The organism is Pseudomonas sp. PDM09 (assembly GCF_014852305.1).
Lineage (GTDB): Bacteria > Pseudomonadota > Gammaproteobacteria > Pseudomonadales > Pseudomonadaceae > Aquipseudomonas.
In genome coordinates this window covers 113,971-228,328 of sequence record NZ_JACVBI010000009.1, presented here as the reverse complement: position 1 = coordinate 228,328, position 114,358 = coordinate 113,971, and the positions used below count along the sequence as shown (strand labels likewise).

General features: G+C 59.4%; 107 protein-coding genes and 2 pseudogenes (2 of these 109 running past the window's edge). 36 read left to right on the top strand and 73 right to left on the bottom strand.

Annotated elements, in window-relative coordinates:
* The 4 genes from ptsP to treP all read right to left on the bottom strand — a co-directional run.
* Nucleotides 1–2,035, bottom strand: partial view of a phosphoenolpyruvate--protein phosphotransferase gene (gene ptsP / locus IB250_RS21960; protein WP_192345559.1) — the 5' portion only. It extends 500 nt beyond the left edge of the window; the window shows 2,035 of its 2,535 coding nt (coding positions 1–2,035); the start codon lies at nt 2,033–2,035; the stop codon falls past the left edge of the window.
* 62 nt (nt 2,036–2,097) lie between these two features.
* A complete protein-coding gene (locus IB250_RS21955) occupies nt 2,098–3,321 on the bottom strand; it encodes a maltoporin (protein WP_192345558.1) in 1,224 nt (407 codons plus the stop codon).
* A gap of 94 nt (nt 3,322–3,415) precedes the next feature.
* Nucleotides 3,416–5,065 (bottom strand): alpha,alpha-phosphotrehalase, encoded by a 1,650-nt coding sequence (gene treC / locus IB250_RS21950; protein WP_192345557.1) that lies wholly within the window; start codon nt 5,063–5,065, stop codon nt 3,416–3,418.
* 117 nt (nt 5,066–5,182) lie between these two features.
* Nucleotides 5,183–6,625, bottom strand: coding sequence for a PTS system trehalose-specific EIIBC component (gene treP, locus IB250_RS21945; RefSeq protein ID WP_192345556.1), 1,443 nt, complete (start codon nt 6,623–6,625; stop codon nt 5,183–5,185).
* A gap of 329 nt (nt 6,626–6,954) precedes the next feature.
* Between treP and treR the strand changes: the two genes are divergently transcribed.
* Nucleotides 6,955–7,659 carry a trehalose operon repressor gene (gene treR / locus IB250_RS21940; protein ID WP_192345555.1) on the top strand — a complete coding sequence of 235 codons (705 nt, stop codon included), beginning with the start codon at nt 6,955–6,957 and terminating at the stop codon, nt 7,657–7,659.
* Nucleotides 7,660–7,718: 59 nt separating this feature from the next.
* On the opposite strand, the gene IB250_RS21935 is transcribed toward treR, so the two are convergent.
* Complete coding sequence (locus tag IB250_RS21935) at nt 7,719–7,928, bottom strand: hypothetical protein (RefSeq protein WP_192345554.1); 210 nt, start codon at nt 7,926–7,928, stop codon at nt 7,719–7,721.
* 53 nt (nt 7,929–7,981) lie between these two features.
* A complete protein-coding gene (locus tag IB250_RS21930; protein WP_192345553.1) occupies nt 7,982–8,845 on the bottom strand; it encodes a class I SAM-dependent methyltransferase in 864 nt (287 codons plus the stop codon).
* Between the two features lie 54 nt (nt 8,846–8,899).
* Between IB250_RS21930 and IB250_RS29095 the strand changes: the two are divergent.
* Nucleotides 8,900–9,031: pseudogene (locus IB250_RS29095) on the top strand (DUF736 family protein); the annotation flags it as partial.
* 17 nt (nt 9,032–9,048) lie between these two features.
* Here IB250_RS29095 and IB250_RS21920 read toward each other — a convergent pair.
* The gene (locus tag IB250_RS21920) at nt 9,049–9,942 is read right to left on the bottom strand and encodes an NAD(P)/FAD-dependent oxidoreductase (RefSeq protein ID WP_192345552.1); all 894 of its coding nucleotides are present in this window, start codon (nt 9,940–9,942) and stop codon (nt 9,049–9,051) included.
* Between the two features lie 107 nt (nt 9,943–10,049).
* Here IB250_RS21920 and IB250_RS21915 point away from each other — a divergent pair, with 107 nt between their 5' ends.
* Nucleotides 10,050–10,697, top strand: coding sequence for a TetR/AcrR family transcriptional regulator (locus tag IB250_RS21915; RefSeq protein WP_192345551.1), 648 nt, complete (start codon nt 10,050–10,052; stop codon nt 10,695–10,697).
* Between the two features lie 302 nt (nt 10,698–10,999).
* On the opposite strand, the gene guaA is transcribed toward IB250_RS21915, so the two are convergent.
* The 4 genes from guaA to IB250_RS21895 all read right to left on the bottom strand — a co-directional run bounded on the left by guaA (nt 11,000) and on the right by IB250_RS21895 (nt 15,836).
* On the bottom strand, nt 11,000–12,577 hold the full coding sequence (guaA, locus tag IB250_RS21910; protein WP_007903619.1) for a glutamine-hydrolyzing GMP synthase: 1,578 nt from the start codon (nt 12,575–12,577) through the stop codon (nt 11,000–11,002).
* Nucleotides 12,578–12,670: 93 nt separating this feature from the next.
* Nucleotides 12,671–14,140: an IMP dehydrogenase gene (gene guaB, locus IB250_RS21905; RefSeq protein ID WP_008070940.1), complete on the bottom strand. Its 1,470-nt coding sequence runs from the start codon at nt 14,138–14,140 to the stop codon at nt 12,671–12,673.
* Between the two features lie 216 nt (nt 14,141–14,356).
* Entirely contained in the window at nt 14,357–14,905 is a 549-nt protein-coding gene (locus IB250_RS21900; protein WP_123358101.1) for a sugar ABC transporter ATPase, read from the bottom strand.
* A gap of 163 nt (nt 14,906–15,068) precedes the next feature.
* Nucleotides 15,069–15,836 carry a sulfite exporter TauE/SafE family protein gene (locus tag IB250_RS21895; protein WP_192345550.1) on the bottom strand — a complete coding sequence of 256 codons (768 nt, stop codon included), beginning with the start codon at nt 15,834–15,836 and terminating at the stop codon, nt 15,069–15,071.
* A 100-nt stretch (nt 15,837–15,936) separates the two neighbouring features.
* Between IB250_RS21895 and IB250_RS21890 the strand changes: the two genes are divergently transcribed.
* From IB250_RS21890 to leuA, 4 genes are all read left to right on the top strand, one after another.
* A complete protein-coding gene (locus tag IB250_RS21890; protein WP_192345549.1) occupies nt 15,937–16,887 on the top strand; it encodes a LysR family transcriptional regulator in 951 nt (316 codons plus the stop codon).
* Nucleotides 16,888–16,974: 87 nt separating this feature from the next.
* Nucleotides 16,975–18,354 carry an exodeoxyribonuclease VII large subunit gene (gene xseA, locus IB250_RS21885; RefSeq protein WP_192345548.1) on the top strand — a complete coding sequence of 460 codons (1,380 nt, stop codon included), beginning with the start codon at nt 16,975–16,977 and terminating at the stop codon, nt 18,352–18,354.
* Between the two features lie 3 nt (nt 18,355–18,357).
* The gene (locus tag IB250_RS21880; RefSeq protein ID WP_192345547.1) at nt 18,358–19,179 is read left to right on the top strand and encodes a M23 family metallopeptidase; all 822 of its coding nucleotides are present in this window, start codon (nt 18,358–18,360) and stop codon (nt 19,177–19,179) included.
* A 543-nt stretch (nt 19,180–19,722) separates the two neighbouring features.
* Entirely contained in the window at nt 19,723–21,402 is a 1,680-nt protein-coding gene (gene leuA / locus IB250_RS21875; RefSeq protein WP_192345546.1) for a 2-isopropylmalate synthase, read from the top strand.
* A 205-nt stretch (nt 21,403–21,607) separates the two neighbouring features.
* On the opposite strand, the gene IB250_RS21870 is transcribed toward leuA, so the two are convergent.
* The 21 genes from IB250_RS21870 to trmJ form a co-directional block, all read right to left on the bottom strand.
* Complete coding sequence (locus IB250_RS21870) at nt 21,608–22,399, bottom strand: amidohydrolase (RefSeq protein WP_192345545.1); 792 nt, start codon at nt 22,397–22,399, stop codon at nt 21,608–21,610.
* A complete protein-coding gene (locus IB250_RS21865) occupies nt 22,387–23,535 on the bottom strand; it encodes a pyridoxal phosphate-dependent aminotransferase (protein WP_192345544.1) in 1,149 nt (382 codons plus the stop codon). Before IB250_RS21865 ends, IB250_RS21870 begins: the two co-directional genes overlap by 13 nt.
* A 225-nt stretch (nt 23,536–23,760) precedes the next feature.
* Nucleotides 23,761–25,230 carry a ribosome biogenesis GTPase Der gene (gene der / locus IB250_RS21860; RefSeq protein WP_008070964.1) on the bottom strand — a complete coding sequence of 490 codons (1,470 nt, stop codon included), beginning with the start codon at nt 25,228–25,230 and terminating at the stop codon, nt 23,761–23,763.
* Nucleotides 25,231–25,370: 140 nt separating this feature from the next.
* Nucleotides 25,371–26,522, bottom strand: coding sequence for an outer membrane protein assembly factor BamB (gene bamB / locus IB250_RS21855; protein WP_032830306.1), 1,152 nt, complete (start codon nt 26,520–26,522; stop codon nt 25,371–25,373).
* The gene (locus IB250_RS21850) at nt 26,515–27,156 is read right to left on the bottom strand and encodes a tetratricopeptide repeat protein (RefSeq protein ID WP_192345543.1); all 642 of its coding nucleotides are present in this window, start codon (nt 27,154–27,156) and stop codon (nt 26,515–26,517) included. Before IB250_RS21850 ends, bamB begins: the two co-directional genes overlap by 8 nt.
* A 40-nt stretch (nt 27,157–27,196) precedes the next feature.
* Nucleotides 27,197–28,486 (bottom strand): histidine--tRNA ligase, encoded by a 1,290-nt coding sequence (gene hisS / locus IB250_RS21845; RefSeq protein WP_007903604.1) that lies wholly within the window; start codon nt 28,484–28,486, stop codon nt 27,197–27,199.
* A gap of 37 nt (nt 28,487–28,523) precedes the next feature.
* The gene (gene ispG, locus IB250_RS21840) at nt 28,524–29,633 is read right to left on the bottom strand and encodes a flavodoxin-dependent (E)-4-hydroxy-3-methylbut-2-enyl-diphosphate synthase (RefSeq protein ID WP_192345542.1); all 1,110 of its coding nucleotides are present in this window, start codon (nt 29,631–29,633) and stop codon (nt 28,524–28,526) included.
* Between the two features lie 3 nt (nt 29,634–29,636).
* On the bottom strand, nt 29,637–30,689 hold the full coding sequence (locus tag IB250_RS21835; RefSeq protein WP_192345541.1) for a helix-turn-helix domain-containing protein: 1,053 nt from the start codon (nt 30,687–30,689) through the stop codon (nt 29,637–29,639).
* Nucleotides 30,689–31,447, bottom strand: coding sequence for a type IV pilus biogenesis/stability protein PilW (gene pilW / locus IB250_RS21830; RefSeq protein WP_007903601.1), 759 nt, complete (start codon nt 31,445–31,447; stop codon nt 30,689–30,691). The genes IB250_RS21835 and pilW overlap by 1 nt, the downstream gene beginning before the upstream one ends.
* Nucleotides 31,448–31,459: 12 nt before the next feature.
* On the bottom strand, nt 31,460–32,608 hold the full coding sequence (gene rlmN, locus IB250_RS21825; RefSeq protein ID WP_007903600.1) for a 23S rRNA (adenine(2503)-C(2))-methyltransferase RlmN: 1,149 nt from the start codon (nt 32,606–32,608) through the stop codon (nt 31,460–31,462).
* A 28-nt stretch (nt 32,609–32,636) separates the two neighbouring features.
* Nucleotides 32,637–33,062 (bottom strand): nucleoside-diphosphate kinase, encoded by a 426-nt coding sequence (gene ndk / locus IB250_RS21820; RefSeq protein ID WP_007903599.1) that lies wholly within the window; start codon nt 33,060–33,062, stop codon nt 32,637–32,639.
* Between the two features lie 92 nt (nt 33,063–33,154).
* Nucleotides 33,155–33,355 (bottom strand): Fe-S cluster assembly protein IscX, encoded by a 201-nt coding sequence (gene iscX / locus IB250_RS21815; RefSeq protein ID WP_007903597.1) that lies wholly within the window; start codon nt 33,353–33,355, stop codon nt 33,155–33,157.
* 14 nt (nt 33,356–33,369) lie between these two features.
* Nucleotides 33,370–33,711, bottom strand: a complete 342-nt coding sequence (fdx, locus tag IB250_RS21810) for an ISC system 2Fe-2S type ferredoxin (protein WP_007903596.1) — start codon at nt 33,709–33,711, stop codon at nt 33,370–33,372.
* Complete coding sequence (hscA, locus tag IB250_RS21805) at nt 33,711–35,576, bottom strand: Fe-S protein assembly chaperone HscA (protein WP_192345540.1); 1,866 nt, start codon at nt 35,574–35,576, stop codon at nt 33,711–33,713. The genes fdx and hscA overlap by 1 nt, the downstream gene beginning before the upstream one ends.
* A gap of 51 nt (nt 35,577–35,627) precedes the next feature.
* Entirely contained in the window at nt 35,628–36,149 is a 522-nt protein-coding gene (hscB, locus tag IB250_RS21800) for a co-chaperone HscB (RefSeq protein WP_192345619.1), read from the bottom strand.
* Between the two features lie 8 nt (nt 36,150–36,157).
* Nucleotides 36,158–36,481 carry an iron-sulfur cluster assembly protein IscA gene (gene iscA / locus IB250_RS21795; RefSeq protein WP_007903589.1) on the bottom strand — a complete coding sequence of 108 codons (324 nt, stop codon included), beginning with the start codon at nt 36,479–36,481 and terminating at the stop codon, nt 36,158–36,160.
* A gap of 34 nt (nt 36,482–36,515) precedes the next feature.
* Nucleotides 36,516–36,902 carry a Fe-S cluster assembly scaffold IscU gene (iscU, locus tag IB250_RS21790; RefSeq protein WP_003443374.1) on the bottom strand — a complete coding sequence of 129 codons (387 nt, stop codon included), beginning with the start codon at nt 36,900–36,902 and terminating at the stop codon, nt 36,516–36,518.
* Nucleotides 36,903–36,987: 85 nt separating this feature from the next.
* Nucleotides 36,988–38,202: an IscS subfamily cysteine desulfurase gene (locus IB250_RS21785; RefSeq protein ID WP_192345539.1), complete on the bottom strand. Its 1,215-nt coding sequence runs from the start codon at nt 38,200–38,202 to the stop codon at nt 36,988–36,990.
* A 50-nt stretch (nt 38,203–38,252) separates the two neighbouring features.
* Nucleotides 38,253–38,744 carry a Fe-S cluster assembly transcriptional regulator IscR gene (iscR, locus tag IB250_RS21780; protein ID WP_003227911.1) on the bottom strand — a complete coding sequence of 164 codons (492 nt, stop codon included), beginning with the start codon at nt 38,742–38,744 and terminating at the stop codon, nt 38,253–38,255.
* Nucleotides 38,745–38,992: 248 nt separating this feature from the next.
* A complete protein-coding gene (cysE, locus tag IB250_RS21775) occupies nt 38,993–39,769 on the bottom strand; it encodes a serine O-acetyltransferase (protein ID WP_008014724.1) in 777 nt (258 codons plus the stop codon).
* 2 nt (nt 39,770–39,771) lie between these two features.
* Entirely contained in the window at nt 39,772–40,542 is a 771-nt protein-coding gene (trmJ, locus tag IB250_RS21770) for a tRNA (cytosine(32)/uridine(32)-2'-O)-methyltransferase TrmJ (protein WP_007903572.1), read from the bottom strand.
* A gap of 146 nt (nt 40,543–40,688) precedes the next feature.
* On the opposite strand from trmJ, the gene suhB reads away from it, so the two are divergent.
* On the top strand, nt 40,689–41,507 hold the full coding sequence (gene suhB, locus IB250_RS21765; protein ID WP_038981724.1) for an inositol-phosphate phosphatase: 819 nt from the start codon (nt 40,689–40,691) through the stop codon (nt 41,505–41,507).
* A 406-nt stretch (nt 41,508–41,913) separates the two neighbouring features.
* Here suhB and rplS read toward each other — a convergent pair whose 3' ends face one another.
* From rplS to ffh, 5 genes are all read right to left on the bottom strand, one after another.
* Entirely contained in the window at nt 41,914–42,264 is a 351-nt protein-coding gene (rplS, locus tag IB250_RS21760; RefSeq protein ID WP_003175895.1) for a 50S ribosomal protein L19, read from the bottom strand.
* A 45-nt stretch (nt 42,265–42,309) separates the two neighbouring features.
* Nucleotides 42,310–43,083 carry a tRNA (guanosine(37)-N1)-methyltransferase TrmD gene (gene trmD / locus IB250_RS21755; RefSeq protein ID WP_173667518.1) on the bottom strand — a complete coding sequence of 258 codons (774 nt, stop codon included), beginning with the start codon at nt 43,081–43,083 and terminating at the stop codon, nt 42,310–42,312.
* The gene (rimM, locus tag IB250_RS21750; protein ID WP_192345538.1) at nt 43,065–43,601 is read right to left on the bottom strand and encodes a ribosome maturation factor RimM; all 537 of its coding nucleotides are present in this window, start codon (nt 43,599–43,601) and stop codon (nt 43,065–43,067) included. The genes trmD and rimM overlap by 19 nt, the downstream gene beginning before the upstream one ends.
* A 5-nt stretch (nt 43,602–43,606) precedes the next feature.
* A complete protein-coding gene (gene rpsP / locus IB250_RS21745) occupies nt 43,607–43,858 on the bottom strand; it encodes a 30S ribosomal protein S16 (RefSeq protein WP_003198088.1) in 252 nt (83 codons plus the stop codon).
* A gap of 249 nt (nt 43,859–44,107) precedes the next feature.
* Nucleotides 44,108–45,484 (bottom strand): signal recognition particle protein, encoded by a 1,377-nt coding sequence (gene ffh / locus IB250_RS21740; protein ID WP_123494408.1) that lies wholly within the window; start codon nt 45,482–45,484, stop codon nt 44,108–44,110.
* A gap of 210 nt (nt 45,485–45,694) precedes the next feature.
* On the opposite strand from ffh, the gene IB250_RS21735 reads away from it, so the two are divergent.
* The 3 genes from IB250_RS21735 (at nt 45,695) to IB250_RS21725 (ending at nt 49,417) form a co-directional block, all read left to right on the top strand.
* The gene (locus IB250_RS21735) at nt 45,695–46,507 is read left to right on the top strand and encodes an inner membrane protein YpjD (protein WP_032830310.1); all 813 of its coding nucleotides are present in this window, start codon (nt 45,695–45,697) and stop codon (nt 46,505–46,507) included.
* A gap of 12 nt (nt 46,508–46,519) precedes the next feature.
* Nucleotides 46,520–47,758, top strand: a complete 1,239-nt coding sequence (locus IB250_RS21730) for a transporter associated domain-containing protein (protein ID WP_192345537.1) — start codon at nt 46,520–46,522, stop codon at nt 47,756–47,758.
* A 342-nt stretch (nt 47,759–48,100) separates the two neighbouring features.
* Nucleotides 48,101–49,417, top strand: a complete 1,317-nt coding sequence (locus tag IB250_RS21725; protein ID WP_192345536.1) for an MFS transporter — start codon at nt 48,101–48,103, stop codon at nt 49,415–49,417.
* A gap of 111 nt (nt 49,418–49,528) precedes the next feature.
* Here the strand turns inward: IB250_RS21725 and purT are convergent, their stop codons facing one another.
* The 5 genes from purT to IB250_RS21700 form a co-directional block, all read right to left on the bottom strand.
* Nucleotides 49,529–50,710, bottom strand: coding sequence for a formate-dependent phosphoribosylglycinamide formyltransferase (purT, locus tag IB250_RS21720; RefSeq protein WP_123494413.1), 1,182 nt, complete (start codon nt 50,708–50,710; stop codon nt 49,529–49,531).
* A 99-nt stretch (nt 50,711–50,809) separates the two neighbouring features.
* Nucleotides 50,810–51,277 carry a VUT family protein gene (locus IB250_RS21715; protein WP_008014742.1) on the bottom strand — a complete coding sequence of 156 codons (468 nt, stop codon included), beginning with the start codon at nt 51,275–51,277 and terminating at the stop codon, nt 50,810–50,812.
* Nucleotides 51,278–51,487: 210 nt separating this feature from the next.
* A complete protein-coding gene (locus IB250_RS21710; protein WP_007897551.1) occupies nt 51,488–51,703 on the bottom strand; it encodes a DUF1289 domain-containing protein in 216 nt (71 codons plus the stop codon).
* Entirely contained in the window at nt 51,700–52,224 is a 525-nt protein-coding gene (locus IB250_RS21705; RefSeq protein WP_003221962.1) for a gamma carbonic anhydrase family protein, read from the bottom strand. Before IB250_RS21705 ends, IB250_RS21710 begins: the two co-directional genes overlap by 4 nt.
* A 56-nt stretch (nt 52,225–52,280) precedes the next feature.
* Entirely contained in the window at nt 52,281–52,880 is a 600-nt protein-coding gene (locus IB250_RS21700) for a CoA pyrophosphatase (protein ID WP_007897550.1), read from the bottom strand.
* 146 nt (nt 52,881–53,026) lie between these two features.
* On the opposite strand from IB250_RS21700, the gene IB250_RS21695 reads away from it, so the two are divergent.
* Complete coding sequence (locus tag IB250_RS21695) at nt 53,027–53,578, top strand: NUDIX hydrolase (RefSeq protein WP_192345535.1); 552 nt, start codon at nt 53,027–53,029, stop codon at nt 53,576–53,578.
* Between the two features lie 65 nt (nt 53,579–53,643).
* Nucleotides 53,644–54,147: a L,D-transpeptidase family protein gene (locus IB250_RS21690; protein WP_192345534.1), complete on the top strand. Its 504-nt coding sequence runs from the start codon at nt 53,644–53,646 to the stop codon at nt 54,145–54,147.
* A gap of 240 nt (nt 54,148–54,387) precedes the next feature.
* On the opposite strand, the gene IB250_RS21685 is transcribed toward IB250_RS21690, so the two are convergent.
* The 3 genes from IB250_RS21685 to purL all read right to left on the bottom strand — a co-directional run bounded on the left by IB250_RS21685 (nt 54,388) and on the right by purL (nt 59,177).
* Nucleotides 54,388–54,693 (bottom strand): hypothetical protein, encoded by a 306-nt coding sequence (locus IB250_RS21685; protein ID WP_192345533.1) that lies wholly within the window; start codon nt 54,691–54,693, stop codon nt 54,388–54,390.
* A 257-nt stretch (nt 54,694–54,950) separates the two neighbouring features.
* Nucleotides 54,951–55,262: a YqfO family protein gene (locus tag IB250_RS21680; protein WP_007905538.1), complete on the bottom strand. Its 312-nt coding sequence runs from the start codon at nt 55,260–55,262 to the stop codon at nt 54,951–54,953.
* Between the two features lie 18 nt (nt 55,263–55,280).
* A complete protein-coding gene (gene purL, locus IB250_RS21675; RefSeq protein WP_192345532.1) occupies nt 55,281–59,177 on the bottom strand; it encodes a phosphoribosylformylglycinamidine synthase in 3,897 nt (1,298 codons plus the stop codon).
* A 274-nt stretch (nt 59,178–59,451) separates the two neighbouring features.
* Here purL and mltF point away from each other — a divergent pair, with 274 nt between their 5' ends.
* Entirely contained in the window at nt 59,452–60,912 is a 1,461-nt protein-coding gene (gene mltF / locus IB250_RS21670; RefSeq protein ID WP_192345531.1) for a membrane-bound lytic murein transglycosylase MltF, read from the top strand.
* Nucleotides 60,913–61,039: 127 nt separating this feature from the next.
* Here mltF and pdxJ read toward each other — a convergent pair whose 3' ends face one another.
* From pdxJ to lptF, 8 genes are all read right to left on the bottom strand, one after another.
* Nucleotides 61,040–61,783, bottom strand: coding sequence for a pyridoxine 5'-phosphate synthase (gene pdxJ / locus IB250_RS21665; RefSeq protein ID WP_192345530.1), 744 nt, complete (start codon nt 61,781–61,783; stop codon nt 61,040–61,042).
* 99 nt (nt 61,784–61,882) lie between these two features.
* A complete protein-coding gene (recO, locus tag IB250_RS21660; RefSeq protein ID WP_192345529.1) occupies nt 61,883–62,569 on the bottom strand; it encodes a DNA repair protein RecO in 687 nt (228 codons plus the stop codon).
* A gap of 169 nt (nt 62,570–62,738) precedes the next feature.
* Nucleotides 62,739–63,641, bottom strand: coding sequence for a GTPase Era (gene era, locus IB250_RS21655; protein WP_008073130.1), 903 nt, complete (start codon nt 63,639–63,641; stop codon nt 62,739–62,741).
* Nucleotides 63,634–64,323 carry a ribonuclease III gene (gene rnc, locus IB250_RS21650; protein WP_007905528.1) on the bottom strand — a complete coding sequence of 230 codons (690 nt, stop codon included), beginning with the start codon at nt 64,321–64,323 and terminating at the stop codon, nt 63,634–63,636. Before rnc ends, era begins: the two co-directional genes overlap by 8 nt.
* 184 nt (nt 64,324–64,507) lie before the next feature.
* Nucleotides 64,508–65,362, bottom strand: a complete 855-nt coding sequence (gene lepB / locus IB250_RS21645; protein WP_008073129.1) for a signal peptidase I — start codon at nt 65,360–65,362, stop codon at nt 64,508–64,510.
* A 5-nt stretch (nt 65,363–65,367) separates the two neighbouring features.
* Nucleotides 65,368–67,167: a translation elongation factor 4 gene (gene lepA / locus IB250_RS21640; protein WP_123494427.1), complete on the bottom strand. Its 1,800-nt coding sequence runs from the start codon at nt 67,165–67,167 to the stop codon at nt 65,368–65,370.
* A gap of 170 nt (nt 67,168–67,337) precedes the next feature.
* Nucleotides 67,338–68,399, bottom strand: coding sequence for an LPS export ABC transporter permease LptG (lptG, locus tag IB250_RS21635; protein WP_008073128.1), 1,062 nt, complete (start codon nt 68,397–68,399; stop codon nt 67,338–67,340).
* Nucleotides 68,392–69,510, bottom strand: coding sequence for an LPS export ABC transporter permease LptF (lptF, locus tag IB250_RS21630; RefSeq protein ID WP_192345528.1), 1,119 nt, complete (start codon nt 69,508–69,510; stop codon nt 68,392–68,394). The genes lptG and lptF overlap by 8 nt, the downstream gene beginning before the upstream one ends.
* A 296-nt stretch (nt 69,511–69,806) precedes the next feature.
* Between lptF and IB250_RS21625 the strand changes: the two genes are divergently transcribed.
* From IB250_RS21625 to rlmF, 5 genes are all read left to right on the top strand, one after another.
* A complete protein-coding gene (locus IB250_RS21625) occupies nt 69,807–71,297 on the top strand; it encodes a leucyl aminopeptidase (RefSeq protein ID WP_192345527.1) in 1,491 nt (496 codons plus the stop codon).
* A gap of 61 nt (nt 71,298–71,358) precedes the next feature.
* Complete coding sequence (locus IB250_RS21620; RefSeq protein ID WP_123494430.1) at nt 71,359–71,787, top strand: DNA polymerase III subunit chi; 429 nt, start codon at nt 71,359–71,361, stop codon at nt 71,785–71,787.
* A gap of 8 nt (nt 71,788–71,795) precedes the next feature.
* The gene (locus IB250_RS21615; protein WP_192345526.1) at nt 71,796–72,185 is read left to right on the top strand and encodes a DNA polymerase III subunit chi; all 390 of its coding nucleotides are present in this window, start codon (nt 71,796–71,798) and stop codon (nt 72,183–72,185) included.
* Nucleotides 72,186–72,407: 222 nt separating this feature from the next.
* Nucleotides 72,408–75,254: a valine--tRNA ligase gene (locus tag IB250_RS21610; RefSeq protein WP_192345525.1), complete on the top strand. Its 2,847-nt coding sequence runs from the start codon at nt 72,408–72,410 to the stop codon at nt 75,252–75,254.
* 267 nt (nt 75,255–75,521) lie between these two features.
* Complete coding sequence (rlmF, locus tag IB250_RS21605) at nt 75,522–76,544, top strand: 23S rRNA (adenine(1618)-N(6))-methyltransferase RlmF (protein ID WP_192345524.1); 1,023 nt, start codon at nt 75,522–75,524, stop codon at nt 76,542–76,544.
* A 207-nt stretch (nt 76,545–76,751) separates the two neighbouring features.
* Here the strand turns inward: rlmF and IB250_RS21600 are convergent, their stop codons facing one another.
* Nucleotides 76,752–77,033 (bottom strand): HU family DNA-binding protein, encoded by a 282-nt coding sequence (locus tag IB250_RS21600; RefSeq protein ID WP_007905514.1) that lies wholly within the window; start codon nt 77,031–77,033, stop codon nt 76,752–76,754.
* Nucleotides 77,034–77,429: 396 nt separating this feature from the next.
* On the opposite strand from IB250_RS21600, the gene yejK reads away from it, so the two are divergent.
* The gene (gene yejK / locus IB250_RS21595) at nt 77,430–78,434 is read left to right on the top strand and encodes a nucleoid-associated protein YejK (protein ID WP_007905511.1); all 1,005 of its coding nucleotides are present in this window, start codon (nt 77,430–77,432) and stop codon (nt 78,432–78,434) included.
* Nucleotides 78,434–78,784, top strand: a complete 351-nt coding sequence (locus IB250_RS21590; protein WP_123494432.1) for a glutaredoxin family protein — start codon at nt 78,434–78,436, stop codon at nt 78,782–78,784. The genes yejK and IB250_RS21590 overlap by 1 nt, the downstream gene beginning before the upstream one ends.
* A gap of 147 nt (nt 78,785–78,931) precedes the next feature.
* Here IB250_RS21590 and IB250_RS21585 read toward each other — a convergent pair whose 3' ends face one another.
* The 5 genes from IB250_RS21585 to IB250_RS21565 all read right to left on the bottom strand — a co-directional run bounded on the left by IB250_RS21585 (nt 78,932) and on the right by IB250_RS21565 (nt 82,865).
* Nucleotides 78,932–79,867: a glutathione S-transferase family protein gene (locus IB250_RS21585; RefSeq protein WP_192345523.1), complete on the bottom strand. Its 936-nt coding sequence runs from the start codon at nt 79,865–79,867 to the stop codon at nt 78,932–78,934.
* 88 nt (nt 79,868–79,955) lie between these two features.
* Nucleotides 79,956–80,276, bottom strand: coding sequence for a GIY-YIG nuclease family protein (locus tag IB250_RS21580; protein WP_192345522.1), 321 nt, complete (start codon nt 80,274–80,276; stop codon nt 79,956–79,958).
* 39 nt (nt 80,277–80,315) lie between these two features.
* Entirely contained in the window at nt 80,316–80,786 is a 471-nt protein-coding gene (locus tag IB250_RS21575; protein ID WP_192345521.1) for a nuclear transport factor 2 family protein, read from the bottom strand.
* 113 nt (nt 80,787–80,899) lie between these two features.
* Nucleotides 80,900–82,216, bottom strand: coding sequence for a CynX/NimT family MFS transporter (locus IB250_RS21570; protein WP_192345520.1), 1,317 nt, complete (start codon nt 82,214–82,216; stop codon nt 80,900–80,902).
* Nucleotides 82,206–82,865 (bottom strand): FadR/GntR family transcriptional regulator, encoded by a 660-nt coding sequence (locus IB250_RS21565; RefSeq protein WP_123494438.1) that lies wholly within the window; start codon nt 82,863–82,865, stop codon nt 82,206–82,208. The genes IB250_RS21570 and IB250_RS21565 overlap by 11 nt, the downstream gene beginning before the upstream one ends.
* A 184-nt stretch (nt 82,866–83,049) precedes the next feature.
* Here IB250_RS21565 and IB250_RS21560 point away from each other — a divergent pair, with 184 nt between their 5' ends.
* Both IB250_RS21560 and IB250_RS21555 read left to right on the top strand, forming a co-directional pair.
* The gene (locus IB250_RS21560) at nt 83,050–83,361 is read left to right on the top strand and encodes a type II toxin-antitoxin system MqsR family toxin (protein ID WP_192345519.1); all 312 of its coding nucleotides are present in this window, start codon (nt 83,050–83,052) and stop codon (nt 83,359–83,361) included.
* Nucleotides 83,358–83,840, top strand: a complete 483-nt coding sequence (locus tag IB250_RS21555; RefSeq protein WP_192345518.1) for a type II TA system antitoxin MqsA family protein — start codon at nt 83,358–83,360, stop codon at nt 83,838–83,840. The genes IB250_RS21560 and IB250_RS21555 overlap by 4 nt, the downstream gene beginning before the upstream one ends.
* Before the next feature lie 65 nt (nt 83,841–83,905).
* On the opposite strand, the gene IB250_RS21550 is transcribed toward IB250_RS21555, so the two are convergent.
* The 4 genes from IB250_RS21550 to IB250_RS21535 form a co-directional block, all read right to left on the bottom strand.
* On the bottom strand, nt 83,906–84,670 hold the full coding sequence (locus tag IB250_RS21550) for an amino acid ABC transporter ATP-binding protein (protein WP_007905492.1): 765 nt from the start codon (nt 84,668–84,670) through the stop codon (nt 83,906–83,908).
* Between the two features lie 10 nt (nt 84,671–84,680).
* On the bottom strand, nt 84,681–85,778 hold the full coding sequence (locus IB250_RS21545; RefSeq protein WP_007905491.1) for an amino acid ABC transporter permease: 1,098 nt from the start codon (nt 85,776–85,778) through the stop codon (nt 84,681–84,683).
* Nucleotides 85,779–85,788: 10 nt separating this feature from the next.
* Nucleotides 85,789–86,970, bottom strand: coding sequence for an amino acid ABC transporter permease (locus IB250_RS21540; protein WP_192345517.1), 1,182 nt, complete (start codon nt 86,968–86,970; stop codon nt 85,789–85,791).
* 65 nt (nt 86,971–87,035) lie between these two features.
* A complete protein-coding gene (locus IB250_RS21535) occupies nt 87,036–88,067 on the bottom strand; it encodes an amino acid ABC transporter substrate-binding protein (protein WP_123494442.1) in 1,032 nt (343 codons plus the stop codon).
* A 469-nt stretch (nt 88,068–88,536) separates the two neighbouring features.
* On the opposite strand from IB250_RS21535, the gene IB250_RS21530 reads away from it, so the two are divergent.
* The 5 genes from IB250_RS21530 (at nt 88,537) to IB250_RS21510 (ending at nt 93,862) form a co-directional block, all read left to right on the top strand.
* Complete coding sequence (locus IB250_RS21530) at nt 88,537–89,193, top strand: alpha/beta hydrolase (RefSeq protein WP_123494443.1); 657 nt, start codon at nt 88,537–88,539, stop codon at nt 89,191–89,193.
* A gap of 85 nt (nt 89,194–89,278) precedes the next feature.
* Nucleotides 89,279–90,766 carry an ATP-dependent RNA helicase RhlB gene (rhlB, locus tag IB250_RS21525; protein ID WP_192345618.1) on the top strand — a complete coding sequence of 496 codons (1,488 nt, stop codon included), beginning with the start codon at nt 89,279–89,281 and terminating at the stop codon, nt 90,764–90,766.
* A 138-nt stretch (nt 90,767–90,904) separates the two neighbouring features.
* Nucleotides 90,905–91,852: an ornithine cyclodeaminase family protein gene (locus IB250_RS21520; RefSeq protein ID WP_192345516.1), complete on the top strand. Its 948-nt coding sequence runs from the start codon at nt 90,905–90,907 to the stop codon at nt 91,850–91,852.
* Between the two features lie 148 nt (nt 91,853–92,000).
* Complete coding sequence (locus tag IB250_RS21515; protein WP_192345515.1) at nt 92,001–93,128, top strand: NAD(P)/FAD-dependent oxidoreductase; 1,128 nt, start codon at nt 92,001–92,003, stop codon at nt 93,126–93,128.
* Between the two features lie 92 nt (nt 93,129–93,220).
* On the top strand, nt 93,221–93,862 hold the full coding sequence (locus tag IB250_RS21510; protein ID WP_007905478.1) for a transcriptional regulator: 642 nt from the start codon (nt 93,221–93,223) through the stop codon (nt 93,860–93,862).
* A gap of 124 nt (nt 93,863–93,986) precedes the next feature.
* On the opposite strand, the gene IB250_RS21505 is transcribed toward IB250_RS21510, so the two are convergent.
* Entirely contained in the window at nt 93,987–94,763 is a 777-nt protein-coding gene (locus IB250_RS21505) for an ABC transporter substrate-binding protein (protein ID WP_192345514.1), read from the bottom strand.
* Between the two features lie 232 nt (nt 94,764–94,995).
* Nucleotides 94,996–96,177: an NO-inducible flavohemoprotein gene (gene hmpA, locus IB250_RS21500; RefSeq protein WP_192345513.1), complete on the bottom strand. Its 1,182-nt coding sequence runs from the start codon at nt 96,175–96,177 to the stop codon at nt 94,996–94,998.
* Between the two features lie 147 nt (nt 96,178–96,324).
* On the opposite strand from hmpA, the gene norR reads away from it, so the two are divergent.
* The 5 genes and pseudogenes from norR to IB250_RS21475 all read left to right on the top strand — a co-directional run.
* Complete coding sequence (gene norR / locus IB250_RS21495) at nt 96,325–97,878, top strand: nitric oxide reductase transcriptional regulator NorR (protein ID WP_192345512.1); 1,554 nt, start codon at nt 96,325–96,327, stop codon at nt 97,876–97,878.
* A 270-nt stretch (nt 97,879–98,148) separates the two neighbouring features.
* Nucleotides 98,149–99,051, top strand: a complete 903-nt coding sequence (locus tag IB250_RS21490; RefSeq protein ID WP_192345511.1) for a chemotaxis protein CheV — start codon at nt 98,149–98,151, stop codon at nt 99,049–99,051.
* A 27-nt stretch (nt 99,052–99,078) separates the two neighbouring features.
* A complete protein-coding gene (locus IB250_RS21485; protein ID WP_192345510.1) occupies nt 99,079–99,537 on the top strand; it encodes a GNAT family N-acetyltransferase in 459 nt (152 codons plus the stop codon).
* Nucleotides 99,538–99,715: 178 nt separating this feature from the next.
* Complete coding sequence (locus IB250_RS21480) at nt 99,716–100,048, top strand: hypothetical protein (protein WP_192345509.1); 333 nt, start codon at nt 99,716–99,718, stop codon at nt 100,046–100,048.
* Nucleotides 100,006–100,292: pseudogene (locus IB250_RS21475) on the top strand (hypothetical protein); the annotation flags it as partial. The gene IB250_RS21480 and the pseudogene IB250_RS21475, both read left to right, overlap by 43 nt.
* A gap of 99 nt (nt 100,293–100,391) precedes the next feature.
* On the opposite strand, the gene IB250_RS21470 reads toward IB250_RS21475, so the two are convergent.
* On the bottom strand, nt 100,392–101,534 hold the full coding sequence (locus IB250_RS21470; protein ID WP_192345508.1) for a transporter substrate-binding domain-containing protein: 1,143 nt from the start codon (nt 101,532–101,534) through the stop codon (nt 100,392–100,394).
* Between the two features lie 143 nt (nt 101,535–101,677).
* Complete coding sequence (locus IB250_RS21465) at nt 101,678–101,935, bottom strand: hypothetical protein (RefSeq protein WP_123494455.1); 258 nt, start codon at nt 101,933–101,935, stop codon at nt 101,678–101,680.
* Nucleotides 101,936–102,532: 597 nt separating this feature from the next.
* On the opposite strand from IB250_RS21465, the gene IB250_RS21460 reads away from it, so the two are divergent.
* From IB250_RS21460 to IB250_RS21450, 3 genes are all read left to right on the top strand, one after another.
* Nucleotides 102,533–103,693, top strand: coding sequence for an efflux RND transporter periplasmic adaptor subunit (locus IB250_RS21460; protein ID WP_192345507.1), 1,161 nt, complete (start codon nt 102,533–102,535; stop codon nt 103,691–103,693).
* On the top strand, nt 103,690–106,782 hold the full coding sequence (locus tag IB250_RS21455; RefSeq protein ID WP_192345506.1) for a multidrug efflux RND transporter permease subunit: 3,093 nt from the start codon (nt 103,690–103,692) through the stop codon (nt 106,780–106,782). The genes IB250_RS21460 and IB250_RS21455 overlap by 4 nt, the downstream gene beginning before the upstream one ends.
* A gap of 271 nt (nt 106,783–107,053) precedes the next feature.
* Nucleotides 107,054–108,550, top strand: a complete 1,497-nt coding sequence (locus IB250_RS21450) for a sensor domain-containing diguanylate cyclase (RefSeq protein ID WP_192345505.1) — start codon at nt 107,054–107,056, stop codon at nt 108,548–108,550.
* 77 nt (nt 108,551–108,627) lie between these two features.
* Here the strand turns inward: IB250_RS21450 and lpxC are convergent, their stop codons facing one another.
* The 6 genes from lpxC to murC all read right to left on the bottom strand — a co-directional run.
* Nucleotides 108,628–109,539 (bottom strand): UDP-3-O-acyl-N-acetylglucosamine deacetylase, encoded by a 912-nt coding sequence (gene lpxC, locus IB250_RS21445; protein WP_007904315.1) that lies wholly within the window; start codon nt 109,537–109,539, stop codon nt 108,628–108,630.
* Between the two features lie 112 nt (nt 109,540–109,651).
* The gene (gene ftsZ, locus IB250_RS21440; RefSeq protein ID WP_007904318.1) at nt 109,652–110,845 is read right to left on the bottom strand and encodes a cell division protein FtsZ; all 1,194 of its coding nucleotides are present in this window, start codon (nt 110,843–110,845) and stop codon (nt 109,652–109,654) included.
* A gap of 67 nt (nt 110,846–110,912) precedes the next feature.
* Entirely contained in the window at nt 110,913–112,172 is a 1,260-nt protein-coding gene (ftsA, locus tag IB250_RS21435; RefSeq protein ID WP_007904319.1) for a cell division protein FtsA, read from the bottom strand.
* 15 nt (nt 112,173–112,187) lie between these two features.
* On the bottom strand, nt 112,188–113,054 hold the full coding sequence (locus IB250_RS21430) for a cell division protein FtsQ/DivIB (RefSeq protein ID WP_007904320.1): 867 nt from the start codon (nt 113,052–113,054) through the stop codon (nt 112,188–112,190).
* 4 nt (nt 113,055–113,058) lie between these two features.
* Nucleotides 113,059–114,042, bottom strand: a complete 984-nt coding sequence (locus IB250_RS21425) for a D-alanine--D-alanine ligase (RefSeq protein WP_192345504.1) — start codon at nt 114,040–114,042, stop codon at nt 113,059–113,061.
* A protein-coding gene (gene murC, locus IB250_RS21420; RefSeq protein WP_123494463.1) for a UDP-N-acetylmuramate--L-alanine ligase crosses the window boundary here: on the bottom strand, nt 114,039–114,358 show its final stretch. The gene runs 1,141 nt beyond the window's last position; only the last 320 of its 1,461 coding nucleotides appear in the window; its start codon lies beyond the right edge, outside the window; its stop codon occupies nt 114,039–114,041. The genes IB250_RS21425 and murC overlap by 4 nt, the downstream gene beginning before the upstream one ends.

Genomic DNA, 114,358 nt, shown 5'->3' with positions numbered 1-114,358 from the left:
GCGCTTCTTCTTCCAGCAGTTGGCGAGCCAGCCGCAGTTCCGACAATTGCGTGACCATCGGCAGCATGATGTGCAGGCGAGCCAGCCCGGCGCTGCTCAGGATCGCCTTGAACTGATCACGCAACAGTTGCGGACGCTCCAGGCACAAACGAATCCCGCGCATGCCCAGGAACGGGTTGGTTTCGCGCTCCATCGGCACATAGGCCAAGGGTTTGTCACCGCCGACATCCAGGGTGCGCACTACCAGGTTACGCGCTGGCCCCAATGCGCGGGCAATGGCGCTGTAGATGGATGCCTGTTCGTCATGGCTTGGCGCGTGGTTGCGATCCAGATAAAGAAACTCCGAACGCAATAGACCGACGCCCTCGCCCCCCAGCGCCATGGCCTGTTCGGCTTCGGCCAGGGACGCGATATTGGCGGTGATTTCAACATGATGCCCATCGCGGGTACAGGCGGCCAGTCCTGCATTTTCCAGCTCGTATTGTTGGCGTTTCTTTTGCAGCTGACGATTGGCTTGCAACTGCTCAATGGCAGCCAGCTCGGGATCGAGCTGCAGTTCGCCCTTGTCGGCATCGAGCAACACCCGGGTGCCATTGATCAGTGTCAGCACCTGAACCGGCAAGCCGCAGATCGCCGGCAAACCGAAGGCCCGCGCGAGAATCGCCACGTGGCTGGTGGCGCCACCACCGACCGTGGCGAACCCGAGCACCTTGCGCGTATCCAGGCCAGCCGTTTGGGAGGGCGTCAGTTGCTCGGCAATCAGAATCGCCCCGTCCGGCAACTCCATTGCACGATCTTCTACGCCGAGAATCAGCTTGAGTACCCGTTGACCGACGTCGGCCAAATCCGCTGCCCGTTCGGCCAGCAAGGCATTGCCCAGTTTTTTGAACAAGGTGGCCGTCGACTCGGTGGCCGCACGCCAGGCGAAACCGGCGCTTTTGCCTGCATCGATCAGTGCCAGTGCCTGATCCAGCAGGCCAGGGTCTTCGAGCAGTTCCTGATGAGCCTTGAAGATGTCTGCCTGGGCGTCACCCGTGGCCTTGTCTCGCAACTGCTGCAAGGCCAGAACCGCCTTGGCCAGCGCTCGGGACAGGTGTTCGCGCTCAACCTGAGGGCTGACGCCTGATTCACTGACCTCAAGGCTCTGCTCGGCAATCTGCACCACCTGGCCAAACGCCGACCCCGGCGATGCACAGACGCCGCGCAGCACCGTTAGCGATGAGGCCTGCGCGGCAACTGTCTCAACCTCTGCCATCACCGTTACGGCTTCTCCACAACCGGCGGCCAGCAACTCGGCCAGCGTCTTGATTGCCACTTCGGCATCCGCGCCCGCCGCGCTGACCTGCAGGACGTCACCATGGGCGGTCTGCAACGCCATGATCGCCACCAGGGATTTGGCGTTCGCGCTGTCCTGCTGTTTATGCAGGCAAATGCTCGCCGCAAAGCCTTTCGCCGCCTGGGCAAACACTGCTGCGGGGCGAGCATGCAAACCGTTGGTGTTGGGCAGCGTCACCGGTTTGGAAAACAGCGCTTCGCCCTCCTGCGCAATCCCCTCATCGGCTGCCACTTCGGATGGACGCAGCCTCAGCAGCGGCTGACCACTTTCCACCACACCCGTTTCGGGCGCCAGCCAGGTGAACGGCTCGCCGCTGACCACCAGCATCAAGGTCAACAAACTGCGGGCGTTCAAGGCAATGTAATCGGCATCGAACTCGATCAGTGCCTGCCCCACTATTACCCGCTGACCTTCCTCCACCAATCGGGTGAAACCCTTTCCAGCCAGGTTCACGGTATCGAGACCGATGTGCATCAGCACCTGTACGCCATTGTCGTCGGTGATGCTGACGGCATGCCCACTGACCTGCACATTGCTGATCACGCCGGCCAGCGGTGCGCATAAGGTTTGCGAAGTCGGATCGATACACAGACCGTCGCCGATCACGCGACTGGAAAACACCTGATCGGGCACCTGATCCAGCGGCATCAGCACGCCGGACAAGGGTGCCAGCAGTTGCAATTGTTGGGGTGTGGCCATGACGTCACCTGCTGTTTTGTTCTTTGAAGTGCTGATGGAGCGCGAGGCTCCGACAGCATCGCTTATTTCCACCAATACTCGACCTGCAATCCGACGTTCGAACCGTGTCGCGCCGTGCCGAAGGCGCCGGTGTCGGACAACGCCGAACCCGCAGCCAGTTCATTGGCCGCCCGTTTAGCCGCCTCGTTCCAGCTGGCATAGGTGTAATACAGACGCACCTCGGGGCGCGCCCAGAATTCCGGGCCCTTGGGCGACCAGGTCGGGGCGAAGGTGAACTTGCTCAGCTTGCGCGTCCCGCCCGTGGCTTCAACCTGATCGTGGCCCAGTTCGGTCACCAGTTTGAACTGCTCGGTGATCGCATAGGCCGGACGAATCCCGAGAGAAATCCAGTTCTGGTCGGCGCCGTCCGGACGAATGTCCTTCTGGTAGACCGCTTCAACCTGCCCACCAAATCGCGGCGTCACTTGCCAGTCGAAGAACTCCACCACGCGATAGCTTTTACTGCTGTCGTCCAGCCTCACGTTACCGGTATAGCCCAACCCGGTACCGGGGCCTTCGCCGTACTGAAAGGCCAGTTTATTCTTGCCACCCAGAAAGTCTTTCTGCACATGCTGGGTGGTAATCGCCCAACCGTGGTGAGCGTCGCGGCTGTCGGGTTTGTCGATGTAGCTCAAGCCGAACTCCAGCTCACCGCCAGGGTTGGTGTTGAAGCCGGCGACGTTGAAATCGTGACGGTTGATGTAGTCCTTCTGGTACAGGTTGTCTTTGCGCGAGAAGGCGTAGCTGTATTTCAGATCGCCGATCAGCACATCTTCGATACCGCCACCGGTGGCGCTCTGGTTCCAGTAGTAGAAGTCGGAAATGTGGATATCGTTGCGTTTGTAGTAACGCCGACCGGCCCACAGCGAACCGCCGTTGAGGCTGGGCATGTTCGACCATTGCGCATACAACTGCGGCATGCGCACCGAGCCGTTGTCGCCGTTGAACGTCAGGCTGCGGTCGTACTGGTTATACAGCGAGGCCATGCCGTCGACACTGAGCACCGAGCCGTCGTCGAGGGTGAACAAGTCCTGACGCAACTCCAGCTCCGCATACTGTTCGCATTCGTTGCCGAGGCGGTATTTCGACTGCGCACCCGGCAATTGAAAACATGATTGCGAACTGCTGTTGACCGAAGTGCCGACACCGCTACGCACATAGCCGGCGAACTCCAGCGCATGGGCCGATAACGGTAATGCCAGGTACACGCCCGCCGCTACAAGGCTGCGATTTATTGTTGTTTTCAAGAACCACCTCATTATTTTTATTGTGTGATGCAGCAAAATCGGCGCGCAAAACTCCCCCGCGCAGCGTTCTGCGTGTTTTTTGAATTAGTGTTTTTTAGTGGTCAGTCAGGCGCAGAACGAACGACTCATAGGGCCGTAAAAACACCTGCCGATTGCGCGGCGGGCAGTCCGGGTAGTTGCTGATGACCAGAGATTGCACCATCGATTCGTTGATCACTTCTGGCGGCAACTCGACTTCGCACGGCGCGCCATAGAAGTTGTTCAGCACCAGCAAACGCTCGCCATGGCCTTCACGCACATACGCCCAGATTTGTGTGTGCTCAGGCATTAACTGCCGGTACACGCCGTCGGACATCAACGTTTCACTGCGACGCAGCGCAATCAACTGACGGTAGTGATGCAGCACCGAATCCGGGTCGTTGAGTTGGTGGGCGACGTTGATTTGCGCTGCGTTGGCCGGCACGCCGATCCAGGGTTCGACCGCGCTGAAACCAGCGTTCGGCTCGGCGTTCCAGTGCATCGGCGTGCGACCGTTATCCCGGGACTTCTGCATGATCGCCGCCATGTTGTCGGCATCGCTGCTACCTGCCTCGCGCTTGAGCCGGAAGATGTTCAGGGTTTCGACGTCGCGGTACTGATCGATGTGATCGAACCCCGGATTGGTCATGCCCAGTTCTTCGCCTTGATACACGAACGGCGTGCCCTGCAGGAAATGCAGCGCCGTGCCGAGCATCTTCGCCGACACCACCCGATGTTCACCGTCATGGCCAAAACGCGAGACCACCCGCGGCTGGTCGTGGTTACACCAGAACAGCGCGTTCCAGCCGCCGCCAGCCTGCATGCCGGTCTGCCAATCGGCGAGGATGCGCTTGAGTGCGAGGAAGTCGAAATCGGCGCGAACCCACTTCTGCAGGTTCGGGTAATCAACTTTCAAGTGATGGAAATTGAAAGTCATCGACAGCTCTTTCGACTCCGGCCGCGAATAGCGAATGCAATGCTCCAGACTGGTGGACGACATCTCGCCGACGTTGATCAGGTCATGGCCTTCGAACACTTCGCGGTGCATCTGCTGCAGGTATTCGTGGACGTTCGGGCCGTCGGTGTAGAAGCGCCGACCGTCGCTGTTGTCCTCGGGGAAATCCGCCGGTTTGGAAATCAGGTTGATCACGTCCAGACGGAAACCGCCCACGCCTTTGTCGCGCCAGAAACGCATCATCTTGAACACTTCGGCACGCACCTGGGGGTTGTCCCAGTTCAGGTCGGCCTGCGTGTGGTCGAACAGGTGCAGGTAATACTGACCGGTCTGGGCCTCGTACTCCCAGGCCGAACCGCCGAATTTGGATTCCCAATTGTTCGGCTGGTCGCGCCAGATGTAGAAATCGCGGTAAGGGTTGTCGAGGCTGCTGCGGGCCTGCTGGAACCAGGTGTGTTCGATCGAGGTGTGATTGACCACGATGTCGAGCATCAATTTGATCCCGCGCTTGCCGGCCTCGGCGATCAGCAACTCGCAGTCGGCCATGGTCCCGTAGCTTGGATCGATGGCGTAGTAATCGCTGATGTCATAACCGTTGTCGCGCTGGGGCGAACGCAGGAACGGCGTGATCCACAGGCAATCGACACCCAGCCAGTGCAGGTAATCGAGCTTGGCCACGACGCCGAGCAAATCCCCCGTGGGGTTGCCGGCGTGGCTGTGAAAACTCTTCGGGTAGATCTGGTAGATCACCGAACGTTGCCAGTCTTGCATGGCGGGATTCCTTCAGTAAGTTTTGTACTGGCCTTGGGGGCCTCTTCGCGGGCAAGCCCGCGCCCACATTGGGATGCGGTCAACTGTGGGAGCGGGCTTGCTCGCGAATGCGATCTGTCAGGCAACCCGATACCCAGGCCGGACAATCCTCATGCTCAACCCGCAGGTCAGAACAAACGGCACGACCATGGCAATCACCATCCCGACCACGAACATCGGAATGAACTGGGGGATGATCGAGATGAAACCGGGCAGCCCGCCAACGCCGATCGCCGAAGCCTGGACCTTGTTCAGCGACAGGAAAATGCTGCCCAGCGCCGAGCCGATCAAGGCCGCATAGAACGGAAATTTGTAGCGCAGGTTGACCCCGAACATGGCCGGTTCAGTGATGCCGAAGTAGGCAGAAATCGCCGAGGTCGAGGCCATGCTTTTGTCCCGCACACTGCGGGTCATGTAGAACACCGCCAGTGCCGCACTACCCTGGGCGAGGTTGGACATGACGATCATCGGCCAGATGAAGGTGCCGCCCTGGGTGGAGATCAGTTGTAAATCGACCGCGAGAAACATGTGGTGCATGCCGGTGATTACCAGCGGTGCGTAGAGCAGGCCGAAAATAGCGCCGCCGACCATGGGCGCCAGGTCGAACAGGGTCACCACACCTTCGGTGATGAGAATCCCCAGATGGCGGGTCACCGGACCAATCACCGCCAGCGCCAGCACACCGGTGACGACGATGGTGGTGATCGGCACTACTAGCAATTGCACCGCATTAGGCACTCGCGCCCGCAGCCATTTTTCGATGACGCTCATCACATAGGCCGCCATCAGGATCGGCAGGATTTGCCCCTGATAACCGACCTTCTCGATCTGAAACATACCCAGGATGTCGAAGTACGGCAGGCTCTGCCCCTCAAGCCCAGCCACCGCTTTGCCGTAGTTCCAGGCATTGAGCAGATCCGGGTGCACCAGCATCAGGCCGAGCACGATGCCAAGGATTTCGCTGCCGCCAAAACGCTTGGCCGCCGACCAGCCCACCAGTGCCGGAAGAAACACGAACGAGGTGTTGGCCATCAGGTTGATCAGGCTCCAGAGCCCGTCAAGCTTGGGGTAGGCGTCCAGCAGGGTCTTGCCCTCGATGAACATGCCCTTGGCGCCAATCAGGTTGTTGATGCCCATCAGCAGGCCGGCAATGATCAGCGCCGGAAGGATCGGCATGAACACGTCGGAAAACACCCGCACCAATCGCTGCATGGGGTGGATCTTGTCGGCGCTTTTCTGTTTGACGTCGGCGATGGTCGAGGCGGCGAGGCCGGTTTGCCGGCGTAGCTCGGCGTAGACCTTTTCCACTTCGCCGGGGCCGATGACCACCTGGAACAGGCCACCGGTAAAGAACGAACCTTTGACCAGATCGATCTGGTTCAGCGTGGCGCTATTGACCAGGCTCGGGTCCTTGAGGGCCAGGCGCAGCCGTGTGACGCAATGCGCGGCCTGCTCGAGGTTATCGCTGCCGCCGAGGCTGTGCAGCAGCTCAGAGGCAATGTTCGGATAGTCGTGGCTCATGCTTGTTCTTCCACTGTAGTTTTTTGTTATTGGCAGCACGCCGAAGCGAAAAGTACTCGTCTGTACGAGTTATTGCAACAACTCGTACAGACGAGTTTGGTTTTGTTTATCCACCACCTGACAAACGGCACATTCCCCCACCGAAAAAACTCACCTTTGTAGCAGTTGCCAAAGGCCGCGTTCGGCCGTAGCAGCTGTCGAGCTTGCGAGCTTGCGAGCTTGCGAGGCTGCGTTCGGCAGCTGCTACACATCATCTACGCCATGGACAAACCCCTACCCTGCCCTTAAGGTTCAAAACCTTGAGCACAGCACGGCACAGAGCCATCCCCATGAGTAAATACAACCAGATCTACAGCGATCTGCTTGCCAGCATTACGACCGAACGTCTGGAACGCGGCGCCCGCTTGCCGTCCGAAACCGAACTGATGGACAGCTATCAGGCCAGCCGCGGCACCGTGCGCAAGGCCATCGAGCAATTGCAGGAGCGCGGCTTCGCCCAGAAAGTCCACGGCAAAGGCACCTTCGTGCTGTCGACTAACCCGATCGAATTCCAGCTCGGCGGTATCGTCAGCTTCCAGGAAACCTACCCGCGACTGGGCAATGACGTCAGCACCGAGGTGGTCGAATTCACCCAGATCCCCCTCGAAGGCCCACTGCTCGAACACATCAAGGCCGAAGAAGGCAGCCTGATCACGCGGATCAAACGCGTGCGGCGGATCGATGGAAAACGGGTGATCCTCGACATCAACCACTTCGTCAGCGACGTGATTCCCGGTTTGTCTCGCGACATCGCCGAGCAATCGATCTACGCCTTCATCGAACAGACCCTGCAACTGCAAATCGCCTATGCCCAGCGCACCATCGAAGCGGTGCCCCGCAGCAAGGACGACCAGCAACACCTGGATCTCGACGGCCAGAGCCATGTGATTGTGGTCAGTAACCAGACGTTTTTGCAGGATGGCAGGCAGTTCGAGTACACCGAGTCGCGGCATACGCTGGATAAGTTCTACTTTTCGGATGTGGCGCGGCGCTGAAACGCAAAAGGCCCCGTGAACTCGCGTTCACGGGGCCTTCAGGTGTTAGGGACGATCAGTTACAGTCGAGATCGCTCGAAATTTCCCACCTGCTCCTGCCTGCCATTGTGCCCTTTGCAGTAGGCGTGCAATGCCGTATCCGCGCAAGGAGGTAATGCATCGAGCTGACGCAACACATTTTGGGCGATCTCCTTGTCCTTCGACGCTGCATGATCGACGCGGGCAGTGGCCACAGAATGGAAATAGCGGAAGGTCGACTTGTCCTTCATGTCCGTCGGCGTGACAAGCTTCCGAGCGGGGGCATCTCCCCTATTAATCCCTGTCAGCTTGCCGGATTGCGTGCCATGACGATCCACGCCGCGCCGTCGATCATCACCGACCGCTCGCCGGGGAGGCCCGCGAAGGCGGCACGAACCGCGGCCCAGGCGTGGGCGCGGATGTCGTCGGGCTGATCAGCGAGCACAAGCGACAGCGGGCCGCCCTCGAACGCCATCTTCACCGCGTCGTCGATCGCCGCGTCCCGCGTCCCGCCCTCGCCGAACGGGATGGAAGCATCGAAGGGCTCGATAGCGATATCGGTGAAGCCGGCCGCTGTCAGGATGCGTGCCACGCGCCCCCGATCGCCGAACGAGAATGGGCCGGGTGCTTCGGGATCGGGCGGTGCGGTCGGCGGGACGATGCCCTTGATCGCGCCCATCGGCAGGCGCACCCAATCGTTCTCGGCCACGCCGCGCCAGCAGACGAAAGCGACCCGCCCGCCCGGCCGGAGCGCGCGTCGCATATGGGCGAACGCCCCTGTCGGATCGTCGAAGAACATCACTCCGAAACGCGAGAACAGAATGTCGAACGCGCTCTCGGGCAGCTCGGCGCTGCTGGCGTCGGCTACCCGGAACCGGGCCGGCGTATCCTGTGGCGCAAGCGCGCACGCTCGGCCGATCAGCGGTTCGGATATGTCCACGCCCAGCACATGGCCGCCCGCGCCGACGCGGGCGGCCAGAGCCAGACTCGACGCCCCCGCGCCGCAGCCGACGTCCAGCACGCGCTCACCCGTCGTGGGCGCGGCGGCTTTGATCGCGGCCTGGCCGAACACCGCAAACATGGCGTCGAGCCGGGCCTGGTTGGCGACCCAGTACTTTCCGCTTTGGCCATTCCAGTCGGCGACCTGATAGGCATTTTGCTCTGTCATGACATCTCCTCGTTTTGATTCGTTCTAAACCCGCCTCCAGCAGCGATAAGGCACCAGACCGAGATCGGTGCCGCCTGGCGCCGGACCTCGAAGGACAACCGCTCCTACCATTGCGTCAAACTCGACGATCCGTCCTTCACCGCGCCGATCTACGCCAACCTCTTCGAAAGCGACGACGCAACCGGAGAAGGGAATCTGTGCTCTCAAACCAGCATCGACTGCTGGGCGGAGATACCCGCCGTCGCGCCTTGCCATGATGCCGTGGTGACCGAGGGCATGAGGGGATTGGCGAGGTCGCCCGCGGCATAAACGCCGGGCATGCTGGTTTCGCGGCGCTCGTCGACTTTGAGGGCGATGCCCTGGGGCGTATTGACCGTGGCGAGGCCCAGCGATTCATGCAGGCGCGCGGATGGCTTGTTGCGCGGATGCGCGAACAGAATGTCGACCGCGACAGGGGGGCCGGCGTCGAGCCTGACGGTGGCGTTATGGCTCTCGTCATGGTCGATTTCGGTGATACGGCCATCGACGACAAGGATGCCGCGGCGCGCCAGATCGGCCCGGATGTCGGGTGGAATGTCGTGACCATTGGCGAAGACCGTCAATGTGTCGGTCCAGTCGTGGTACAGCCTGACGTAGTTGTGCGACGGCGGGCCGGACCAGACGAGGCCCCAATGCCGGCCGGCAACTTCAAAGCCGTCGCAATAGGGGCAGGGCACGATGGAGCTGCCCCAGCCTTCGGCAAAGCCGGGAACCTCAGGCATCTGGTCGGCGACGCCATAGCTCAGGATCAGGCGGCGCGCCCTGAGGCTTTCGCCATCGCCAGTGAGGACGGAGAAATCGTCGATGGCGCCGGAGATGCTCTCGGCCCGGGCAGTGACCAGCCTGACCGTGGGATAGCGCGCCAGCTGCTGCCGCGCCTCGGCCAGGATCTCCAGCGGTGGCTTGTGGTCGTGGCCGAGCAGGCCATGCGAGTGGTCGGCGAAGCGATTGCGCGGCAGGCCGGTATCGAGAACGGTGACCTTTCGGCGGGCACGGCCGAGCTGCAGGGCTGCGGCAAGACCGGCAAAGCTGCCGCCGATGATGATGACGTCATTCATGGTGATAGGCTCCGTGTTATAGATGAAGGGAGATTGGCTTGCACTTTTAAGATACTTTGAAGTACCCTAATTCAAGAATTAGAACACTGTCAAGTACTGGAATTTTTATGACCGAAAACAACCAGGCCCGGCGCGGCCGCCCCGCCAACGAGGCGCTTGGCCAAACGATAGTCGACGCCGCGTGCGAACTTTTTGTGGAATTGGGTTTTCAAGCGACGACCATGGACAAGGTCGCCCAGCGGGCGAAGATATCCAAGCTAAGCATCTATAGGCACTTCGAGAACAAGGAGGCGCTGTTCAGCGCGGCCATCGCGGCCCACTGCCAGCAGTTTGCACCACAGGCCCTTTTTGAAGGCTTCGACGGTTCGGCCGAAGATCAGCTCATGGCGGTGGGATCAACCCTGCTTCGCACGCTGTTGAGCCCGGACGTCCGTAGTGTCGAAGCCATGATCATGGCCGACAAGACGAATCAAAAGTCGTTAAGCAAGCGCCAATACGAAGCTGGCCCCGCCTATGTCATCGCCCAAATCGAGGCCCTGTTGCGTCAGTTGCACGCGAAGGCGGTTCTGAACGTGCCCGATCCTCTCCAGTCCGCCCGCTTGTTTGCCGCACTTTTCAAAGGATCCGATCTCCTGATTATCGCGCGCTTCGATGAGGCGAGAGCAGAGGACGACAACGAAATCGAATCCTATTGCCGGTCGGCCGTCGCCATGTTCATCGCCGCGCACGGTGGCAACGACCACGCGGGCGGATAAGCATTTGGAACGAGTGGCTTCGCCGCAGCAGGCACAGGCGGTGTTTGCACCTAAGCAAGGGATAACGCCGTTCGATACGGATTTGATTCGATCACAGTTTCTCTAACACCTACGCCAGCCTTTGCGATCTATTGAGAACAACGGCTCTTGCTTCGGTGCTTTCCAACCAAAAACAAAAATCCAGTCAGCATGACTGAGTGGCTGTTCGCTCCAGAGCACTATGAAAAACTCAAAAAAAAACGCCTGGTACATAAGCACCAGGCGTTTTTTGTTTCAGCCGATCGGCCCTGAGGCCGGGGGCATCACTCCCACTCAATCGTCGCCGGCGGCTTGCTCGACACGTCGTAAGTGACGCGGGAGATGCCTTCGATTTCATTGATGATCCGGCCGGAAACAGTTTCCAGCAGTTCGTAAGGCAGATGCGCCCAACGTGCGGTCATGAAGTCGATGGTTTCCACGGCACGCAGGGCCACGACCCAGGCGTAACGACGGCCATCGCCCACCACGCCCACCGATTTCACCGGCTGGAACACCACGAATGCCTGGCTGACCTTGTGGTACCAGTCAGCTTTGCGCAGTTCTTCGATGAAGATGTGGTCGGCGCGACGCAGCAGGTCGGCGTATTCCTTCTTCACTTCACCGAGGATCCGCACACCCAGGCCCGGGCCCGGGAACGGGTGACGGTAGACCATGTCGTACGGCAGGCCCAGTTCCAGGCCCAGACGACGGACTTCGTCCTTGAACAGCTCGCGCAGGGGTTCAACCAGCTTGAGGTTCATTTCTTCCGGCAGGCCGCCCACGTTGTGGTGCGACTTGATCACGTGAGCCTTGCCGCTTTTGGCGCCAGCCGACTCGATCACGTCCGGGTAAATGGTGCCTTGGGCGAGGTACTTGATGTTATCCAGTTTGTTGGACTGGGCATCAAACACGTCGATGAAGGTACGGCCGATGATCTTGCGCTTCTTCTCTGGGTCGCTTTCGCCTGCCAGATTGTCGAGGAACTGGTCTTCAGCGTTGGCGCGAATCACCTTGACGCCCATGTTCTCGGCGAACATGGCCATCACTTGCTCGCCTTCGTGCAGGCGCAGCAGGCCGTTGTCGACGAAGACGCAGGTCAATTGGTCGCCGATAGCCTTGTGCAGCAGCGCGGCAACCACCGAGGAGTCAACGCCGCCGGACAGGCCGAGCAATACGTTGTCGGTGCCAACCTGGGCGCGGACCTGGGCGATAGCATCTTCAGCAATCTTCGAAGGTGTCCACAGGGCTTCGCAGCCGCAGATGTCGAGGATGAAGCGCGAGAGGATGCGACCGCCCTGCTTGGTGTGGGTCACTTCCGGGTGGAATTGCACGCCGTAGTAGCCGCGAGCATCGTTGAACATGCCGGCAATCGGGCAGCTCGGGGTGCTGGCCAGGATGTGGAAGTCTTCCGGCATCTTGGTGACCTTGTCACCGTGGCTCATCCACACGTCGAGGCCGAACAGGCCATCGGCGTCGATATGGTCTTCGATGCCATCGAGCAGACGGCTCTTGCCGACCACGTCAACGCGGGCATAACCGAACTCACGCAGCTCGGAACCTTCGACCTTGCCACCCAGCTGTTCAGCCATGGTTTGCATGCCGTAGCAGATACCGAAGACCGGTACGCCCAGGTCAAACACCGCTTGCGGGCAGCGCGGGCTGTCGGCTACGTGCACGGACTCGGGGCCGCCGGCGAGAATGACGCCTTTTGGAGCGAATTCGCGAATCGCTTCGTCGTCCATGTCGAACGGATGCAGTTCGCAGTACACGCCGATTTCACGCACGCGGCGGGCAATCAGCTGGGTGTACTGGGAACCGAAGTCGAGGATCAGGATGCGGTGGGCGTGAATGTCGAGGGCCATGTGGTCAGTCTCGTCTATGCAGTTCGGTGAAGAGAATCAGAAACAACTCGGGGCTGAAAACAGCCCCGGTTACTTAACTTATTGCTGGAAGCCTCAACCTACGCGGTAGTTTGGCGCTTCTTTGGTGATTTGCACGTCGTGAACGTGGGACTCGGCCATGCCAGCGCCGGTGATCCGCACGAACTCAGGCTTGGTGCGCATTTCTTCGATATCGGCGCTACCGGTGTAGCCCATGGAAGAACGCAGGCCGCCCATCAGTTGATGGATGATGGCGCTCAGGGTGCCCTTGTACGGAACACGCCCTTCGATGCCTTCCGGAACCAGTTTCTCGGCGCCTGCCGAGGAGTCCTGGAAGTAACGGTCGGAGGAACCTTGAGCCTGGGACATGGCGCCCAGCGAACCCATACCACGGTAAGCCTTGTACGAACGGCCCTGGAACAGTTCGATCTCGCCTGGCGCTTCTTCGGTACCGGCGAACATCGAGCCCATCATCACGCAGGAAGCACCGGCAACGATGGCCTTGGACAGGTCACCGGAGAACCGGATGCCGCCGTCGGCGATCAACGGAACGCCAGTGCCTTCGAGGGCAGCGGCGACGTTGGCGATGGCACTGATTTGCGGGACGCCGACACCGGCGACGATGCGGGTGGTGCAGATCGAGCCAGGGCCGATACCGACCTTGACTGCGTCAGCGCCGGCTTCGGCCAGGGCCTTGGCGGCAGCGCCGGTGGCGATGTTGCCGCCGATGACCTGCACTTCAGGGAAGTTCTGCTTGACCCAGCGAACGCGGTCGATCACGCCCTTGGAGTGACCGTGAGCAGTGTCGACCACTACCACGTCAACGCCAGCGTGAACCAGGGCAGCTACGCGGTCACCGGTGTCTTTACCGGTACCGACTGCAGCGCCAACGCGCAGACGACCTTGATCGTCCTTGCTGGCCAGCGGGTAAGCCTTGGCTTTTTCGATGTCGTTGACGGTCATCATGCCTTTGAGGGCGAATTTGTCGTCGACGATCAGCACGCGTTCAATACGGTGCTTGTGCAGCAGTTCGCGCACATCGTTCTTGTTGGCGCCTTCCTTGACCGTGACCAGACGCTCTTTAGGCGTCATCACTTCACGGACGGAGGCGTCCATGCGGTTTTCGAAACGCACGTCACGGGAAGTGACGATGCCGACCAGGTCGCCATCGTGCAGTACCGGTACGCCGGAGATGTTGTGCAGGCGGGTGAGTTCGAACAGTTCACGAACCGTGGCGTCAGCCTCGATGGTGATCGGGTCCTTGACCACGCCGGCCTCGTAGCGCTTGACCTTACGCACTTCGGCAGCTTGCTGCTCGATGGTCATGTTCTTGTGGATGATGCCGATGCCACCTTCCTGAGCCATGGCAATTGCCAAGCGGGCTTCAGTAACGGTGTCCATGGCAGCAGAAACCAGTGGAATATTCAGCTCGATGCCACGGGTAAGGCGGGTCTTGAGACTGACTTCGTTAGGAAGAACCTCGGAATAACCGGGCACTAAAAGAATGTCGTCGAAGGTCAGAGCTTCTTGGCTGATACGCAGCATCGCGGGGGCTCCCGAGCGGGAAAATGGAAGCGCGCCATTATAGTCAGACACCCCCTCGGGTTCAATGTAAAACTCTGTCTATTATTGGCATTACTGACATACGGAGAAACAAAGCCTCTGTAGGAGCTGCCGAAGGCTGCGATCTTTTGACTTTGACTTTCAAAAACAAGAGCAAAAGATCGCAGCCTTCGGCAGCTCCTACAAAGGCGCCCGCGTTCAGAGTTCGACTTTGACCCAACTCACAGGCTGATCCAGCCAATCGGCAAATTCGTCGATGAAGCTTTGCTTGAACCCGGCCTCGAGCCAGTTGTTGAAGATGAAACCCAGGTTGGAAAAGCCGCATTCCTGCAAGAACAGAAACCCGTTGATGTCATCTTCATGCCCGCATTCAGGACACGTGAAGTTATCGGTGCGCCCCGGCATCCACTCTTCCAGGCTTTCGAACAATGCTTCGCCGATCTCCTTGCGGCACTCGGCGCAGCCGGCCTCTTCGAGAAACCCTTTGGCCGGTGTGTAGATGCAGCGTTTGGTGATGATTTCCAGGCCATTGACCGGCTCGCCGAACGGCAGCGCGTCAGGGTGCAGGACCACGGCGCGGGCTCCGTCGGCGATGGCGTGGGCCATGCGATTGCCGGTGCGACCACAGGTGGTCAGCTCTTCTTTAATGATGTTCTTGCGCACCAGCCAACGCACGACCGCCCGGGCCCGGGGTTCGTGTACCGGCAGGGTGGAGATTTTCGGGACGATGATGCTTTGGGAATTCATGGTGCAAGCCTACAAATGCTGAATGATCCACCCTTGTGGGAGCGAGCCTGCTCGCGATGAGGCCATTGCAGCCAACATTGTTGTTGCCTGACCCACCGCCATCGCGAGCAGGCTCGCTTCCACAGGATTTGCGGCCGGCAGCTTAATCCCTGACGAAATCCGGTCAAGTACTCAAATAGCGCCCGATCAAGGCAATCCCGCTTGCCAGTACCAGCCAGGTCACCAGCCGCACGAATGCTTCGCGGGACAATTTCATGGTCAACCGCCGGCCGATCCACAACCCCAGCGCCATCGCCGGCAACAAACACAGCGCCAATACCAACAAGGGTAGCTCGGCATACACACCGGCGATGGCAAACAGACTCAAACGCACCACAGTGCTGCAACTGATCAGGGCACTCTGGGTTGCCCGGGCCGCATCCTTGGACAAGCGACTGTTCAGATAGATTGCATATAAGAAGCCGCCACTGCCAAACAGCGCCCCGAACATCCCGCCCACGGTGCCCATCGGCACCGCCCACCCGGCGGACAATTGCGCCGGACGGGTTTTAATCCACAGGCTGTAAATCGCATAGGTGCTGATAAACAGCCCCATCAACAGCAGCAAAACATCGGACTTCAGGTTCAGCAGGAAAATAACCCCCAACGTGCAGCCCACCGCCATGCACGGTAGCAGTCGGAGCAATTCGGGCCTCGCCACATCCCGTCGCGAGGGCAGCAGATTGCCGAACGCCGCGACGAAATCCAGCAACACCAGCAGCGGCACGATTTTCGACAGCGGTATGAACAGGATCAGAATCGGCCCAGCCACCAGCGCGGTGCCAAAACCGGCGATACCGAACACGATGTAGGCCAGGGCAACGCCCAACCCGATCACCAGCCAATCCACCGCACCCCACGGCCATTGGTTCAACAACTCCAGCACATTCATCGACACGGCTTCCTTTTATTCCTGCGATGACTTTAGCCAGCGCCGAGCGTTGCGACTAATATCTTCAACGTCGACCACCCATCTCGAAAAGGCATACCTGGTGCTTTCAACCCGCCAATTGCGTTACTTCGTGGAAATCGCCGAGAGCGGCAGCTTCAGCGCTGCAGCCGAACGACTATTTATTGCTCAATCCGCCCTGAGCCGGCAGATCAAGGACATGGAAACCCGACTGCAAACGCCGCTGTTCGAACGCACCGCGCGCCAGCCCCGTTTGACGGCGGCAGGTGAAGCTTTTTTGCCTCGAGCCAGAAACCTGCTGAACGAACTGACCAAGGCCAGCGAGATGGCCACTCAGGTGGGCAACGGTCAACTGGGCGTGTTGCGCCTGAGTCACTCCAGCACTGTGCCCATGAGCGGTCGGCTGTTGCGAGGCATCAGCGACTATCTGGATCGGCATGCCGGTGTGTCCATGGACATTGTCAAACTCTCCTCCGAGGCGCAACTGGAAGAATTGGCCGAGGGTCGCCTCGATGTGGGCCTGTTGCGCCTGCCGGTGCTGCGTCAGCGTGAAGGGGTGCAGATTGTTCCGCTGTACACCGAGCGCCTGTTGCTGGCGGTGCCGCCGAATCATCGATTGGCTGTGGATAAGTTCGCGCAAGGCATCGATCTGGCGCAGTTGAAGAATGAAGCGTTTATTTCCATCCCTCATCCACAGCGCGGCGGCCTGAGCTATTTGTCCGCCGAGTTGTGCATGCGCCAAGGATTCTTTCCTCAGGCGGCTCGAGTGGTGTCGCGCAAAACCACGCAACTGCAATTGATCCAGGCCGGGTTCGGCATCGCGCTGTTACCGGAATCGATGCAGGACATCGCGCCGCCGGATATCCACTTTCTGCCCTTGGCCGACCCGGACTGCCACAGCACCGTCGCCCTCGCCTGCCGGCAAAATCCCACGGCGCTGGTTCAGCACTTCATCAAAACCTGCACAAATCCCTGTGGGAGCGGGCTTGCTCGCGAAGGCGGCGTGACAGTCGACATTAATGTTGAATGTTAAACCGCTTTCGCGAGCAAGCCCGCTCCCACAAAAGGGATTTGCGTGGAGCATGGAGATTGTTTGCCGAATGCCTTTAAACTGCGCCCCATGATTAAAGATCCCTTTGCAAGACTCGGCCTGGACCGGGAAGTCCTGACTGTCAGCCAGCTCAACGGCCGCGCGCGGGTGTTGCTCGAAGACGTGTTCAGCAACATCTGGGTCGAAGGCGAAATCTCCAACCTCGCCCGCCCGGCGTCCGGCCATGTGTATTTCACCCTCAAAGACAGCGGCGCCCAGGTGCGTTGCGCGCTGTTTCGACAGAACGCCGCGCGGGTTCGCCAGGCGTTGAAGGACGGCTTGGCGGTCAAGGTTCGCGGCAAGGTTTCGCTGTTTGAAGGCCGTGGTGACTACCAACTGATCCTCGATACCGTGGAGCCGGCCGGTGATGGCGCCCTGCGCCTGGCCTTCGATGCCTTGAAGGAAAAGCTCAGCGCTGAAGGCCTGTTCAGCGCCGAACGCAAAGTGCCGTTGCCGGCGCACCCGCAACGCATCGGCATCATCAGCTCGCCCACCGGCGCGGTGATCCGCGACATTATCAGTGTGTTCCGCCGCCGCGCGCCGCAGATCCAACTGACGCTGATCCCCACCGCCGTGCAAGGCCGCGAAGCCACCGCGCAGATTGTCCGCGCGCTGAAACTGGCGGACGCCCGCGGTTTCGACGCGCTGATCCTGGCCCGTGGTGGCGGCTCGCTGGAAGACCTCTGGTGTTTCAACGAAGAAGCCGTAGCCCGCGCCGTGGATGCCTGCGTGACACCGATTGTCAGCGCCGTCGGCCACGAGACCGATGTGTCGATCAGTGACTTTGTCGCCGACGTCCGCGCCCCGACACCGTCCGCCGCGGCCGAACTGCTTGCGCCGGACTCCAGCGATCTGGTGCGACGCGTCGAAAGCCTGCACCGGCGCCTGGTAATGCGCATGCGCGACCGCCTGATGCGTGATCGACTGCGTCTGGAAGGCATGTCCCGCCGCTTGCGCCATCCCGGCGAACGTCTGCGCCAGCAAGCGCAGCGCCTGGACGATCTGGACATGCGCATGCGCCGCGCGTTCGAACGCAGCCTCAATACCCGTCGCGAACGCTTGATCCGTCTGGAAACCCGACTCGCCGGGCAACATCCGGGGCGACAATTGGCGATGCTTCGCCAACGCCTCGACAGCCTCGCCGAGCGTCTGCCCCGGGCCATGCGTGAAGGGCTCAAATCTCGCCGCCTGCAACTGCAAAGTCAGATGCAGACGCTGCACGTGGTCAGCCCCTTGGCGACCCTCGCGCGTGGTTACAGCATTCTGCTGGACGAGCGCGGCAATGCGATTCGCAGCGCCACGCAAACCCACACCGGCCAGCGCCTGAAAGCCAAATTGGGTGAAGGCGAGCTGCAAGTACGGGTCGAAGACAATCACCTGACGCCCGTCACCCTTTCTTTACTGGATTGATCCATGCCGCGTTTTTTAGCTCCCTTGCTGTTGCTGTGCCTGACCTTCAACGCCCACGCCGACAGTTACATCACCCGCCTGTTGAACAAACCGGTGCCGGGTGGCGTGGCGGTGGTGGATCTGGGCAGCTCCGCCCAGGCACCCAAAGCCAGCTATCAGGGGAGACCGGTATTGGTGGTCAAGGAACAGAACAACTGGCTGGCCATCGTCGGCGTGCCGCTGACGGTCAAGCCGGGTGCCCAATCCATCAGCAGCGGCGGACGCAACCTGAGTTTCACTGTCGGCAGCAAGAAATACCCGGAACAGCGCATCACCCTGAAAAATACCCAGCAGGTCAATCCGGACCCGGAGAATCTCAAGCGCATCGAGGGTGAGCTGGCGGAGCAGATCCAGGCCTACCGCAGCTTCAGCCCGAACACCCCGAGCAATCTGCTGCTGGACAAACCGGTCAATGGGCCGCTGTCTAGCAAGTTCGGCGTGCGCCGCTTTTTCAATGGTGAAGAACGCAATCCCCACGCGGGCCTCGACTTCGCAGTGCCCGCCGGCACGCCGATCAAGACCCCGGCCGCCGGCAAGGTGATCCTGATCGGTAACTACTTCTTCAATGGCAATACGGTATTCGTCGACCACGGCCAGGGCTTTATCAGCATGTTCTGTCACATGTCGAAGATCGATGTGAAGGTCGGCCAGCAATTGGCGCGCGGTGGCGTGGTCGGCAAAGTCGGCGCCACAGGGCGCGCGACCGGGCCGCATATGCACTGGAATATCAGCCTGAACGATGCGCGGGTGGACCCAGCGATTTTTATTGGGGCGTTTCAGCCATAAATAGTGGTTGAGGCTACCGGCCTCTTCGCGGGCAAGCCCGCTCCCACATTAGATTTTCGGCATGCACAGAACATGTGTTCACACCGATCAAATGTGGGAGCGGGCTTGCTCGCGAAGGCGGCCTCATTGGCCCCACTTATTCCGCCTCATTGCCAACTCCTGCCTCCTGGTCGCCTGGTTGAGGTTTCAAGAATAGCTGCGCCGGGCGAACTGCAATCGCCAACCTTCAATTGCGCATCGCTCAAACCTCGCGCAAACATCAATACAATCTCTGCCATTCACCGCAACAAAATCTCAATAAACACGACTTTTCGAGTATTCCTCTCAATTTTTTTCGACTGCTTGCCATCCTTTCCTCCCGCGGTTAGGGTTGAAGGCATGAAAACCTCTCACACCCTCATTCAGCTTCGCCAGCACCGCAGCCTGTGCCTCGTCAGCGCACGACTGCCAGGCTGAATCGCGGTGCCTCGTCTTACGCTTTATCCCAACTTTTGATCCACCGGCAGGCCGCCTTTTTTCGGCCCACACAATAAGGATTTCCCGATGAGCATGCTCAAAGACCCGTCTTCGAAATACCGCGCGTTCCCGACCATCGACATCCCGGACCGCACCTGGCCATCGAAGACCATCACCGCAGCGCCGATCTGGTGCAGCTCGGACCTTCGTGACGGCAACCAGTCGCTGATCGAGCCGATGGACGCGGTCAAGAAGCTGCGTTTCTGGAAGACCCTGGTGCAAGTCGGCGTGAAAGAAATCGAAGCCTCGTTCCCGGCCGCTTCGCAAACCGACTTCGACTTCGTGCGTACGCTGATCGAAGACGGCCACATCCCGGACGACACCACCATCCAGGTGCTGACCCAGGGCCGTGAAGACTTGATCGCACGCACCTTCGAATCCCTGCGCGGCGCCAAGAAAGCCATCGTTCACCTGTACAACGCGACCTCCCCTTCCTTCCGCCGCATTGTCTTTAATCAGGACAAGGACGGGGTCAAGGCCATCGCCGTAAACGCCGCCAAGCTGTTCGTCAAATACGCCGCCCAGCAGCCGGAAACCGAGTGGACTTTCGAGTACTCGCCAGAAACCTTCAGCGCCACCGAACTGGAATTCGCCAAGGAAGTCTGCGACGCGGTGATCGAAGTGTGGAACCCGACGCCTGAGCACAAGGTGATCCTCAACCTGCCTGCCACCGTCGAATGCGCCACCCCGAACATCTATGCCGACCAGATCGAATGGTTCGGCCGCCACATCAACCGTCGTGACAGCGTGATCATCAGCCTGCACACCCACAACGACCGTGGCACTGGCGTGGCCGCCACCGAGCTGGGCCTGATGGCCGGCGCCGACCGTGTCGAAGGTTGCCTGTTCGGCAACGGCGAGCGTACCGGTAACGTCGATCTGGTGACCGTGGCATTGAACCTCTACACCCAGGGCATCCACCCTGAACTGGACTTTTCCGATATCGACGGTGTGCGCAAAGTCGTCGAAGAATGCAACCAGATCCAGGTGCACCCACGTCACCCGTATGTCGGCGATCTGGTTCACACCGCGTTCTCTGGCTCGCACCAGGATGCGATCCGCAAGGGTTTCGCCCAGCAGCAACCGGACGCCCTGTGGGAAGTGCCGTACTTGCCGATCGACCCGGCCGACATCGGCCGCAGCTACGAGGCGGTGATTCGCGTCAACAGCCAGTCGGGCAAAGGCGGTATCGCTTACCTGCTGGAACAGGAATACGGCATCAACTTGCCGCGCCGCATGCAGATCGAGTTCAGTCAGGTCGTGCAGCGTGAAACCGATCGCCTGGGCCTTGAAATGACGGCCCAGCAGATCCACGCGTTGCTGCACAGCGAGTACTTGCAGGCCAACACCCCGTACGCGCTGGTCAGCCATCGCTTGCAGGAAGAAAACGGTCACAGCGCCGTGGAAGTGGAAGTCTCCAGCAAAGGCCAGGGCGAAACCAACCTGCACTGGCGTGGCAAGGGCAACGGCGCTCTGGAAGCGCTGGTGGCCGGTCTGCCGATTCCGGTGGAAATCATGGACTACAACGAACACGCCATCGGCGCGGGCACCAATGCCAAGGCTGCGGCCTACATTGAACTGCGCGTAAACGGTGAGCGTGCGGTGCATGGCGTCGGCATCGATGAAAACATCACCACCGCCAGCTTCAAGGCCCTGTTCAGCGCGCTGAACCGCTCCCTGAGCCAGCCGGAAGCGAAAGCGGCGTAAGTCAGCGCTGCAATGCAAAAGGCCCCGGGGTGAGAACCTTGGGGCCTTTTTGTTTGCTTGGGATTTTTGTGTTGCCTTTTCTGGCCTCTTCGCGAGCAAGCCCGCTCCCACAGTGGATTTTTGGTGTACACAAAATATGTGTTCACACCGATCAAGTGTGGGAGCGGGCTTGCTCGCGAAGACGAACGGTCAGACAGCGAAAGTCTCAGGTGAACTCGAAGGTATCCGCATCCAGATTTGCCGGAAACCGCGTGCGATAAGCCGCCAGTTCCGCCGCGTCCAGAACGACCTTGAACACACCATCAGCATCGCCTGCGCCCAGCAACGTCTCCCCCTGGAAATCCAGCACCTGACTATCACCGGTATACGCAAAGCCTTTGCCATCGGTACCGATGCGGTTCACCGCCGCCACATAGCAGAGGTTTTCAATCGCCCGTGCCGGCAGCAGACGGTTCCAGTGCTGGCGCCGGGCGCCCGGCCAATTGGCGGTGTACAGCAACAAGTCGGTGTCTTGAGGGTCGCGGCTCCAGACCGGGAAACGCAGGTCGTAACAAATCAGTGGCCGCACTCGCCAGCCCTTCAATTCGAACTGCACCTGACGCTCGCCCGGGGTGAAATGGTTGTGCTCGCCCGCCATGCGGAACAGATGACGCTTGTCGTAGTGCCACACCTCCCCGTCCGGTCGCGCCCACAACAAACGGTTGCGATGACTGCCATCAGCCACCTGGACGATGATGCTGCCGGTGATCACCGCATCCAGTTTCGCCGCCTGAACCCGCAGCCATTTACTGGTGGGGCCATTTTCCGGCTCGGCGAGGGTTTCCGATTCCATGGAGAAACCGGTGGTGAACATCTCCGGCAGGATGATCAGGTCAGCGCCGCGAGCCTGTTCCAGCAAAGGCTCGAAATGCTGCAGATTGGCCTGACGATCATGCCAGGCCAGGGTGGTCTGGATCAGCGCGACATTCAGATTGGGCAGAGCACTCAGATCACGCATAGTTTTGCCGCTGCTTCACGCAGGGTCTCCTCGCGTTTGGCAAAGCACAGACGCACCAGGCGCTGGCCTTCGGGTGGAGTCTGGTAGAACACCGAGATCGGGATGCTCGCGACGCCGTGTTCGCGGGTCATCCACAGTGCCATCTCGACGTCATTGAGGTCCGGGCGAATCTGCGAGTAATCGACCAACTGGAAGTAAGTACCGGCCACGCGGGTGAAACTGAAGCGCGATGGCGACAGCAAATCGCAGAACAGATCGCGCTTGGCCTGATAGAAGTCCGGCAACTCTTCGACGTGTTCCGGGTGCTCGGCCATGTAATCGGCCAACGCGTATTGCAGTGGCGTCACGCCGCAGAAACTGACGTATTGGTGAACCTTGCGCAGCTCCGCGGTGAGGGCTGGAGGTGCCACGACATAACCGGTTTTCCAGCCGGTGACGTGGTAGGTCTTGCCGAACGAACTGACCACGAATGCGCGCTGATAGAGCTCTTCGTGGGCCAGTACGCTGACGTGAGATACGCCATCGAATACCAGGTGTTCGTAGACCTCGTCGCTGATCACATAGATATCGCGGTCCCGAATCAACGCCGCCAGTTGATCCAGCTCGGCACGACTGATCAACGCGCCGCTGGGGTTATGCGGGGTATTGAGGATAATCATCCGCGTGCGCGGCGTAATGGCTTCAGCGAGCTTCTGGAAGTCGATGGCGAAGTCATTCAGGCCCAACTGCACATGCACGCAACGGCCACCGGCCAGCTCCACCGAAGGTTCATAACTGTCGTAGGCCGGATCAAACACGATGACTTCGTCACCGCTGTGGATCACCGCCTGAATGGCGCAGAAGATCGCCTGTGTCGCGCCGGGAGTGACCGTGACTTCGCTGTCGGCATCGACATGGGCGCCGTAGCTGCGAGCGATCTTCGCCGCAATCTGCTGACGCAACACCGGCAAGCCAGTCATCGGCGAATACTGGTTGTGGCCACTGGCGATGTGCCGACCGACTGCATCACGCAGGGCTTGCGGGCCGTCGAAATCGGGAAACCCCTGCGACAGATTGATCGCCCCGGTTTGCGCCGCAAGCTGGGACATCTGCGTGAAGATAGTGATGCCGACTTTCGGCAGCTTACTGGTGATCATCGGTGATTCCCTGGCTCTACACCCGGCTCTACGACGGCACGGGAGAGCTCGAGAATAGCCCAAACGGCGCCCATAAAAAAAGGGCGCTCTGGTGAGCCCCCTCTTTCTGACCGGTCCCTGTAGGAGCTGCCGCAGGCTGCGATCTTTTGATCTTGTCGTTAAAGCAAAATCAAAGGATCGCAGCCTTCGGCAGCTCCTACAAAAGCATGACGCCGAATGATTGAATCAACGCTTGTCGCGGCGCTTTTTGTCGGCTTTCTTGTGGTGCGACATCATCCGACGCTTCTTGTTGACCTGGCGGTCGGTGAGCGAGTTCTTGTTACCTTCGTACGGGTTCTCGCCGCCCTTGAACTCGATACGGATCGGCGTACCGACCAGCTTCAAGACACGGCGATAGGTGTTTTCCAGGTAACGCACATAAGACTTCGGCACCTTCTCGATCTGGTTACCGTGAATCACGATGATCGGCGGGTTGGCGCCACCCAAGTGGGCATAACGCAGCTTGATCCGGCGGTTGTTGACCATCGGTGGCGCGTGCTCGCCGACCGCATCTTCCAGAATCTGGGTCAGGCGGTTGGTCGGCCAGCGGGTGACCGCGGACTTGAACGAGTTCTGTACCGACGCGTAGAGGTTGCCTACGCCAGTGCCGTGCAGGGCCGAGATGAAGTGGATATCGGCGAAGTCGACGAAGAACAGTCGACGTTGCAGCTCGACCTTGACGAAGTCGCGCTCGCTCGGCGTCATGCCGTCCCATTTGTTGATCGCGATAACCAGCGCACGACCGGCTTCAAGGGCAAAGCCCAGCAGGTTGAGGTCGTGGTCCACCACGCCTTCGCGGGCGTCCATCACGAAGATCACCACGTTGGCGTCTTTGATCGCTTGCAGGGTTTTGACCACGGAGAACTTTTCAACTTCTTCGTGGATCTTGCCGCGCTTGCGCACACCGGCGGTGTCGATCAGCGTGTACTTCTCGTCGTTACGTTCAAACGGGATGTAGATGCTATCGCGGGTGGTGCCGGGCTGGTCATAAACGATAACCCGGTCTTCACCGAGCATGCGGTTGACCAGGGTCGACTTGCCAACGTTCGGGCGGCCGATGATGGCGATCTTGATACCGTCTTTTTCGCTTGGGCCAGGAATGCGCTTGGCTTCCTCACCTTCGGCAACGATCTCTTCTTCACCTTCTTCCGGCTCTTCGTCGTCTTTCGGGAAGTCGCTCAGGGCGATTTCCAGCATCTGGGTGATGCCACGACCATGAGCGCCGGCGATCGGGATCGCGTGGCCCATGCCCAACGGGGCGAATTCGGCGCGGGCCATTTCAGGGTCGATGTTGTCGACCTTGTTGGCGACCACGTAGGAACGCTTGTTACGCTTGCGCAAGTGCTCGGCGATCATCTGGTCGGCCGCGGTGAAACCGGCCTTGGCATCTACCAGGAACAGAACGACATCCGCTTCTTCAATGGCCAGCAGCGACTGCTCGGCCATTTTTTCGTCCATACCGTGCTCGTCACCGGAGATACCACCGGTGTCGACCAGAATGTAGGAACGCCCTTGCCACTTGGCCTCACCGTACTGGCGATCACGGGTCAGACCGGACAAGTCGCCGACGATGGCGTCGCGAGTCCTGGTCAGGCGGTTGAACAAGGTGGACTTGCCGACGTTCGGTCGGCCCACCAGGGCGATTACGGGAACCATGCGGCTCTCCACTTCGTTATTTCAGAAAATACAAAAGCCGCTGCGAGGCAGCGGCTGGTGCTCGGGGCAGCGCCTGTAAGCGCTGCGAGCCCCGCAGAACGGGGCCGCTTGGGGAACTAACCCCAAGCATAGTCAAACCATTACTTGATGGTCAGGGCTTCCAGTTTGCCGCTGTTGCCATACAGATAAATCGTGTCACCCACCACCAGCGGACGGGCACGCAGGCCGTCGCTGTCGATGCGCTCGCGGCCGACGAAACGACCGTCCACCTGACTCAGCAGGTGCAGGTAACCTTCCATATCACCGACTGCGACATAGCTGGAGAACACTTCTGGAGCCGACAGTTGACGGCGGGCCAGCGAATCGTTGCTCCACAAGGCAGTGGTGGAACGTTCGTCAACGCCTTCAACGGTGCCTGCAGACAGGCTCACGTAGACGCTGCCAAAACCCTGGGCAACGCCGGCATAGCTGGAAGCATCACGCTGCCAGAGCTGACGACCGCTTTCCAGATCCAGTGCCGCGACGCGACCCTGGTAGCTGGCGACATACAGCGTACCGCCGGACAGCAGCAAACCACCGTCGATATCGACCACACGCTCCAGCTCCGACCGACCTTGTGGAATCGCTACGCGCTGCTCCCACACCGGCACGCCGTTGGAAACATCCAGGGCGACCACTTTACCAGTCGACAGGCCAGCCACCGCGAGGCGGTTGGTGACGATCGGTGCGCTGGTGCCGCGCAGGGTCAGAACCGCTGGCGTGCTGTCATACAACCAGCGCTGGTTGCCGGTAGCGGCATCCAGACCGATCAGACGGTCATCCTGGGTCTGAACCACAACAACGTCACCGTTGGTGGCCGGCGGCGCGAGCACTTCACTGGTCACGCGAGCGCGCCATTTCTCTTCACCGCTGCTGGCATCCAGGGCAACGATTTCACCCTTGAGCGTGCCGATCATGACCAGACCGTAACCCACGCCAACGGCGCCGGAGACAGGCAGTTCGAGATCTTTCTTCCATTTGACGTCGCCATTGCTGCGATCCATCGCCATCACCACACCGGTGACGTCGGCGGCATAGATGGTATCGCCATCGATCGCCGGAACCAGCATGTTGTAGGTTTCGCCCTGACCGTCACCGATCGAACGACTCCACTGCTTTTGCAGAACCACTTCTTCTTTGAAGTCAGTCAACTCGGCCGGAGGCAATTCTTTTTTGCTGTTGCTGCTGCAACCCGCGGCCAATATGGCCAGAGCCAGCAATGCTGCATGTTTCCAACGAATCACGTCACGCATCCCCTTTGGCCAGGTCGTCCAGCTTGATTTGTAGGCCACCGACCGCCGCTTCATCCGACAGTGCCGCCTTGGCTTTTTGATACGCCGTGTTCGCTTCGTCGGTACGACCCAGCTGCACCAGCAGGTCGCCTTTGAGTTCTTCGCGAGTGGCCAGGAAGGCTTTGTCGGCATCGCCTTCGAGCAGTTTCAGGGCTTCATCGACCTTGTTCTGCGCGGCCAGTACCTGAGCCAGACGCTGACGGGCAATTTCGCCCAGTGCCGGGTTGGCCGGTTTGGCGACAATGGCTTTCAGCTCGCTGGCTGCGTCGTCCAGCTTGCCGCTGTCGACTGCAACTTTCGCCACGAACAGGCTGCCGTATTGCGCGTAAGCGGTGCCGCCGAACTCGCTGTTGAGCTTGCCAGCCAGGTCCGAAACACGTGCAGCATCAGGCTTGCCGTCAGGCGTCAGCGTGGTTTCGAGCAATTGCTGATAGAGAATCGAGGCGCCTTGCGACTGATTGCTCTGATACTTCTGAAAGGCCTGCCAGCCGAATACGATGACCAGCGCCAACAGGCCGCCAGTGACCAGGGGCTTGCCGTTGCGTGTCCACCAGTCCTTCAACTCCACCAGATGTTCGTCTTCGGTACTCGACACCCCAATACTCCTTAATCGCTAAATCGGCTGTTTGACAGCTTCAACCCTGCACGACGCAGGTGGCCAGGTGTGCAGCAAGCGCATCCCAGGCAATGCTTTGTTGTTCGCCCTGGCCACGCAGGGGTTTGAAACCTACCACTTGCTGGGCCATTTCGTCGTCACCGAGGATCAATGCGTACAACGCACCGCTCTTGTCGGCTTTCTTGAACTGGCTTTTGAAGCTTCCGGCGCCGGCATTGACTTGCAGACGCAGGTTGGGCAATTGATCACGAACACGCTCGCTCAGGGCCAAGCCGGCCAGCTCGGCGGCTTCACCGAAGGCGCAGAGGTAGACATCGACCTGACGGGAGATTTCTTCGGGAATCTGCTCCAGGGTTTCAAGCAGCAGCACCAGACGCTCGATGCCCATGGCGAAGCCAACGCCCGTGGTCGGCTTGCCGCCCATCTGCTCCACCAGACCGTCGTAGCGACCACCGGCACATACAGTGCCTTGGGCGCCCAACTTGTCGGTGACCCATTCGAAAACGGTCTTGCTGTAGTAATCCAGCCCGCGAACCAGCTTCGGGTTGATCACATAAGGAATGCCGGCGGCGTCCAGACGAGCCTTGAGGCCCTCGAAGTGCACGCGGGATTCCTCGTCGAGGTAATCGGCCATCTTTGGCGCGTCGGCCAATGCCGCTTGAGTGTCGGGATTCTTGGTATCCAGAACCCGCAGCGGGTTGGTCTTCAGACGGCGCTGGCTGTCTTCGTCCAGTTGATCCAGGCGAGCGGACAGGTAGTCGACCAGTGCTTCACGATAACGACCACGGGACTCGCTGGTGCCCAGGCTGTTGAGTTCGAGCTTGACCGCATCACGGATACCCAGCTCGCCCCACAGGCGCCAGGTCAGCACGATCAGCTCGGCGTCGATGTCCGGACCGTCGAGGTTGAAGACTTCGCAACCGATCTGGTGGAACTGGCGATAACGACCTTTCTGTGGACGTTCGTGACGGAACATCGGGCCGATGTACCAGAGCTTCTGCACCTGACCGCCGCCGGTGATGCCGTGCTCGAGCACCGCACGCACGCAGGCCGCTGTGCCTTCAGGGCGCAGGGTCAGGGAATCGCCGTTGCGATCTTCGAAGGTGTACATCTCTTTTTCGACGATGTCGGTTACTTCACCAATGGAGCGCTTGAACAGCTCGGTGAACTCGACGATCGGCATGCGGATCTGCTTGTAACCGTAGTTATCCAGCAAACGCGAGACGGTGCCTTCGAAATGACGCCACAGGGGAGTCTGCTCGGGCAGGATGTCGTTCATGCCACGAATGGCTTGCAGAGACTTGCTCACTATAAATCCTTAAATTCGTTCGGCTCTTTAGTCAGCCTCAGCCGCGAGCGATTACCGCTGCGTCGGCTTCGACCTTTTCGGCCGCTTTCTGACGGATCAAGCGTTCAAGCTCATCCACCAGATTGTCATTAGTCAGTTTCCGCGCCGGCTTGCCGTCGATGTAAATCAGGTTTGGCGTGCCGCCGGTCAAGCCGATATGGGCTTCCTTGGCTTCGCCCGGTCCGTTGACCACGCAACCGATCACCGCGACATCCAGCGGCACCAGCAGGTCTTCGAGGCGCCCTTCCAGCTCGTTCATGGTTTTGACCACATCGAAGTTCTGCCGCGAGCAGCTCGGGCAGGCGATGAAGTTGATGCCACGGGAACGCAAGTGCAGGGATTTGAGAATGTCGTAGCCGACTTTCACTTCCTCGACCGGGTCGGCCGCCAACGAGATGCGAATAGTATCGCCAATCCCTTCGGCGAGCAGCATACCGAGGCCCACGGCGGATTTCACTGTGCCTGAGCGCAAACCACCGGCTTCAGTGATGCCCAAGTGCAGCGGCTGAACGATTTCCTTGGCCAGCAAGCGGTAGGCGGCGACGGCCATGAACACGTCGGAGGCTTTCACGCTGACCTTGAAGTCCTGGAAATTCAGGCGCTCGAGGTGTTCGACGTGACGCAGGGCGGACTCGACCAGCGCAGCGGGCGTCGGCTCGCCATATTTCTTTTGCAGGTCTTTTTCCAGGGAACCGGCGTTGACGCCGATGCGGATCGGAATCCCGCGATCACGGGCGGCATCGACCACCGCACGCACGCGGTCTTCACGACCGATGTTGCCCGGGTTGATCCGCAGGCAATCCACGCCCAGTTCGGCGACGCGCAAAGCGATCTTGTAGTCGAAATGGATGTCGGCCACCAACGGCACTTTGACCAATTGCTTGATCTTGCCGAAGGCTTCTGCGGCGTCCATGTCCGGCACGGAAACCCGCACGATATCGACGCCAGCGGCTTCCAGACGATTGATCTGGGCCACGGTAGCGGCCACGTCATTGGTGTCGCTGTTGGTCATGCTCTGCACAGCGATAGGCGCATCGCCGCCCACGGGCACATTACCCACCCAGATCTTGCGGGATTCGCGACGTTTGATTGGAGATTCGCCGTGCATGACTTATTGACCCAACTTCAGGCGAGCAGTCTCGCCACTGGTGAACGGAGCGACATCAACCACCTGCCCGTTGTAGCTGACCTGCGCACCACGGGCGAAGCCCAGACGCACGGAAAAGGGCGGCTTGCCGCTAACGGAAACATTTTCGCCTTTACGCTTCAGACCACTCAACAGCACCTTGCCGGTGCCATCGGTCACTTGCGTCCAGCAATCGGCGGTGAATTGCAGTTGAACCTGGCCTTGGCCGGCCACTGGAGCTGCCGGAGCTGGAGCCGGGGCGGTCGGAGCAATTGGAGCAGAGATAACCGGTGCCGGTACAGCGGGAACAGCCGGGGCAGGTGTCCCTGGCGTCGCCGGTGTTGCGACAACCGGAGCAGTGCTGTGGGCCGCAGCCGCAGGCGTTACTGCTGAAGCGACTGGCGCGGGAACCGGTGCACTCGTTTCGGCATTGACTGGCTCCTCGGCCGAAGTTTCAGTCGAAGACTCGGCCTGAGGCAACGCAAGCGGCGTTTCCCCTTCAACCTGACCTTGTGCAACGGCCTGATCTTCCGGCTCGTCCAGTGGATGGATCTGGGTGGTGCCGTCAGCGCCTTCGACTTCAACGTGTTCCGGCGCCAGGCCAATCAGGTCTTTGGTACGCAGTGAAGTTTGATCCTGCCACCAGATAAAACCACCGCCAATCACCGCAAGCAGCAACAGCAGGCTGACAATTCGCAAAATGGTGTGGGAAACCCGAACCGGCTCTTCGATACGCCCCAGGCTGTGGACGTTGCTGCCATGGGAGTCGGTGCCGGTGGATTGGTCGAACTGCTGGACCAGAACGGTTTGGTCCATGCCGAGCAATTTGGCATACGCGCGAATATAGCCACGAGCAAAGGTGTGACCAGGCAGCTTGTCGAAAGCGCCGGCTTCCAGATTGCTCAGGGAATTGACGGTGAGGTTGAGCTTGAGGGCCACTTCGGCCAGCGACCAGCCATTGCTTTCGCGGGCCTGGCGCAAAGTCTCACCGGGGTTAACGCGATTCGCTGCTACAACTTCGGGATGCGCCGCTTTCATCATTGCTCCGACAGGTATTGCTGATATTCCGGCGTACCGGGATAGAGTCGTTTTAATTGCAGGCCGAAACTGGCGGCCTTGTCGCGATCTTCGAACACTTTTGCCAGCCGAACGCCGAGCAATAGACTACGTGCATTTTGCTCGGTAAGCAGGCTAAAACGGTCGTAATAGTCACGCGCGGGCACATAATGCCTGTCTTCGTAAGACAACTCAGCCATTTCCAGCAATGCACGTGGCTGTTGGCGATTCAGACGCAGGGCTTTTTCCAGTTGCTGGCGGGCCAGATCACGCTGGCCTAGCTTTGAAGCAGTCATGCCCAGGTTTTCGAAAACCCGTGAACGCTCAGGATACAAAGTATCGGCGGCGGCCTGTTCGAAGCGTTCATACGCTTCTTTGTAACGTTTCTCTTCGAAAAGAAAACTGCCGTAGTTGTTCAGGATTCGCGCATCGGCGGGACGAGAAGACAGCGCCTTGCGAAAATGCTGATCGGCCAGTTCCGGCTCCATCTCAGCCTGGAACACCAGCCCCAGGGCAGCATTGGCGTCAGGATCCGAGCTATCCAGATCCAAAGCCTTCTTCAACGGGACTTTGGCGCGCTCGGTCATGCCCTGTTGCAAATAACCCAAGCCCAGCTGCACGTAGGCAGCACGCGCTTCATCACGGCCCTTGCTGGTCTTCATCGGGTTGAAATCGCCCGACAGGACACAACCAGCACAGAGGCTGGCCAACAGCACAAGCAGCGCGAAGCGCAGGGACATAGAGATCCTCTCTTAATTATTGTTCGCGGCGTTCGTTGCGATATCGTTTTCGGCGCTCAACTCGCGCACGGCGATATAACGTTCGCTGCGACGGGTGCGATCCAGCACCTGCCCTACCAATTGGCCACACGCGGCATCGATGTCTTCACCGCGGGTGGTGCGTACGGTGACGTTGAAGCCTGCATGGTGAAGCTGATCCTGGAAACGACGAATCGCATTGTTGCTCGGACGCTCGTAACCGGAATGCGGGAACGGGTTGAACGGAATCAGGTTGATCTTGCACGGGATGTTCTTGAGTAGCTCAATCATCTCAACGGCGTGTTCAACCTTGTCGTTGATGTCCTTGAGCAAGGTGTACTCGATGGTCAGCACGCGCTTTTCGCCCAGGGACGACATGTAGCGCTGGCACGACTCGAGCAGCATCTTAAGCGGATATTTCTTGTTGATCGGCACCAATTGGTTACGCAATGCGTCATTCGGTGCGTGCAGCGACAACGCCAGGGACACGTCGATGTGCTTGGACAGCTCATCGATCATCGGCACCACACCCGAAGTCGACAGGGTCACGCGGCGCTTGGATATCCCGTAGCCCAGGTCATCCATCATCAGATGCATGGCGGCCACGACGTTGTCGAAGTTCAGCAGCGGCTCACCCATGCCCATCATCACCACGTTGGTGATGGCACGGTCGGCGGTCGCCGGGATGCTGCCGAACGATTTATTGGCAATCCACACCTGACCGATCACTTCGGCGGCGGTGAGGTTGCTGTTGAAACCTTGCTTGCCGGTGGAGCAGAAACTGCAATCCAGGGCACAGCCTGCCTGGGACGAAACGCACAGAGTGCCGCGTTTGCCCTGGGGAATGTACACGGTCTCGACGCAGCTACCGGACGCCACGCGTACTACCCATTTACGGGTGCCATCGGTGGAGATGTCCTCGCTGACCACTTCGGGGCCGCGGACTTCAGCAATGGCCTTGAGCTTGTCGCGCAAAGCCTTGCTGACGTTCGTCATGGCGTCGAAATCATCAACGCCAAGGTGGTGAATCCATTTCATTACCTGACCGGCACGGAAACGCTTCTCCCCGATTGAGTCGAAGAATTTTTCCATTTCCTGTTGAGTCAGACCCAGCAGGTTGGTTTTTACAGTCGATGTAGTCATGGATTCACCTTCACTCTTAAGCCAATGCTTAGCGAGTGGTTACTTCAGTAGCTGCGAAGAAGTACGAGATTTCGCGAGCAGCAGCGGCTTCGGAGTCCGAACCGTGTACAGCGTTGGCGTCGATGGAATCAGCGAAGTCAGCGCGGATGGTGCCGGCAGCAGCTTCTTTAGGGTTGGTAGCGCCCATCAGCTCACGGTTCAGAGCGATAGCGTTTTCGCCTTCCAGAACCTGAACGACAACCGGACCGGAGATCATGAAAGCAACCAGGTCGTTGAAGAAACCACGAGCGCTGTGCTCAGCGTAGAAGCCTTCAGCTTCGGCTTTGGACAGTTGCTTCAGTTTCGAAGCTACAACGCGCAGGCCAGCTTTTTCGAAACGAGTGGTGATCTCGCCGATAACGTTTTTTGCAACAGCGTCAGGCTTGATGATGGAGAAAGTACGTTGAACAGCCATGGTGTAACTCCAGAAACGGTAATTTGCGAAAAATTAAACCCGCGAATTATACGCGGGTTCTTTGGTATTGCCTAACGGCGTACGGTGCAGAATCAGTCTGCTTCTTCGATCCAGGCAGCCTGAATGGCTTCAAGCACCTTCTCGCCACCGCGGGTCGGATCATCACTGAACTCCGGCAATGCCAGCACCCATTGGTGCAGATCGACGAAGTTCACGTAACGCGGGTCCACTTCTGGCCTGGATTCAGCCAGCTGGATCGCGATTTCAAGCACATCAACCCATTTCAGACTCATGTCGGTTCCTTGAATCAGTGCGGCGCTTCGGCTGCATGGTTGAGCGAATATTTCGGAATCTCGATGGTCAGGTCTTCTGTCCCGACGATCGCCTGACAGGCTAGACGAGATTGCGCTTCCAGACCCCATGCCCGATCAAGAAAGTCTTCTTCCAGCTCATCGGCCTCTTCCAGCGAATCGAAACCTTCGCGAACGATGCAATGACAAGTGGTGCAGGCGCAGACGCCGCCACAGGCGCTTTCCATCTCGATATGATGTTCATGGGCCAGTTCGAGAATGGAAATACCAGGCTCAGCCTCTACAACCATGCCTTCCGGGCAGAACTTCTCGTGTGGCAGAAAAATGACCTGCGGCATCAGTTATCCTCGATTTCATTCAGGTTGCGCCCCGCCAGAGCGGCTTTCACCGTCGAGTCCAGGCGGCGGGCAGCAAAGGCATCGGTCACTTGCGACAGACGCTTGGTCTGCTGCTCGATGGCGTAACCATCGGTGCCTTTCATCAATTCGGTCAGTTCCTGCATCTGCAATTCGATGACCATGCGCTCTTCGGCGTCGAGCAGGCGTTCGCCGTCAACTTCCAGAGCGCCCTGCACCGCCTCGATCAGGCGCTGGGCATCGACCTGCTGCTCACGCAATACGCGGGCGACCTTGTCATCGTTGGCGTGCTGGAACGAATCCTTGAGCATCTTGGCGATTTCGCCATCGGTCAGGCCGTAAGACGGTTTGACCTGGATGCTGGCTTCGACGCCCGAACCCAGTTCACGGGCCGAGACATTGAGCAAACCGTCGGCGTCGACCTGGAAGGTCACGCGAATCTTCGCCGCACCAGCCACCATCGCCGGAATACCGCGCAATTCGAAACGGGCCAGGGAGCGGCAATCGCTGATCAGCTCGCGCTCACCCTGCAATACGTGGATCGCCATGGCCGACTGGCCATCTTTATACGTGGTGAAGTCCTGGGCCCGGGCGACGGGGATGGTGGTGTTGCGCGGAATCACCTTCTCCATCAGACCACCCATGGTTTCCAGCCCCAGGGACAACGGAATCACGTCGAGCAACAGCAGTTCGCCGCCGTCACGCTTGTTGCCGGCCAGGGTATCGGCCTGGATCGCGGCGCCGATGGCCACGACCTGATCCGGATCGATTTCGGTCAACGGCTCGCGACCGAAGGCCTGCGCAACAGCTTCGCGGACGCGAGGCACACGCGTCGAGCCGCCAACCATGACCACAGCGTGAACGTCTTCCAGTTCGATGCCGGAATCACGCACCGCGCGACGGCAGGCTTTCAAGCTGCGAGCGACCATCGGCTCGATCAGCGCATTGAAGGCGTCACGGGTCAGCTCGGCCTTCCAGTCGCCATAAGCAACTTCGATGGACGAGCAATTGGTCAAGGCTTCTTTGGCTGCACACGCGATTTGCAGCAGATGGCGCTGCGTACCCGGATCGAGGTCGGCCGACAGACCGGCGCTCTCGATGATCCAGCCAGCAATAGCGTGGTCAAAGTCATCGCCACCCAGGGCGCTGTCGCCGCCGGTAGCCAGCACTTCGAACACACCGCCGGTCAGGCGCAGAATCGAAATATCAAAGGTGCCTCCGCCCAGGTCATAAATCGCGACCAGGCCTTCGGCGTGCTGATCCAGACCATAAGCGACGGCCGCAGCGGTTGGCTCATTGAGCAAACGCAGCACGTTCAGACCGGCCAGCTTGGCCGCATCCTTGGTGGCTTGACGCTGAGCATCATCGAAATAGGCCGGAACGGTGATCACCGCGCCAACCAATTCGCCACCCAAGGTCGCTTCAGCACGCTGACGCAGCACTTTAAGGATATCGGCGGAGACTTCGACCGGGCTTTTAGGGCCTTGCACCGTGTCGATGAACGGCATGTGCGACTCACCGTCGACAAAACGGTATGGCAGCTGATCGCCCAATTGCTTGACGTCGGACAAACCACGACCCATCAAGCGCTTGACCGACAGCACCGTGTTCAAAGGATCGGACGCAGCGGCCAGTTTGGCCGACTCGCCGACTTCGACGCGATCGGCATGATAGCGCACGGCAGACGGCAGGATGACCTGCCCTTGCGCGTCGGCCAGAGGCTCGGAAAGACCACTGCGCAATGCAGCGACCAACGAATTGGTAGTGCCCAAGTCGATCCCCACAGCCAGACGACGCTGGTGCGGTTGAGGACTTTGGCCGGGTTCGGCGATCTGCAGTAGGGCCATCGTTATCAGGACTTATCTGTATATCAGGCGTGCGACCGGAGCGGCACTGGGTTAATCGTCGAGGCGCTCTTCTAACTGGCGCACTTCGTAGGTGAGCTTGTCGAGGAACTGCATGCGCCGCATCAGGCGTTCGGCCTGTTCACGTTGCGCTGCATCATCCCAACAGGCTGCGAAGCTTTCGTTCAGTTCATCCTGCGCGCTCTTCAAGCGACGCTTGAACACGGCAATGCCGGCCAGGTCGGCGCTGTCTTGCAGGTCTTCGAGCTCTTCACGCAACTCCATCTGCTGCAGAAGAAACTCCGGATCATGCACCGTGACCTCCAGCGGAAGCTCACGACCACCCATGGCGAGCAAATAGCGCGCGCGTTTTGGGGGGCTTTTGAGCGTCTGGTAGGCCTCGTTGAGGCTCGCGGATTGCTCGAGCGCCAGCCGCTGCTCACGCTCGGAAGCGTCAGCAAAGCGGTCCGGATGAACACCGCGCGCCAACTCACGGTAGCGCGTGGCCAACTGATCGAGATCCAGACGGAAGCTCGGTTTCAGCTCAAATAAAGCGAAATGACAAGGAGTACCCACGCGCAGCCTCAGATGTTGAAGCTTTCGCCGCAGCCACATTCACCGCGCACGTTGGGGTTGTTGAACTTGAAGCCTTCGTTCAACCCTTCCTTGACGAAATCGAGTTCGGTGCCGTCCAGGTAGGCCAGGCTTTTCGGGTCGATGATCACTTTCTCGCCGTGACTTTCGAACACCTGATCCTCTGCCACCACCTCGTCGACAAACTCCAGCACGTAGGCAAGGCCGGAACAGCCTGTGGTGCGAACACCCAGACGAATCCCTTCACCTTTGCCGCGCCCGTTGAGGGAGCGTCGCACGTGTTGAGCAGCCGCTTCTGTCATGCTGATAGCCATCGGTGACTCCTTACTCGTCGCCAAATCTTGAAAGTCAGATCAAGCCTTTCTTCTGCTTGTAGTCGCGAACGGCCGCTTTGATAGCGTCTTCAGCAAGTACGGAGCAGTGAATTTTTACTGGCGGCAGAGCCAGTTCTTCGGCCAGCTGAGTGTTCTTGATGGTCTCTGCTTCATCCAGAGTCTTGCCTTTCATCCACTCGGTCGCCAGGGAGCTGGAGGCGATCGCCGAACCGCAACCGTAGGTCTTGAACTTGGCGTCTTCGATGATGCCTTGCTCGTTGACCTTGATCTGCAGGCGCATCACGTCGCCACACGCCGGGGCGCCGACCATGCCGGTGCCGACATCAGGATCTTCCGCGTCCATCTTGCCGACGTTGCGCGGGTTCTCGTAGTGGTCGATGACCTTTTCGCTGTAAGCCATGATTCTTAATCCTCACTCATCAGGAGTCGCTCTTGAAGCCCTGCCAATCGTGGATTAGCAGAGCCCGGTTGCGGCGACTTGAATATCAGTGCGCCGCCCACTCGATTTTCGAAATGTCGACGCCATCTTTGTACATGTCCCACAGCGGCGAGAGAGTGCGCAGCTTGGTAACGGCCTCGCAGACTTTCTGCGCGGCGTAGTCGATTTCTTCTTCGGTGGTGAAACGGCCGAAGGTGAAGCGAATCGAGCTGTGTGCCAGTTCGTCGTTGCGGCCCAGGGCGCGCAGTACGTACGAAGGCTCAAGCGACGCCGAGGTGCAGGCCGAACCGGACGAAACCGCCAGATCCTTGAGCGCCATGATCAGCGATTCGCCTTCAACGTAGTTGAAGCTCAGGTTCAGGTTGTGCGGTACGCGGGCGGTCATGCTGCCGTTGACGTACAGCTCTTCCAGGCCTTCGACCTGCTTGAAGAAGCGATCGCTCAGGGCTTTGATACGGACGTTCTCGGCGGCCATGTCTTCCTTGGCCACACGGAAAGCTTCGCCCATGCCGACGATCTGGTGGGTCGCCAGGGTGCCGGAACGCATTCCGCGCTCGTGACCGCCGCCGTGCATGGTCGCTTCGATGCGAACACGCGGCTTGCGGCTGACGTACAGCGCGCCGATGCCTTTAGGGCCGTAGGTTTTGTGGGCAGAGAACGACATCATGTCGACTTTCAGCTTCGACAGGTCGATCTCGACCTTGCCGGTGGACTGAGCGGCGTCGACGTGGAACAGAATGCCCTTGGAGCGGCACAGTTCGCCGATGGCAGCGATGTCGTTGATGGTGCCGATTTCGTTGTTCACGTGCATGATCGACACCAGGATAGTGTCGTCGCGCAGGGCAGCTTCGACCATCTCTGGAGTGACCAGACCATCTTCGCGAGGATCGAGGTAGGTCACTTCGAAACCTTCACGTTCCAGTTGGCGCATGGTGTCGAGGACAGCCTTGTGCTCAATCTTGGTGGTGATCAGGTGCTTGCCTTTGGTGGCGTAGAAATGCGCCGCCCCCTTGATTGCCAGGTTGTCGGACTCGGTGGCACCGGAGGTCCAGACGATTTCACGCGGGTCGGCGTTAACCAGGTCAGCGACCTGACGGCGAGCGTTCTCGACGGACTCTTCAGCTTTCCAGCCGAACACGTGGGAACGGGACGCCGGGTTACCGAAGTTTCCGTCGACCAGCAGGCATTCACTCATCTTTTGCGCGACACGTGGATCAACCGGGGTCGTCGCAGAGTAATCAAGGTAAATCGGCAATTTCATGGACTATCTCCTAAATCAGGCTGGCTGGCGTGCCGCTAGCTCTTTGGCTGTCATTCGACGGCGGACGCTTCAATCTTGTCCAGGCGTGGCGCCTTGCTGTTGCAACGACGCTGATCCTGACGCTGGGCTACTTCTTGCACCTCACGGCGAGTTACAAGGTCAGCCAAGCTGATACCGCTCAGAAATTCGTGAATCTGCAGACTCAGATCGCACCACAAATGGTGGGTCAGACAGGTGTCGCCGGAATGGCAATCGCCCTGGCCCTGGCATTTGGTTGCATCGACCGATTCGTTGACCGCATCGATCACCTGGGCGACCTGGATGCCCTGCATGTCTCGGGACAGCTGGTAACCACCGCCTGGACCGCGAACACTGGACACCAGATTGCTGCGGCGCAATTTGGCAAAAAGCTGCTCGAGGTAGGACAGGGAGATGCCTTGGCGCTCGGAGATATCGGCCAGGGACACCGGCCCGTGCTGCGCATGCAACGCCAGGTCAAGCATGGCGGTCACGGCGTATCGGCCTTTTGTAGTCAGTCGCATGGACAATTACCACGGAATTCGGAATGGGGCGAGTATGCAATTCCCGAGTATTTAAGTCAACTATAAGACCTAGTGCTTTACTCAGGTTTACCCGCAAAAGAGCGCGCGCATCATAGCAAAGGCTGGCGGCGTACAGCCAGCAATTGCGCGTTATCGTTCATCGCGAGCAGGCTCGCTCCCACAAGGAACCCATACACACCACAAGCCCAATGTCGGAGCGAGCCTGCTCGCGATGAAGTTGACTCGCTTTAGCCGGCCTGGCTCTGATCCTTGTCCTTCACACAGGCGAAGTCCTCTTCGCGCAGTTCAGGCAGATCTTTCGCACAGTAATTGCTACCCAGGTCCTTCAGCGCCCCACACATCCCTTCAAGTCGACCATCTACAGCCTGCAGATGATCGAGCAACTGGTTAATGGCTCGAGCCACCGGGTCCGGCATGTCTTCGCCGACACCGTAGGCGTCGAAACCGATCTTCTCGGCCATGGCCTTGCGCTTGGCGTCCTGTTCTTCATCGGACTTGACGATGATCCGCCCCGGAATCCCCACCACTGTTGCCCCGGGCGGAACCGCCTTGGTGACCACGGCATTGGAACCCACCTTGGCCCCGGCACCCACCGTAAACGGGCCGAGCACCTTGGCGCCCGCCCCGACTACCACGCCGTCTTCCAGGGTCGGATGACGCTTGCCCTTGTTCCAGCTGGTGCCGCCAAGGGTCACGCCTTGATACAGGGTGACGTCGTTGCCGATCTCAGCGGTCTCACCGATAACGATGCCCATGCCATGGTCGATAAAGAAGCGACGACCGACCTTTGCCCCCGGATGAATCTCGATCCCGGTCAACCAGCGACCGAAGTTCGACACCAGACGTGCCAGCCATTTCCAGCCCATGCCCCACAACGCTGACGACAGGCGATGGATCCAGATGGCGTGCATGCCCGGGTAGCACGTCAGAACCTCAAAAGCATTACGCGCCGCCGGGTCACGATGGAAAACACTTTGGATATCTTCACGCAAACGCTCGAACATCATTAATCCTTCCGCTTTAGAAGCTCGCCACGGGCCGCTTTCTGGGTTTCCGTGAGGATGCCACGCAATATATTCATTTCCGCCCGGCTGACCGAGCTGCGTCCGTACAACCGGCGCAGACGCGCCATCAAGTGCCGTGGTTTTTCCGGGTCGAGGAACTCGATGGCCACCAGGGTTTGCTCCAGGTGCTCATAGAATCGCTCCAGCTCATCCATGGTCGCCAGCTCACCACTTTTGGTGGACGCCACTTCTTCCTTCTCGACCTTGCTCGGCTGACCTGCAGCCGCCAACCAGGACATACGCACTTCATAGCTCAACACCTGCACCGCCGCCCCAAGGTTCAGCGAACTGAACTCAGGGTCTGATGGGATGTGCACGTGATAATGACATCGCTGCAGCTCTTCGTTGGTCAGGCCGGAATCTTCACGACCGAACACCAACGCGATCTCGGCACCCTGCCCCGCTTCCTCGACCACCTTCACGCCGCATTCGCGGGGATCGAGCAACGGCCAGGGAATGCGACGGTCACGAGCACTCGTACCGAGCACCAGATTGCAGCCGACCAAGGCATCTTCCAGAGTGGCGACGACTTGCGCGTTTTCAAGGATATCCCCGGCACCAGACGCACGCGCATCGGCCTCGTGGTGCGGGAACAACCGCGGCTCGACCAACACCAGCCTCGACAGGCCCATGTTCTTCATGGCACGCGCAGCCCCTCCGATATTGCCGGGGTGACTGGTATTGACCAGGACGACACGAATGTTTTGCAGCAAGGGAGGCGCTCTCGAACACTTTAATGGGGAGCAGAATCTTACAGCTCAACCTACCGTTAAGCTATGAAAGCGAACACCGACCTTCACCTGTAGAAACTTTCTGATAGAATGCCCGGCTTTCTTTAACAACCTTAGGTGACACATCCATGCAGCCCATGCTGAATATCGCGCTGCGCGCCGCCCGCAGCGCCAGTGAATTGATTTTCCGCTCCATCGAGCGCCTGGATACCATCAAGGTCGACGAAAAAGACGCCAAGGATTACGTATCCGAGGTGGATCGCGCCGCCGAACAGAAAATCATCGATGCACTGCGCAAGGCTTACCCTAATCACTCGATCATGGGTGAAGAAACCGGCATGCACGCCGGTAGCGGCATCGAAGGCGAAGAGTACCTGTGGATCATTGATCCACTGGATGGCACCACCAACTTCCTGCGCGGCATTCCCCACTTCGCTGTCAGCATTGCCTGCAAATATCGCGGCCGCCTGGAGCACGCTGTTGTTCTGGACCCGGTTCGCCAGGAAGAATTCACCGCCAGCCGTGGTCGCGGCGCCCAACTGAACGGTCGTCGCCTGCGCGTCAGCGGCCGCACCAGCCTGGACGGCGCCCTGCTGGGTACCGGCTTCCCGTTCCGCGACGATCAGATGGACAACCTCGACAACTACCTGGGCATGTTCCGCGCCCTGGTTGGCCAGACCGCCGGCATCCGCCGCGCTGGCGCAGCGAGCCTGGACCTGGCCTATGTGGCCGCCGGCCGTTTCGATGCGTTCTGGGAGTCAGGCCTGTCCGAGTGGGACATGGCTGCAGGCGCCCTGCTGATCCAGGAAGCCGGCGGCTTGGTGAGCGACTTCACCGGCGGTCACGACTTCCTTGAGAAAGGCCACATCGTCGCCGGCAACACCAAGTGCTTCAAGGCAGTACTGACGGCGATCCAGCCGCACCTGCCAGCTTCGCTGAAGCGTTAAGCGCCCACGCTCAAAAAGCCGCAGCACTTCAAGCAAACGCCCCGACTTGTTCGGGGCGTTTTCTTTTGTGCGGACTAATACAATCAAGTTAAACCGTAATGCGATCCGTAGCAGCCGGCGAATTGCCTGCGCTCGACTGTAGCAGCTGTCGAGCCCCGGCGAGGCTGCGTTCGGCTGCGAAGCAGTCGTAAAATCAGAACCTGCAATACATCAGACAGATCGCGCCAGCCGGACTCACGACTGCCTTGCAGCCGAACGCAGCCTCGCCGGGGCTCGACAGCTGCTACAGAGAGCGCATCGCAGCTGGATGCAGCCATAACGAAAAATGCCCCGCATCTTTCGATACGAGGCATTTTCTTGAAGAGCCAGCCTGAACAGGCTGGCTCTTGCGCATCGGAAGCTGGACTTAAGCCAGTTTTTCCTTGATGCGAGCTGCTTTACCGGACAGGTCACGCAGGTAGTACAGCTTGGCTTTACGTACGTCACCGCGACGTTTAACGGCCATGCTGTCGATTTGCGGGCTGTAGGTCTGGAAAGTACGCTCTACGCCAACACCGTTGGAGATTTTACGAACGGTGAAAGCACTGTTTACGCCGCGGTTACGCTTGGCGATAACTACGCCTTCGAACGCTTGCAGACGCGAACGATCGCCTTCCTTCACTTTCACCTGAACGACAATGGTGTCGCCCGGGGCAAAGGTAGGGATCTCTTTGGTCATCTGCTCTGCTTCGAGTGCAAGGATGATTTTGTTAGTCATGCTGTGCTCCTAAGGTAAATCGTCGGATTTACCATCGATACGTTGTTAACTATCGTCCCGCTCGCGGATGTATTCCTCGAGCAGCTTCTTCTCTTCTCCAGAAAGCGAGCGGCTTTCCAGAAGATCGGCGCGTCGTTCAAAGGTCCTACCAAGGGACTGCTGTAAACGCCAACGCCGGATATGCGCGTGATTGCCACTTAGCAATACGTCGGGAACACGCTGATCCGCATACACCTCCGGTCGGGTGTAGTGCGGGCAATCCAGCAAACCATCCGTAAAGGAATCTTCCTCGGCGGAGTCCGCATGCCCTAAAGCTCCAGGCAGCAGTCGTGTAACCGCATCGATCAGGACCATCGCCGGCAGCTCGCCGCCAGACAGTACATAGTCGCCAATCGACCACTCTTCATCGACATGAGCATCTATAAAACGCTCGTCAATGCCTTCATAGCGGCCGGCAATCAGGATCAATGCATCCAGATTCGCCAACTCGCGTACCGCCGACTGAGTCAGTTGACGGCCTTGGGGGGACAGGTAAATTACCTTCGCCGCCTCCCCGGCTGCTGCCTTGGCCTGAACCAGAGCATCTTCCAGGGGCTTGATCTTCATCACCATGCCCGGACCACCGCCAAATGGGCGATCATCCACAGTGTGATGTCGATCCGTCGTGTAGTCTCGCGGATTCCAACAGGTGAGCTGCAACAGCCCCTGTTTCACCGCCCGACTGGTGATGCCGTACTCGCTGATGGCGGAGAACATCTCGGGAAACAAACTGATCACTTCTACGCGCAGGTTAGCCACGTTTAGAAGTCCGCATCCCATTCCACCCTCATCTCGCCTGCGGCAAGGTCGACAGCCAACACGCATTGCTCCGTATAGGGCAACAGGCGTTCGCGATCATCCAGGCTGCCAGCGCAAGGCTTGACCACCATTACATCATTGGCGCCGGTTTCCAGAAGATGATCGATTTTCCCGAGCAATTGCCCAAGTTGATCAATAACCTTCAGACCTTCCAGCTGGTACCAGTAGTACTCGCCGTCGGTCAATTCAGGGAACAGGTTGCGCGGCACACAGATCTCATAACCAGCCAGAAGACGTGCTTCTTCACGATCATCAAGACCCTTGAGCTTTGCGACCAGGAACTTGTCGTTCCCACGTCCGCTGACCAGCTCGACCTGCTTCACATTGCCTTCGCGCTTGAGCGTCCAGGTTTTGTACTGCAACAGGTTTTCAGTCGGATCAGTAAAGGAATACACCTTCACTTCGCCGCGAACGCCATGAACAGAATAAATTTTGCCAATAACGATCAAATCATCGGCAACAGCTGGCGTCGCGTTCATATTGCTCAGGCCGCAGCCTTAGCAGATTCCTTCAACAACTGAGCAACGCGCTCAGAAGGTTGTGCACCAACGCTCAGCCAGTAGGCTACGCGCTCTTGGTTCACGGACAGACGAACTTCTTGACCACGAGCAACAGGGTTGAAGAAACCAACCTGTTCCTTGTGCGAACCGTCGCGCGGGTTGCGGCTGTCGGTTACGGTCAAGTGGTAAAACGGGCGCTTTTTGGAGCCGCCAAGGGCAAGACGGATTGTTAGCATGTGAACATCGTTCCTGTAGTCGGTGCTGCAAATCTAAAGGCACAGCGGGCATAGGTGCCCGAAAGGCCGCATATTCTAAGGAATATCCGGACTTTTGCAAATGTCTTTTTCCGGCGGCCTTTCGGTCGCCATCCAGATTTGCTATAGAGCCGTCGTTGAAAACGGCCAGTCAGCTCCCGCCAAGTGCGGGTTTGCTGGAGATCCCACTTCCATGTGGGCAGCGCCGACATGACTGCCGGCGCGAATCTTTTACATTTTCGGCATGCCGCCGCCGGGCAACATACCGCCCATGCCGCGCATCATTTTGGCCATTCCGCCTTTCGCGGAGAATTTCTTCATCATCTTCTGCATCTGCTTGTGCTGCTTGATCAAGCGACCGATGTCCTGCACCTGAGTGCCGGAACCCATGGCGATCCGGCGCTTGCGCGAACCACTGATCAGCTCAGGGTCGCGGCGCTCGGCCGGGGTCATGGAGTTGATGATGGCTTCCATTTGCTTGAACTGTTTCTCTGCCGCGCCCTGGGCGTTGCCCATTTGCGCCAGATTCACACCACCGATGTTCGGCAGTTTGTCCATGAGGCCGCCGAGGCCGCCCATGTTTTTCATCTGTTGCAGCTGATCGCGGAAGTCTTCGAGGTCGAAGCCCTTGCCCTTCTTCAGCTTCTTGGCCAGTTTATCGGCCTTGTCTTTGTCGAGGGTCTGTTCGGCCTGCTCGATCAGGCTGAGCACGTCACCCATGCCGAGGATGCGCGAAGCAATACGCTCAGGGTGGAACGGCTCGAGCGCTTCGCTCTTCTCGCCCATACCGATGAACTTGATCGGCTTGCCGGTGATGGCACGTACCGACAACGCGGCACCGCCACGGGCATCGCCGTCGACCTTGGTCAGGATCACACCGGTCAGCGGCAGCGCATCGCCGAAAGCCTTGGCCGTGTTGGCGGCGTCCTGGCCGGTCATGGCATCGACCACGAACAGGGTTTCAACCGGGTTGATCGCGGCATGCAGCGCCTTGATCTCGCCCATCATCTCTTCGTCGATGTGCAGACGACCGGCGGTATCGACGATAACCACGTCGATGAATTTCAGTTTGGCTTCTTTAATAGCGGCTTGCGCGATGTCGACCGGCTTCTGGCTCAGGTCGGACGGGAAGAAGGTGACGCCAATTTCACCCGCGAGCATTTCAAGCTGCTTGATTGCCGCCGGACGGTAAACGTCCGCGGACACGACCATGACCGACTTCTTCTTGCGCTCTTTAAGGAAGCGCGCCAGCTTGCCGGCGGTGGTGGTTTTACCCGCGCCTTGCAAACCTGCCATCAACACGACGGCAGGAGGAACGGCGCTCAGGTTCAAGTCTTCGTTGGCCGCGCCCATCAGGCTTTCGAGTTCGGCCTGGACGATTTTCACGAAGGCCTGGCCCGGCGTCAGGCTGCGTGACACCTCGGTGCCGACAGCGCGCTCCTTGACCGAATTGACGAAGTCTTTGACCACCGGCAAGGCGACGTCGGCTTCGAGCAGCGCCATGCGCACTTCGCGCAGAGTGTCTTTGATGTTGTCTTCGGTCAGTTTGGCTTTGCCGGTGACATGGCGCAGCGTCTGCGAGAGACGGTCGGTTAAGTTTTCAAACATTGCGCGATCCTTTCAGGCCCTGTGTAGACCGGGATAATGGCGGCCCAGACCGGAATAAACATGTGCTCGGCGAGCCTGCGGCGTGGGCAGGTCGCGGATTATAGCGAAGACTGCGTCTGGCGGACACCTCGCCGTCAGGTTGCATGGTCTTTCGTGCTATGGGGGTTCTATGCCAAACTCAGCGCCTTTCGGGCTTGCCTAACAGGATTTATGCTCCCCTTGTCACCCAGTTTGCTTACCACCCTCGCCGCCGCCTGCTTATATGCCGCTGCGACCCTCTATCAAGGCACTCGTCTGGCCACCGGCGCCAAGGCGAACAAGCGCCTGCTGGTCACGCTCGGTGTGCTGGCCGTGCTGGCTCACAGCGTCAGCCTGATCACCTATCTGCTGACACCGATCGGCCTGGCCCTGGACTTTTTCAGCGCCGCCAGCCTGATTGCCGCAGCGGTCATCGCCCTGACCCTGCTGGCCTGCTCGCGGATTCCGGTGGAAAACCTGCTGCTATTGCTGTTCCCGCTGGGCGCCGCCACCGTGGTGCTGGCACAGTTCGCCCCCGCCGGTACGGTGCAGATCATTGACGAAGCACCAGGCATCCTCGCCCACATCCTCTTGTCGATCCTCGCTTACGGCATGTTCACCATTGCCGTGTTCCAGTCTTTGCTGCTGCTGGTTCAGGACCATCAGCTCAAACACAAGCACCCATCCGGGCTGATCAAGAACTTCCCGCCGCTGCAAACCATGGAAAGCCTGCTGTTTGGTTTCCTGTGGGCCGGCTGGAGCCTGCTTTCGTTGTCGCTGATCTCCGGCTGGCTGTTCGTCGAGAACCTGTTCGCCCAGCATCTGGTGCATAAAACCTTGCTGGCGTGCCTGGCCTGGATCGTGTTCAGCGTGCTGCTTTGGGGGCGTAACCGCCTCGGCTGGCGCGGACACAAAGCCATCCGCTGGACCCTTGCCGGTTTTTGCCTGCTGATGCTGGCGTACTTCGGCAGCAAGCTGGTCCGCGAATACATTCTACATATCTGACGGGCGGCATTAATGGACGACTTGCCCATAGGGCCGATGCTCGCGGTGCTGGCCCTGCTGATTTTATGGTCGGGGCTGTTTACCGCCATCGAAATTGCACAACAGCAGTTGCTGGCCCAGCGCACGGCCTCGCGTTCGAGCGACAAACCCGTGGCGAAGCTGAGTTTCCCGCTCAACAGCCTGATCCTCTGCAATACCCTGTGCCGCGCGCTGGTAGTGGTCATCAGCACCTTGCTGGCGATTTTCACCTGGGCACAAAACGGTGTATGGATTGCCTGCCTCGGTGCCAGTGCGGCGCTGCTGGTGTTCGCCGACTATCTGCCACGCACCCTTGCCGTGCGCTATCCAGATGCTGTCCTGAGCCTGGGCAACACACTGCTCGGCATACCCTTGAAGATCGTCTACCCGGCTGCCTGGCTGCTCAATGCCATCAGCCAACTGCTGATGCGACCATTCGCCCGCAAAATCAATGTGGTGCAACAAAGTGAAGACGAGGCGCCAGCAGATCGGCATGACGATCACGAGCACGCAGCCAGTCGCCCGCATTCGCTGTCAGGTATCCATGCGCTGGATAACATCACGGTCAACGATATTCTGGTACCGCGCAGTGACGTCGACGGAATCAATCTGGATGATTCCCTCGAAGAAATCATCGAGCAACTGCGCCATAACAGACGCACCCGCCTGCCGGTATTCCACAGCGACATCAACCAGGTCGAAGCCGTGCTCAACACCCGGCAAATCCGTCATTTACTGCCAGATTCAAGCCTGACCCGGGAAGCGCTGCTGGCAGCCAGTCACGAACCGTACTTCGTACCGGAAAGCACCCCGCTGCAGCTGCAATTGCTGAACTTCCACAAGCAGCAGCGGCGTTTGGGCATGGTGGTCGACGAGTACGGCGAAGTGCTGGGCATCGTGACACTGGAAGACATTCTCGAAGAAATCGTCGGTGAGTTCGAAAGCCAGCACAGCCTGGATAATCCACACATCCATCCGCAGGCCGATGGTCGCCTGGTCATCGAGGGGGCGGCGTCGATTCGTGAATTGAACAAGAGCCTTGGCTGGCATCTGCCCAGCGATGGTCCGAAAACCCTCAACGGGTTAGTGACCGAGGCACTGGAAACAATCCCCGACAGCGCGGTTTGCCTGAAGATCGGGCGTTATCGGCTGGAGATTCTGGAGACGGAAGACAATCGCGTTACGCGGGTGTTGATCTGGCATACCAGCTCAGTACCTGCCCTCGTCCGTTAGCTCAGCAAAAGATCGCGGCCTCGCTTCGCTCGACAGCCCTACAGTTTGGAATGCGTTCCTTTGTAGGAGCTGTCGAGCGAAGCGAGGCTGCGATCTTTTTCAATATCCATGCCCTTGTTAGATCGTTAGCCGCCTTCCTATAATCAAGTCGCTTACCCAAGCCCCCGCCGAACCACGTGCTTACCCCGCGCGCAGCAGGTTCCGGCCAGATCATCGACAATATCCGCACCACTGCGACGACTGTTCCTACCTTGAGCAGCGACCGTATCTGAACCCACATCCCTGGGTATTCGACCATAATAATTCGCTCCACTGGGGCCCATGACTGTCAGGGATTACCGCATGACGACCAGCACAACGTTCAGCGACACCGCGCCTGTCCAACCAGCCAACTCCGCCACCCGAGTCGCCACCGCGAGTTTCATCGGCACGGCCATCGAGTTCTATGACTTCTACGTCTATGCCACTGCAGCAGCACTGGTGATCGGGCCGGTGTTCTTTCCGCAAACCTCCGGCACCGCCCAGATGCTATCGGCGTTCCTCACCTTCGGTATCGCCTTCCTTGCGCGGCCACTGGGTTCGGCGCTGTTCGGTCACTTCGGTGACCGCATCGGGCGTAAATCGACACTGGTCGCCTCCCTGCTGCTGATGGGCGTGTGTACCACGCTGATTGGCGTGCTACCGGGTTACGAGAGCATTGGCGCCTGGGCGCCGATCCTGCTTTGCGTGCTGCGCTTCGGCCAAGGCCTGGGGCTGGGCGGTGAATGGGGCGGCGCCGCATTGCTGGCCACGGAGAACGCGCCCAAAGGCAAGCGCGCGTGGTATGGCATGTTCCCGCAACTCGGCCCATCGATCGGGTTTCTGGCGGCCAACGGCCTGTTCCTGACCCTGGCCATGAGCCTGAACGACGAGCAGTTCCGTTCGTGGGGCTGGCGGATTCCGTTCCTGCTCAGTGCCGCGCTGGTGATGGTGGGCCTGTATGTACGCCTCAAGCTTCACGAAACCCCGGTATTCGCCAATGCCATGGCTCGTCAGGAACGGGTGAAGATCCCGCTGGTCGAGCTGTTCAGCCAATACTGGGCGCCGATGCTGCTGGGGGCCGGCTCGATGGTGGTGTGCTACGCGCTGTTCTATATCTCGACAGTGTTTTCGCTGAGCTACGGTGTGTCGACGCTCGGCTACACCCGCGAAACCTTCCTCGGTCTGCTGTGTTTCGCGGTGCTGTTCATGGCGGCCGCAACACCGTTGTCGGCTTGGGCGAGTGATCGTTTCGGGCGCAAACCGGTGTTGATCATCGGCGGCGTGCTGGCGATTCTGTCCGGATTCCTGATGGAACCGTTGCTGACCCAAGGCTCAACCTGGGGCGTGGCGCTGTTCCTGTGCATTGAACTGTTTCTGATGGGCGTGACGTTTGCGCCGATGGGTGCACTGCTGCCGGAGCTGTTTCCGACCCATGTGCGCTATACCGGCGCGTCGGCGGCCTACAACCTGGGCGGCATTGTCGGAGCCTCGGCGGCACCGTTCTTTGCGCAGAAACTGGTGGCGATGGGCGGTTTGAGTTATGTCGGCGGGTATGTATCGGGGGCGGCGGTGCTGAGCTTGATCGCGGTGCTGTGCCTGAAGGAGACGCGGCATAACGATTTGAATCGGGTTGCCTGAAGAAAAAGCAAAAGCTTCGCGAGCAAGCCCGCTCCCACAGGGGACCACGTTCTGTCAGAAAGAATGCGGTTCAATGTGGGAGCGGGCTTGCCCGCGATAGCCGCGACTCGGTTACAGCTCTACAACAACAGCCTGAGAAGCACGGGTCGCTTTAGCCCGTGCGGCCTCGATCGACTCATCACGCGCTAACGCCACACCCATCCGACGCTGGCCATTGACCTCAGGCTTGCCGAACAGACGCAACGCGGTATCCGGCTCGCTCAGCGCAGCGCCCAAATTGGCGAATGCGGTCTGAGTCGACTGCCCTTCCACCAGAATCACCGCCGAAGCCGAAGGCCCGAACTGACGAATCAATGGAATCGGCAGGCCCAGGATCGCCCGTGCGTGCAGCGCGAACTGCGACAGGTCCTGAGAAATCAGGGTCACCAGACCGGTGTCGTGCGGGCGCGGCGAGACTTCGCTAAACCAGACCTGATCACCTTTGATGAACAACTCGACGCCAAACAGACCACGGCCACCCAAGGCTTCGGTCACCGCTTTGGCAACGCGCTCGGATTCAGCCAGAGCAACCGGGCTCATGGCTTGTGGCTGCCAGGATTCCTGATAGTCGCCCTTCTCCTGACGGTGGCCAACCGGCGCACAGAACGTAGTTCCGCCAACGTGACGCACGGTCAGCAGGGTGATTTCGTAGTCGAAATCGATGAAGCCTTCGATGATCACGCGACCTTTACCGGCGCGGCCACCTTCTTGAGCGTAATCCCAGGCTTTCTGCACGTCATCGACGCTGCGCAGCAGGCTCTGGCCTTTGCCCGAGGAACTCATGACCGGTTTGACCACGCAGGGGAAACCCAGATCGTCGACGGCCTTGCTGTAGTCCTCGAAGGTGTCGGCGAAGTAGTACGGCGACGTCGGCAGGCCCAGCTCTTCGGCGGCCAGGCGACGGATACCTTCGCGGTTCATGGTCAGCTGCGCGGCGCGAGCGGTCGGGATCACGGTGAAGCCTTCGGACTCCAGCTCTACCAGGGTCGCGGTGGCGATGGCTTCGATTTCCGGCACGATGAAGTCCGGTTTCTCGGCTTCGATCACTGCACGCAGGGCTGGGCCGTCGAGCATGTTGATCACATGGCTGCGATGGGCGACTTGCATGGCCGGCGCATTGGCGTAGCGATCCACGGCAATCACTTCAACGCCCAGGCGTTGCAGCTCGATCACCACTTCCTTGCCCAACTCACCACAGCCACACAGCAATACGCGGGTCGCGGTTGGCGACAATGGAGTTCCGATACGGGTCATCTCAGGTCCTCAAGAAGCGGATCATCGAGGGATGCGGTGCCTGGCACGCTTCCCATGGGGAGAAAGCGCGGCATTTTACATGAACCTGAGGGTTTGGCTTCAGCTGACGACGGCCTGATTACGCAAGCGCCAGGCCATGATCAGCCACACGACTGTCACACCTGCGAACTTCGAACCCATGGCGGTGAGGATCACGGCCGGAGTGAACGCATCGATCATGCCGAAGAAGATGAAGGTGTCCAGCGGGATACTCAGCGCCGAACTTATCCACAGGCGATCATGCAATGGACGCTTGGTGATGCTGAACACCAGCCAGTCGATGCACTCGGACACGGCGAATGCGATCGCGCTGGCCAGTGCGATAGACGGGTCAGAAGTGACATAAGACAGCACCAGCGCCACCAGCATCGCCGCGATCGCGCCGTGGCCGAAGCGGGTTTGCACCATGTCCCGCAGCACGAACACAAGACCACCCCAGGCCGACCAGATGATGTCCAGGTGCGGGGCGCTGGAAAAGGCGTAATTGATCAGCACGACGCTGCTGATGTAGGCGATCAGGAAGAGCATGGGGCGGGAGTACCTGTCGATTTTGGTGCACAGGGTACTTCATCCTCAGCGCATAGATAACCTGTGGCGAGGGGGCTTTACCCCGTTCGGCTGCGCAGCAGTCGTGAAATCAGCAAATGCCGTACGCCTGAAAGAATAAAGTCGCAGGTTTAGCGCCGCTTCGCAGCGCAACGGGGGCAAGCCCCCTCGCCACAGAACCGCGTACAACCATCAGGAATCGGATTTGGATGGCAACATCCAGATCAACCCACTCGACTTCGCCCGCTCATGACACAACCCCAGCACCTTGCGTCGCTCTGCGTTGTCCATCCGGCTCCAGCGGGTAATTTCTTCCACCGTGCGCTGACACCCGGTGCAAATGTCATCCTCATCCAGCGCACAAATGTTCACGCACGGCGATGGAACAGGTCGTTCAGTGGTGCTCATTCTTCCTGCTCGACCAGATCGCGGGCGTAACGCTGCGAGTTATGCACATAGTGGGCAGCGCTGGCTTCGAGCATCTTCTTTTGCGGCTCGGTCAACTCGCGCACGACCTTGCCCGGTGAGCCCATGACCAGCGATCCGTCCGGAATTTCCTTGCCCTCACCGATCAGCGAGTTGGCGCCGATGATGCAGTTCTTGCCGATTTTCGCGCCGTTGAGAATCACCGCATTAATACCGATCAGGCTGTAATCGCCCACCGTGCAGCCGTGAAGCATTGCGTTGTGGCCGATGGTCACGCCGGTGCCAATGGTCAGCGGGTAGCCCATGTCAGTGTGCATCACGGTGCCGTCCTGCACATTGCTGTTCTTGCCGATCAGGATCAGTTCGTTGTCGCCACGCAACACGGCGTTGAACCAGACGTTGGCGCCCTCTTCCAGTTTGACCTTGCCCACCAGCACGGCATTGGGTGCGACCCAACTCTGCGGATGGGTGTCGACGCGGGCGTCGCCCAGGCGGTATTTCATCTTATTGTCCTCAAAGGCTCAGGCAGCCGCAGACTCATGCCATGCGAACGATGGCTTCAGGTGTTGATAAAACTCTTGGGTGGTTGATGCAGGCTGATTTTCGCGTCATAGAGCAGGTTGATCAACTCGACGATCATGATCGCCGTCAGCCCCCAGATCTTGTACTCGCCATAACGGTAGCTCGGCACGTACCAACTGTGGCCCTGATAGTCGATGCGGTGGGTGTGCTCGCGCGGGTCTTTGCGGAAGAACTCCAGCGGCACACTGAACACCGCGGCGATCTCGGCATCGTTAGCCTGGTATTCGACGAAATCCGGAATCACGCCGACATAGGGCGTGACCTTGATGCCGTGCAGGGAGATCAGCGGGCTCAGCGGGCCGATCACTTCAACCAGCCCCGGCGGCAGGCCGATTTCTTCTTCGGCTTCGCGCAGGGCGGTAAAAATCAGGTCAGGGTCTTCGGGGTCGCGTCGACCGCCGGGAAAGGCAACTTCGCCGCCATGGGTCGAAAGCCCGCTGGCGCGAAGGGTTAGCACCAGTTCCGGTTCGTCACTGCGCGTGATGGGCACCAATACCGCGGCTTCGGGGAAACGTCGGTCGGTTTCCAGCGTACGCGGCGTGTGATTGCTTACCCGGTGCAGTAGCTCGTCCAGCATGAGTCTTCTCGATCTGTGCCTTACCCTGCATCATGCACCAATCGCATCGGCCGCCCAAGCCCCGAACAGCCTCATGTCGCGAAACGACAACTTGCCGACCGACACCGCTGCACGCCAAGATAGGCGCAGCATTCAGGAACCCAAGCATGAAATTTTGCAGCCAGTGCGGCAACCCGGTAACCCAGCGCATTCCCGAAGGCGATTCGCGCCTGCGTTTTGTCTGCGACAGCTGTCATACCATCCATTACCAAAACCCCAATATCGTCGCCGGTTGCGTGCCGGTCTGGGGTTCGAAGGTGTTGCTGTGCCGTCGCGCCATCGAGCCACGGCTCGGTTACTGGACCCTGCCCGCCGGCTTCATGGAAAACGGTGAGACCATCGAACAGGCCGCCATTCGCGAGACCGCCGAGGAAGCCTGTGCCCGGGTGCGCAACCTGAGTATCTATACGCTGATCGACGTGCCACACATCAGCCAGGTGCATGTATTCTTTCGCGCCGAGCTGGTGGACCTGGATTTTTCCGCGGGGCCCGAGAGCCTGGAAGTGCAACTGTTCGAAGAAGCCGACATCCCTTGGAGCGAACTGGCTTTCCGCACGGTGGGCCGTACCTTAGAATGCTTCTTCGCTGACCGGCGGACCGAGATCTACCCCGTGCGGTCCGAATCGATCCCACCGCTCGTCCAGCCTGCCATCATTTAAAGCTGCCACACATAAAAGCACCTATAAAATAAATAGTCGCGACACCTCTTAGGGATATCGTTTCAATGCGCTGGTTGCTTGCTGTTTTTTGCTTATCGTTCGCCGCTGTCAGCCAGGCTTCCTCCACGGAAACGCTGGACGGCAAAGTCATCGAAAAAGTCCTGGTTCTCAAATCGGCCCATCAATTGCAATTGATCAATGATGGCAAGCCGATCAAGACCTATCGCATTTCCTTAGGCAAACGCCCCAAGGGGCCAAAGCTGATGGAGGGTGACAAACGCACCCCCGAAGGCTTTTATTGGGTGGACTGGCGCAAGATCAGCGACCGTTTCAACCTGGCGATGCACATCTCCTACCCCAACATCAGCGACGCCGCCCGTGCCCGGCGCGAAGGCGTCGAGCCTGGCGGCATGATCATGATCCACGGCACCCCGGACACCGAAGACAATCCCGAAGACCTGTTCCATACACTGGACTGGACCGATGGCTGCATCGCCATGCGCAACATGGACATGCGCGAGGTTTGGGGTTTGGTGCCGGACGGCACGATGATTGAGATTCGCCCATAACCTACCCCCCATATCTTCAATAACGGGGGGCGTCTGTGGCAGTCATCGCGGGCAAGCCCACATACATTGGATCTATGTACACCGAACCATTGTGGGAGCGGGCTTGCTCGCGATGAGGCCCTGACAAACACCGAAAATCTCAGAGTCCGCTGATTTTCATCGGCTCAGCGGCCCCGCTCCACTTTGCTTGAGAATGATCAAAACGGTTAAATCATCGACGCCTCAGGAACGAGTACCGGGCTAGTGGGTATTCGATGAGAGGACGGTAATAACCCATTCATTTGATACCTCCTTATCCCACTGAAGTTTTGCCTTGAACTTGTGCTCCCCAACATTTAGCGGGTCCGGCCAGCTAACCCACGTTAAGTCTGGATTTGAGGTGGTCCTGAATATTGGAGCCTCACCGTCATTATCATAAATATAAATGGCCTGGTCTGCCTTCGATGCAGTGCCTCTTATCGTCACTTCGGTGAATTTGGTGCTGGAGCCATTTCCGATCGGCGTACCGTCCAACTTCGAAGTAACCCCTGTGATTTCTAAAGCCATGATGAATCCCTTCTATTAGCTAATGGAAGCTATATCACACAGCAAGCCCCGTATCCTCGCTACTGTCATAGTTGATAGGTCCGCGCGATTCCAGACAAACGGATATCACGTTTTCTCTCGACGTCTAGTTCGCCATCCACACTAACCGGGCATTCGAAAACACCGCATCCTTCGACCTCCTGGGTGCAAACTCCGGACAACAAAAAACCCGCTGAAATCACTTTCAGCGGGTTTCTCATTTTCAGCGGCCAGGAAGATCAGAAATCCTCTAACCGCCATACCTCATAAGCCGGCGTCTCATAGGGATGGCTCTCTTTCAGAGCCACCACCACCGCCCGAATCAACTCATCGCTGACCACAAGCTCAACCTTCCATTCCTCAACCTGCTCGACCTGCCCCGCTTCACCAATAAACGGCTGACTGCCATCCAAAGGCCGAAACTGACCCAACCCGAACACCTGCCACGCGCAGTGATCATAAGCCCCGATCCGCCCACCACCGGCAGCGAACACAGCACTCTTGACCACCTCGACATGACTGGCCGGAACAAAAAAACCGAGCTTGTACACGGCAATCAGCTCCCGCTCTTAGTTAACCCAAACGCGAGCGTTACGGAACATACGCATCCAGGGTGCGTCTTCGTTCCAGTCTTCCGAACGCCACGAGTTCTGCACGGCGCGGAATACCCGCTCCGGGTGCGGCATCATGATGGTCACGCGACCGTCACGGCTGGTCAAACCGGTGATACCGCGCGGCGAGCCGTTCGGGTTGGCCGGGTAGTTTTCGGTGACCTTGCCGTGGTTGTCGACGAAACGCATCGCCACGCAACCCGACAGATCGGCTTCCAGCAATGCTTCTTCGCTGGCGAATTCGGCATGGCCTTCACCGTGCGCGATGGCGATCGGCATGCGCGAACCGGCCATGCCTTGCAGGAAGATCGAGTTCGACTCCTGGATCTGCACCATCGCCACGCGAGCTTCGAACTGCTCGGAACGGTTACGCACGAAGTGCGGCCAGAACTCGCTGCCCGGGATCAGCTCGTGCAGGTTGGACATCATCTGGCAACCGTTGCAAACACCGAGGGTGAAGCTGTCGTTACGTTCGAAGAAGCCCTGGAAGGCATCGCGAGCGCGGCTGTTGAACAGCGCGGACTTGGCCCAGCCTTCGCCGGCGCCCAACACGTCGCCGTAAGAGAAACCGCCGCAAGCCACCAGACCTTTGAACTCGTTCAGGTCGACACGGCCGGCCAGAATGTCGCTCATGTGCACGTCGATCGCGTTGAAACCGGCGCGGTCGAACGCAGCCGCCATTTCCACCTGACCGTTGACGCCCTGCTCACGCAGCACGGCAACCTGTGGGCGGATGCCTTTCTTGATGTAAGGCGCGGCGACGTCCTGGTTGACGTCGTAGCTGAGCTTGACGCTCAGGCCCGGGTTGTCTTCTTCCAGCAGCACGTCGAACTCTTGTTCGGCGCAGTCGGCGTTATCACGCAGACGCTGGATCTGGTAGCTGGTCTCGGCCCACTGACGTTGCAGCAGACGACGCTGACCTTCGAACACGGTGTCGCCGTTGAAGGTGATGCTGATCTCGCCATTGTTCATCGGCTGACCGATCACCGACACGCAGTCACCCAGGCCCGCCGCGCTGAACTGCGCGAGGATGTCCGGAGTGGCGTCCTGGCGAACCTGGATAACAGCACCCAGTTCTTCGTTGAACAGGATCGCGGCGATGTCGGCGGAGGTTTCTGCCAGACCGTCGAGGTTCAGGCTCAGGCCGCAATGACCGGCGAAGGCCATTTCCACCACGCTGGTCAGCAGACCACCGTCGGAACGGTCGTGGTAAGCCAGCAAATGACCGTCGGCGTTGAGGCCCTGGATCACGGCGAAGAAGGCTTTCAGGTCTTCGGCGTCATCGACGTCCGGGGCCTGCTTGCCGAGTTTGCCGTGAACCTGAGCGAGGATCGAAGCGCCCATGCGGTTCTGACCGCGACCGAGGTCGATCAGGATCAGGTCGGTGGTGCCTTTGTCCATGCGCAATTGCGGGGTCATGGTCTGACGGATGTCAGCCACTGGGGCGAAGCCGGTCACGATCAGCGACATCGGCGAAGTCACCGTCTTGTCGACGCCTTCGTCGTTCCAGCGGGTGGCCATGGACATCGAGTCCTTGCCCACCGGAATGGTAATGCCCAGGTCCGGGCACAGTTCCATGCCGACCGCTTTCACGGTGTCGTACAGACGCGCGTCTTCACCCGGGTGACCGGCAGCGGACATCCAGTTCGCCGACAGTTTGATGTCGGAGATTTTGGCGATGCGCGAAGCCGCGATGTTGGTCAGGGTTTCGCCGATGGCCATGCGACCCGACGCCGGAGCGTCCAGCAGAGCCAGCGGAGTACGCTCGCCCATGGCCATGGCTTCACCGGTGTAGACGTCGAAGCTGGTAGCGGTGACGGCAACGTCGGCCACCGGAACCTGCCACGGGCCGACCATCTGATCACGGGCCACAAGGCCGGTGATGGTGCGGTCGCCGATGGTGATCAGGAAGCTTTTGCTGGCCACGGCCGGATGATGCAGAACGCGCTCGACGCAGTCGGCGATCTCGAGGGTCGACGGATCGAAATCGTCGCCCAGCTCGTTTTCGCGAACGGCCGAACGGTGCATGCGCGGGGCTTTGCCCAGCAGCACTTCGAGCGGCATGTCCACCGGGCTGTTGCCGAAGTGGCTGTCGGTCACGGTCAGTTGCGGTTCGGCAGTGGCTTCGCCGACCACGGCAAACGGGCAACGCTCACGTTCGCAGATCGCCTGGAAGCGTTCGAAGTCCGCAGGCCCCACCGCCAGAACGTAGCGTTCCTGGGATTCGTTACTCCAGATTTCGTGCGGGGCCATGCCCGGCTCGTCGTTTGGAATGTTGCGCAGCTCGAAGCGACCGCCACGGTTGCCGTCGTTGACCAGTTCCGGGAAGGCGTTGGACAGACCGCCCGCGCCGACGTCGTGGATGAAGCTGATCGGGTTTTTATCACCCAACTGCCAGCAACGGTCGATGACTTCCTGGCAGCGACGTTCCATTTCCGGGTTTTCGCGCTGTACCGATGCGAAGTCCAGATCCGCCGAGCTGGTGCCGGTGGCCATGGAAGAGGCAGCACCGCCGCCCAGGCCGATGAGCATTGCCGGGCCGCCGAGGACGATCAGCTTGGAGCCGACGGTGATCTCGCCTTTCTGTACGTGTTCGGCACGGATGTTACCCATGCCGCCAGCCAGCATGATCGGCTTGTGGTAACCGCGAACTTCGTCGCCACGCGGGGTGGTGATCGATTGTTCGAAGGTACGGAAATAACCGGTCAGGGCCGGACGACCGAATTCGTTGTTGAACGCGGCGCCACCCAGTGGGCCTTCGATCATGATGTCCAGCGCGGTAACGATGCGCTCAGGTTTGCCGTATGGCACTTCCCACGGCTGTTCGAAGCCCGGGATCTGTAGGTTGGACACGGTGAAACCGGTAAGGCCAGCCTTTGGCTTGGCGCCGCGACCGGTTGCACCTTCGTCGCGAATCTCACCGCCGCTACCGGTGGACGCGCCCGGGAACGGGGCAATCGCGGTCGGGTGGTTGTGAGTTTCGACTTTCATCAGGATGTGCACCGGTTCCTGCACCGCGCCGTACTGACGGGTTTCAGGGTCCGGGAAGAAACGGCCGGCGACGGAGCCGACGATTACCGAGGCGTTGTCCTTATAAGCCGACAGAACACCGTCGCTGTGCATCTGATAGGTGTTCTTGATCATGCCGAACAGGCTTTTTTCCTGGCTCTGACCGTCGATGTCCCAACTGGCGTTGAAGATCTTGTGGCGGCAGTGCTCGGAGTTCGCCTGGGCAAACATCATCAATTCGATGTCATGCGGGTTGCGCTTCAAGCCGACGAAGGCTGCGACCAGATAGTCGATCTCGTCTTCGGCCAGGGCCAGGCCCAGCTCGGTGTTGGCTTTTTCCAGCGCGGCGCGGCCGCCACCCAACACGTCGATCGCGGTCAGGGGCTTGGGTTCGGCGTGGCTGAACAGGCCGGCGGCTTGTTCAAGGTTGTCCAGCACGATCTGGGTCATGCGGTCGTGCAGACCGTCAGCAATCAGCTGCGCTTCAGCGTCGCTGAACTGGCCGGCGACGTAGAACGCGATGCCGCGCTCCAGGCGCTGGATTTTCGTCAGGCCGCAGTTGCGAGCGATGTCGCTGGCTTTACTGGACCATGGCGAGATGGTGCCGAAACGTGGCAACACCAGAAACAGGCGACCGGTGGGCTCTTGTACTGGAACGCTTGGGCCGTACTTCAGAAGGCGCGCGAGCACCTGCTGTTCGTCGCCGGTCAGGACGCCGGTAACTTCGGCGAAGTGAGCGAATTCAGCATACAAGCCGCTGACAGCCGGAACCTTCTGGCTCAGTTGCTCAAGGAGTTTGCTGTGGCGAAAGGCAGAAAGGGCAGGAGCGCCGCGCAGGATCAACATCTTCGGGACAGCCTCGGGAAGGGGTGTGCTTTGAGGCCGTGCATTCTAGCCTAAACCGCCCGCGACATCACCCGAAACGGTACGCACGGCTGCACCCGAACGTCGGGCCGGGTATTCGGGCCCTGAACAGGCGCGCGCCGAGGGTTATTTTTTCTGTCACAAAATGCTGTCCGGGCCCATTCCTGCGGGCTCCAAGCGGGTTTCAGACTCTCTAGCAGACAAGCCCTTCGCTGTCGAGATATGGCGCTCGTGGTCCTTTGCGTATACTGCGCAGATGTTTTCCCCAACGGCTTTGCGTCCGCGGTACGCCAAATGGCTGATCGCAACCGGACTCTTCCTGGTGCTCGGTGGCTGTGTTGATAAACCCAACACGCTGGAGCGCGTAAAGGAGGATGGCGTGCTGCGGGTGGTTACCCGCAACAGTCCCGCCACCTACTTTCAGGATCGCAACGGTGAAACCGGCTTCGAATACGAGCTGGTGAAGCGCTTCGCCGACGATCTGGGGGTCGAGCTCAAGATCGAAACCGCCGACAACCTCGACGACCTGTTCAATCAGGTGGGTAAGCCCAATGGCCCGGTGCTGGCTGCTGCCGGCCTGGTCAGCAGCGAAGAACGAAAAAAACAGGTGCGATTTTCCCACTCCTACCTCGAAGTCACCCCACAAATCATCTACCGCAACGGCCAGTCACGGCCGACCGACGCAGGCGACCTGGTCGGCAAGAAGATCATGGTGCTCAAGGGCAGCACCCACGCCGAGCAATTGGCAGCGCTGAAAAAGAAATATCCCGGCATTGAATACGAAGAGTCCGACGCGGTTGAAGTCGTCGACTTGCTGCGCATGGTCGACGAAGCCCAGATCGATCTGACCCTGGTCGATTCCAACGAAGTCGCGATGAACCAGGTGTACTTCCCCAACGTGCGGGTCGCTTTCGATCTCGGTGACGCCAGCAATCAGAGCTGGGCCGTGGCCGCCGGCGAAGACAACAGCCTGCTCAACGAGATCAATGACTACCTCGACAAAGTGAAGAAAAACGGCACCCTGCAACGCCTCAAGGATCGCTATTACGGGCACGTCGATGTACTCGGTTACATGGGCGCCTACACCTTCGCCCAGCATCTGCAGCAGCGGCTGCCCAAATACGAACAGCATTTCAAGACGTACGCCAAGAAAGAGAAAGTCGACTGGCGCCTGCTGGCGGCGATCGGTTATCAGGAATCGCTGTGGCAAGCGGCGGTCACGTCCAAGACCGGCGTGCGCGGATTGATGATGCTGACCCAGAACACGGCGCAAGCCATGGGCGTGTCCAATCGACTCGATCCCAAGCAGAGCATCATGGGTGGGGCAAAGTACCTGGCCTATATGAAAGAGCAACTGGATGAGTCGATCCAGGAGCCGGATCGTACGTGGTTCGCGCTCGCAGCCTACAACGTTGGCAGCGGTCACCTGGATGACGCGCGCAAACTGGCGGCCAAGGAAGGGTTGAACCCGGACAAGTGGCTGGACGTGAAGAAAATCCTGCCGCGTCTGTCCGAGAAGAAGTGGTTCAGCAAAACCCGTTACGGCTACGCCCGGGGTGGCGAGCCGGTGCACTTCGTGGCGAACATCCGTCGTTACTACGACATCCTGACGTGGGTAACGCAGCCGCAGCTGGAAGGCAATCAGGTCGCCGAGGGCAACCTGCATGTGCCGGGGGTCGACAAGACCAAGCCGAGCCAGGAAACCCCACCGCTTTAACAGCCACCACCCATCAAATGTGGGAGCGGGCTTGCTCGCGAAGGCGGTTCAACATTCAACATCTCTGTCGATTGCCACACCGCATTCGCGAGCAAGCCCGCTCCCACATTGGTTTTGTGTTTGTCTTTTAGGCTTTGGCGGCAGCCAGAATCAGCGCCTTCATTTCCGACACCGCCGACTTGAACCCTACGAACAACGCATGGGCCACCAACGCATGGCCGATGTTCAGTTCATTGATGCCCTTGATCGCCGCAACAGCCTCGACGTTGTGATAGTGCAGACCGTGGCCGGCGTTGACGATCAACCCCTGGGCCAGACCAAATGCCACGCCATCGGCCACGCGCTTGAGCTCTTCAGCGACTTCGGTTGGCGTCTCGGCGTCCGCATAACGCCCGGTGTGCAATTCAATGGCCGGTGCACCGACACGGCGGGATGCTTCGATCTGCCGCTCGTCAGCGTCGATGAACAGCGATACTTCACAGCCAATCTTCGCCAGACGATCCACCGCCGCCTTGATCCGCGCCTCCTGCCCTGCCACGTCCAGACCGCCTTCAGTGGTCAGCTCCTGACGGGTTTCCGGGACCAGGCAAATGTGCGCCGGGCGGATGCGTTCGGCGAACGCCATCATTTCTTCGGTGACGCCCATTTCGAAATTCATGCGGGTTTGCAGCACGTCCTTGAGCAGCAACACGTCGCGCTCCTGAATATGCCGACGGTCTTCGCGCAAGTGCACGGTGATGCCGTCAGCACCCGCCTCTTCCGCGTCCAGCGCTGCCTTGACTGGATCCGGGTAGCGAGTACCCCGGGCCTGACGCAGGGTGGCAACGTGGTCGATGTTCACGCCAAGAAGAATGCGATTGCTGGTGGTCACGGAAGCGCTCCTGAAAACAAGGGAAAGTTCGGTGCACAGCATACACGGGGAGCTTGGGTCTGTTGACGCAAGCATCAACAGTTCCTGTCGCTTGCGAAACTATGGCTTGCGAAACAACTCGCGACTGACTAGAGGACGACCGCCCAGATGAACGGCCAGTGCCTGACGCATCAAGCGCTTGGCAGCGGACAGCGCTCCGGGCGCGGACCAATCGGCATCGGCCATGGCCAACAATTCAGTGCCGTTGAACAGACCCGGTTGCAGCAGGTAGACCCGCTCCAGGCCTGCATCCACTTGCAAGCGATAGAGGCCGTCCGGCGCAATGGGGTCGCCGTGGATGTCGGCGTTCAGCGCAAAACCGTAACCGAGGTCGTCGAGCAAACGCCATTCGAAGGAGCGCAGCAATGGCTCCAATGGACGGCCTTCGGCCAGGGCGAGCAAGGTCGCGGCGTAGTGATCGAAGACTGCGGGATGGGGGTCTTCGGCGGGCAGCAGACGGATCAGCAACTCGTTGAGGTAGAGACCGCTGAACAGCGCCTCGCCGTTGAGCCAGGTGGAAACACCGGCGCTTTCCATGCGACCGACGTTTTTCAATTCACCCCGCCCACGGAATTCGACTTCCAGCGGCACAAACGGCCGCGCCAATGTCCCGGCCTTGCCCCGCGCGCTGCGCAACACCGCCCGTAGCCGACCTTGCGGCGTAAGGAAATCCACCAGCGCACTGCTTTCGCGGTAGGCGCGGGAGTGGAGGACGTACGCGGGTTGGCCGATGGGGGCTTGAGACATGGAAGTCAGGGTTCTCAATGACGGAGCGCAGTTTTAAAAACAACCCAAAACCAATGTGGGAGCGGGCTTGCTCGCGAAAGCGGTGTAACAGTCAACATCAATGCTGAATGTTACATCCTCTTCGCGAGCAAGCCCGCTCCCACAGTAGATCTATGTGCTGCCAAACGGTTTACAGATCGCCGTAACCCAGCGAACGCAGCGCACGTTCGTCATCGGACCAGCCACCCTTAACCTTGACCCACAGGTTAAGCATGATCTTGGAGTCGAACAGCAGCTCCATGTCCTTGCGCGCCTCGGTGCCGATACGCTTGATGCGCTCGCCCTTGTCGCCAATGATGATTTTTTTCTGGCCGTCACGTTCGACGAGGATCAACGCATGGATGTGCAGGGTTTTGCCCTGCTGCTTGAACTCTTCGATTTCCACGGTGATCTGGTACGGCAGCTCGGCGCCCAACTGACGCATGATTTTCTCGCGCACCAGTTCGGCGGCGAGGAAGCGGCTGCTGCGGTCAGTGATCTGATCTTCCGGGAAGAAGTGATCGTTTTCCGGCAGGTGCTCGGCGATCACTCGTTCCAGCGCGTCCAGGTTGTGCCCGTGCTGGGCCGAGATCGGCATGATCTGCGCGTTCGGCAGCTGTTCCTGCAACCAGCTCAGGTGCGGCATCAGCTCGGATTTGTCTTCGATACGGTCGGTCTTGTTCAGCGCCACGATCAGCGGGCCGGTCACGTATTGAACGCGCTCGAGGACCATCTGGTCTTCGTCGGTCCACTTGGTGCGGTCAACCACGAAGATCACCACGTCGACGTCTTTCAACGCCGCCGAAGCGGTCTTGTTCATGTAGCGGTTCAGAGCCTTTTCGCCGCCCTTGTGCATGCCCGGGGTGTCGACGTAGATCGCCTGAACGGCGCCTTCGGTCTTGATGCCGAGCATGTTGTGACGGGTGGTCTGCGGCTTGCGCGAGGTAATCGCCAGCTTCTGACCCAGAATGTGGTTCAGCAGCGTGGACTTGCCCACGTTGGGACGGCCGACGATGGCAACATAGCCACAGCGAGTTGCGGTTGAATCAGTCATTGCCATTCTCCACACCCAGGGCAATCAGTGCTGCGGCGGCCGCTACCTGTTCGGCAATACGACGACTCACACCCTGACCTCGGCTTTTTTCATTCAGTAAGATGATTTCACATTCGACGAAGAACGTCCGGCAATGCGGCTCACCCTGGATATCCACCACTTCGTAACGCGGCAGCTCGCAACCACGGGACTGCAGGAATTCCTGCAGGCGGGTTTTCGGATCTTTGTTGGTATCGACCAGCGTCAGGCCTTCGAACTCTCCGGCCAGCCAGGCCAGCACGCGCTCGCGCGCCATGTCCATGCCGGCGTCCAGGTAGATCGCACCAATCAGCGCTTCGAGGGCATCGGCCAGAATCGATTCGCGACGGAAACCACCGCTTTTCAATTCGCCGGAACCCAGGCGCAGGTATTCGCCCAGATCGAAACCACGGGCCAGTACGGCCAGGGTTTCACCTTTCACCAAGCGGGCGCGCAAACGCGACAACTGGCCTTCGCGGGCCAGCGGGAAGCGATCGAACAGCGCCTCGCCAGCGACGAAGTTGAGGATGGCATCACCGAGGAACTCCAGGCGTTCATTGTTGCGCCCGGCAAAGCTGCGGTGAGTCAGGGCCAGGACCATCAGTTCCTGGTCTTTGAAGGTGTAGCCGAGCTGACGCTCTAGACGGCTTAAGGAGACGCTCACGGTTTACCCACGCTGAGTTCGTGGCTGGATTCCACCGCCATCGCCGTGGTGCGGCGCAGGCTTGGGACAATTAACGCTGTGTTCAAAAATAACGTCCTGAATATCATTGTTTTCATGCGTCCGGTGCCGATTATGCCGACTCCAGAAATGCATTCGGCGCTGTGTTCAACAGCGCCGTGTGTGATTACTTGATCAGGCCAACCCGCGAGAAATTCGGCAGGTGACTGAGTTTGGGTTCCGGCCAGCTCATCCAGACTGCAAAGGCCTTGCCGACGATATTCTTGTCGGGAACCATGCCCAGCAGATTCTTGGGAATACTCGGATCATCCCAGTAGCGACTGTCGTTCGAGTTGTCGCGGTTGTCGCCCATCATGAAGTAGTGCCCGGCAGGCACGGTCCACGAACGATCCGGCGCTGCGCGGTAGCGGCTCATTTCCTTGCGGATAAGGTGCTCGGCGATGCCGAGCTTTTCCTTGTAGAGCTCGGCGCTGCCCAACGTGCCCGGCTCGGAGCCGACCAGTTGTTCGGCGATCGATTCACCGTTGACGAACAGACGCTTGTCTGCGGTATAGCGAATCTGGTCACCCGGCAGGCCTACCACACGCTTGATGTAATTGACGTTCGGGTCGCTCGGGTAGCGGAACACCATCACATCACCGCGCTGCGGATCACCGACTTCGATGACTTTCTTGTCGATCACCGGCAGGCGGATCCCGTAAGAAAACTTGTTCACCAGAATGAAGTCGCCGACGTCCAGGGTCGGTTTCATCGAGCCGGAAGGAATCTGGAACGGTTCCACCAGGAACGAACGCAGCACCAGTACGATGAACAACACCGGGAAGAACGACTTGCCGTATTCGACCAGCAGCGGCTCTTTGTTCAGTTTCTCGACCACCACCATGTCAGCCTGGCTGACGCTACCCTGATAAGAGTTAATGGCAGCCCGGCGCCGTGGCGCCAGGAACAGCAGATCGAGCAACGCCAACAGGCCGCAGACGAACACGGCGATGACCAGCAACAGCGGGAAATTTAGTGACATAGGACCTAACTATCCAACCTGAGCACGGCAAGGAAGGCTTCCTGTGGAATTTCCACGTTACCGACCTGCTTCATGCGTTTCTTACCGGCCTTTTGCTTTTCCAGCAGCTTTTTCTTACGGCTGACGTCACCACCGTAGCATTTGGCCAATACGTTCTTTCTGAGCGCCTTGACGGTTGTCCGCGCCACAATCTGCCCGCCAATGGCGGCCTGGATTGCCACGTCGAACATCTGCCGCGGAATCAGTTCTTTCATCTTCTCGGTCAACTGGCGACCTTTGTAGTGCGCATTGTCACGGTGCACGATCAACGCCAGGGCGTCGACCTTGTCGCCGTTGATCAGCACATCCAGTTTCACCAGACTAGCCGATTGGTAACGATCGAAATGGTAATCCAGCGAAGCATAGCCGCGGCTGGTGGATTTCAGGCGATCGAAGAAGTCCAGCACCACTTCGTTCATCGGCAGGTCGTAAGTCACTTGTACCTGAGTGCCGAGGAACAGCATGTCGACCTGCACACCGCGTTTTTCGATGCACAGGGTAATGACGTTGCCCAGGTGTTCTTGCGGCACAAGAATGTTGGCACGCACGATCGGCTCACGCATGTCTTCGATCGACGACAGGTCCGGGAGCTTCGACGGGTTATCGACGTAAATCGTTTCACCGGTTTTCAGCAACAGCTCGAAAATTACTGTCGGCGCGGTGGTGATCAGGTCCAGGTCGTACTCGCGCTCCAGGCGCTCCTGGATGATTTCCATGTGCAGCATGCCGAGGAACCCGCAACGGAAGCCGAAGCCCAGCGCGTCGGAGCTTTCCGGGGTGTACTGCAGGGACGAGTCGTTGAGCGTGAGCTTTTGCAGGGCTTCACGGAAATCTTCGAAGTCGTCGGAGCTGACCGGGAACAGACCGGCATATACCTGCGGCTGAATGCGTTTGAAGCCTGGCAGCACGTCAACGTCTGGCGTGGAGCTCAAGGTCAGGGTGTCACCGACCGGTGCACCGTGAATGTCCTTGATGCCGGCAATGATGAAGCCTACTTCGCCGGCCTTCAGGTCAACGGTGGCGGTGTGTTTCGGGTTGAAGACACCGACGCTGTCCACCAGGTGGATCTTGCCGGTGGACTTGACGAGGATCTTGTCGCCCTTCTTCACACGACCGTGACGCACACGTACCAGGGAAACAACGCCCAGGTAGTTGTCGAACCAGGAGTCGATGATCAACGCTTGCAGCGGATCTTCGTAGTTGCCGGTCGGCGCAGGAATCGTGGTTACCAGGCGTTCGAGCACTTCATCGACGCCCAGACCGGTCTTGGCAGAGCACTCGACCGCGTCAGTGGCATCGATGCCGATGATTTTTTCGATTTCTTCTTTGACGCGGTCCGGATCGGCCTGTGGCAGGTCAATCTTGTTCAGGACCGGCATGACTTCCAGGCCCTGCTCGATCGCCGTGTAGCAGTTGGCAACCGACTGCGCTTCAACGCCCTGACCGGCATCGACCACCAGCAATGCACCTTCACAGGCCGCCAGCGACCGGCTGACTTCGTAGGTGAAGTCAACGTGGCCGGGGGTGTCAATGAAGTTCAGCTGGTACTTGATGCCATCGCGGGCGGTGTAATAAAGGGTGACGCTGTGGGCCTTGATGGTGATCCCGCGTTCACGCTCCAGGTCCATGGAGTCCAGCACCTGGGCTTCCATTTCGCGCTCGGCAAGGCCGCCGCACATCTGGATGAAGCGATCGGCCAGCGTCGACTTGCCATGGTCAATGTGGGCGATGATGGAGAAATTGCGGATATGACTCAAATCACTCACGGATCAACACTCAAAAAGGCTGCAGGCATAGCCCGCCGAAAAATAGCCGGGAATTGTACCTGATCCACGACGCAAGCGTCACGTTCGCAGGTCAGACGGCGCGTACAAAAACGCCCCGGTCTTGCGACAGGGGCGTTTTGAGTGACAAGCCTTTCGGGAATAACCCGCGATCAACCGGCCCGGCGCAACAACCAGACCCCGGCCAGGGCACAGACTCCGGCCGGCACCAGCACCGCAAACAGCGGTGAGAAACCGAATACCAGGCTCGAAGGGCCGAGCAAATCCTGGACGATGCGGAAGGTGAAGCCCACCAACACACCAGTAAAGACCCGCTGACCGAGGGTCACCGAACGCAGCGGGCCGAAGATGAAGGAAATCGCCATCAGCACCAATGCAGCGGTCACCAACGGCTGCAACACCTTGACCCAAAATGCCAGCCAGTACCGACCGTTGCTCAGGCCCTGGTCAGCCAGGTAGTGGATGTAACTCCACAGACCAGTGATCGACAGTGATTCCGGCGCCATCACCACAGTGCTCAGCAGTTGCGGGCTCAGCGCGACCTCCCAACGCTCCACCGGAGTCGTCACCACTTCGGTGTTCTTTTCATGGAACAACGTGGTCGTGACGTCGCTCAGTTGCCAGTGATCCGTGTCGAATTCCGCGCGTTTGGCGAAGCTTGAAGACAGGATGTGGCGCTGATCATCGAAGCGATAACGGGTCACACCGTACAGCAGACCATTGGGTTGCACGGAGTTGACGTGAATGAACTCGTCACCCTGACGGTGCCACAGACCGTGCTTGGCGCTTTGCGCATCGCCACTGCCCTGGGCCAGCGAGCGGTTGGCCTGAGCGGTGACTTCTGTTGCCGGCGCGACGTACTCACCGATCACCAGCCCCACCACCATCAAAAGCAGCATCGGCTTCATGACAGCCCAGACGATCCGCCCGAGCGACACGCCCGCAGCGCGCATGATGGTCAGTTCGCTGTGGCTGGCCAGGCTGCCGAGGCCGATCAGGCAACCGATCAGCGCCGCCATCGGTAGCATGTCGTACAGACGGCGCGGCGCGGTCAGCAGCACATAGCTCAGGACATCCATCAGGGTGTAGGTATCACTGACCTCACTCATCTCATCGATGAAGGCAAACAGCGTGGCCAGGCCGAGGATGATCCCCAGTACTGCCAGGATCGCGACGAACACGCTGCTACCGATGTAGCGATCGAGCTTATCCACGGGCCACCTCCAGCGCACTGCGGCGACTCGCCATCTTCAAGCGCAGCGGCTCCCAGTACAGCAAGCCCAGGCCAATGGCCAGGAAGATTGCATGCACCCACCACAAGCCCAGCGCCGCCGGGATCTTGCCCTTTTCGAGGGCGCCGCGAGCGGCAATCAGGATGGTCAGGTAAGCCATATAAAGAAGAATCGCCGGCAGCAGCTTGAGGAAACGGCCCTGGCGCGGGTTGACCCGCGACAACGGCACCGCCATCAGGGTCACGATGAAGACCAGCAGCGGCAGGGACAGACGCCATTGCAGTTCGGTGCGCGAGCGGATGTCATCATTGCCCAGCAGGGAGCGGGTGGTCATCGCGTCGCGATCGGTGACTTCGTCGCTGACGTCCGGCTTGGGCAGCAATACGCCGTACTCGTCGTATTTGATGGCGCGGTAGTCGGCCTGACCCGGATTACCGTCGTAGCGGTAGCCATTGTCGAGAATCAGATACCGATTGCCGTCGGGGCGAATTTCCTGACGGCCCTTCTCGGCCACCAATACGGAAATCCCGCGGTCCTTTTTGTCGGAATTTACATTCTTTTGCGAAATGAACACGCCGCCCAGATTGATGCGGTCATCCGACAATTGTTCGGTATAGGTCACCCGGGTACCGTCGCGTAAAGCCTGGAAACGGCCTGGCTCAAGGGTATCGAATTCAGTCAGTGCGTCCTGTTTGTTCAGCAGCAACTGGAACTGGTTGGCACCCTGTGGCGCCAGGCTCAGGCTCAGCCATGCCACCACCAGCGCAACCAGCGTGGCCGGAAACAGGGTGATGCGAAACAGTCGCTGCTGGCTCATGCCAGTGGCCGACAGCACGGTCATTTCGCTGTCGAGGTACAGACGACCGTAGGCCAGCAAAATCCCGAGAAACAGCCCCAAAGGCAGGATCAACTGCAGGAAACCTGGCAGACGGAAACCCATGATCAGGAACAGCGAACCCGGATCCAGAAGGCCAGAAGCCGCCTGGGCGAGGTATTTGATGAAGCGTCCGCTCATGATGATGACCAGCAGCACGGCGCTGACGGCGCTCAAGGTCAACAGGACTTCGCGGGATAGATAACGGAAGACAATCAAACCAGACACTCCAGGGTTGTCAGGCTAAGCGGCCAAACAAACAAACGTATCGGTCGGCCCGCAGGGCAGAGCCGCCGAAAAAGATGGCGCATTATCCTGTGATTGGGTGCGCCTGTCACTGCGCACGCTCAAGCAGACACCTGAACCACCGAAGTTCGCACGACCGAGGGTTGTCAGGCGCCGGTAGCGAGGTTCAAACTGCGGCCTTTGTCGCTGGCACTGCTACCTGCGTCTTTCTACTTATAAGCAAGCTTCTGCGCGTCGCGCACTTTGACCATTAATTCAGGGACCCAGACATGGAACTGGTTGTAAAAAGCGTTAGCCCGGAAACGTTGAAGACCGCCACGCTGGTGGTCGCCGTCGGCGAAGGCCGCAAACTCGGCGCCGTTGCCAAACAACTCGACGAGCTGAGCGGTGGCACTATCAGTGCCGTGCTCAAGCGCGGCGACCTGGCCGGCAAAGTCGGCCAGAGCCTGTTGCTGCACAGCCTGCCTAACCTCAAGGCTGAGCGCGTGTTGCTGGTGGGCGTGGGCAAGGATGAAGAGCTGGGTGATCGCCCGTTCCGCAAAATCATCGCCGGCATCCTCAACACCCTCAAAGGCCTGGGCGGCAGCGATGCAGTGCTGGCCCTGGACGAAGTCGTGGTCAAAGACCGCGACAGCTATGGCAAGAACCGCCTGCTGGCCGAGACCCTGGTAGATGGCGAGTACACCTTCGACCAGTTCAAGAGCCAGAAAGCCGACCCGCTTGCCCTGAAGAAAGTCACCCTGGTGACCATCAAGGCCGCACAGGCTGAAGTCGAACGCGCCGTGGCCCATGCCACCGCGATCGCCAATGGCATGGCCTTCACCCGTAACCTGGGCAACCTGCCGCCAAACATCTGCCACCCGACGTTCCTGGGCGAGCAAGCCAAGAACCTGGGCAAAGAATTCAAGAGCCTGAAAGTCGAAGTCCTCGATGAGAAGAAAATCAAGGATCTGGGCATGGGCTCGTTCTACGCCGTTGGCCAGGGCAGCGCCCAGCCGCCGCGCCTGATCGTCATGCAATACAACGGCGGCAAGAAATCCGAGAAGCCGTACGCACTGGTCGGCAAAGGCATCACCTTCGACACCGGCGGCATCAGCCTCAAGCCGGGCGCCGGCATGGATGAAATGAAGTACGACATGGGCGGCGCCGCCAGCGTGTTCGGTACCTTGCGTGCCGTGCTTGAGCTCAAACTGCCGATCAACCTGGTGTGCATCCTGGCTTGCGCCGAGAACATGCCGAGCGGCAACGCTTCGCGTCCGGGCGACATCGTCACCACCATGAGCGGCCAGACCGTGGAAATCCTCAACACCGACGCCGAAGGCCGTCTGGTGCTGTGCGATGCCCTGACCTATTCCGAACGCTTCAAGCCGCAAGCGGTGATCGACATCGCCACCCTGACCGGCGCGTGTGTCGTCGCACTGGGTTCCCACACCTCGGGCCTGCTGGGCAACAACGACGAGCTGATCGGTCAACTGCTGAGCGCCGGCCAATCCGCCGACGACCGCGCCTGGCAACTGCCGCTGTTCGATGAATATCAAGAGCAGCTGGACAGCCCGTTCGCCGACATCGCCAACATTGGCGGCCCGAAAGCCGGCACCATCACCGCTGCCTGCTTCCTGTCGCGCTTCACCAAGAACCTGAACTGGGCGCACCTGGACATCGCCGGCACGGCCTGGACCAGCGGCGGCAAGGACAAGGGCGCCACTGGCCGTCCGGTTCCCCTGCTGACCCAATACCTGCTGGACCGCGCCAAAGCCTGAAACCGATGACCCCGAGCGGTGCCACTGACCAGTGGCGCCGCCCCGGGGCTCAGGAACCGCAATGACCAAAGTCGACTTCTATATCCTGCCCAGCGCCGATCCTTCGGCACGGCTGGATTTCGCCTGCAAGCTCACCGAAAAAGCCTGGCGCATGGGCCACCGCATTTACCTGCACTGCAGCGATGCCGCCCAGCGTGATGACCTCGATGCGCGTTTGTGGGCCTTCAAGGGCGAAAGCTTCGTGCCCCACGGTCCCGCCGAAAACGAGCCGGAGGGTTTGATTGTGTTGGGCCTTGGCGATGACTGCGGTCAGCATCAGGATCTGCTGGTCAATCTCGACCTGAAAGTCCCGGTATTTGCCAAACAGTTCGCCCGCGTGGCGGAAGTGGTGGTGGAAGATCCGACGATTCGTTCGGCTGCGCGGGAGAGTTTCCGTTTCTACCGCGAACAGGGCTATCCTCTGCAAGATCACCGTTTACAGCGACTCTGAGCATTCCGATGGACACTCCAAAACCGCAGCAAAATTCCGCGCATCTGCTGGATGACCTCGAGTCGATCCGCCAACTGCTCGGCGATGACAACCTGCAACCGCCCTTGCTGACCGACACGGTCATTGAAGGTGATCAGGAACAGATCCCCATGCTGTTCGACACTGTCGCCAATGCGCCGCAACCAGTCGAAACGACACCGCCACCCGCCCCATCCGCGCAACCGTCGCCGGCCGCGAGCAAAGGCCCCGACGCCCTGCTGCACCTGGACAGCGAACTGCGCGCCGCCGCGCTATTGATCATGCAAGACGTGATCGACGACTTCGCCCCGCACATCGAAACCGAAATCAAACGCCGGCTGGATGCGCGGATGGAGCGGTTGTTGAGTCAGTACGAATAAACACCACCATTCTAATGTGGGAGCGGGCTTGCTCGCGAAGAGGCAGTAACATTCAACATTAGTGTTGGATGACAGGCCGCCTTCGCGAGCAAGCCCGCTCCCACATTGTTTTTGTGCAATGGCTGATGGTCAGCTCATCCCGCGATCAACTCGCCCTACGCCCCATGCCCCGCTATACTTGCCGGCTTTTCCTGATTAAATGCCAATAGGGTCCCGCCGCGCATGGATAAGACCTACCAGCCGCACGCCATTGAAACTTCCTGGTACAACACCTGGGAGTCTGAGAATTACTTCGCCCCGCAAGGCGCGGGCGAGTCCTACACCATCATGATCCCGCCGCCGAACGTCACCGGCAGCCTGCACATGGGTCACGGCTTCAACAACGCGATCATGGACGCCCTGATCCGTTTCCGCCGCATGCAGGGTCGCAACACCCTGTGGCAGCCGGGTACCGACCACGCCGGTATCGCCACGCAAATGCTGGTGGAGCGTCAACTCGAAGCCCAAGGCCAGAGTCGCCACGATCTGGGCCGCGAAAAATTCCTCGAGAAAGTCTGGGAGTGGAAGGATCAGTCCGGCGGCAACATCAGCCGTCAGATCCGCCGCCTCGGCTCGTCCGTGGACTGGAGCCGCGAGCGCTTCACCATGGACGACGGCCTCTCGGAAGCGGTTAAAGAAGCGTTCGTACGCCTGCACGAAGACGGCTTGATCTACCGCGGCAAGCGTCTGGTCAACTGGGACACCAAGCTGCACACGGCGATTTCCGACCTCGAAGTGGAAAACCACGACGAGAAAGGTTTCCTGTGGAACCTGAAGTACCCGCTGGCCGACGGCGCCAAAACCGCTGAAGGCAAGGATTACCTGATCGTCGCGACCACGCGTCCGGAAACCATGCTCGGCGACGCCGCCGTGGCCGTTAACCCGAACGATGAACGCTACAAAGCCCTGATCGGCAAATTTGTCGAGCTGCCGCTGGTTGGCCGTCGCATCCCGATCATCGCCGACGATTACTGCGACCCTGAATTCGGCACCGGCTGCGTGAAAATCACCCCGGCCCACGACTTCAACGACTACGAAGTCGGCAAGCGCCACAACCTGCCGCTGCTGAACATCTTCGACAAGAATGCTGACGTGCTGCCCGCGGCCCAGGTGTTCAACCTCGACGGCAGCGTCAACGAGCAAATCGACGGCACGCTGCCCGCCGAATACGTCGGCCTCAACCGCTTCCAGGCCCGCAAGGAAATCGTGGCCGCCTTCGAAGCCGCCGGCCTGCTGGTCAGCGTCGACGATCACGCCCTGAAAGTGCCAAAAGGCGACCGCTCCGGCACCATCATCGAGCCGTGGCTGACCGACCAGTGGTACGTCTCCACCAAGCCATTGGCCGAGCCGGCCATCGCTGCGGTTGAAGACGGCCGCATTCAGTTCGTGCCAAAACAATACGAAAACATGTACTTCTCGTGGATGCGCGACATCCAGGATTGGTGCATCAGCCGTCAGTTGTGGTGGGGCCATCGGATTCCGGCCTGGTATGACGAGTCGGGCAAGGTCTATGTCGGTCGCGACGAAGCCGAAGTGCGTGCCAAGAACAACCTCGGCCCGGACGTTGCGCTGCAACAGGACAACGACGTTCTGGATACCTGGTTCAGTTCGGGCCTGTGGACTTTCTCCACGCTCGGCTGGCCGGAGCAGACCGAATTCCTGAAGAAATTCCACTCCACCGACGTGCTGGTGACCGGTTTCGACATCATTTTCTTCTGGGTTGCCCGGATGATCATGCTCACCATGCACTTGGTGAAAAACGAAGACGGCACGCCGCAGGTTCCATTCAAGACTGTTTATGTGCACGGTCTGGTGCGTGATGGCCAGGGCCAGAAGATGTCCAAGTCCAAGGGCAACGTCCTTGACCCGCTGGACATCATCGACGGTATCGAGCTCGAAGACCTGGTGCAGAAACGCACCTCCGGCATGATGCAGCCGAAACTGGCGAAGAAGATCGAGAAGCAGACCCGCGACGAGTTCGCCGACGGCATCGCCAGCTACGGCACCGACGCCCTGCGCTTCACGTTCTGCTCGCTGGCATCGACCGGTCGCGACATCAAGTTCGACATGGGCCGCGTCGAAGGCTATCGCAACTTCTGCAACAAGATCTGGAACGCTGCGCGCTACGTGCTGGACAAGGGCGAAGACTGTGGCCAGAACGGCGAAGCCTACGAGCTGTCCCTGGCGGATCGCTGGATCATTTCGCAGTTGCAACGCACTGAAGCCGAAGTCACCCGTCAGCTCGATCAGTTCCGTTTCGACCTGGCTGCACAAGCCTTGTACGAGTTCATCTGGAACCAGTATTGCGACTGGTACCTGGAACTGTCCAAGCCTGTGCTGTGGGACGAAAATGCACCGGTCGAACGTCAACGCGGCACCCGCCGCACGCTGGTTCGAGTGCTGGAAGTCGCGTTGCGCCTGGCGCACCCGTTCATGCCATTCATCACCGAAGAAATCTGGCAGCGCGTCGCGCCGCTGGCCGGTATCGAAGGCAAGACGATCATGCTGCAACCTTGGCCAGTGGCCAACGAAGCACGCATCGATCAGGGCGCCGAAGACGACATCGAATGGCTCAAGGGCCTGATGCTCGGCACGCGTAACATCCGTGGCGAAATGAACATCGGTCCGGGCAAGCCGCTGAACCTGTTCCTGAAAAACGTCAGCGCCGAAGATCAGCGCCGTCTCACCGAGAACGAAGCGCTGCTGAAGAAGCTGGCTCGTCTGGAATCGATCACCGTTCTGAAAGCCGGCGAAGAAGCACCGCTATCTGCCACCGCACTGGTCGGCGAGATGGAAGTGCTGGTGCCAATGGCCGGCCTGATCGACAAGGACGCCGAACTGGCTCGTCTGGATAAGGAAATCCTGCGTCTGCAGGGCGAAGTTCAGCGCGTCGGTGGCAAGCTGTCCAACGCCGGTTTCGTTGACAAGGCCCCGGCCGAAGTCATCGAGAAGGAACGCGCCAAACTGGCCGAGGCTGAACAGGCTTTGGGCAAGTTGGCCGAGCAGCATGCGCGGATTGCCAGCCTGTAACGGCAAATCGCAATGAAAGAGGGAGGCCCGAAACGGCCTCCCTTTTTTATGCCCATCACTTTTCCCCTACACCACAAATCCCTTGTGGGAGCGAGCCTGCTCGCGATGAGGCCATACCATTCAACATTGATGTTGCCTGTTTCGCCGCCATCGCGAGCAGGCTCGCTCCCACAGGGGGGATTGCGCTGTTTGTCACAATTGGGTTCACAACGGCTGGATGTGGGACAATACCCGCCACTTTTAGCCATACCCGAATCGACCACACCCATGAACGCCCCCCGCACACCCCGCCCTGCGCGCAAGAAGCCTGACTCCACCACCCCGGCCAAAGCCGTGGAACCGCGTGAAAAGGCCAGCCTGCACCCGCGCAATCGCCATCAGGGTCGTTACGACTTCCCGGCGCTGATCAAAACCACGCCGGAGCTGGCGAAGTTCGTGATCATCAATCCGTACGGCAAGGAAAGCATCGACTTCGCCAGCCCGGACGCGGTTCGGGTGTTCAACCGGGCGCTGCTCAAGTCGTTCTACGGCATCGCCCATTGGGACATCCCGGCCGATTACCTGTGCCCACCGGTGCCGGGCCGTGCTGACTACGTGCACTTCCTGGCTGACCTGCTGGCCAGCGTCAACGACGGTGAAATCCCTCGCGGTGCGCCGGTCAAGGTGCTCGATATCGGCATGGGCGCCAACTGCGTCTATCCGCTGATCGGCTACAGCGACTATCGCTGGCACTTCCTCGGCTCGGAAATCGACCCGACGGCCGTGGCCGCCGCCAAAGCCATCGTGCAATCCAACGGGCTGAACAAAGCCATCCAGCTGCGCCAGCAAAGCAATCCCAAGCACATTCTGTTGGGCCTGCTCGAACCCGGCGAACGCTTCGACCTGACCATGTGCAACCCGCCGTTCCACGCCTCGATGGATGAGGCAACCAAGGGCAGCGAGCGTAAATGGCGCGCCTTGGGCCGCGCCGACCCGAAACGCAAACTGCCGGTGCTGAACTTTGGTGGTCAATCGGCCGAACTGTGGTGTGAAGGCGGCGAAGCACGCTTTGTGACGCAACTGATCGCCGAGAGTGCGCATTTTCAACACAAAGTGCTTTGGTTCAGCACTCTGGTCTCGAAAGCCTCAAACCTGCCTGCGATCCAGACGGCACTGAAAAAGGCCGGTGTATTGGAAAGCCAGGTCGTGGAAATGTCTCAGGGGCAGAAGCAAAGCCGCTTTGTCGCCTGGACGTTCCAGACTAAAAGCGAGCAGCAGGTCTGGCGTGAACGCTGGGCGCGTAAAAGCTGATTAACTGACCGCCGGAGATCAACTGTGGGAGCGAGCCTGCTCGCGAAGGCGGCAGCACATTCAACATCAATGTGACTGAAGCACCGCTATCGCGAGCAGGCTCGCTCCCACAATTGGCTCAGAGGTGTTTGTCGGTCAATCACTGAATTTCAGACACAAAAAAACCGTGCCCGGATTACTCCGGAGCACGGTTTTTTCTAACAAGTCTTACTTGTTAACAGCGTCGGTCAGGCCTTTGGCCACAACCAGCTTGATAACTTTCTTGGCAGCGATTTCGATGGCAGCGCCAGTCGAAGGGTTGCGGCCGGTACGGGCAGGACGCTCAGTCACTTTCAGCTTGCCGATACCTGGCAGGGTGATTTCGCCGCCGTTTTCCAGCTGATCAGCAACGATTTGGCCCAGTTGGTCCAGAGCGTTACGCGCGGTGGTTTTTGGCGCGTCGATAGCTTCAGCGATGTCGGCGATCAGTTGGTCTTTAGTAAGAGCCATTGTAGTGTTCCTTCCCTATCAAATTCATATGGATTGCAGAGTGCAGTGTCAGCCATCGAGCCCGATCTTCTGGATCTGGCACCCTCGGCATAACCTCGACGAGTCGGGGTTATAGATACCGAAATCAGGGTTTGGTTCGACCTGACAAATGCTGAATGCACGCTTAACGCAGTGACTTCGCGTAAGACCGGGCAAAACTAGCACAGAGACGGGGAAATATCCGCCTCTAGCTACCCATTTGGTCAGCTTTATTGCTCTAAATCGTGAAAAAGCTGCATAAGGGCCGTCGGGCAGCTTCGAATTGACCTTCGTACCGCGCCAAAACCAGTGGTTGCGGTACACTGGGCGCTTTTTCGGGGGAGCACGCCCTCCTCTCTTCAATCAGCCGAGAAGCCCATGCCGATCCGTCATTGCATCGTCCACCTGATCGACAAAAAACCCGACGGCACACCCGCAGTTCTTCATGCCCGCGATTCCGAACTGGCCGAGTCCAGCGCCATCGAGTACATGCTTGCCGACCTCAACGAGAGCTACAACGCCAAACAAGGCAAGGCCTGGGGTTTCTTCCATGCCGAGTCCGGGGCGCATCCGTTCAGCGGCTGGCTGAAGGAATACCTCGACGGCGGTAAGGACTTCACAGCCTTCAGCCGAGTGGCAGTGGAACATCTGCAAAAGCTGATGGAAGAGTCGAACCTCTCTGTGGGCGGCCACGTGCTGTTTGCGCATTACCAGCAAGGCATGACCGATTACCTGGCCATCGCCCTGCTGCACCACAGCGAAGGCGTGGCAGTGACCGATCAGCTGGACGTGACCCCTTCGCGACACCTGGACCTTGGCCAGTTGCACCTGGCTGCGCGGATCAACGTCTCCGAGTGGCAAAACAACAAGCAATCCAAGCAATACATCTCGTTCATCAAAGGCAAGAATGGCAAAAAGGTTTCGGAGTACTTCCGCGACTTCATCGGCTGCCAGGAAGGCGTCGACGGCCCCGGCGAAACCCGCACCCTGCTCAAGGCTTTCAGTGACTTCGTCGAAAGCGAAGACCTGCCGGAAGAATCCGCACGCGAGAAGACCAAAACCCTGGTGGATTACGCCAGCAGCCAGGCAAAAATGGGCGAGCCCATGGGCCTGGAAGAACTGTCCGGGCTGATCGACGAAGAACGCCCGAAAGCTTTCTACGATCACATCCGCAACAAGGACTACGGCCTGTCACCCGAGATTCCGGCAGATAAACGCACCCTGAACCAGTTCCGCCGCTTCACCGGTCGTGCCGAGGGCTTGTCCATCAGCTTTGAAGCGCATCTGCTGGGCTCGAAGATCGAATACGACGAAGAAGCCGGTACGCTGATCATTAAAGGCCTGCCGACCCAATTGACCGACCAGCTCAAGCGACGCAACTGATGCTCGGCGGTGTATTGAAGAAGTGCCTGCTGATCTTGCTGGTGGTCGTGGTTTACCAGAACTGGGGCAAGATCGAGCGGGTATTTCACCCTTCGCAGGTGGTGTCCGAGCAGACCCAGGCCAAGGCCAACGTCGTGCTCTACGCCACCGATTGGTGCGGCTACTGCAAGTTGACCCGACGCTTTCTCGACCAAAAGGGCATTCCATACAAGGAATTCGATATCGAGAAAGATGCCCAGGCGCGCAAGGCCTACGAGGCGCTGGGAGGACGCGGGATTCCGCTGATCGATGTGAACGGCACGTTGATACGCGGGTATGACCCGGACAAGGTTCTTGCGGCGCTGAAGTAACTCTTCAGACCGACACCGTCCCTTGTGGGAGCTGGCTTGCCTGCGATAGCGGAGTGTCAGGCAACATCAAAATTGCAGGGCTGACCTCATCGCAGGCAAGCCAGCTCCCACAGGTTAGTGCATGAACAGAAATTCAATGGTTAGCGCCTACTGAACTTCGATGCGAAACCCGAACCGCGGAAAGTGCACATGCACCACGCCGGCCCGCTCATCTTCACGACGCAGAATCAATTCTTCACTGCCCGCAAACAACAACTCTCCCGCCACCGGATCAACGCCGTAATCGGTCGCGGCGATCACCACCTGCTGGCCAACCTCGAACCCGTTCGGCTCATCGAACTGCTCATCCGGTAACGCAGCCGGTGTGGCGTTGCGGGCAATCGCCAAGGCTTCCTCGGCCGTCATCTCGCTGAACGCACCATGACCAAAGCCCATCACCCGGCCAAACCAGGCTGATACAGCCGGATAAGCATCCACCAATGGTGACGTCACGTGCGTCGCCTTGAGAAACCACAACGGGTGAGCCAGAGCAAAGTCGGCAATCGACGGCTCACCAAACAGAAAGTCGCCCTGTTCGCGCTGAAGCTGCTGCTCCAGACGCGCCATGATCGTTGGCCACTGATGCCGAGCCTGTTCGGCGGACAACCGTGTAGCGCTGCCACCGCTGAACAAGCCGGCGCGATCGGCCAGGAACCCCTTGAGCGCTTCCGGCGACAACTTGCCAAAGCGCACCGCCACCGACGCCGGCTGGAAGACCAGGCTGACCGCATGCTGGAACACCACCGAATCGGCCCACGCCGCGAAGGTCGCGGTGATCATTTCCTGGCCTTCCGGGAAGAACGCCGGCAAGGCTTTTTCCTGCTCCAGACGACGCGCCATCAGCGCCGTGTCGCAATAGACATCAGCACCAATCTGCAATACCGGCGTCTTGCGATAGCCGCCGGTCAGCGCCGTCAGATCGGGTTTCGGCATCACTGGCGAGATGTTCACCGAGCGCCAGGACAACCCCTTGAAGCCCAGCAACAAGCGGGCCTTCTCGGCGAAAGGAGACGTCGGGTAATGATGAAGGATCAACTCGGACATGCTCGGCTCCGCCGCTCGGATAAGGAACCCGCAGCTTAGCGCGCAATCCACATGCAGCCTACCCATCTGCCTGATGGACGCTTATCAGTCAGATTGATAAGCCCGCAGCCGCGCTCGCCACCAGACATTCCTTGGCGCTTTTCTTGAGTTTTTTAATCAATCGTTCCTGGCGCAGTGCTTCGCTTTTGTCGCGACAGACTTCGGTGTACACCAGCGCCACGGCCGGGCTGGACAGGAAGAAGCGCGCACCTTTGCCACTTTTGTGGGTGGCGAAGCGGCGGACGGGATCGTCGCTGATCCCACAGTAGAGCGAACCATTGGCCGCGCGAACGAGGTAGACGAACCAGGGTTTGCTGACGGGCAGCGGCGGTTCGGCGGCAATGACGGAAGATTCGCTCGAGGTGTTCATGTGACGATCAAGGCTTGTAGGAAACAAGCCGCGATCTTATCAGCGACTGGCCTGGAATGCCTTTAGCCCCTTCAAGGCCTGGGCACGAACGGCGTTTTTCACCGCTGGCGTCCAGCCCAACAACAGCCCTTTGAAACCCAGCGCCTGACGCGACCAGCGCCACAGATCAAAGCTATCGTGATGCTCGCAGATCTTGCCGTCACGAAACACGAAACGCGCCTGGATGTCGTTGACCACGGTATTGCCGGTCTGGCTGAACAGGTAGGTCGCCACCCAATGGGCACCGCCCGTGCGCTCATCGCTACGCACGTTATCGAAGGTCAGGGAGAAGTCCTTGGCCCGGGTGGTGAGCATGCGCCACATGTCGCCGGCATCGCGCCCGCGCAGCTCGCCGAATGCCGGATCACTGAACACCACGTCGTCGGTGTAACAGGCACTCATGGCCTCGGCATCCAGCCGCTGGAAGGCTTGGTAGAACCGGGTGATCAAGGCGTTGTGGGCGTCACTCATGGGCAGGCTCTCCGGGTTGCAAAGTGGCATCGAAAGATTGCCTGCACGATAGTCAACAAATGCGCGGAACACTATCGGCATTCGTGGCCCGAATACCGACAGTGCGCAAAACGTCAGACTTTCTCGCTTTGAACCTGAACGTACAACGAACGTCCGGCACCGAGGCCGGCGATGATCGCGCCGAGGCCGATAACGCCGAAGATCCAGCCCACGGCGCTCCAGCCGCCGGTCCAGTCATGCACTACGCCGACCGCGAACGGCCCCATGGAGGCCAGGGTGTAACCGAAACCCTGGGCCATGCTCGACAGGTTGGCCGCGACATGAGCATCCCGCGAACGCAGCACGATCAGGGTCAGCGCCAGGCTGAAGGTGGCGCCCTGCCCCAACCCCAGCAGGATCGCCCAGCCCCACAAGCCATCGATCGGTGCATAGAGACAACCGAACAAACCGCCGAGGGTCATTGCCATGACGATCACGATCGCCGGCCGCTGATCCTTGCCGCGTGTCGCCAGCCAGGGTGCTGCCAGCGAGCTGATCAACTGGACAATCACCGAACCCGACAACACCAGACCGGCCTGGATTGGCGTCAGACCGCGGCCGATCAGAATCGACGGCAGCCAGCCAAACACGATGTAGGCCAAAGACGATTGCAGGCCCATGTACAAGGTCACTTGCCAGGCCAGCGGATCACGCAACAGCCCTCGGACCCGATAGGCAACATGGTGCGCGCCGTGTTTCTGACCGACTTGCGGCAACCAGAAAATCGCCGCGACCAACGCTGGAACCATCCAGAAGCCGAGACCCAAGGCCCAGCTCTTGTCGAAATGCTCGCTCAACGGCACCGTCGCCCCAGCCGCCATGGCCGCGCCCAGGCACAGGGCCATGGTGTAGACGCCGGTCATGGTGCCGGCCTGTTTCGGGAAATCGCGTTTAACAATGCCAGGCAGCAGCACGCCGATCACCCCGATACTGGCGCCGGCCATCACGCTACCGGCGAACAGGCCGACCTCGCCGAACGAACTGCGCAACATGATCCCGCCGGCCAGCATCAGAAGAATCCCCAACACCACCCGTTCGGCACCAAAACGTCGCGCCAGCACTGGCGCCAAGGGTGCGAACAGACCGAGGCAAAGTACCGGCAAGGTCGTCAGCAACCCGGCCTGGGCAGCCGAGAGCCCCAGCGTCTTCGAGATCTCGCTGAGCATCGGCGCCATGCTCGACAACGCCGGACGCAGGTTCAGCGCCACCAGAATCAGGCCGAGCAACAGCAGCCATGGCCGCTGAAGGACCGGGTGAGTTTGCTGAACCTGTTCGTCATCGGCCTCGGCGTCGATCAACAGCTCTTCGAGCTCCGCCGTACGCTTGTGCTCAGTGATGCTGCTGTTGCTGGCCTGCTGGGTGGACATGGGATTCTCGGTTTCAAGGTTCATTGATCAACTGCCTCGACAAGGCTTTGGCCCGTTCCGGGTCGCGTTGCTCGACGGCATCAAGCAGTTCGATATGGAGGTCGAACACTTCTTGACGTCGGGGGGAAATGTTCAGGGTTTCGCGCAATTGCGCGCCGATGACGCTGGAGAAATAGCGATACAACTCGCTGAGGGTCGGGTTGTGTGCGGCGTCAACCAAGCGGCGGTGGAACACCAGATCGCAAGCGATATACGTGTCGAGATCGCCGTGGTAGTGACTGCCACTGACGCCCAACGCCTCGCGCAATGCCACCAGGTCTTCGTCGGTCCGACGCAACGCAGCCAGCCCGATGGCCTCGACTTCCAGAATGTGCCGAGTCTCCCGGGCTTGCTCGTGGGAGCAGCGGGACAACGCCTTTATGGTGTCGAGCGGATCGACCACCGCCCGCAGATAGCTGCCGTCGCCCTGACGGATTTCGATCAACCCGGAAAACGCCAATACGCGCATGGCTTCACGCACGGTATTGCGACTGATGCCCAACTCGGCGGACAGCTCGGGTTCGGTAGGTAAACGCTGGCCGACCGCCCATACACCTTCGGTGATGCGCAAGCGCAACTGATCCAGGGCCTGATCGACCAAGGACCGCTTTATGAGTGGAGAAATTTCTGACATTAAATTCGCCCTTTCATCCAATCATAGGATGAATTTTCTGACATGTTAGTCAGCTTCGTGTAGGACGGCAACCGCCTACGGTCAGAGAGAGGGAAATGGTCAGAGAGAGGGAAATGGAGCGGGATTTTCGATTAGTCAAAATTACCCTTTAAGGGTAATTTCTAGGACAGGTTCAAGGTTTCTTATGGAGAAGAACACACCCCATTACAACCTGGTGGTGATCAAGGAGGATGTCAGGCGGCTCGGGAAAAACGCGTATACCAAGACGGCACGGAAAAACGGCAGAGACCTGGGCTTTAGCATCAGGGAAATGCAAGAAGTCGTTTTCGAATTGCACAGCAAGATGTTGTACAAATCAATGACTACCTATGACGATCATCGGATTTGGCAAGACGTGTACCACATCACTTCACACGATCTGGAGATTTACATCAAGGTCACTTACTGCTCAGGCAGTGAACCTCCGGTGATCTCCTTCAAGGAGAAAAACCCATGAATACAAAACAATGCTTCAGCTGCGGCGCGCGTGAGGGAATGAGGCACTTCGAAGGGCGCGGCGAAACCATGAGTGTCAAGGGAATGGAGCGCCGGGTCGACGATTTATCCGGATGGGAGTGCCAGGCATGCGCAGAAGTCATACTCGACCCCGGTTGCTCGGAGCGCTATTCAGATGCGTGCGACGAGCTGGTCATCGCCGGCAGACAAATGATCGGCAACGAGATGAAGCGCATCCGCCGCAAACTGCATCTGTCGCAAAAAGAAGCGGTACTTCTGCTGTCCGGCGGCGGACACAACGCATTCTCCCGCTACGAGCGTGGCGAAGTACTTCCGCCCAAAGCGTTGATGCTGCTGATGCGCTTGCTGGATCGCTATCCGCACTTGCTCGCCGATGCGAAAACCCTGGGTGAAGGAGCGGACTTGAGGGGTTTCAAGGATACAGTGCACAAGGAACATGAAACGCTCACTGTGTCCTGAGCACCAGACGTACAAAAAACAAACCCGGCGCGAGGCCGGGTTGGTTTTTACGAGTCAGTCTGGCATCAATGCAGAATCTGGCTCAAGAACAGCTTCGTCCGCTCATTCTGCGGGTTGTCGAAGAAGTCGTTCGGCGCGGCCTGTTCGACGATTTCACCTTTGTCCATGAAGATCACGCGATTGGCCACGGTACGTGCGAAGCCCATTTCGTGGGTTACGCAAAGCATGGTCATGCCGTCTTCGGCCAAGCCGATCATGGTGTCCAGAACTTCTTTCACCATCTCCGGGTCGAGTGCCGAAGTCGGTTCGTCGAACAGCATGATTTTTGGTTTCATGCACAGGGCACGGGCAATCGCCACACGCTGTTGCTGACCGCCAGACAGTTGCCCCGGGTATTTATGCGCCTGCTCCGGAATGCGTACGCGCTCCAGGTAATGCATGGCGATTTCCTCGGCCTTGCGCTTGGGCATCTTGCGAACCCACATCGGTGCCAGGGTGCAGTTCTGCAGGATGGTCAGGTGCGGGAACAGGTTGAAGTGCTGGAACACCATGCCGACTTCACGGCGGATCGCTTCGATCTGCTTGAGGTCGTTGGTCAGCTCCACGCCATCGACCACGATGCGGCCCTGCTGGTGTTCTTCCAGTCGGTTGAGGCAACGGATGGTGGTGGATTTACCGGAACCCGACGGGCCGCACAAAACGATACGCTCGCCTTGCTTGACGTTCAGATTGATGTCTTTCAACACGTGGAACTGGCCGTACCACTTGTTCACGCCCTGCATCTGAATAATGCCTTCAGGGCTCACAGGCTTTTTGATTGCTTCGCTCATTACAGAACTCCTAACGCTTGTGGCCAGTGTCGAGCTTGCGTTCCAGATGCATGGAATAGCGCGACATACCAAAACAGAAAATCCAGAACACCAGGGCCGCGAACACATAGCCTTCAGTGGCCATGCCCAGCCATTTCGGGTCGGCGGCGGCTTGCTTGACGCTGTTGAGCAGATCGAACAGACCGATGATGATCACCAGGCTCGTATCCTTGAACAGCGCAATGAAGGTATTGACGATGCCAGGGATCACCAGCTTCAGGGCTTGCGGCAGAATCACCAGGCCCATGCTGCGCCAGTATCCGAGGCCCATCGCTGCAGCCGCCTCGTACTGACCTTTGGGGATCGCTTGCAGACCGCCACGCACCACTTCAGCGATGTAGGCCGACTGGAACAGGATCACACCGATGAGCGCGCGCAACAGTTTGTCGAAGTTCATGCCTTCAGGCAGGAACAACGGCAACATCACCGACGACATGAACAGCACCGTGATCAACGGCACACCGCGCCAGAACTCGATGAAGGTCACGCAGACCACGCGAATCGCCGGCATGTTCGAACGCCGGCCCAAGGCCAGAACGATACCCAGCGGCAATGCACCGACGATACCGACGGTAGCGATCACCAGAGTCAGCATCAAGCCGCCCCATTGGCTGGTCGCCACTTCGGTCAGACCGAACCATCCACCGTGCAACAAGACGTAGGAAATGATCGGATAGAGGACCAGAAAGCTCAGGCCGTAGATTGCCTTGTGTGGAACGCGTGCGATGAACAACGGCGCCACGCCAATCACCGCCAGCCACACGGTCAGGTCTACGCGCCAGCGCAGGTCTGTCGGGTAGTAACCGTACATGAACTGGCCGAAGCGCTGCTGGATGAACACCCAGCAGGCGCCCTCCTTGGTGCAATCGGCGCGAGTGGTGCCGACCCAGTTGGCATCGAGAATCGCCCAACTCACGACAGGCGGAACTATCAGGTAAATCAGATAGAACGCGAACAGCGTCAGCAGGGTGTTGATCCAGCTGGAGAACATGTGCGCCCGCATCCACGCCACGATACCGATGCTGCTGCTCGGTGGTGGCATGTCGGGTTTGAAAGTATGAGTCGTCATGCGCTTTTCCTTACCGCTCGATCAGCGCAATGCGCTTGTTGTACCAGTTCATCAGCAGGGAAATGCTGATACTGATCGCCAGGTACACGCTCATGGTGATGGCAATGACTTCGATCGCCTGCCCGGTCTGGTTCAGCACCGTACCGGCAAACAACGACACCATCTCCGGATAACCGATACCGGCCGCCAGCGAGGAGTTTTTCGCCAGGTTCAGGTATTGGCTGGTCAGCGGTGGAATGATCACGCGCAGGGCTTGCGGAATGATCACCTTGCGCAGGGTCGGACCATTGCGCAATCCCAACGAGTGGGCCGCTTCGGTCTGGCCGTGGCTGACCGACTTGATGCCCGAACGCACGATTTCGGCGATAAACGCCGCGGTGTACACCGTCAGGGCCAGGGTCAGCGCCAGCAGTTCCGGGATCAGCACCCAGCCACCGACGAAGTTGAAGCCCCTGAGCTCCGGCATCTCCCAGTGCAGTGGCGCGCCGAAGATCAAGGCACACAGCGCAGGGATCACCAGGAACAGCGCCAGGCCTGCCCAGAATTTGTGAAACGGTACGCCGGTCGCTTCGAAGCGTTTGGTCGCCCAGCGGCTCATCAGCACGATCGCGACGATAGCCACGACGATGCTCGCCACAAACGGCCAGAAACCATCCGCCGTCAACGCTGCGGGCATGTTCAGGCCGCGGCTGCTGACGAAGAAGGTGTCGCCGAAGTTATGGCTGTTGCGTGGCCCCGGCATGGTCAGGAACACGGCGAAGTACCAGAACAGGATTTGCAGCAGCGGCGGAATGTTACGGAAGACCTCTACATACACCGTCGCCAGCTTGGCAATGATCCAGTTCTTCGACAGCCGTGCCACACCGACGATGAAACCGAGGATCGTCGCCAGGATTACACCGATAAAGGTGACCAGCAGGGTGTTGAGCAAACCGATGACGAACACACGGGCATAGCTGTCCGATTCGGTATAGTCGATCAGGTGCTGAGCGATGCCGAAACCGGCACTGCGCTCAAGAAAGTCGAAACCCGAGGTAATGCCCCGGTGCTGAAGGTTGGTTTGCGTGTTGTCGAACAGGTACCAACCCATCCCGACCACGGCGACAACCGTGATGATCTGAAACAGCCACGCACGCACTCGTGGATCGCTGAGGCTGAGCCTCTGCTTAGGTGCGCCGATTGAATTTTGCATGAAGTGCCCCGGAAATAATGGAACAGAACATCACCCGGTGGTTGGCCCACCGGGTGATAGAACCATCAGCGCACTGGTGGTGCGTATTGAATGCCGCCAGCGTTCCACAGCGCATTCAGGCCGCGGTCGATTTGCAGCGGAGTATCCTTGCCGAGGTTGCGCTCGAACATCTCGCCGTAGTTGCCGACTTGCTTGACGATCTTCACGACCCAGTCTTTCGGCAGTTTCAGGTCCTTACCATATTCACCGTCAGCGCCCAGCATACGAGCGACGTCTGGGTTCTTGGTGGACTTGGCTTCGGCTTCGACGTTCTTCGAAGTCACGCCTGCTTCTTCAGCATTGAGCAGGGCGTAGCCAGTCCAACGCACGATGGCCAGCCACTCGTCGTCGCCGTTACGCACGACCGGGCCCAGGGGCTCCTTGGAAATGGTTTCCGGCAGAACCACGTAGTCCTTCGGCGAGGCCAGCTTGCTGCGCTGGGCGAACAGCTGGGACTTGTCGGAGGTCAGCACGTCGCAACGACCGGATTCCAGCGACTTGGCGCTTTCATCGGAGGTGTCGAAAGTGATCGGGGTGTATTTCAGGCCATTGGCGCGGAAGTAGTCGGAGACGTTCAGCTCGGTGGTGGTACCGGCCTGGATGCAGATGGTTGCACCGTCCAGTTCCTTGGCACTTTTCACGCCCAGCTTGCTGTTAGCCAAGAAGCCGATGCCGTCGTAGTAGGTGATGAAGCCAGGAAACTTCAGGCCCATGCCCGCATCACGGGAGCTGGTCATGGTGGAGTTGCGCGACAGCACGTCGATTTCGCCGGACTGCAGAGCAGTGAAACGCTCCTTGGCATTCAACTGGCTGAATTTGACCTTGGTCGCGTCGCCGAATACGGCAGCAGCCACAGCGCGGCAGAAGTCAGCATCGATACCGACGATCTTGCCAGTGGAGTCCGGAACCGAGAAGCCCGGCAGACCGTCACTCACACCACACTGTACGAAACCTTTCTTCTGCACTGCATCCAGGGTTGCACCCGCCTGAGCGAACCCACTGACACCGAGCACTGCGGCTGCAGTCACGATGGCCAGGGTGGATTTCAATAACTTCATTCAAACCTCCAGTTTTGCTCTTGTTGTGTCGGAGCTTGAGCCCTGTCGCACCCTTTTGAGGCGTTGCTGACCCGTGTTGGCTTTTTTTAGGGTCAACCGACGTAAGGACCGTCGCTATGAGTCTAGTAGGAGAAAATCCACATCATGGACAACTCCCTTCTCACCAATCGGCCGAACGGGCTGTAGCCCTTTCACGTTCGCGAAGCCCGTAGCGGCCACTGGCGAACATCCATCACCGGATTCTTTGCTATCCCATGACCAGCCATACACTGATAGTGTTACCGCAAGGCATGAGATTGGTTGCACAGGCTTCCCCATAGCAAAGCCCGTACCAGACCGCTCGCTAAAGCGATTCAGCGCAAGATCAATAGCAAAACTTTCAACCTTGCGACATCTTCTTAACTGATCAACCTATTGCGCACTCGAACCTCGCACTTAATGAGAGCGCACGCACAACAATGGAGCAGACATGACCGAGCCCCTGATTCTTCAACCCGTCAAGCCCGCAGACGCCTGCGTAATCTGGCTTCACGGGCTGGGTGCCGACCGCTACGACTTTTTGCCGGTAGCCGAGGCGCTACAGGAAAACCTGCTCAGCACCCGTTTCGTTTTGCCCCAGGCACCGACTCGCGCCGTCACTATTAACGGTGGCTACGAAATGCCGAGCTGGTACGACATATTGGCCATGAGCCCGGCGCGCGCGATCAGCCGCGAGCAGCTGGAAGCGTCCGCGCAACGGGTCTTTGATTTGATCGAAGAGCAGAAGGCCAGCGGAATAGACGCCTCGCGCATCTTTCTCGCCGGTTTTTCCCAAGGTGGCGCCGTGGTGTTGCACACGGCCTTTCTGAAATGGCAGGGACCGTTGGGTGGCGTACTTGCCCTCTCGACTTATGCCCCGACCTTCAGTGATGAGCTGGAGCTTTCCGCCAGCCAGCAACGCATTCCGGTGCTGTCATTGCACGGCCAGTACGATGACGTTGTGCAAAACTCCATGGGCCGGACCGCCTACGAGTATTTAAAGCAACATGGTGTCACCGTGACATGGCAGGAATACCCAATGGGCCACGAAGTGTTACCCGAAGAAATCCGCGACATTGGCGTCTGGCTCGCCGAGCGTTTGCGCTAAAAGCTACCCATTGATCCATCCCACTACGCCGCGTCCGATTCTTGCATTACACTGGCCGGCGTATATTCCTTAACCAATTGATGAGATTACCGTGCTCAAAGCACTCAAGAAAATGTTCGGTAAAAGCGAGACTGAGCAGCTCGCGCCAGTCTCCAGCGCTCCTTCTCATACTCCCAGCCACCGCACCGACGGTAATCAGCCTGGCCGGACCGCAACCGTAGCGGCACCGAAGCACGAGCCGGTGACCACACCGACCGCCCCCGCAGCCGAGCCCATCGCCTCTGAGCAGCCGCGCAGCGAAACCCCGAAACCGGCAAAACCGCGTCGCGAACCCAAGCCAAAGGCGCCGGTTACTCCCTGGAAACTCGAAGACTTCGTCGTCGAACCCCAGGAAGGCAAAACCCGCTTCCACGATTTCAAACTTGCCCCCGAACTGATGCACGCCATTCAGGACCTGGGCTTTCCGTATTGCACGCCGATCCAGGCGCAGGTGCTCGGCTTCACCCTCGCGGGCAAAGACGCCATCGGTCGCGCCCAGACTGGCACCGGCAAAACCGCTGCCTTCCTGATTTCGATCATCACTCAGCTGCTGCAAACCCCGCCGCCCAAAGAGCGCTACATGGGTGAACCGCGAGCACTGATCATCGCCCCGACCCGGGAACTGGTGGTGCAGATCGCCAAGGACGCAGCCGACCTCACCAAGTACACCGGCCTCAACGTCATGACGTTTGTCGGTGGCATGGACTTCGACAAGCAACTCAAGCACCTCGAAGCCCGTCACTGCGACATCCTCGTGGCCACTCCGGGCCGTTTGCTCGATTTCAACCAGCGTGGCGACGTGCACCTGGACATGGTCGAAGTCATGGTACTGGACGAAGCCGACCGGATGCTCGACATGGGTTTCATCCCGCAAGTGCGTCAGATCATTCGCCAGACTCCGCCGAAGAACGAGCGCCAGACGCTGCTGTTCTCCGCGACCTTCACCGAAGACGTGATGAACCTCGCCAAGCAATGGACCACCGACCCGTCGATCGTCGAGATCGAAGCGCAGAACGTGGCCAGCGAAAACGTCGAGCAACACATCTACGCGGTGGCCGGTGCCGACAAATACAAATTGCTCTACAACCTGGTCAACGATAACGGCTGGGAACGGGTAATGGTCTTCGCCAACCGCAAGGACGAAGTGCGGCGTATCGAAGAACGCCTGGTACGCGATGGCGTCAACGCGGCGCAACTGTCTGGCGATGTGCCGCAGCACAAGCGCATCAAGACCCTGGAAGGTTTCCGCGAAGGCAAGATCCGCGTGCTGGTGGCCACCGATGTGGCCGGTCGCGGCATTCACATCGATGGCATCAGCCACGTGATCAACTTCACCCTGCCGGAAGTCCCGGACGACTACGTGCACCGCATCGGTCGTACCGGCCGTGCCGGCGCGGATGGCGTGTCCATCAGTTTTGCCGGCGAAGACGACTCCTACCAGCTACCGTCCATCGAGGCGCTACTGGGTCGCAAAATCAGTTGTGAAACGCCACCGACGCATCTGCTGCGGGCGGTTGAGCGCAAGCGCCCGTAACGCGGGCCTTTCAGAAAGAGGCGCAGCCGGCAACGGACTGCGCTTTTTTTTCGTCCGGCTTTTTCAACAGGACTTGCTAGAGATAACTAAAAGTCCATAATAGACAAATTAGTTTACTTGCAGCGCCCGGAGCCGACCATGCCCAGCACGCCTTACGTGATCACCCAACCCCAGGCCCGCGAACTGCTGGCGCAAGTCGACGTGCCGCAGATCCTGCGCAAGCTGTTCCGCGACCTGGCCGCCGGGCAAGCCGTGCAGCCGGCACAACAGCTGGTGGAATTCCCGCAGGGTGCCGGGGACTTCATCAACTACCTGGGTGTGCTGGCCGAAGACGGGGTCTATGGCGTCAAGACGTCTCCCTACATCGTGCGCGAGCAAGGCCCGCTCGTAACCGCCTGGACGTTGCTGATGTCGATGCAGACCGGTCAGCCGCTGCTGCTCTGCGATGCCGGTGAATTGACCACCGCACGTACCGCCGCGACGACGGCGGTGGCGGTCGATGCCCTTGCTCCATTGAACGCTCAGCGCCTGGCGATCATCGGCAGCGGTAAAGTGGCCCAGGCGCACCTGCACTACGTCAAGGGCCTGCGGGACTGGCAAGGCATCAGCCTTTATTCGCCAAGCCTGAACGGCAAGAATCCCGAAGCGCTGGCACAGCTTAAAAGCCTCGATCCACGGCTGACCTTCGTCGACAGTTGCGAAGCCGCGATTCAAGATGCCGACGTGATCATGCTCTGCACCTCGTCCGCCGGCCCGGTGATCGACCCGTCAATTTTGAGCAAACCGGCGCTGATCACCTCCATCAGCACCAACGCCCCACGCGCCCATGAGGTGCCTGCGCAAAGCCTCAATGACATGCAGGTGTTCTGTGACTATCGTCAAACCACTCCGGGCTCGGCCGGCGAAATGCTGATCGCCGGTGAGCAGCATGGCTGGGACAAGCGTTCGATTGTCGGCGACCTGCCCGACTTGCTCAGCGAAAAAGTGCAGCGCCCCGACTACGACCGCACGGTGTTCTTCCGCTCCATCGGCCTGGGCCTGGAAGACATCGCACTGGCCAATGCCCTTTACCAACTACAGCGCTAACACCATAAACCTGTAGGAGCGAGGCTTGCCCGCGAAGGCGGTGTGTCAGTCTCAATCTATGTTTACTGATACGACGCCTTCGCGGGCAAGCCTCGCTCCTACAGGGGAATTCCACAATTTCGGCATTTGCGCCCCACAGGAGACGTTCATGAGCCAGGCAGATTTCATCATCATCGGCGGCGGGATTGCCGGCGCTTCCACCGGTTTCTGGCTGTCGCAGCACGGGCGGGTGATTGTGCTCGAACGCGAATCCCATCCGGCCTATCACTCCACCGGACGCTCGGCGGCGCTGTTCACCGCCGCCTACGGCACACCGCAGGTTCGGGCATTGACCCAGGCCAGCCGCGACTTCTTCGACGCTCCACCGCCCGGTTTCTGCGAACACCCATTGCTGACCCCGCGCGGCGAGATGACCGTCGACTTCACCGGCGATCCGGCCGAGCTGAGCAATCAATACCTGAGCGCCAAAGCCACGGTGCCGCAAATGCAATGGCTCAGCGCCGACGAAGCCTGTGCGCGCCTGCCGATCCTGCGTCGGGAAAAAGTCCATGGCGCGATCTACGACCCGACCGCCAGCGACATCGATACCGATGCTCTGCATCAGGGCTATCTGCGCGGTATCCGGCGCAATAAAGGTGAAGTGCATACCGACAGCGAAGTGTTGAACCTGAGCCGTGATGCCCAAGGGCAATGGCAGGTTCAAACCAACACTCAGACCTTCAGCGCCCCGATCATCATCAACGCCGCCGGTGCCTGGGCCGACAAGATTGGCGAGCTGGCCGGCGCCCAACCTCTGGGCGTGCAACCCAAGCGCCGGGCAGCCTTTATCTTTGCCGGCCCCGAGGGCCTGGATATCCATGACTGGCCAATGCTGGTCAGCCTCGATGAATCCTTCTACATGAAGCCTGACGCCGGCATGTTCCTCGGCTCACCGGCCAACGCCGACCCGGTAGAACCGCACGACGTGCAGCCAGAAGAGCTGGACATCGCCATGGGCATTTACCAGATCGAAGAAGCCACCACCCTGACCATTCGCCGCCCGACCCGCACCTGGGCCGGCCTGCGCAGTTTCGTGCGCGACGGGGATTTGCTGTCCGGCTTCGATCAGCAGGTGCCGGGGCTGTTCTGGGTCGCGGCGCAAGGCGGCTACGGCATCCAGACGTCGCCGGCCATGGGCCAGGCCAGCGCTGCACTGGTACGCGGTGAAGCCTTGCCCGAGCAGCTCACCCGTTTCGGCCTGGACGCCGAGATGCTCTCCCCCGCCCGCCTGAGCTGATCCTGCCCCTCAGGTGACGTGTCCACACGATTGCGGCAAACTTCCAGTGCCCCTTTTTAACGGGGCACTGACGCTGCCTGGAGTTCCACTGTATGAACGCACCTGAAAAAGACTCGGCCCTGGACGCTACGTCCATGGACAACTTCCGCGCGATTGCCGATGCCATCGCCACGTTGTTCTTCCCTCATGCCGAGGTGGTGCTGCACGACCTGCGCACGCAGAAGGTCGATTACATCGCCAACAACCTGTCCAAACGGGAAATCGGCGATGACTCGTCGCTGGAAGACATGCTCAGCGAAGACGTCAGCGAACGAAACATCGGGCCGTACGAAAAGCTCAACTGGGACGGCCAGAAAATTCGCAGTCTCAGCAGCGTGCTGCGCGACAGCGAGGGTCGTCCGCTGGCGGTGCTGTGTATCAACCTGAATATCTCGCTGTTCGAGAACGCGAAAGCGGCGCTGGATTTGTTCCTGTCGCCGACCAAGCTGATCCCGCAACCGGACTCACTGTTTCGCGATGACTGGCAGGAACGGATCAACACCTTTCTGCACGCCTGGCTGCGCGAGCGTCAGTTGAGCCTGAATGTGCTGACTCGCGACCACAAACGCGAACTGGTGCTGGCGCTGCACGCCGAAGGCGCCTTCAAAGGCAAAAGCGCCTCCAACTATGTGGCCAATGTGCTGAACATGGGGCGGGCGACGGTGTACAAGCATTTGAAGGAATTGAAGGGATAGGCCCTGGGATTTTGGCTGTCTGACAGGGCCCCTTCGCGAGCAAGCCCGCTCCCACATTCAATCGCATTTCTTCAGGAAGAACTCGATCAACTGTGGGAGCGGGCTTGCTCGCGAAAGCGATTAATCAATCGCCGTAAATATCCGACTTGAAATACTTCTGCGAAATCTTCTGATACTCGCCACTGGCGCGAATCTCGTCGATCGCCTTGTTCAGATCCGCCACCAACTGCGTGTTGCCCTTGCGCACGGCAATCCCGGCGCCCTCACCCACGTACTTCGGGTCTTTCAATTCCGGCCCGACAAACGCATAGCCCTTGCCACGAGGCATCGACAGGAAGTCATTCAGTGGAATAGTGTCGGCAAAAATCGCATCGAGACGACCGGCAGCCAGGTCCATGTAGATTTCTTCGTTGTTGCTGTAGCGCTTGACGTTGATGCCCTTGGGTTCGAAAACCTCGGTGGCGTAACGGTCGGTGGTGGTTGCGCGCTGCACGCCGATATTCTTGCCCTTGAGGCTGGCGTACTGGTCATCCACCACTGCGCCGTCCTTCATCACCAGACGCGATGAGGTGAAGTAATACTTGTGAGTGAAATCCACCGATTTCTTACGGTCTTCGTTGATGGTCATGGACGACAGCGCCATGTCGATTTTCTTCACTTTCAGGGAAGGAATCAGACCGTCGAACTCGCCTTCGACCCACACACACTTGACCTTCATCTGCGCGCACAGCGCATTGCCGATGTCGTAGTCAAAGCCGACAATCTCGCCTTTGTCGGTTTTGGACGCAAACGGCGGATAAGCCGCTTCGATACCGATACGCAGGTCTTTCTCGGCGGCGAACAAGCTACTGCACGCCAACAGGCTCAAGGCCAGACCGGTGATGAGGGGGAATTTCTTCATATTCGTTCTCTCGCGGGTTGTTGTTGGTTTGGCAAGACAGAAGAAGCTGAAACGGGGAAGCACTTTTTTGTACTTATATTTCCATACTGGACTTTTACGTATTATCCGTCAATCGGGCAGACAGCCTTATACCCGGCCTCTGGTCGGGTGCTAGCCAAATGCAAAAAAGGCCGGGTCGGTGCTTCGCAAACTAGCGAAACACCGACCCGGCCCTCAGGAACCGCCCAGAGAGTTATTCCAGCGCGGCAGCCGGCCCGAAGAACTCGTAACGGCTCTGCTTCTCTGGCACACCCAAAGCCTTGAGGTGACGCTTGATCGCCGCCATGAAGCCTTTAGGCCCCAGGAAGTACGCATCCACATCGCGTTCTTTTGGCAACCACGCGCCAAGTTGCTCCTGGCTCAAAAGGCCAACCTTGTCCGCCGCCGGGCTGATCCCATCGTCTTCGGCATAGCAATAAAAACGCTTGAGCTGCGGATGACGCTCGGCCAGGCCATCGATCCAGTCACGGAAAGCATGCACGCTACCGTTACGCGCGCAGTGAATAAAGTGCACCGGCCGCTCGGTCGCCAGCGCCGCTTCGAGCATCGCCAGCGTCGGGGTGATGCCGACGCCGCCACTGATCAGCACCAACGGTTTGTCGCTGGCGGTCAGGGTGAAATCGCCCGCTGGCGGGAACAGCATGATGCTTGCGCCGACGTGCAGTTGATCGTGCAAATGGTTGGAAGCGCGGCCGCCGGTTTCGCGCTTGACGCTGATGCGGTACTGGCCCTTGTTGGCCAGCGCCGACAGCGAATAATTACGTCGAATTTCTTCGCCATCGAGGATCAGTTTCATGCCGATGTACTGGCCAGGCTCTGCCGCGAGAATCGGACCCTTGTCCGCCGGCTCGAAGTAGAACGAGGTGATTTCCGCGCTCTCCTCGACCTTGGCCACCACGATGAACTCCCGCGCACCACGCCAGCCGCCCGGCGCCTGTGCTTTCTGGTCGTAGATGCTGGCTTCGGCGCCGATCAGGATCTCGGCCAACTGACCGTAGGCCGCGCCCCACGCGCTCATCACTTCAGGCGTGGCAATCTCTTCGCCCAGCACTTCGGAGATCGCCCGCAACAGGCAGCTGCCCACAATCGGGTAATGCTCCGGGAGGATCTGCAGGGCCACGTGCTTGTTGATGATCTTGGCCACCAGGTCGCCCAACTGATCGAGCTGATCGATGTGCCGCGCATACATCAATACACCGTTGGCCAGGGCGCGAGGCTGATCGCCACTGGCCTGGTGGGCCTGGTTGAACAGCGGGCGGACTTCCGGGTATTCGGAGAGCATCATGCGGTAGAAGTGAGTGATCAACGCTTCACCGCCGCTTTCCAGCAATGGCACGGTGGACTTGATGATGGCACGGTCTTGAACGCTAAGCATAAGAGCAACCCCTGGGCTTTATATGAATAACCTTTACGTATCAGTTTCCATGCCAACAATTAAAACTTTATAAATCAGTAGGTTAAAAACACAGTAGTCATATCGACACGCGACGTTTTATAGTCACACCGACTACACGGAGTCATTATGACTGCAAAATTACTGCTCACGACGTTGCTGCCCCTGGTCTCCGACCTGTCCCGCGAACTGCCCGAAGGCGAGCGCTACCGACGCCTGCTCGAAGCCATGCGCGCCTTGCTCCCGTGCGACGCCGCGGCCCTGCTGCGACTCGATGGCGAATGGCTGGTGCCGCTGGCGGTGGACGGGTTGAGCACCGACACCCTCGGCCGACGTTTCAAGGTCAGCGAACACCCACGCTTCGAAGCGTTGCTCAGCAGCCCCGGCCCGACTCGCTTCGCCGCCGACAGCGATTTGCCCGACCCTTATGACGGTCTGGTCGACGGTCTTCACGAACATCTGGAGGTCCACGACTGCATGGGCTGCCCGCTGTTTATCGACGAGCGTCCGTGGGGTTTGCTGACCCTCGACGCGCTCGACCCTGAACGTTTCGAACCGATCGAACTGGACGCCCTGCAAGCCTTCGCCAGCCTCGCCGCCGCCACGGTCAACGCCGCCGAGCGCATCGAACAACTGGCCAATCGCGTCGAGGACGAACATCAGCGCGCCGAGGTTTACCGTCAGGCCAGCGGCCAGCAGAACCGCGAAATGATCGGCCAGAGCAAGACTTACAAACGACTGATGGAAGAGATCAGCCTGGTGGGCGGCAGCGACCTGACGGTGCTGATCACCGGCGAAACCGGAGTCGGCAAAGAGCTGGTGGCCCAAGCCATCCACGCGGCCTCCCCACGGGCCGACAAACCGATCATCAGCCTCAATTGCGCAGCCTTGCCGGAGACGCTGGTGGAGAGCGAATTGTTCGGCCATGTGCGCGGGGCTTTCACCGGCGCGACAAATGATCGGCGCGGCAAGTTCGAGCTGGCCAATGGCGGTACGTTGTTTCTCGATGAAGTGGGCGAACTGTCGCTGACGGTTCAAGCCAAATTGTTGAGGGTGCTGCAGAGCGGGCAATTGCAGCGGCTGGGGTCGGACCAGGAACATCAGGTCGACGTGCGTTTGATCGCCGCAACCAACCGCGACCTGGCCGAAGAAGTGCGCAGCGGTCGTTACCGTGCCGACTTCTATCATCGCCTGAGCGTTTACCCGCTGCTGGTGCCCGCACTGCGCGATCGCGGTCGGGATGTGCTGCTGCTCAGCGGCTACTTTCTGGAACAAAACCGCTCACGCATGGGCCTCAACAGCCTGCGCCTGACCAGTGATGCGCAAGCGGCATTGTTGGCGTATGACTGGCCGGGGAATGTGCGAGAGCTGGAGCATTTGATTGGTCGCAGTGCATTGAAGGCATTGGGTAACTGTAAGCAACGGCCGAAGATTCTCAGTTTGAGTGCGGCGGATCTGGACTTGCCCAACGGCAGCGTTGAACCCGCGCCAGAACCGGTGGATGCTGCGCCGGCGGCTGTGTTGGTTTCAGGGGATTTGCGTGAAGCCACCGAACATTATCAGCGCCAACTGATCAGCGCTTGCCTGCAACGGCACCAGAACAACTGGGCCAGCGCGGCGCGGGAGCTGGGTCTGGATCGGGCGAACCTTGGACGGATGGCCAAGCGGTTGGGGATGAAGTAACGCGATGCTTTGTAGCAGCTGCCGAAGGCTGCGTTCGAGGACGAAGTCCTCGCCAAACCGTTCACCACGTTGTACCTGGATATATCGCCTGCGCAGGTTTACGACTGCTTCGCAGCCGAACGCAGCCTTCGGCAGCTGCTACAAAGGTCGCGTTGGTCGTTATGCTGGGGAATATGCCTAAAGCCTACCCCCAACAAGTCGATAACCCGGCATCGATAGCTGTTGGCGATCTTCACAATCGCCCACCACCTTTTTCCACAGAAGGTTTTTATGTCTTCCAACAAAGCCCGCGCAGATTCACTTTCGCTTCTGCTGTTTACCTTGCGCAGCGGCAAGCTGATGGCGATCAACCTGCTGAAAGTCAGCGAAATCATCCCCTGCCCGCCGCTGACCAAGCTGCCGGAGTCGCACCCCCACGTCAAAGGCATCGCCACCCTGCGCGGCGCATCGTTGTCGGTGATCGACCTGAGCCGCGCCATCGGCGAGCGACCACTGGAAGACCCGAACGGTGGCTGCCTGATCGTCACCGACGTTAGCCGCTCCAAACAGGGCCTGCACGTTCAGGCGGTGAGCAAGATCGTCCATTGCCTGACCACCGACATCCGTCCACCGCCCTTCGGTTCCGGCGGCGTGCGCTCGTACATCACCGGCGTGACCTCCGTCGACGGCACGCTGGTACAAGTGCTGGACATCGAAAAGGTCATCCACGGCATCGCTCCGGCGCAGATCGAAACGGCCCCCACCGAGCTGAGCATGGAAGACGCCGAAGTCCTCGGCAACGCGCGAATCCTGGTGGTCGATGACAGCCAGGTCGCCCTGCAACAATCGGTACACACCCTGCGCAACCTCGGCCTGCAATGCCACACCGCTCGCAGCGCCAAGGAAGCCATCGACTGCCTGCTGGACCTGCAAGGCACCGCCCAGCAGATCAACCTGATCGTCTCGGACATCGAAATGTCGGAAATGGACGGCTATGCCTTCACCCGCACATTGCGCGAAACCCCCGACTTCTCGCACCTCTATGTGTTGCTGCACACCTCGCTGGACAGCGCGATGAACAGCGAGAAGGCTCGACTGGCCGGGGCCAACGCGGTGCTGACCAAATTCTCCTCGCCGGAACTGACCAAATGCCTGATCGCGGCGGCCAGGGCCGTCGCCGAACAAGGTCATTGAGTGGTGGCCGAGGACTTTTGTTTTCTGATGCGGCGCAACCTCGCTGAGGATGTGCCGCCTTGCACTTGGCCAAATGGCATTGAGTTGACCGACTACCGTCCTGAACTCGCCGAAGCCGTCCATCACTTGATGGAGCTCGGCTATCGAGAAGGTGGCGGTCGCGTACCGGCGCTGGAAGTCTGGCAGCAGCGTTTCGAAACCGATCCCGAATACGATCCGTCCCTGTGCTTCATCGCGTTCGACGCCGAAGGAATCGTCGGCGTTGCCCAGTGCTGGACCAGTGCCTACATCAAGAGCCTGGTGGTGCATCCGCGCGCTCAAGGCCTCGGACTTGGCCGTGCATTGCTGCTCAATGCTTTCAACGTGTTTCAGCAACGCCGCGAAGGCTTTGTGGATCTGAAGGTGCTGGAAAACAACCTTCGGGCACAGCGTTTGTATGAAAGTGCCGGGATGTATGTGGTCCGCCGGGAACCCGTGCCTGTCTGACACACCGCTTTCGCGAGCAAGCCCGCTCCCACAGTTGATTTGTGTCGTACACCGAATCTGTGAACGACGATGAACCACTGTGGGAGCGGGCTTGCTCGCGAAGAGGCCGGCACAACCAACATCGATCCATCAGGCATACTCCTGACCTCGGCCACTACACGCCAAGGATGCCAAAACCATGAAAGCCACCACCCTGACCTTCCTCTGCCTCACCACCCTCGCCACCCAAGCCCACGCCTCCAACCCCGACGCCTGGGCCGCCTACGACAAAGCCGTGCTCGCCAGCTGCACCAAAACCAGCGGCCTGAAGAACGCCAAACCCGTCGGCAACGCCGCGCAGTTCGATGACCGGGTCGGTTATACCGCGCTCCTGCTGCAAGGCCAGTACCCGCAAAAACACATGAAAGGCCAGCAAGGCACCGAGCTGTGCCTCTACAACAAGAAAAACAAAACCGCCTACGTAACCGAATGGGACTCCATCCACCCAACAGCAAAAGCGCAGTGCCCCTGACACTGGCCGAAGCCCGGATGTGGGCGGCCGATGGCGGTCAGGTGATCGTGCTGGTGGGGGCCTTCCTCGCCAATGGCCTGGGCCTGCTCGCGCAGCAATGTGAACACGCCGAACGCGTTCGGTGGTGGTTCGAAGCGGCGCCTGCGAGGCGCATGTGGCGATCACCTTTGCCGCGTACAACGTCGGCCCCTGCCGGAATCTTGACGAAGACAACCTCTGCCGCATCTACGAACGCCGACCGCTGCGATACACCGGTTAGCTATGCGTTTATTTCGTTGCGGGCAGCCTGAAACACCCAACCACTGCACAACTTTAGTTGCACAGTGGCTTGTCTGATGGTGAGTCAGCGAGCAGCAACCGCAAGGCATTCGACTTCCACCCGAGCATTCGCCAGCAGTTTTTTAGCCGCGAACGTTGTCCGGGCAGGTAGGCGATCGGTTGGGAAAGTCCGGCGGTAAACCGCATTCATGGCATCGAAGTCTTTGATATCGGCAAGTATGACCGTGCATTTGGCCACATGAGCGAGGGATGAGCCTCGACGTTGCAGTTCGGTGCGCAGGTTCTCCATGGCCTGGGTCATTTGCGGGCCAATCCCGCCCTTGACCAGTTGGCCATCGGCATCCAGACCGAGCATACCGGAAAGATAAAGGGTCTCACCGGCCTGTACCGCATCGGAAAATGGCAAGCCTTCTTCATTCGGAAAGTAACGTGGTGAATCGGGTACTGCTGGCGGCAAGTAGCGCTCGGTAATCGCTTGGTACTGGCCATTTTGCTTCAGACGCTCAAGGGCCGCATTCAGGTTATCGCGCAAGCGGGTGTCGCTTTTGCGCACAGCCATCGCCACACCATTGCCCAGCATCGGATCGTTGAGGGCAGGACCGGCGAAGTCGAACGCCTGTCCTTGAGGTTGGCTTAGCAAGGCTTGAGTGATTTCGATGGAGTCTTGCAGGGTGGCATCGATCTCGCCCGCCAGAAGACTGGCAATCAAGTGATCGTTGAATTGAAAACTGCGCACCGTTACGCCCGCGTCCGCCCAACGCGCCTTGGCGAACGCTTCACGACTGGTGCCCGCCAGGACGCCGATACGCTTGCCTTTGAGCGATTGCACATCCGGTTGCAACGTCGCGCCTTTGCGCGCTACCAGACGGCTGCTCAGGGGATAAAGATTGTCGGTGAAATCGACCCGCTCGCGCCGTGCCTGTGTAGCCGTCATCGGCATGATCACGTCGAAGCGGCCGGCTTCAAGGGCATGGAGGTTAGTCGCGTAATCCTGATCGATCCAGACACAGCGGGATTCGAGCTCGGCACACAGTGCGTTGCCCAACTCGATGTTCAATCCGACCAGCTCACCTTTGTCGTTACGGCTCTCGAACGGTGGAACCAGGGCTTCGACCCCGAAGCGGATCTGCGGATCGACCGCAGAGGACACGCAGCCGGTGGTCAGGACCACCAGAGTGAGCAAGGACAGGGTTTTCAGCAGAGACATCTGGCGACCTTCATCAAAAATTCACAGGGCATGAATTCTTGATGAATGACAACCGTCTTTCCTAGAGGAGTAATCGCGCGTCCTTGTGGGAACTGTCTCATTGGCGGGAGCAATAGTGACCCGCCAACAAAATGCACTGACTCTCAGCGTTTACCCATCGAACGACGCGTGCCGGGAGGTGCTGCGCCGGGAGTCTTGGTATGGCCATTCTTCGCGCCATTCTTGTACCAAGGCTGGCTGGCATTCTTCGCCGCAGCCAATTCACCTGGTTTGAATGGAAACTTGAACGCTGGAATCGCCGCTTTGGTTTCGCTGTCTGCGCTGGAGTCGACGCTGGCTGGCAGGTCTGCCTGGTCGTCGCTCAAAGCGTCGGCAACCGGCGGTTGTGTCGGGGAAGTCATGAAAGCTCCGGGTGATGCTTAAAGAGTCGGGCCCGGTAGGCGAGCCGCGAAAGGCGGCAGTATACCTGTGTCGGGAGCCGCAAGCTTCACGCCGCAAGTGAGTCCGTCGGGTTTTGTGCTGACCGACCTGTCGCCTTCGCGGGCAAGCCTCGCTCCTACAGGTGCATTGTGTCGTACACCGAATCTGCGAACGACGATGAACCCTGTGGGAGCGGGCTTGCCCGCGATAGCGGTGTGTCAGTCACAGAGATATTGAATGTGCCGCCGTCATCGCGGGCAAGCCCGCTCCCACAAGGGCAGTGGTCATGTACAAAATCTGTGTATGACACAAATCCTGTGGGAGCGAGCCTGCTCGCGATGAACGATAACGCGGTCTACGCCGGATCGACGAATTCTCGTCTGACACTGATGACTGTAGGAGCTGTCGAGTGAAACGAGACTGCGATCTTTTGATCACGGGGAATCCGCATCAATCCAAAGAGGTCCAAACTGACAGCGCCGTCAGTTACCAGTCACTCTCCTGACGGGCTAACAGGTTTATAAAGGAAGGTATAAGCCTGACAAAACTCCGACCACTCTGCCCGGCGCCCCACTCGCATGCGAATTCAGAAAAAAACCGCCCTGTTCGCCGCCCTTCTGATCACCATGGCAGCGCTGGGCGTGTGGTATGCCGCCAAACCCGCCACGACCAAACTGGCCCCCTCCACCGCCATCCCCGTACGAGTGGTCAGCGTCGCCGAAAAAGACGTGCCCCGCTACATCAGCGGCATTGGCTCGGTGCTGTCGTTGCACAGCGTGGTCGTGCGTCCGCAGATCGACGGTATCCTCACCAAGTTGCTGGTCAAAGAAGGCCAACTGGTGAACAAAGGTGATCTGCTGGCCACCATCGACGACCGCTCGATCCGCGCCAGCCTCGACCAGGCCCGGGCGCAACTGGGCGAAAGTCAGGCGCAACTGCAAGTGGCGCAGGTTAACCTCAAGCGTTACAAACTGCTGAGCGTCGACGACGGAGTGTCCAAGCAAACCTATGACCAGCAACAAGCCCTGGTCAACCAACTCAAAGCCACCGCCCAAGGCAATCAGGCCTCGATCGATGCCGCTCTGGTGCAACTTTCTTACACACAGATTCGCTCCCCGGTCACCGGTCGCGTCGGTATTCGCACAGTGGATGAAGGCAATTTCCTGCGCATGACTGACACCCAAGGCTTGTTCACAGTGACCCAGATCGACCCGATCGCCGTGGAATTTTCCCTGCCGCAACACCTGTTGCCGACCCTGCAGGGCTTGATCAACGATCCCCGGCACACGCCGGTCAAGGCTTACATCGGTGCCGACACCGACGGCGAAACCGGCAACCTGCTAGGCGAAGGTCATCTGACCCTGATCGACAACCAGATCAACGCCAACACCGGGACCATTCGCGCCAAGGCCGAATTCGCCAACCCCGCACAGAAACTCTGGCCGGGCCTGTTGGTAACGGTAAAGATTCAGACAGCGCTGGATAAAAATGCGCTGGTGGTGCCGCCCACCGTCGTACAACGTGGCCTCGATCAACATTTCGTCTACCGGATCAATGGCGACAAGGTCGAAGCCGTTCAGGTGCAGATGGTTTATCAAGGTAGCGGCCAGGACATCATCAAAGGCGTGAAACCGGGCGATGTGCTGGTCAGCGACGGCCAGTCGCGGCTCAAACCTGGATCGACCGTGCAGATAGTGACCGACCCACCGCAAGTGGTGCAATCGGAGCCGAAACCATGAAGGGCCATGGCTCGATTTCCGCATGGTGCATCGATCATCCGGTGGCGACGGTCCTGCTGACCTTTGCCTTGGTGTTGCTGGGGGTAATCGCCTTTCCGCGACTGTCAATTGCGCCACTGCCGGAAGCAGAATTCCCGACCATCCAGGTGGCCGCGCAACTGCCTGGCGCCAACCCCGAAACCATGGCCTCGTCGGTGGCCACGCCGCTTGAAGTGCAATTCAGCGCCATCCCCGGCGTGACCCAGATGACCTCGAGCAGCGCCCTGGGCTCGACCATTCTGACCCTGCAATTCACCCTCGACAAAAGCATCGACACCGCCGCGCAGGAAGTCCAGGCCGCGATCAACACCGCCGCCGGCAAACTGCCCAAAGACATGCCGAACCTGCCGAACTGGAGGAAGGTCAATCCGGCCGACAGCCCGGTGCTGATCCTCAGCATCAACTCGCCGCAAATGCCCGGCACCGAAGTCAGTGACCTGGTGGAAACCCTGCTCGCCCGTCAGATCAGCCAGATCGACGGCGTAGGCAATATCAACATCACCGGTCAGCAACGTCCGGCGATCCGCGTGCAGGCCTCGGCGGACAAACTCGCCGCCATCGGCCTGACCCTGGCAGACATCCGCCTGGCGATCCAGCAGACCAGCCTCAACCTGGCCAAAGGTGCGTTGTATGGCGAGTCGAGCATTTCGACCTTGTCCACCAACGACCAATTGTTCCACCCCGAGGAATACGGTCAGTTGATTGTTTCCTACAAGGACGGCGCACCGGTTCATCTCAAGGATGTGGCCAAAGTCGTCAACGGTTCGGAAGACGCCTACATCCAGGCCTGGGCTGACGGTCAGCCGGGGGTGAACCTGGTGATTTTCCGGCAACCGGGGGCCAACATCGTCGCGACCGTCGACCGTATTCAAGCGGCCCTGCCGACGCTGGAGGCCATGCTGCCGGCATCGGTGCAGGTCAAGGTGTTGATCGACCGCACCCAGACCATCCGCGCTTCGCTGCATGAGGTGGAAGTCACCCTGCTGATCGCGATCCTGCTGGTGGTAGCGGTGATGGCACTGTTCCTGCGGCAGTTGTCGGCGACCCTGATCGTGGCGTCGGTGCTCGGTGTGTCGCTGATCGCCAGTTTTGCCCTGATGTACATCATGGGTTTCAGCCTGAATAACCTGACGCTGGTGGCGATCGTGGTGTCCGTCGGGTTTGTGGTGGACGATGCGATTGTGGTGGTGGAAAACATTCACCGTCACCTGGAAGCCGGCGACGGCATGCGCGAGGCGGCCATCAAGGGCGCCGGCGAGATCGGTTTTACCGTGGTCTCGATCAGTTTCTCGCTGGTGGCGGCGTTCATTCCGCTGCTGTTCATGGGCGGCGTGGTCGGGCGGTTGTTCAAGGAGTTCGCTCTGACCGCCACCTCGACCATCATGATTTCTGTGGTGGTGTCCCTGACGCTCGCACCGACGTTGGCCGCGCTATTCATGCGTGCGCCGGAACACAGCCAATCGGGCTTCGGCGAGCGCTTGCTGGCGCTGTATGAGAAAGGCCTGCGCCGCGCCCTCGCCCATCAGAAATTGATGATCGGTGTATTCGGTCTATCGCTGGGGCTGGCCGTCGCCGGTTACATATTTATCCCTAAAGGCTTCTTCCCGGTACAAGACACCGGTTTCGTTCTTGGCACCACCGAAGCAGCGGCGGACATCTCCTACGGCGACATGGTGAAAAAACACCTGGCAATGGCCGAAATCGTCGCCGCCGACCCCGCTGTCGAGACGTTCTCACACTCGGTCGGCGTTGCGGGCAGCAACCAGACTATCGCCAACGGCCGCTTCTGGATTTCGCTGAAAAAACGCGGCGACCGAGACGTGTCGGCCAGCCAATTCATCGACCGGATTCGCCCGCAACTGATGAAAGTCCCGGGCATCGTGCTGTACCTGCGTGCCGGGCAAGACATCAACCTCAGCGCCGGCCCGAGCCGCGCGCAGTACCAATACGTGCTCAAGAGCAACGACGGGGCACTCCTGAGCACCTGGACCCAGCGCCTGACGGAAAAACTACGCGGCAACCCGGCGTTCCGCGATATTTCCAACGACCTGCAACTGGGCGGCAGCATCACCCACATCAGCATCGACCGCAGTGCAGCGGCGCGTTTCGGCCTGACCGCCAGTGATGTCGACGAAGCGTTGTACGACGCCTTCGGTCAGCGGCAGATCAACGAGTTCCAGACCCAGACCAACCAGTACAACGTGATTCTGGAACTGGACACCAAGCAGCGCGGCAAGGCCGAAAGCCTCAACTATTTCTACCTGCGCTCGCCGCTGAGCGGGGAAATGGTGCCGCTGTCGGCCCTGGCGAAATTCGATGCGCCAACCATTGGCCCGTTGTCCATCGCTCACGACGGGATGTTCCCGGCCGCCAACCTGTCGTTCAACCTGGCGCCCGGCGTCGCGTTGGGCGATGCGGTGATCATGCTCAATCAGGCCAAGACCGACATCGGCATGCCGGTGGCCATCAGCGGTAATTTCCAGGGCGCGGCCCAGGCGTTCCAGAGTTCGCTGGCCAGCCAGCCGTGGCTGATTCTGGCGGCGCTGGTGGCGGTGTACATCATTCTTGGCGTTCTGTATGAAAGCTTCGTGCATCCGCTGACGATCATCTCGACGCTGCCGTCGGCGGGGCTCGGGGCGGTAATCATGCTATGGATCTGCGGCCAGGACTTTTCGATCATGGCGCTGATCGGGCTGGTGTTGCTGATCGGCATCGTCAAGAAAAACGGCATCCTGATGATCGACTTCGCACTGGAGGCCCAGCGCAACCGTGGCTTGCCGCCGGAAGAAGCGATCCATGAGGCGTGTATGACGCGGTTCCGGCCAATCATCATGACCACCCTCGCCGCCTTGCTCGGCGCCCTGCCGCTGATGCTCGGCTACGGCACCGGCGCCGAACTGCGCCAGCCATTGGGCATCGCAGTAGTCGGCGGTTTGCTGGTGAGCCAGGCGCTGACGCTGTTCACCACGCCGGTCATATACTTGTGGCTTGAGCGGCTATTCCATCGGCCTAAGCCCGCACCGCTGCAGGCGATGGCAACCACGGACTGAGGCGGGGTCTCACGCGGTTCAGGGGCCGCTTCGCAGCCCAACGGGGGCAAGCCACCTCGCCACAAAAATACCAAACCACACCAACACCGCGTAATTATCGACTACCCCCTGAATGTCTTCTAAGCTTCAATTAGCAAAAGGCCAGCATGTTTTGCTGGCCTTTTTTTTATCCGGCATTTATACAGGCGCTCTGAACGCGACCGGTTTCTGGGACTCTGCCCGATTCTTGTAAAAGAACTTTCATAACGCCTTATTTGCAGAAGTCAGAACCATGAGTGTGAGCAGTGCGAAATCTCAACATCCGATCCGTTCGACGCGGTCGGAGCGGCTTCTGGTTCTCGGCAGTTTGTTGTTGGTGATTGCGATACTCAGCATTGTGACCTTTCTGCTGATCCGTGAACGCGTCAATGCCGAATTGTCCGCTGCTCGCGCCGCCAACAATATCGTGCAATTGATCGACGCCGACGTGCTGCGCAATGTCGAACTCTATGATGTGTCCCTGCTGGGTTTGATCGCAGCCTCCCAGCGAGAAGACCTCAAGAGCGTTTCTCCAGCCATTCGCCATCTGGCCTATTTCGACCGCGCCACTGCCGCGCCGTACAAGGGCAACATTTTGTTGCTCGATAACAAGGGCGACGTGATCGCCGACTCTGCCTCGGTGGAGCCCAGGCAGGGCAACTATGCTGATCGCGAATACTTCCAGTCTCACGTGAACAACCCGGACCCGGGCATGTTCATCAGCCCCCCCTTCAGAGCCAGGTCCCCCGAACAGGATTGGCGTATCAGTTTCAGCCGCCGAGTGAACGGCCCCCAGGGTGAGTTCCTGGGCGTGGCCGAAGCCGCCATGCGGTTGAGTTACTTCGATCAGTTGTTCAACAGTTTGAGCATCGGCCGCGACAGCACGGTCAATCTGATCAGCAAGGACGGGACGCTTCTGGCTCAGCAACCACGTCTGGCCGAAGAGCTGATCGGCAAAAACTTCAGTCACCGTCCCAATTTCCAACGCATCGTCAAAGAAGGCAACGGCAGCTTCACCAGCATGTCCGATCGATACCATGACAAGCGCTTGTACACCTTCTCCAAGGTCGGGAATCTGCCGTTGATTGTCATCGTTGCGCTGTCCAGTGATGAGGTCTTTGCGGCCTGGAAGCGCACTGCTGTGGTGGTCAGCTTCGCGACCATTGCCTTGTGTGTGAGCTTGCTGTGGCTGACCTGGTTGCTCTGCCGGGAATTGCGTCGGCGTCAAAGTGCCGAGCAGGAACTGGCACAACTGGCCGCTACCGACCCTTTGACCGGTCTGGCCAACCGTCGAAGCCTGGATCAGGCCTTGCACCATGAATGGTTTCGCGCCCAACGCTCCGGTCTGCCATTGTCGGTGCTGATGATCGATGTCGATCACTTCAAGGCGTTCAATGATCGCCATGGCCATCAGGGCGGCGACGATGCCTTGCGCTGGGTGGCCAAAGTGATCGGCACCCATGTTCGACGGCCGGCGGATCTGGTCGCCCGTTACGGTGGCGAGGAGTTTTCGGTGATCCTGGCCGAAACCGACAGCGTCGGCGCGCAGCAGATTGCCGACACCATCCGCGCAGCGGTGGAGAAGTTGCCGTTGGCGGAGGGTGGTATGTCGCCGATTACTGTCAGTATCGGTATCAGTACCTGGACGACGGCGTCCGATGGCAGCCTGGAGCAATTGCTGTTTGCGGCGGACAAGGCGCTGTATCAGGCCAAGGAAAGTGGGCGCAATCGGGTGGTTTGCGCGGATTAGAAGCCAGAATCAAAAGATCTTGGCATAAAAAAAGGCCACCCGAAGGTAGCCTTTAAAAAACTAGAGAGGTTTTTTGCTTACACGGCCGCAACAGGACGCATGTAAGAGATCGGTGCAGTGCTGGCGTCTTCGAAAGTCACGACTTCCCAAGCATCTGTCTGCTCAATCAACTTGCGCAGCAGCTGGTTGTTCAATGCATGTCCGGACTTGAAGCCCTTGAACTCACCAATCAGGCTATTGCCCAGCAGGTAGAGGTCACCAATTGCATCGAGGATCTTGTGCTTCACGAATTCGTCTTCATAGCGAAGGCCGTCTTCGTTCAGTACACCATCCGCGTCGACCACAATAGCGTTTTCAACGCTGCCGCCGAGTGCGAGGTTGTGCTTGCGCAGGTACTCGATGTCACTCATGAAACCAAAGGTACGGGCGCGGCTGACTTCTTTTACGAACGAAGTGCTGGAAAAATCCACGCTTGCACTTTGTGTGCGGTCACGGAAAACCGGGTGATCGAAATCGATCTCGAAGCTCACTTTGAAACCTTCGAAAGGGACGAAAGTGGCGCGCTTGTCGCCGTCTTCCACTGTCACTTCCCGCAGGATCCGGATGAACTTCTTGGCGGCGTCCTGTTCTTCCAGGCCGGCCGATTGAATCAGGAATACGAAGGGTCCAGCGCTACCATCCATGATCGGGACTTCGGACGCGGAGAGCTCGACGTAGGCGTTATCGATGCCCAGGCCAGCCATGGCCGAGAGCAGGTGCTCCACCGTGTCCACTTTGACGTCACCGCTAACAAGCGTGGTCGACATAGTGGTTTCGCCAACGTTTTCCGCGCGGGCAGGAATCTGCACCACAGGGTCGAGGTCAGCACGACAAAACACAATGCCGGTGTCGACGGGCGCTGGCTTGAGGGTCAGGTAGACCTTCTCCCCGGAGTGCAGGCCGACACCTGTGGCACGGATAATATTCTTCAGGGTGCGTTGTTTTATCATGGCATGGGCCGCTTCAGCGCAAATTGCGAACTGGTATCAACAAAGGCTGGCGATGATAGCAGACCAGACCTTTGCTGAACACCAATCACCCTAATACCCCTGATACATTTCATCAATCGGCCTGACGACGCAGGAAAGCCGGGATGTCCAGGTAGTCCAGGTCATCTTGCGGGTTCATCTTTGCGGCAGTCGCAGCACCGGCCTGAGCCTGGTTGCGCATGACGGTCGGACGATCCAGGTCACGGTAATTCACCGCAGGCTGTTCCTGACGAACAGGGGCTTGTTGTTGTGGCTGGGAAGCCATCGAGGTGTGAACGGTATTGTCGATGACCTTTACAGGTTTCTCGATTTTAGCGCCTAAACCGGTGGCAACAACAGTCACGTGCAGCTCGTCGCGCATGTCCGGATCGATAACAGTACCAACCTTGACCATCGCGTGCTCGGAAGCGAAGGCTTCGATGATGCTACCCACGTCGGAGTACTCACCCAGGGACAGGTCAGGACCGGCGGTGATGTTCACCAGGATGCCGCGTGCGCCTTGCAGGTTCACGTCTTCGAGCAACGGGTTGCGAATGGCCGCTTCGGTGGCCTCACGTGCACGGTTCGGACCGCTGGCGCAGCCAGTGCCCATCATCGCCATGCCCATTTCGCTCATCACGGTACGCACGTCGGCAAAGTCGACGTTGATCATGCCCGGACGCTTGATGATGTCGGAGATACCGCGAACGGCACCGGCCAGTACATCGTCGGCCTTGGCGAAAGCCGACAGCAGGCTTGCGTCTTTACCTAGGATGGTCAGCAGCTTCTCGTTGGGAATGGTGATCAACGAGTCGACGCTTTCAGACAGCAGACGAATGCCTTCGTCGGCGATCTGCATACGCTTGCGACCTTCGAACGGGAACGGACGGGTCACCACCGCAACGGTGAGGATCCCCATTTCCTTGGCCACTTCGGCAATGATCGGCGCAGCACCGGTACCGGTACCACCGCCCATGCCGGTTGTGATGAACACCATATTGGTGCCCTGCAGGACTTCGGCAATGCGCTCACGGTCTTCGAGAGCGGCCTGACGACCTACTTCAGGGTTGGCGCCGGCGCCCAGGCCTTTGGTCACGCCGGTGCCCAGTTGCAGGATGGTCCGCGCGCCGATGCTTTTCAGCGCTTGGGCATCAGTGTTGGCGCAGATGAATTCAACGCCTTCAATGTTGCTCTTGACCATGTGATTGACAGCGTTGCCGCCGCCACCGCCAACACCGATAACTTTAATTACCGGGCTTGCGGGGATGTTGTCTACGAGTTCGAACATTTTCCCTCTCCTTACATTCTCTAGTTTTTTCGCCTACTGCTTTTTGAAGCGGTGTTGCGGTAAAGCTTTAGAAATTGCCTTGTACCCAGCTCTTGAAGCGATCGAGCAAGGCGACTTTCGGTTCGTCATTGCTGTAGCTGTCGCGGCTGCCGATGCCCGAGAATGAAATCCCGTCGGACTGCTTCTGCAGGCCGTACATCAACAGGCCAACGCCGGTGGAATAAATCGGGTTGCGGACCACGTCGTCCAGGCCCTTGACGCCATGCGGCACGCCCAGGCGAACCGGCATGTGGAAGATCTCTTCGGCCAGTTCCACCGCGCCTTCCATCTTCGACGTACCGCCAGTCAGCACGATGCCGGCCGGGATCAGGTCTTCGTAGCCACTGCGACGCAGTTCGGCCTGGATCAGGGTGAACAGCTCGTCGTAACGCGGCTCGACCACTTCGGCCAGGGCCTGACGGGACAGCTCGCGCGGTGGACGATCGCCGACGCTCGGCACCTTGATGGTTTCGCCGGCACCGGCCAGTTTGGCCAGGGCGCAGGCGTAGCGAATCTTGATTTCCTCGGCGTACTGGGTCGGGGTGCGCAGCGCCATGGCGATGTCGTTGGTCACCTGATCGCCCGCAATCGGGATCACCGCGGTGTGACGAATCGCGCCTTCGGTGAAGATCGCGATGTCAGTGGTGCCGCCGCCGATGTCCACCAGGCACACGCCCAGCTCTTTCTCGTCGTCGGTCAGGACCGAGTAGGCCGAGGCCAACTGCTCGAGAATGATGTCGTCGATTTCCAGGCCGCAGCGGCGCACGCATTTTTCAATGTTCTGTGCGGCGTTGACGGCGCAGGTGACCACGTGAACCTTGGCTTCCAGACGCACGCCGGACATACCCAGCGGCTCGCGAACGCCTTCCTGGTTATCGATCACGTAATCCTGCGGCAGGGTGTGCAGCACGCGCTGGTCAGCCGGGATCGCCACAGCCTGGGCAGCGTCGAGAACGCGCTCAAGGTCGGCGGAGCTGACTTCGCGATCACGAATCGCCACGATGCCGTGGGAGTTCAGGCTGCGGATGTGATTGCCAGCCACGCCGACAAACGCCGAGTGGATCCGGCAACCGGCCATCAGCTGCGCTTCTTCGATCGCGCGCTGGATCGACTGGACGGTGGACTCGATGTTCACCACTACGCCTTTTTTCAGGCCGCGGGACGGATGAGTACCGATCCCGACGATTTCGAGCGTGCCGTCGTCCGAGACCTCGCCGACCAGCGCCACCACCTTGGAGGTGCCGATATCGAGACCGACGATCATTTTGCCGCTTTGCACGTTTGCCATGGGTCCTGCCTCTTCTTAATTCTTCGCGACAGCGGGTTGGGCTGTCGTGGGCGCTACAGGTTCCCGCCAGCCAACAGCGAGGCCGTTGGCGTAGCGCAGATCGATGCGCGCAATGTTCGTAATCTGCTCTTTGAGCGTCTTGTCATAGATGGCAATGAAGCGGCGCATCTTTTCCACCAGCTTGCCGCGTCCCAGCAGCAGTTCGATTCCCGGGCCCGCGCTGCCGGCGCCGGTGGTCAGGAACCAACTGCCTCGTTCACGCAACTCCAGGCGTGCAATCGAGAAGCCCAATGGCCTGAGCATCTGGCTCAGCACCTGGTATTGCTGCATCACTTGCTGTTGGGCCCGCTGCGGGCCGAACAGCTGTGGCAGGTGTTCGTAGTTCGCCAGCTCGCGCGGGGTGAACGCCTGTCCCTGGTTGTTCAGCAGCGACTCATCGCCCCAACGGGCCACCGGCAGTTGTTCTTCCAGGCGAATCACCACCTGATCCGGCCACACCCGACGCACTTCGGCGTGGGCAATCCATGGCATCTGTTCAAGCTCGGTACGCATGCTCTCCAGGTCGATGGTGAAGAAGCTCGACGCCACGTAGGGGGCGATCCGCTGCTGCACCGCTTGCTGGCTGATGTAACTCAAGTCGCCCTGCACCGCGATCTTGGTGATCGGCCGGTCGGCGTACGGCAGCAAACGCTGTGCGCCTTCATAAGTGCCGAACCCCAGCGCGACCAACAGCACGGGCCAGAACAGACTTTTCAGAAAACCAAAGTTGGCTTTCGGCAGGCGCGCAGACATCGGCTCTTTGGCCACCATTCGGCTGGCACCCCGCGGCACCGGCTTGCGGCCGGGTGCGGAAGGCTGATGACGTAGCTGAGCGCCTTGCATGGTCTTAACCTCTTGTCGGCTCTTGGTTACCGGCAGCATTGCCGGTAACGCTGGCGGCCAGAATCGCCAGAACCAGTTGCTGGAAATCCAGGCCGGCGGCACGGGCCGCCATCGGAACCAGACTGTGATCGGTCATGCCCGGTGCGGTATTGACTTCCAGGAACCAGAACTGCCCGTCGGCGTCCTGCATCACGTCTGCCCTGCCCCAACCGGCGATACCCAGCGCCTCACAGGCTTTGGCCGTGAGGTCCATGAGTTCTTTTTCTTTATTGCTGTCCAGGCCACACGGGATCCGGTACTGGGTATCGGAAGCCACGTACTTGGCGTCGTAGTCGTAGAAACTGTGGGTTGTGCCCAGGGCGATTGGAGGCAACACCTGGTCACGCAGGGTGGCGATGGTGAACTCCGGACCTTGAATCCATTGCTCGACCAACACTTGCGAATCGTAGGTACTGGCCGCTTTCCACGCGTCGATCAATTCGGACGCGGAGGTCACTTTGGCCATCCCGATACTGGAACCTTCATGGGCCGGTTTGACGATCAAAGGGAAGCCCAGTTCCGTGGCCGCCGAAATACAATCGGCCTCGCAGCTCAGTACCGCGTGGCGTGGCGTCGGAATACCGAGGCTGTGCCAGACCTGCTTGGTGCGCAGTTTGTCCATGGCCAGTGCCGAGGCCAGAATGCCGCTGCCGGTGTACGGAATGCCCAGGCATTCGAGCAGGCCCTGCATGCTGCCGTCTTCACCGCCACGACCGTGGAGGATGATGAAGGCGCGGTCGATTTTTTCGTTCAGCAGACGCTGCAGCAGGTCATCGCCCACATCAAGACCGAAGGCGTCCACACCGGCGCTTTGCAGTGCGTCGAGCACCGCGTTACCCGATTTCAGGGAGACCTCACGTTCGGCACTCTTGCCGCCGAACAGCACGGCGACACGGCCGAAGTCTTTCGGCGCGATCGTGGAGACGAGGTTGGCGTAAGCAGCAGTCATTTCAACTTCCCCACGCTAGGCGCGGCAACCGCGCCAGCGAACAACGGACTGTTCAATAGTTTCGGTGCGAGACCGCCGATATCACCGGCGCCCTGGCACAGCAGAATGTCGCCGGCACGCAGCAGCGGCTTGACGATTGGCGCGAGGTCGATGCCGCGCTCGATGTAGATCGGGTCGAGCTGACCGCGCTGGCGAATGCTGTTGCACAGCTTGCGGCTGTCAGCGCCCGGAATCGGCTCTTCGCCGGCCGGGTAGACTTCCATCAACAGCAGTACGTTGGCGTCGGCCAGCACATTGACGAAATCGTCGTACAGGT

What these genes read in the sequence shown, in the direction of transcription:
- treC (WP_192345557.1), bottom strand. Translation starts at nt 5,065, where the DNA reads ATGCAAGACTGGCAACGTTCGGTGATCTACCAGATCTACCCGAAGAGT.
- treP (WP_192345556.1), bottom strand. Translation starts at nt 6,625, where the DNA reads ATGAGCCACGACTATCCGAACATTGCCTCTGAGCTGCTGCACAGCCTC.
- treR (WP_192345555.1), top strand. Translation starts at nt 6,955, where the DNA reads ATGAGTAAATACAACCAGATCTACAGCGATCTGCTTGCCAGCATTACG.
- IB250_RS21935 (WP_192345554.1), bottom strand. Translation starts at nt 7,928, where the DNA reads ATGAAGGACAAGTCGACCTTCCGCTATTTCCATTCTGTGGCCACTGCC.
- IB250_RS21930 (WP_192345553.1), bottom strand. Translation starts at nt 8,845, where the DNA reads ATGACAGAGCAAAATGCCTATCAGGTCGCCGACTGGAATGGCCAAAGC.
- IB250_RS21920 (WP_192345552.1), bottom strand. Translation starts at nt 9,942, where the DNA reads ATGAATGACGTCATCATCATCGGCGGCAGCTTTGCCGGTCTTGCCGCA.
- IB250_RS21915 (WP_192345551.1), top strand. Translation starts at nt 10,050, where the DNA reads ATGACCGAAAACAACCAGGCCCGGCGCGGCCGCCCCGCCAACGAGGCG.
- guaA (WP_007903619.1), bottom strand. Translation starts at nt 12,577, where the DNA reads ATGGCCCTCGACATTCACGCCCACCGCATCCTGATCCTCGACTTCGGT.
- guaB (WP_008070940.1), bottom strand. Translation starts at nt 14,140, where the DNA reads ATGCTGCGTATCAGCCAAGAAGCTCTGACCTTCGACGACATTCTTTTA.
- IB250_RS21900 (WP_123358101.1), bottom strand. Translation starts at nt 14,905, where the DNA reads ATGAATTCCCAAAGCATCATCGTCCCGAAAATCTCCACCCTGCCGGTA.
- IB250_RS21895 (WP_192345550.1), bottom strand. Translation starts at nt 15,836, where the DNA reads ATGAATGTGCTGGAGTTGTTGAACCAATGGCCGTGGGGTGCGGTGGAT.
- xseA (WP_192345548.1), top strand. Translation starts at nt 16,975, where the DNA reads ATGATTAAAGATCCCTTTGCAAGACTCGGCCTGGACCGGGAAGTCCTG.
- IB250_RS21880 (WP_192345547.1), top strand. Translation starts at nt 18,358, where the DNA reads ATGCCGCGTTTTTTAGCTCCCTTGCTGTTGCTGTGCCTGACCTTCAAC.
- leuA (WP_192345546.1), top strand. Translation starts at nt 19,723, where the DNA reads ATGAGCATGCTCAAAGACCCGTCTTCGAAATACCGCGCGTTCCCGACC.
- IB250_RS21870 (WP_192345545.1), bottom strand. Translation starts at nt 22,399, where the DNA reads ATGCGTGATCTGAGTGCTCTGCCCAATCTGAATGTCGCGCTGATCCAG.
- IB250_RS21865 (WP_192345544.1), bottom strand. Translation starts at nt 23,535, where the DNA reads ATGATCACCAGTAAGCTGCCGAAAGTCGGCATCACTATCTTCACGCAG.
- der (WP_008070964.1), bottom strand. Translation starts at nt 25,230, where the DNA reads ATGGTTCCCGTAATCGCCCTGGTGGGCCGACCGAACGTCGGCAAGTCC.
- bamB (WP_032830306.1), bottom strand. Translation starts at nt 26,522, where the DNA reads ATGCGTGACGTGATTCGTTGGAAACATGCAGCATTGCTGGCTCTGGCC.
- ispG (WP_192345542.1), bottom strand. Translation starts at nt 29,633, where the DNA reads ATGCACGGCGAATCTCCAATCAAACGTCGCGAATCCCGCAAGATCTGG.
- IB250_RS21835 (WP_192345541.1), bottom strand. Translation starts at nt 30,689, where the DNA reads ATGAAAGCGGCGCATCCCGAAGTTGTAGCAGCGAATCGCGTTAACCCC.
- pilW (WP_007903601.1), bottom strand. Translation starts at nt 31,447, where the DNA reads ATGTCCCTGCGCTTCGCGCTGCTTGTGCTGTTGGCCAGCCTCTGTGCT.
- rlmN (WP_007903600.1), bottom strand. Translation starts at nt 32,608, where the DNA reads ATGACTACATCGACTGTAAAAACCAACCTGCTGGGTCTGACTCAACAG.
- ndk (WP_007903599.1), bottom strand. Translation starts at nt 33,062, where the DNA reads ATGGCTGTTCAACGTACTTTCTCCATCATCAAGCCTGACGCTGTTGCA.
- iscX (WP_007903597.1), bottom strand. Translation starts at nt 33,355, where the DNA reads ATGAGTCTGAAATGGGTTGATGTGCTTGAAATCGCGATCCAGCTGGCT.
- fdx (WP_007903596.1), bottom strand. Translation starts at nt 33,711, where the DNA reads ATGCCGCAGGTCATTTTTCTGCCACACGAGAAGTTCTGCCCGGAAGGC.
- hscA (WP_192345540.1), bottom strand. Translation starts at nt 35,576, where the DNA reads ATGGCCCTACTGCAGATCGCCGAACCCGGCCAAAGTCCTCAACCGCAC.
- iscA (WP_007903589.1), bottom strand. Translation starts at nt 36,481, where the DNA reads ATGGCTATCAGCATGACAGAAGCGGCTGCTCAACACGTGCGACGCTCC.
- iscU (WP_003443374.1), bottom strand. Translation starts at nt 36,902, where the DNA reads ATGGCTTACAGCGAAAAGGTCATCGACCACTACGAGAACCCGCGCAAC.
- IB250_RS21785 (WP_192345539.1), bottom strand. Translation starts at nt 38,202, where the DNA reads ATGAAATTGCCGATTTACCTTGATTACTCTGCGACGACCCCGGTTGAT.
- iscR (WP_003227911.1), bottom strand. Translation starts at nt 38,744, where the DNA reads ATGCGACTGACTACAAAAGGCCGATACGCCGTGACCGCCATGCTTGAC.
- cysE (WP_008014724.1), bottom strand. Translation starts at nt 39,769, where the DNA reads ATGTTCGAGCGTTTGCGTGAAGATATCCAAAGTGTTTTCCATCGTGAC.
- suhB (WP_038981724.1), top strand. Translation starts at nt 40,689, where the DNA reads ATGCAGCCCATGCTGAATATCGCGCTGCGCGCCGCCCGCAGCGCCAGT.
- rplS (WP_003175895.1), bottom strand. Translation starts at nt 42,264, where the DNA reads ATGACTAACAAAATCATCCTTGCACTCGAAGCAGAGCAGATGACCAAA.
- trmD (WP_173667518.1), bottom strand. Translation starts at nt 43,083, where the DNA reads ATGGGATGCGGACTTCTAAACGTGGCTAACCTGCGCGTAGAAGTGATC.
- rimM (WP_192345538.1), bottom strand. Translation starts at nt 43,601, where the DNA reads ATGAACGCGACGCCAGCTGTTGCCGATGATTTGATCGTTATTGGCAAA.
- rpsP (WP_003198088.1), bottom strand. Translation starts at nt 43,858, where the DNA reads ATGCTAACAATCCGTCTTGCCCTTGGCGGCTCCAAAAAGCGCCCGTTT.
- ffh (WP_123494408.1), bottom strand. Translation starts at nt 45,484, where the DNA reads ATGTTTGAAAACTTAACCGACCGTCTCTCGCAGACGCTGCGCCATGTC.
- IB250_RS21735 (WP_032830310.1), top strand. Translation starts at nt 45,695, where the DNA reads ATGCTCCCCTTGTCACCCAGTTTGCTTACCACCCTCGCCGCCGCCTGC.
- IB250_RS21730 (WP_192345537.1), top strand. Translation starts at nt 46,520, where the DNA reads ATGGACGACTTGCCCATAGGGCCGATGCTCGCGGTGCTGGCCCTGCTG.
- IB250_RS21725 (WP_192345536.1), top strand. Translation starts at nt 48,101, where the DNA reads ATGACGACCAGCACAACGTTCAGCGACACCGCGCCTGTCCAACCAGCC.
- purT (WP_123494413.1), bottom strand. Translation starts at nt 50,710, where the DNA reads ATGACCCGTATCGGAACTCCATTGTCGCCAACCGCGACCCGCGTATTG.
- IB250_RS21715 (WP_008014742.1), bottom strand. Translation starts at nt 51,277, where the DNA reads ATGCTCTTCCTGATCGCCTACATCAGCAGCGTCGTGCTGATCAATTAC.
- IB250_RS21710 (WP_007897551.1), bottom strand. Translation starts at nt 51,703, where the DNA reads ATGAGCACCACTGAACGACCTGTTCCATCGCCGTGCGTGAACATTTGT.
- IB250_RS21705 (WP_003221962.1), bottom strand. Translation starts at nt 52,224, where the DNA reads ATGAAATACCGCCTGGGCGACGCCCGCGTCGACACCCATCCGCAGAGT.
- IB250_RS21700 (WP_007897550.1), bottom strand. Translation starts at nt 52,880, where the DNA reads ATGCTGGACGAGCTACTGCACCGGGTAAGCAATCACACGCCGCGTACG.
- IB250_RS21695 (WP_192345535.1), top strand. Translation starts at nt 53,027, where the DNA reads ATGAAATTTTGCAGCCAGTGCGGCAACCCGGTAACCCAGCGCATTCCC.
- IB250_RS21690 (WP_192345534.1), top strand. Translation starts at nt 53,644, where the DNA reads ATGCGCTGGTTGCTTGCTGTTTTTTGCTTATCGTTCGCCGCTGTCAGC.
- IB250_RS21685 (WP_192345533.1), bottom strand. Translation starts at nt 54,693, where the DNA reads ATGGCTTTAGAAATCACAGGGGTTACTTCGAAGTTGGACGGTACGCCG.
- purL (WP_192345532.1), bottom strand. Translation starts at nt 59,177, where the DNA reads ATGTTGATCCTGCGCGGCGCTCCTGCCCTTTCTGCCTTTCGCCACAGC.
- mltF (WP_192345531.1), top strand. Translation starts at nt 59,452, where the DNA reads ATGTTTTCCCCAACGGCTTTGCGTCCGCGGTACGCCAAATGGCTGATC.
- recO (WP_192345529.1), bottom strand. Translation starts at nt 62,569, where the DNA reads ATGTCTCAAGCCCCCATCGGCCAACCCGCGTACGTCCTCCACTCCCGC.
- era (WP_008073130.1), bottom strand. Translation starts at nt 63,641, where the DNA reads ATGACTGATTCAACCGCAACTCGCTGTGGCTATGTTGCCATCGTCGGC.
- lepB (WP_008073129.1), bottom strand. Translation starts at nt 65,362, where the DNA reads ATGTCACTAAATTTCCCGCTGTTGCTGGTCATCGCCGTGTTCGTCTGC.
- IB250_RS21625 (WP_192345527.1), top strand. Translation starts at nt 69,807, where the DNA reads ATGGAACTGGTTGTAAAAAGCGTTAGCCCGGAAACGTTGAAGACCGCC.
- IB250_RS21620 (WP_123494430.1), top strand. Translation starts at nt 71,359, where the DNA reads ATGACCAAAGTCGACTTCTATATCCTGCCCAGCGCCGATCCTTCGGCA.
- IB250_RS21615 (WP_192345526.1), top strand. Translation starts at nt 71,796, where the DNA reads ATGGACACTCCAAAACCGCAGCAAAATTCCGCGCATCTGCTGGATGAC.
- IB250_RS21610 (WP_192345525.1), top strand. Translation starts at nt 72,408, where the DNA reads ATGGATAAGACCTACCAGCCGCACGCCATTGAAACTTCCTGGTACAAC.
- rlmF (WP_192345524.1), top strand. Translation starts at nt 75,522, where the DNA reads ATGAACGCCCCCCGCACACCCCGCCCTGCGCGCAAGAAGCCTGACTCC.
- IB250_RS21600 (WP_007905514.1), bottom strand. Translation starts at nt 77,033, where the DNA reads ATGGCTCTTACTAAAGACCAACTGATCGCCGACATCGCTGAAGCTATC.
- yejK (WP_007905511.1), top strand. Translation starts at nt 77,430, where the DNA reads ATGCCGATCCGTCATTGCATCGTCCACCTGATCGACAAAAAACCCGAC.
- IB250_RS21590 (WP_123494432.1), top strand. Translation starts at nt 78,434, where the DNA reads ATGCTCGGCGGTGTATTGAAGAAGTGCCTGCTGATCTTGCTGGTGGTC.
- IB250_RS21585 (WP_192345523.1), bottom strand. Translation starts at nt 79,867, where the DNA reads ATGTCCGAGTTGATCCTTCATCATTACCCGACGTCTCCTTTCGCCGAG.
- IB250_RS21580 (WP_192345522.1), bottom strand. Translation starts at nt 80,276, where the DNA reads ATGAACACCTCGAGCGAATCTTCCGTCATTGCCGCCGAACCGCCGCTG.
- IB250_RS21575 (WP_192345521.1), bottom strand. Translation starts at nt 80,786, where the DNA reads ATGAGTGACGCCCACAACGCCTTGATCACCCGGTTCTACCAAGCCTTC.
- IB250_RS21570 (WP_192345520.1), bottom strand. Translation starts at nt 82,216, where the DNA reads ATGAACCTTGAAACCGAGAATCCCATGTCCACCCAGCAGGCCAGCAAC.
- IB250_RS21565 (WP_123494438.1), bottom strand. Translation starts at nt 82,865, where the DNA reads ATGTCAGAAATTTCTCCACTCATAAAGCGGTCCTTGGTCGATCAGGCC.
- IB250_RS21560 (WP_192345519.1), top strand. Translation starts at nt 83,050, where the DNA reads ATGGAGAAGAACACACCCCATTACAACCTGGTGGTGATCAAGGAGGAT.
- IB250_RS21555 (WP_192345518.1), top strand. Translation starts at nt 83,358, where the DNA reads ATGAATACAAAACAATGCTTCAGCTGCGGCGCGCGTGAGGGAATGAGG.
- IB250_RS21550 (WP_007905492.1), bottom strand. Translation starts at nt 84,670, where the DNA reads ATGAGCGAAGCAATCAAAAAGCCTGTGAGCCCTGAAGGCATTATTCAG.
- IB250_RS21545 (WP_007905491.1), bottom strand. Translation starts at nt 85,778, where the DNA reads ATGACGACTCATACTTTCAAACCCGACATGCCACCACCGAGCAGCAGC.
- IB250_RS21540 (WP_192345517.1), bottom strand. Translation starts at nt 86,970, where the DNA reads ATGCAAAATTCAATCGGCGCACCTAAGCAGAGGCTCAGCCTCAGCGAT.
- IB250_RS21535 (WP_123494442.1), bottom strand. Translation starts at nt 88,067, where the DNA reads ATGAAGTTATTGAAATCCACCCTGGCCATCGTGACTGCAGCCGCAGTG.
- IB250_RS21530 (WP_123494443.1), top strand. Translation starts at nt 88,537, where the DNA reads ATGACCGAGCCCCTGATTCTTCAACCCGTCAAGCCCGCAGACGCCTGC.
- IB250_RS21520 (WP_192345516.1), top strand. Translation starts at nt 90,905, where the DNA reads ATGCCCAGCACGCCTTACGTGATCACCCAACCCCAGGCCCGCGAACTG.
- IB250_RS21515 (WP_192345515.1), top strand. Translation starts at nt 92,001, where the DNA reads ATGAGCCAGGCAGATTTCATCATCATCGGCGGCGGGATTGCCGGCGCT.
- IB250_RS21510 (WP_007905478.1), top strand. Translation starts at nt 93,221, where the DNA reads ATGAACGCACCTGAAAAAGACTCGGCCCTGGACGCTACGTCCATGGAC.
- IB250_RS21505 (WP_192345514.1), bottom strand. Translation starts at nt 94,763, where the DNA reads ATGAAGAAATTCCCCCTCATCACCGGTCTGGCCTTGAGCCTGTTGGCG.
- hmpA (WP_192345513.1), bottom strand. Translation starts at nt 96,177, where the DNA reads ATGCTTAGCGTTCAAGACCGTGCCATCATCAAGTCCACCGTGCCATTG.
- norR (WP_192345512.1), top strand. Translation starts at nt 96,325, where the DNA reads ATGACTGCAAAATTACTGCTCACGACGTTGCTGCCCCTGGTCTCCGAC.
- IB250_RS21490 (WP_192345511.1), top strand. Translation starts at nt 98,149, where the DNA reads ATGTCTTCCAACAAAGCCCGCGCAGATTCACTTTCGCTTCTGCTGTTT.
- IB250_RS21485 (WP_192345510.1), top strand. Translation starts at nt 99,079, where the DNA reads ATGCGGCGCAACCTCGCTGAGGATGTGCCGCCTTGCACTTGGCCAAAT.
- IB250_RS21480 (WP_192345509.1), top strand. Translation starts at nt 99,716, where the DNA reads ATGAAAGCCACCACCCTGACCTTCCTCTGCCTCACCACCCTCGCCACC.
- IB250_RS21470 (WP_192345508.1), bottom strand. Translation starts at nt 101,534, where the DNA reads ATGTCTCTGCTGAAAACCCTGTCCTTGCTCACTCTGGTGGTCCTGACC.
- IB250_RS21465 (WP_123494455.1), bottom strand. Translation starts at nt 101,935, where the DNA reads ATGACTTCCCCGACACAACCGCCGGTTGCCGACGCTTTGAGCGACGAC.
- IB250_RS21460 (WP_192345507.1), top strand. Translation starts at nt 102,533, where the DNA reads ATGCGAATTCAGAAAAAAACCGCCCTGTTCGCCGCCCTTCTGATCACC.
- IB250_RS21455 (WP_192345506.1), top strand. Translation starts at nt 103,690, where the DNA reads ATGAAGGGCCATGGCTCGATTTCCGCATGGTGCATCGATCATCCGGTG.
- IB250_RS21450 (WP_192345505.1), top strand. Translation starts at nt 107,054, where the DNA reads ATGAGTGTGAGCAGTGCGAAATCTCAACATCCGATCCGTTCGACGCGG.
- lpxC (WP_007904315.1), bottom strand. Translation starts at nt 109,539, where the DNA reads ATGATAAAACAACGCACCCTGAAGAATATTATCCGTGCCACAGGTGTC.
- ftsZ (WP_007904318.1), bottom strand. Translation starts at nt 110,845, where the DNA reads ATGTTCGAACTCGTAGACAACATCCCCGCAAGCCCGGTAATTAAAGTT.
- ftsA (WP_007904319.1), bottom strand. Translation starts at nt 112,172, where the DNA reads ATGGCAAACGTGCAAAGCGGCAAAATGATCGTCGGTCTCGATATCGGC.
- IB250_RS21430 (WP_007904320.1), bottom strand. Translation starts at nt 113,054, where the DNA reads ATGCAAGGCGCTCAGCTACGTCATCAGCCTTCCGCACCCGGCCGCAAG.
- IB250_RS21425 (WP_192345504.1), bottom strand. Translation starts at nt 114,042, where the DNA reads ATGACTGCTGCTTACGCCAACCTCGTCTCCACGATCGCGCCGAAAGAC.